General features: G+C 71.4%; 92 protein-coding genes and 2 tRNA genes (1 of these 94 running past the window's edge). 60 read left to right on the top strand and 34 right to left on the bottom strand.

Annotated features, from left to right (window positions below):
* Positions 1-118: 118 nt before the first annotated feature.
* The 3 genes from ACZ5PB_RS00965 to ACZ5PB_RS00955 are packed head-to-tail and all read right to left on the bottom strand — an operon-like array spanning position 119 to position 4,233.
* Positions 119-946 carry a hypothetical protein gene (locus ACZ5PB_RS00965; protein WP_468686647.1) on the bottom strand — a complete coding sequence of 276 codons (828 nt, stop codon included), beginning with the start codon at positions 944-946 and terminating at the stop codon, positions 119-121.
* The gene (locus ACZ5PB_RS00960) at positions 946-2,241 is read right to left on the bottom strand and encodes a VWA domain-containing protein (RefSeq protein ID WP_468686646.1); all 1,296 of its coding nucleotides are present in this window, start codon (positions 2,239-2,241) and stop codon (positions 946-948) included. Before ACZ5PB_RS00960 ends, ACZ5PB_RS00965 begins: the two co-directional genes overlap by 1 nt.
* A gap of 51 nt (positions 2,242-2,292) precedes the next feature.
* Positions 2,293-4,233 (bottom strand): M64 family metallopeptidase, encoded by a 1,941-nt coding sequence (locus ACZ5PB_RS00955; protein ID WP_468686644.1) that lies wholly within the window; start codon positions 4,231-4,233, stop codon positions 2,293-2,295.
* Positions 4,234-4,407: 174 nt separating this feature from the next.
* Between ACZ5PB_RS00955 and ACZ5PB_RS00950 the strand changes: the two genes are divergently transcribed.
* The 4 genes from ACZ5PB_RS00950 to ACZ5PB_RS00935 are packed head-to-tail and all read left to right on the top strand — an operon-like array spanning position 4,408 to position 10,295.
* Positions 4,408-5,331 (top strand): ABC transporter substrate-binding protein, encoded by a 924-nt coding sequence (locus tag ACZ5PB_RS00950; RefSeq protein ID WP_468686643.1) that lies wholly within the window; start codon positions 4,408-4,410, stop codon positions 5,329-5,331.
* Entirely contained in the window at positions 5,328-6,233 is a 906-nt protein-coding gene (locus tag ACZ5PB_RS00945; RefSeq protein WP_468686642.1) for an amino acid ABC transporter permease, read from the top strand. The genes ACZ5PB_RS00950 and ACZ5PB_RS00945 overlap by 4 nt, the downstream gene beginning before the upstream one ends.
* On the top strand, positions 6,230-6,988 hold the full coding sequence (locus tag ACZ5PB_RS00940; protein ID WP_468686641.1) for an amino acid ABC transporter ATP-binding protein: 759 nt from the start codon (positions 6,230-6,232) through the stop codon (positions 6,986-6,988). Before ACZ5PB_RS00945 ends, ACZ5PB_RS00940 begins: the two co-directional genes overlap by 4 nt.
* A 25-nt stretch (positions 6,989-7,013) precedes the next feature.
* Positions 7,014-10,295, top strand: coding sequence for an NACHT domain-containing protein (locus ACZ5PB_RS00935; RefSeq protein ID WP_468686640.1), 3,282 nt, complete (start codon positions 7,014-7,016; stop codon positions 10,293-10,295).
* 25 nt (positions 10,296-10,320) lie between these two features.
* On the opposite strand, the gene ACZ5PB_RS00930 is transcribed toward ACZ5PB_RS00935, so the two are convergent.
* Both ACZ5PB_RS00930 and ACZ5PB_RS00925 read right to left on the bottom strand, forming a co-directional pair.
* The gene (locus tag ACZ5PB_RS00930; RefSeq protein WP_468686639.1) at positions 10,321-12,144 is read right to left on the bottom strand and encodes a hydroxysqualene dehydroxylase; all 1,824 of its coding nucleotides are present in this window, start codon (positions 12,142-12,144) and stop codon (positions 10,321-10,323) included.
* 153 nt (positions 12,145-12,297) lie between these two features.
* Positions 12,298-12,834, bottom strand: coding sequence for a nucleotide triphosphate diphosphatase NUDT15 (locus ACZ5PB_RS00925; protein WP_468686638.1), 537 nt, complete (start codon positions 12,832-12,834; stop codon positions 12,298-12,300).
* 225 nt (positions 12,835-13,059) lie between these two features.
* Between ACZ5PB_RS00925 and ACZ5PB_RS00920 the strand changes: the two genes are divergently transcribed.
* From ACZ5PB_RS00920 to ACZ5PB_RS00910, 3 genes are all read left to right on the top strand, one after another.
* Positions 13,060-13,596: a glycoside hydrolase family 95-like protein gene (locus ACZ5PB_RS00920; RefSeq protein ID WP_468686637.1), complete on the top strand. Its 537-nt coding sequence runs from the start codon at positions 13,060-13,062 to the stop codon at positions 13,594-13,596.
* A gap of 126 nt (positions 13,597-13,722) precedes the next feature.
* Positions 13,723-14,445, top strand: a complete 723-nt coding sequence (locus ACZ5PB_RS00915; RefSeq protein ID WP_468686636.1) for a DUF5819 family protein — start codon at positions 13,723-13,725, stop codon at positions 14,443-14,445.
* Positions 14,442-15,563: an HTTM domain-containing protein gene (locus ACZ5PB_RS00910; protein WP_468686635.1), complete on the top strand. Its 1,122-nt coding sequence runs from the start codon at positions 14,442-14,444 to the stop codon at positions 15,561-15,563. The genes ACZ5PB_RS00915 and ACZ5PB_RS00910 overlap by 4 nt, the downstream gene beginning before the upstream one ends.
* A 40-nt stretch (positions 15,564-15,603) precedes the next feature.
* On the opposite strand, the gene ACZ5PB_RS00905 is transcribed toward ACZ5PB_RS00910, so the two are convergent.
* On the bottom strand, positions 15,604-16,665 hold the full coding sequence (locus ACZ5PB_RS00905; RefSeq protein WP_468686634.1) for a TetR/AcrR family transcriptional regulator: 1,062 nt from the start codon (positions 16,663-16,665) through the stop codon (positions 15,604-15,606).
* Between the two features lie 132 nt (positions 16,666-16,797).
* On the opposite strand from ACZ5PB_RS00905, the gene ACZ5PB_RS00900 reads away from it, so the two are divergent.
* Positions 16,798-17,991: a cytochrome P450 gene (locus tag ACZ5PB_RS00900; RefSeq protein ID WP_468686633.1), complete on the top strand. Its 1,194-nt coding sequence runs from the start codon at positions 16,798-16,800 to the stop codon at positions 17,989-17,991.
* Between the two features lie 551 nt (positions 17,992-18,542).
* Here ACZ5PB_RS00900 and ACZ5PB_RS00895 read toward each other — a convergent pair.
* Positions 18,543-20,651 (bottom strand): MDR family MFS transporter, encoded by a 2,109-nt coding sequence (locus tag ACZ5PB_RS00895; RefSeq protein ID WP_468686632.1) that lies wholly within the window; start codon positions 20,649-20,651, stop codon positions 18,543-18,545.
* 251 nt (positions 20,652-20,902) lie between these two features.
* Between ACZ5PB_RS00895 and ACZ5PB_RS00890 the strand changes: the two genes are divergently transcribed.
* Positions 20,903-22,858 (top strand): AMP-dependent synthetase/ligase, encoded by a 1,956-nt coding sequence (locus ACZ5PB_RS00890; RefSeq protein WP_468686630.1) that lies wholly within the window; start codon positions 20,903-20,905, stop codon positions 22,856-22,858.
* A gap of 7 nt (positions 22,859-22,865) precedes the next feature.
* Here ACZ5PB_RS00890 and ACZ5PB_RS00885 read toward each other — a convergent pair whose 3' ends face one another.
* Complete coding sequence (locus ACZ5PB_RS00885) at positions 22,866-23,729, bottom strand: ABC-2 transporter permease (protein WP_468686628.1); 864 nt, start codon at positions 23,727-23,729, stop codon at positions 22,866-22,868.
* Positions 23,726-24,694, bottom strand: a complete 969-nt coding sequence (locus tag ACZ5PB_RS00880; RefSeq protein ID WP_468686627.1) for an ABC transporter ATP-binding protein — start codon at positions 24,692-24,694, stop codon at positions 23,726-23,728. The genes ACZ5PB_RS00885 and ACZ5PB_RS00880 overlap by 4 nt, the downstream gene beginning before the upstream one ends.
* A 133-nt stretch (positions 24,695-24,827) precedes the next feature.
* Here ACZ5PB_RS00880 and ACZ5PB_RS00875 point away from each other — a divergent pair, with 133 nt between their 5' ends.
* From ACZ5PB_RS00875 to ACZ5PB_RS00855, 5 genes are all read left to right on the top strand, one after another.
* Complete coding sequence (locus ACZ5PB_RS00875; RefSeq protein ID WP_468686626.1) at positions 24,828-26,120, top strand: sensor histidine kinase; 1,293 nt, start codon at positions 24,828-24,830, stop codon at positions 26,118-26,120.
* Complete coding sequence (locus ACZ5PB_RS00870) at positions 26,117-26,782, top strand: response regulator (RefSeq protein WP_468686624.1); 666 nt, start codon at positions 26,117-26,119, stop codon at positions 26,780-26,782. Before ACZ5PB_RS00875 ends, ACZ5PB_RS00870 begins: the two co-directional genes overlap by 4 nt.
* A gap of 66 nt (positions 26,783-26,848) precedes the next feature.
* Positions 26,849-27,538: a TOPRIM nucleotidyl transferase/hydrolase domain-containing protein gene (locus ACZ5PB_RS00865; protein WP_468688211.1), complete on the top strand. Its 690-nt coding sequence runs from the start codon at positions 26,849-26,851 to the stop codon at positions 27,536-27,538.
* An 82-nt stretch (positions 27,539-27,620) separates the two neighbouring features.
* Entirely contained in the window at positions 27,621-29,915 is a 2,295-nt protein-coding gene (gene bglX, locus ACZ5PB_RS00860) for a beta-glucosidase BglX (RefSeq protein WP_468686623.1), read from the top strand.
* Between the two features lie 84 nt (positions 29,916-29,999).
* Positions 30,000-31,421 (top strand): NAD(P)/FAD-dependent oxidoreductase, encoded by a 1,422-nt coding sequence (locus ACZ5PB_RS00855; RefSeq protein WP_468686622.1) that lies wholly within the window; start codon positions 30,000-30,002, stop codon positions 31,419-31,421.
* A 580-nt stretch (positions 31,422-32,001) separates the two neighbouring features.
* Here the strand turns inward: ACZ5PB_RS00855 and ACZ5PB_RS00850 are convergent.
* Positions 32,002-33,072, bottom strand: a complete 1,071-nt coding sequence (locus tag ACZ5PB_RS00850; RefSeq protein ID WP_468686620.1) for an ATP-dependent DNA ligase — start codon at positions 33,070-33,072, stop codon at positions 32,002-32,004.
* A 105-nt stretch (positions 33,073-33,177) separates the two neighbouring features.
* Here ACZ5PB_RS00850 and ligD point away from each other — a divergent pair, with 105 nt between their 5' ends.
* From ligD to ACZ5PB_RS00820, 6 genes are all read left to right on the top strand, one after another.
* A complete protein-coding gene (ligD, locus tag ACZ5PB_RS00845) occupies positions 33,178-34,239 on the top strand; it encodes a non-homologous end-joining DNA ligase (RefSeq protein WP_468686618.1) in 1,062 nt (353 codons plus the stop codon).
* Positions 34,236-35,384, top strand: coding sequence for an ABC-2 transporter permease (locus tag ACZ5PB_RS00840; RefSeq protein ID WP_468686617.1), 1,149 nt, complete (start codon positions 34,236-34,238; stop codon positions 35,382-35,384). The genes ligD and ACZ5PB_RS00840 overlap by 4 nt, the downstream gene beginning before the upstream one ends.
* Positions 35,385-35,558: 174 nt before the next feature.
* Entirely contained in the window at positions 35,559-35,834 is a 276-nt protein-coding gene (locus ACZ5PB_RS00835) for a WhiB family transcriptional regulator (RefSeq protein ID WP_468686616.1), read from the top strand.
* Between the two features lie 104 nt (positions 35,835-35,938).
* Positions 35,939-37,576 (top strand): GMC family oxidoreductase, encoded by a 1,638-nt coding sequence (locus ACZ5PB_RS00830; RefSeq protein ID WP_468686614.1) that lies wholly within the window; start codon positions 35,939-35,941, stop codon positions 37,574-37,576.
* A 59-nt stretch (positions 37,577-37,635) separates the two neighbouring features.
* A tRNA-Leu gene (locus ACZ5PB_RS00825) sits at positions 37,636-37,709 on the top strand.
* A gap of 10 nt (positions 37,710-37,719) precedes the next feature.
* A tRNA-Leu gene (locus ACZ5PB_RS00820) sits at positions 37,720-37,792 on the top strand.
* A 9-nt stretch (positions 37,793-37,801) separates the two neighbouring features.
* Here ACZ5PB_RS00820 and ACZ5PB_RS00815 read toward each other — a convergent pair.
* Both ACZ5PB_RS00815 and ACZ5PB_RS00810 read right to left on the bottom strand, forming a co-directional pair.
* The gene (locus ACZ5PB_RS00815; protein WP_468686613.1) at positions 37,802-38,656 is read right to left on the bottom strand and encodes a hypothetical protein; all 855 of its coding nucleotides are present in this window, start codon (positions 38,654-38,656) and stop codon (positions 37,802-37,804) included.
* Positions 38,657-38,718: 62 nt separating this feature from the next.
* Positions 38,719-39,630, bottom strand: coding sequence for a chitosanase (locus ACZ5PB_RS00810; protein WP_468686612.1), 912 nt, complete (start codon positions 39,628-39,630; stop codon positions 38,719-38,721).
* Between the two features lie 94 nt (positions 39,631-39,724).
* On the opposite strand from ACZ5PB_RS00810, the gene ACZ5PB_RS00805 reads away from it, so the two are divergent.
* Entirely contained in the window at positions 39,725-43,237 is a 3,513-nt protein-coding gene (locus ACZ5PB_RS00805; protein ID WP_468686610.1) for a hypothetical protein, read from the top strand.
* A gap of 388 nt (positions 43,238-43,625) precedes the next feature.
* Here ACZ5PB_RS00805 and ACZ5PB_RS00800 read toward each other — a convergent pair whose 3' ends face one another.
* The 7 genes from ACZ5PB_RS00800 to ACZ5PB_RS00770 all read right to left on the bottom strand — a co-directional run bounded on the left by ACZ5PB_RS00800 (position 43,626) and on the right by ACZ5PB_RS00770 (position 51,369).
* On the bottom strand, positions 43,626-44,600 hold the full coding sequence (locus ACZ5PB_RS00800) for an acyl-ACP desaturase (protein ID WP_468686609.1): 975 nt from the start codon (positions 44,598-44,600) through the stop codon (positions 43,626-43,628).
* A gap of 124 nt (positions 44,601-44,724) precedes the next feature.
* Positions 44,725-45,504 carry a dimethylargininase gene (gene ddaH, locus ACZ5PB_RS00795; protein ID WP_468686607.1) on the bottom strand — a complete coding sequence of 260 codons (780 nt, stop codon included), beginning with the start codon at positions 45,502-45,504 and terminating at the stop codon, positions 44,725-44,727.
* A gap of 118 nt (positions 45,505-45,622) precedes the next feature.
* Positions 45,623-47,914, bottom strand: coding sequence for an ATP-binding cassette domain-containing protein (locus ACZ5PB_RS00790; protein WP_468686606.1), 2,292 nt, complete (start codon positions 47,912-47,914; stop codon positions 45,623-45,625).
* Positions 47,915-47,957: 43 nt separating this feature from the next.
* Positions 47,958-49,649: an ABC-F family ATP-binding cassette domain-containing protein gene (locus ACZ5PB_RS00785; RefSeq protein WP_468686605.1), complete on the bottom strand. Its 1,692-nt coding sequence runs from the start codon at positions 49,647-49,649 to the stop codon at positions 47,958-47,960.
* A 376-nt stretch (positions 49,650-50,025) separates the two neighbouring features.
* A complete protein-coding gene (gene ssgD, locus ACZ5PB_RS00780; protein ID WP_468686604.1) occupies positions 50,026-50,436 on the bottom strand; it encodes a spore wall synthesis regulator SsgD in 411 nt (136 codons plus the stop codon).
* 164 nt (positions 50,437-50,600) lie between these two features.
* A complete protein-coding gene (locus tag ACZ5PB_RS00775; protein ID WP_468686603.1) occupies positions 50,601-51,017 on the bottom strand; it encodes a (4Fe-4S)-binding protein in 417 nt (138 codons plus the stop codon).
* Positions 51,018-51,051: 34 nt separating this feature from the next.
* The gene (locus ACZ5PB_RS00770) at positions 51,052-51,369 is read right to left on the bottom strand and encodes a GNAT family N-acetyltransferase (protein ID WP_468686601.1); all 318 of its coding nucleotides are present in this window, start codon (positions 51,367-51,369) and stop codon (positions 51,052-51,054) included.
* 102 nt (positions 51,370-51,471) lie between these two features.
* On the opposite strand from ACZ5PB_RS00770, the gene ACZ5PB_RS00765 reads away from it, so the two are divergent.
* Positions 51,472-52,575, top strand: coding sequence for a WD40/YVTN/BNR-like repeat-containing protein (locus tag ACZ5PB_RS00765; protein WP_468686600.1), 1,104 nt, complete (start codon positions 51,472-51,474; stop codon positions 52,573-52,575).
* Positions 52,576-52,978: 403 nt separating this feature from the next.
* Here the strand turns inward: ACZ5PB_RS00765 and ACZ5PB_RS00760 are convergent, their stop codons facing one another.
* Positions 52,979-53,278, bottom strand: coding sequence for a YciI family protein (locus ACZ5PB_RS00760; RefSeq protein ID WP_468686599.1), 300 nt, complete (start codon positions 53,276-53,278; stop codon positions 52,979-52,981).
* 69 nt (positions 53,279-53,347) lie between these two features.
* Between ACZ5PB_RS00760 and ACZ5PB_RS00755 the strand changes: the two genes are divergently transcribed.
* Together ACZ5PB_RS00755 and mmpA are read left to right on the top strand one after the other, a co-directional pair.
* Complete coding sequence (locus ACZ5PB_RS00755) at positions 53,348-54,049, top strand: endonuclease V (RefSeq protein WP_468686598.1); 702 nt, start codon at positions 53,348-53,350, stop codon at positions 54,047-54,049.
* Positions 54,050-54,106: 57 nt separating this feature from the next.
* Positions 54,107-54,322, top strand: a complete 216-nt coding sequence (mmpA, locus tag ACZ5PB_RS00750; RefSeq protein WP_468686595.1) for a morphogenic membrane protein MmpA — start codon at positions 54,107-54,109, stop codon at positions 54,320-54,322.
* 32 nt (positions 54,323-54,354) lie between these two features.
* Here mmpA and ACZ5PB_RS00745 read toward each other — a convergent pair whose 3' ends face one another.
* Entirely contained in the window at positions 54,355-55,554 is a 1,200-nt protein-coding gene (locus tag ACZ5PB_RS00745) for a saccharopine dehydrogenase family protein (protein ID WP_468686593.1), read from the bottom strand.
* Positions 55,555-55,823: 269 nt separating this feature from the next.
* Here ACZ5PB_RS00745 and ACZ5PB_RS00740 point away from each other — a divergent pair, with 269 nt between their 5' ends.
* From ACZ5PB_RS00740 to ACZ5PB_RS00720, 5 genes are all read left to right on the top strand, one after another.
* Positions 55,824-56,930, top strand: a complete 1,107-nt coding sequence (locus ACZ5PB_RS00740; RefSeq protein ID WP_468686591.1) for a CaiB/BaiF CoA transferase family protein — start codon at positions 55,824-55,826, stop codon at positions 56,928-56,930.
* Positions 56,927-57,952, top strand: coding sequence for an LLM class F420-dependent oxidoreductase (locus tag ACZ5PB_RS00735; RefSeq protein ID WP_468686589.1), 1,026 nt, complete (start codon positions 56,927-56,929; stop codon positions 57,950-57,952). Before ACZ5PB_RS00740 ends, ACZ5PB_RS00735 begins: the two co-directional genes overlap by 4 nt.
* A gap of 11 nt (positions 57,953-57,963) precedes the next feature.
* Positions 57,964-59,106 (top strand): acyl-CoA dehydrogenase family protein, encoded by a 1,143-nt coding sequence (locus tag ACZ5PB_RS00730; protein WP_468686588.1) that lies wholly within the window; start codon positions 57,964-57,966, stop codon positions 59,104-59,106.
* 80 nt (positions 59,107-59,186) lie between these two features.
* Positions 59,187-60,401 (top strand): acetyl-CoA C-acetyltransferase, encoded by a 1,215-nt coding sequence (locus ACZ5PB_RS00725; protein WP_468686587.1) that lies wholly within the window; start codon positions 59,187-59,189, stop codon positions 60,399-60,401.
* A 56-nt stretch (positions 60,402-60,457) separates the two neighbouring features.
* Positions 60,458-62,629, top strand: coding sequence for a 3-hydroxyacyl-CoA dehydrogenase NAD-binding domain-containing protein (locus ACZ5PB_RS00720; protein WP_468686585.1), 2,172 nt, complete (start codon positions 60,458-60,460; stop codon positions 62,627-62,629).
* A gap of 89 nt (positions 62,630-62,718) precedes the next feature.
* Here ACZ5PB_RS00720 and ACZ5PB_RS00715 read toward each other — a convergent pair whose 3' ends face one another.
* Positions 62,719-63,456, bottom strand: a complete 738-nt coding sequence (locus tag ACZ5PB_RS00715; RefSeq protein WP_468686583.1) for a MerR family transcriptional regulator — start codon at positions 63,454-63,456, stop codon at positions 62,719-62,721.
* A 205-nt stretch (positions 63,457-63,661) separates the two neighbouring features.
* On the opposite strand from ACZ5PB_RS00715, the gene ACZ5PB_RS00710 reads away from it, so the two are divergent.
* Positions 63,662-65,488: an AMP-dependent synthetase/ligase gene (locus tag ACZ5PB_RS00710; protein WP_468686582.1), complete on the top strand. Its 1,827-nt coding sequence runs from the start codon at positions 63,662-63,664 to the stop codon at positions 65,486-65,488.
* A 167-nt stretch (positions 65,489-65,655) separates the two neighbouring features.
* Here the strand turns inward: ACZ5PB_RS00710 and ACZ5PB_RS00705 are convergent, their stop codons facing one another.
* Entirely contained in the window at positions 65,656-66,261 is a 606-nt protein-coding gene (locus tag ACZ5PB_RS00705) for an MBL fold metallo-hydrolase (protein ID WP_468686581.1), read from the bottom strand.
* An 82-nt stretch (positions 66,262-66,343) separates the two neighbouring features.
* Between ACZ5PB_RS00705 and ACZ5PB_RS00700 the strand changes: the two genes are divergently transcribed.
* Positions 66,344-67,351, top strand: a complete 1,008-nt coding sequence (locus ACZ5PB_RS00700) for a GlxA family transcriptional regulator (RefSeq protein WP_468686580.1) — start codon at positions 66,344-66,346, stop codon at positions 67,349-67,351.
* Here ACZ5PB_RS00700 and ACZ5PB_RS00695 read toward each other — a convergent pair.
* From ACZ5PB_RS00695 to ACZ5PB_RS00685, 3 genes are all read right to left on the bottom strand, one after another.
* On the bottom strand, positions 67,335-68,555 hold the full coding sequence (locus ACZ5PB_RS00695) for an NAD(P)-binding protein (RefSeq protein WP_468686579.1): 1,221 nt from the start codon (positions 68,553-68,555) through the stop codon (positions 67,335-67,337). The two genes, ACZ5PB_RS00700 and ACZ5PB_RS00695, sit on opposite strands and share 17 nt — an antisense overlap.
* A gap of 86 nt (positions 68,556-68,641) precedes the next feature.
* On the bottom strand, positions 68,642-69,292 hold the full coding sequence (locus tag ACZ5PB_RS00690) for a response regulator (RefSeq protein ID WP_468686578.1): 651 nt from the start codon (positions 69,290-69,292) through the stop codon (positions 68,642-68,644).
* The gene (locus ACZ5PB_RS00685; RefSeq protein ID WP_468686576.1) at positions 69,280-70,515 is read right to left on the bottom strand and encodes a sensor histidine kinase; all 1,236 of its coding nucleotides are present in this window, start codon (positions 70,513-70,515) and stop codon (positions 69,280-69,282) included. The genes ACZ5PB_RS00690 and ACZ5PB_RS00685 overlap by 13 nt, the downstream gene beginning before the upstream one ends.
* A 110-nt stretch (positions 70,516-70,625) precedes the next feature.
* On the opposite strand from ACZ5PB_RS00685, the gene ACZ5PB_RS00680 reads away from it, so the two are divergent.
* Together ACZ5PB_RS00680 and ACZ5PB_RS00675 are read left to right on the top strand one after the other, a co-directional pair.
* On the top strand, positions 70,626-71,405 hold the full coding sequence (locus ACZ5PB_RS00680) for an ABC transporter ATP-binding protein (protein ID WP_468686575.1): 780 nt from the start codon (positions 70,626-70,628) through the stop codon (positions 71,403-71,405).
* On the top strand, positions 71,402-73,915 hold the full coding sequence (locus tag ACZ5PB_RS00675; RefSeq protein ID WP_468686573.1) for an FtsX-like permease family protein: 2,514 nt from the start codon (positions 71,402-71,404) through the stop codon (positions 73,913-73,915). Before ACZ5PB_RS00680 ends, ACZ5PB_RS00675 begins: the two co-directional genes overlap by 4 nt.
* Positions 73,916-74,010: 95 nt before the next feature.
* Here the strand turns inward: ACZ5PB_RS00675 and sph are convergent, their stop codons facing one another.
* Both sph and ACZ5PB_RS00665 read right to left on the bottom strand, forming a co-directional pair.
* Complete coding sequence (sph, locus tag ACZ5PB_RS00670) at positions 74,011-74,997, bottom strand: sphingomyelin phosphodiesterase (protein ID WP_468686572.1); 987 nt, start codon at positions 74,995-74,997, stop codon at positions 74,011-74,013.
* Positions 74,998-75,156: 159 nt separating this feature from the next.
* Positions 75,157-76,665, bottom strand: coding sequence for a M1 family metallopeptidase (locus ACZ5PB_RS00665; RefSeq protein WP_468686571.1), 1,509 nt, complete (start codon positions 76,663-76,665; stop codon positions 75,157-75,159).
* 200 nt (positions 76,666-76,865) lie between these two features.
* Here ACZ5PB_RS00665 and ACZ5PB_RS00660 point away from each other — a divergent pair, with 200 nt between their 5' ends.
* From ACZ5PB_RS00660 to ACZ5PB_RS00610, 11 genes are all read left to right on the top strand, one after another.
* Positions 76,866-78,938: a Xaa-Pro dipeptidyl-peptidase gene (locus ACZ5PB_RS00660; protein WP_468686568.1), complete on the top strand. Its 2,073-nt coding sequence runs from the start codon at positions 76,866-76,868 to the stop codon at positions 78,936-78,938.
* Positions 78,935-80,224, top strand: coding sequence for a M14 family metallopeptidase (locus ACZ5PB_RS00655; protein ID WP_468686565.1), 1,290 nt, complete (start codon positions 78,935-78,937; stop codon positions 80,222-80,224). The genes ACZ5PB_RS00660 and ACZ5PB_RS00655 overlap by 4 nt, the downstream gene beginning before the upstream one ends.
* A gap of 72 nt (positions 80,225-80,296) precedes the next feature.
* Positions 80,297-82,093, top strand: coding sequence for a BCCT family transporter (locus ACZ5PB_RS00650; RefSeq protein ID WP_468686564.1), 1,797 nt, complete (start codon positions 80,297-80,299; stop codon positions 82,091-82,093).
* A gap of 179 nt (positions 82,094-82,272) precedes the next feature.
* Complete coding sequence (locus tag ACZ5PB_RS00645; protein ID WP_468686563.1) at positions 82,273-83,307, top strand: oxidoreductase; 1,035 nt, start codon at positions 82,273-82,275, stop codon at positions 83,305-83,307.
* Positions 83,308-83,902: 595 nt separating this feature from the next.
* Positions 83,903-85,540, top strand: a complete 1,638-nt coding sequence (locus ACZ5PB_RS00640; protein ID WP_468686562.1) for an ABC-F family ATP-binding cassette domain-containing protein — start codon at positions 83,903-83,905, stop codon at positions 85,538-85,540.
* Positions 85,541-85,723: 183 nt separating this feature from the next.
* Positions 85,724-86,527, top strand: a complete 804-nt coding sequence (locus tag ACZ5PB_RS00635; RefSeq protein ID WP_468686560.1) for a LuxR C-terminal-related transcriptional regulator — start codon at positions 85,724-85,726, stop codon at positions 86,525-86,527.
* A gap of 84 nt (positions 86,528-86,611) precedes the next feature.
* Positions 86,612-87,025, top strand: coding sequence for a PaaI family thioesterase (locus tag ACZ5PB_RS00630; RefSeq protein WP_468686559.1), 414 nt, complete (start codon positions 86,612-86,614; stop codon positions 87,023-87,025).
* A 275-nt stretch (positions 87,026-87,300) separates the two neighbouring features.
* A complete protein-coding gene (locus tag ACZ5PB_RS00625) occupies positions 87,301-88,038 on the top strand; it encodes a Phenylacetic acid catabolic protein (protein ID WP_468686557.1) in 738 nt (245 codons plus the stop codon).
* Positions 88,039-88,104: 66 nt separating this feature from the next.
* A complete protein-coding gene (locus ACZ5PB_RS00620; protein WP_468686555.1) occupies positions 88,105-88,899 on the top strand; it encodes a hypothetical protein in 795 nt (264 codons plus the stop codon).
* A 166-nt stretch (positions 88,900-89,065) separates the two neighbouring features.
* Positions 89,066-90,142 (top strand): Glu/Leu/Phe/Val family dehydrogenase, encoded by a 1,077-nt coding sequence (locus ACZ5PB_RS00615; RefSeq protein WP_468686554.1) that lies wholly within the window; start codon positions 89,066-89,068, stop codon positions 90,140-90,142.
* Between the two features lie 43 nt (positions 90,143-90,185).
* Positions 90,186-90,821 carry a nitroreductase family protein gene (locus ACZ5PB_RS00610; protein ID WP_468686552.1) on the top strand — a complete coding sequence of 212 codons (636 nt, stop codon included), beginning with the start codon at positions 90,186-90,188 and terminating at the stop codon, positions 90,819-90,821.
* Positions 90,822-90,907: 86 nt separating this feature from the next.
* Here ACZ5PB_RS00610 and ACZ5PB_RS00605 read toward each other — a convergent pair whose 3' ends face one another.
* On the bottom strand, positions 90,908-93,370 hold the full coding sequence (locus ACZ5PB_RS00605) for a Tex family protein (protein ID WP_468686550.1): 2,463 nt from the start codon (positions 93,368-93,370) through the stop codon (positions 90,908-90,910).
* 131 nt (positions 93,371-93,501) lie between these two features.
* Positions 93,502-94,383 (bottom strand): SCO6745 family protein, encoded by an 882-nt coding sequence (locus tag ACZ5PB_RS00600; protein ID WP_468686549.1) that lies wholly within the window; start codon positions 94,381-94,383, stop codon positions 93,502-93,504.
* 131 nt (positions 94,384-94,514) lie between these two features.
* On the opposite strand from ACZ5PB_RS00600, the gene ACZ5PB_RS00595 reads away from it, so the two are divergent.
* Positions 94,515-95,507 (top strand): GlxA family transcriptional regulator, encoded by a 993-nt coding sequence (locus tag ACZ5PB_RS00595; protein ID WP_468686548.1) that lies wholly within the window; start codon positions 94,515-94,517, stop codon positions 95,505-95,507.
* Positions 95,508-95,577: 70 nt separating this feature from the next.
* Positions 95,578-96,204 carry a DJ-1/PfpI family protein gene (locus ACZ5PB_RS00590; RefSeq protein WP_468686546.1) on the top strand — a complete coding sequence of 209 codons (627 nt, stop codon included), beginning with the start codon at positions 95,578-95,580 and terminating at the stop codon, positions 96,202-96,204.
* A 33-nt stretch (positions 96,205-96,237) separates the two neighbouring features.
* Here the strand turns inward: ACZ5PB_RS00590 and ACZ5PB_RS00585 are convergent, their stop codons facing one another.
* Positions 96,238-97,014 carry an enoyl-CoA hydratase/isomerase family protein gene (locus tag ACZ5PB_RS00585; protein ID WP_468686545.1) on the bottom strand — a complete coding sequence of 259 codons (777 nt, stop codon included), beginning with the start codon at positions 97,012-97,014 and terminating at the stop codon, positions 96,238-96,240.
* Positions 97,015-97,102: 88 nt separating this feature from the next.
* On the opposite strand from ACZ5PB_RS00585, the gene ACZ5PB_RS00580 reads away from it, so the two are divergent.
* Entirely contained in the window at positions 97,103-97,834 is a 732-nt protein-coding gene (locus tag ACZ5PB_RS00580) for an HdeD family acid-resistance protein (RefSeq protein ID WP_468686543.1), read from the top strand.
* 123 nt (positions 97,835-97,957) lie between these two features.
* Positions 97,958-98,497 (top strand): ATP-binding protein, encoded by a 540-nt coding sequence (locus ACZ5PB_RS00575; protein ID WP_468686542.1) that lies wholly within the window; start codon positions 97,958-97,960, stop codon positions 98,495-98,497.
* A gap of 26 nt (positions 98,498-98,523) precedes the next feature.
* Here the strand turns inward: ACZ5PB_RS00575 and idi are convergent, their stop codons facing one another.
* The 3 genes from idi to ACZ5PB_RS00560 form a co-directional block, all read right to left on the bottom strand.
* Entirely contained in the window at positions 98,524-99,138 is a 615-nt protein-coding gene (gene idi, locus ACZ5PB_RS00570) for an isopentenyl-diphosphate Delta-isomerase (RefSeq protein WP_468686541.1), read from the bottom strand.
* Positions 99,139-99,283: 145 nt separating this feature from the next.
* A complete protein-coding gene (locus ACZ5PB_RS00565) occupies positions 99,284-100,519 on the bottom strand; it encodes a GNAT family N-acetyltransferase (protein WP_468688209.1) in 1,236 nt (411 codons plus the stop codon).
* 308 nt (positions 100,520-100,827) lie between these two features.
* Positions 100,828-101,769, bottom strand: coding sequence for a cation diffusion facilitator family transporter (locus tag ACZ5PB_RS00560; RefSeq protein ID WP_468686540.1), 942 nt, complete (start codon positions 101,767-101,769; stop codon positions 100,828-100,830).
* 458 nt (positions 101,770-102,227) lie between these two features.
* Here ACZ5PB_RS00560 and ACZ5PB_RS00555 point away from each other — a divergent pair, with 458 nt between their 5' ends.
* The 12 genes from ACZ5PB_RS00555 to shc form a co-directional block, all read left to right on the top strand.
* Positions 102,228-103,991 carry a DUF5941 domain-containing protein gene (locus ACZ5PB_RS00555; RefSeq protein ID WP_468688207.1) on the top strand — a complete coding sequence of 588 codons (1,764 nt, stop codon included), beginning with the start codon at positions 102,228-102,230 and terminating at the stop codon, positions 103,989-103,991.
* A complete protein-coding gene (locus tag ACZ5PB_RS00550) occupies positions 103,988-104,725 on the top strand; it encodes a phosphocholine cytidylyltransferase family protein (RefSeq protein ID WP_468686539.1) in 738 nt (245 codons plus the stop codon). Before ACZ5PB_RS00555 ends, ACZ5PB_RS00550 begins: the two co-directional genes overlap by 4 nt.
* The gene (locus ACZ5PB_RS00545; RefSeq protein ID WP_468686537.1) at positions 104,713-105,780 is read left to right on the top strand and encodes an iron-containing alcohol dehydrogenase family protein; all 1,068 of its coding nucleotides are present in this window, start codon (positions 104,713-104,715) and stop codon (positions 105,778-105,780) included. The genes ACZ5PB_RS00550 and ACZ5PB_RS00545 overlap by 13 nt, the downstream gene beginning before the upstream one ends.
* Complete coding sequence (locus ACZ5PB_RS00540; protein WP_468686536.1) at positions 105,755-106,537, top strand: CDP-alcohol phosphatidyltransferase family protein; 783 nt, start codon at positions 105,755-105,757, stop codon at positions 106,535-106,537. The genes ACZ5PB_RS00545 and ACZ5PB_RS00540 overlap by 26 nt, the downstream gene beginning before the upstream one ends.
* A 23-nt stretch (positions 106,538-106,560) precedes the next feature.
* Positions 106,561-107,433 carry a glycosyltransferase family 2 protein gene (locus ACZ5PB_RS00535; protein WP_468688205.1) on the top strand — a complete coding sequence of 291 codons (873 nt, stop codon included), beginning with the start codon at positions 106,561-106,563 and terminating at the stop codon, positions 107,431-107,433.
* A 102-nt stretch (positions 107,434-107,535) separates the two neighbouring features.
* Positions 107,536-108,465 carry an ABC transporter permease gene (locus ACZ5PB_RS00530; RefSeq protein WP_468686534.1) on the top strand — a complete coding sequence of 310 codons (930 nt, stop codon included), beginning with the start codon at positions 107,536-107,538 and terminating at the stop codon, positions 108,463-108,465.
* Positions 108,458-109,246 (top strand): ABC transporter ATP-binding protein, encoded by a 789-nt coding sequence (locus ACZ5PB_RS00525; protein WP_468686533.1) that lies wholly within the window; start codon positions 108,458-108,460, stop codon positions 109,244-109,246. Before ACZ5PB_RS00530 ends, ACZ5PB_RS00525 begins: the two co-directional genes overlap by 8 nt.
* A 421-nt stretch (positions 109,247-109,667) precedes the next feature.
* Entirely contained in the window at positions 109,668-110,570 is a 903-nt protein-coding gene (gene hpnC, locus ACZ5PB_RS00520; protein ID WP_468686531.1) for a squalene synthase HpnC, read from the top strand.
* The gene (hpnD, locus tag ACZ5PB_RS00515; RefSeq protein ID WP_468686529.1) at positions 110,567-111,520 is read left to right on the top strand and encodes a presqualene diphosphate synthase HpnD; all 954 of its coding nucleotides are present in this window, start codon (positions 110,567-110,569) and stop codon (positions 111,518-111,520) included. The genes hpnC and hpnD overlap by 4 nt, the downstream gene beginning before the upstream one ends.
* Before the next feature lie 133 nt (positions 111,521-111,653).
* Positions 111,654-113,069 (top strand): hydroxysqualene dehydroxylase HpnE, encoded by a 1,416-nt coding sequence (gene hpnE / locus ACZ5PB_RS00510; RefSeq protein WP_468686527.1) that lies wholly within the window; start codon positions 111,654-111,656, stop codon positions 113,067-113,069.
* The gene (locus ACZ5PB_RS00505) at positions 113,066-114,157 is read left to right on the top strand and encodes a polyprenyl synthetase family protein (RefSeq protein ID WP_468686525.1); all 1,092 of its coding nucleotides are present in this window, start codon (positions 113,066-113,068) and stop codon (positions 114,155-114,157) included. Before hpnE ends, ACZ5PB_RS00505 begins: the two co-directional genes overlap by 4 nt.
* Positions 114,158-114,294: 137 nt before the next feature.
* A protein-coding gene (shc, locus tag ACZ5PB_RS00500) for a squalene--hopene cyclase (protein WP_468686523.1) crosses the window boundary here: on the top strand, positions 114,295-115,343 show its 5' portion. The gene runs 955 nt beyond the window's last position; only the first 1,049 of its 2,004 coding nucleotides appear in the window; its start codon is at positions 114,295-114,297; the stop codon falls past the right edge of the window.

Below are 115,343 nucleotides of genomic sequence, written 5' to 3'. Positions count from 1 at the left end.
CTCGGCGCGCGCTCAAGTGGCCGGGCACGGCGGACGTACGTACGCCGAGGGGCGCCGGTCCGCAGGCAGACACCCTGCGGACCGGCGCCCCTCGCGCACAGCCGGCGCCCGGACCCGCTCAGACCCCCGGCGGCACGTGCGAAGGCCGGCCCGACCCCCGCGTCATCGAGTACCCGGCAAGGCCCGCCAGCGCGGCCAGCACCGCACCGCCCGCGGTCCAGATCCACCGGTCCGACCAGTTCCCGGATGCCCAGCCGCCCTCGGGAGCGGCAGCCGCCGAAGCCTGCCTGGGCGGGTTCTGCGCGTCCTCCTTCTCCGGGGTCGTGGCCCCCGGCACCAGCGGCGCCGTCAGCGACCCGTCGACCGCCTTCGACCCACCGGCGCCGACCACGGCGGCCCGCACCTCGGCCTTCACCGGCAGGCCCAGGTCGTCGTCGGCCAGCGAGGACACCGTCAGCCGTACGTAGTAGGAGCCCGGCAGCGGATCGTTGGACGACTGCTCGGCCCAGCTCCGTACCGTACGAAGGTGGCAGGTCAGGGCAACGTCCGCCGCCTCCTTCGCCGCGGTCGCCGACGACGAACCGTAGGTGCACGGCTGGCGGCGGCGCAGCCCGTCGTACACATCGAGCCGCCAGGTCTGCGCCGCGTGCCGCTGCGCGGACTCCGGCAGCACCACCTTGGCCGTGACGGTGGCGTCCTGTCCGGCGTCCGCCGGGAACACCCAGTACAGGTAGTCACCCGTCGAGGCACCCGCCGTGGCGAGCTGCCCGGACTTCACGGCGGTGGCGGTACGGAAGTTCGTCCCGGCCTCCGTCGGAGCGGCCTCGGCGCCGTCGGTCGCACCGGGCGACGGGGAGGGCGACTCGTCCGCCACCGCACCCGGAGCCGTACCGAAAACGGCGGCAGCCGCCAGCAGCACACCCGTCAACACACGTGTCGTACGCATCAGTTGGTCCTCCAGACCGCAACGCGCCAGCGCGAGACCCAGCCGAAGACCAGACCCGCGAGCAGGCCGACCAGCGCCAGTACGCCCAGCAGCCACCAGCCGTGCCCGAGCCCGAACGACGCCACATCGGCGGCCTTCTTCGGCGCGTCCACCAGATCGATCGAGAGCTCCACCGGCATGCCCGGCTCGGTCTTCACACCGGCCGGCGCCGAGAACGAACTGCTCACCTGGAGACACACCGTCTCCGCCGGAGCCTCGTCCTGACCCTGCGCGGCGGCCACCTCCGCCTTCGGGTAGCGCAGCCCGGACGAGATCACGTCGGTGCGTCCGTCCCCGGACTCCTGCCCGCGCACGATCTCGCGCCCGGCCTTCGTGGAGGCCCGTACCAGCACGCCGTAGTCGTTGTTCACGGCGCGGTCGGCGCCGATGCTCACCGAGGCGCGCAGCTCCTGGCCGGGCTTCACCTCGACCTGGTACCAGCGGTGCTCGCCGAACTTCTCGCGGTCGGTGTAGAGACCGGCACCCAGCTTGGGCGCGGCCGCACAGGCAGCGCCGCCCTTGGTGGCGATCGGCGTGACGACCGGGTCGGCCGCCCGGTCCACCAGCTGTTTGACCCGCTTGGAGAGCTGGTCCTTGTGCTGTACGGCGGTGTAGGTGCCGCCCGTCGCCTCGGCGATGCACGTCAGCTGCTGGCGGATCTTCGCGTTCGGCACCAGACCGAGGGTGTCGATCACCAGATGGGTGCCCTTGGCGGCGATCTCGCGCGCCACCACGCACGGGTCGAGCGGCCCGCAGGTGTCCTCGCCGTCCGTGATCAGCACGATCCGGCGGGTCGCGTCCCCGCCCTCCAGGTCCTTCGCCGCGCCGAGCAGCGCGGGCCCGACCGGGGTGAACCCGGTGGGGGCGAGCGTGGCGACCGCGGTCTTCGCCTCCACCCGGTTCAGCTTGCCGACCGGGTAGAGCTGCCGGGTGTCCTCGCAGCCGAGCTTCTTGTCGTTGCCCGCGTAGTTCGCGCCCAACGTCCTTATGCCGAGCCGTACTTCCTCGGGCGTGGCGTCCAGGACCTCGTTGAAGGCCTGCTTCGCCGCGGCCATCCGGGACTGCCCGTCGATGTCCCGCGCCCGCATCGAGCCGCTGACATCGAGGACCAGCTCGACCTTGGGGGATTCCTTGGGGGCGCCCTCGCCGGTGGCAGGACCGTCGTCGGCGAGTGCCGGCGACGGGAGCAGCCCGGCGGCCAGAGCGGCGAGCAGTGCGCCGCACGCTCCGGCCGCCAGTCGTTTCCGTGTGATCATCGCCGGATCCTATGGAAGATCATCAGCCATGCACAAAACGAGGGGCAGCTGCTATCCCTGAGGCGGTGTCAGCGTGACCAGGAACTTCTTCGCGGGTCCCACGTTCCCCGCCGCGTCGACCGTCCGGTACTCGACCGTGTGCGTCTTGTACTCGGGCGTCGCGTCGTCCCACGGCACCACGCGCGGCGTGCCGAGCTTGCCGTAGACGAGGTCGTCGACGTTCGTGCCCGACGGGGTGAACAGCCACGGCTTGTCGGCGTCCGTCGGCCAGCCGTAGTAGGTGTACCAGCCGTCCCCGTTGACCCGGAACTGCGAGACCACCGAACCCTGCTGGTCGTCCTTCGCGCTCAGCTTCATCGTGAAGGGCCCGTCGTAGACGTACTCGACGGGCTTCCCGGGCTTCCGGACGGTCCGCACCGGCTTCGACAGCTCGTACGACGCGGAGGCGGTCGTGGCATCGACCGTCCAGGTCAGCGTCCGGTCCGTGCCCGCGATCCGGGCCTTGAGGGCGTACGTGCGGCCGCCGGGCAGCGGCAGTTTGCCCAGATCGAGGTCGCGGTCGTTGCCGAGGGAGGTGGTGACCGGCAGCCCGTTCAGGGTCCAGCGGACGGCGGGGGAGCGGCCCGTGGAGGAGGGGTGCGAGGTGTCCGCGTACACGACGGACTCGGCGCCGACCGGCTTCTCCGTGGCCGTGTGGCCGGTGAAGTCTGCTGCCTCTGCGGTGTGTTGAGCGGTGACGCCACGGTCGACGGTCCAGCTGACGGTACGGGTCAGCGCCGCCGACGCCCGCACCTTCGGGTCCCGTACGAACGGCGTCGGATCGCTCACCGTCGCGGTCAGCGTGTGCGTGCCCTTCCCGATGCCCAGGCGGCGCAGCTCCAGGCTGCGGCTGCCGAACGTCGCGGGAACGGCCTTGCCGTCCAGCCGCCACACCACGTCGAGCGCGCCGCCCACCGGGTGCAGGGTGTCCACCCACACCGTGCGGTCGGTGCCGAGCGGGGCGGTGTTGGGGGTGTGGTCCTGGACGAGGTTGACCTTCTGGGAGATGGCCTGGGTCATCACCTCGCGCTCGATCTGGTCGAAGTCGTAGCCGAGGGTCTTCATCATGGAGTGCTTGCTCGGCCGCCAGACGCCCTTGGTGGAGTACATCCCGCCCTCGAAGCGGCCGATCCGGCCGCCCGACAGGCTCTCCTCGCCGAGCCAGCGCCACCACTTCTGCTGTTTGGCGCGCATCTCGGCCTCGGTGAGCAGGGTGTGGTGGGTGGAGGCGGGCTCGCCGCCGGTGTACGTACCGCCGGGGACGCCGCGCCCGTAGTAGTCGTACTCGTCGTCCAGCTTGCCCAGCGAGTGGCCTATCTCGTGCGGGGTGATGAGGGTGGAGAGGGCGTTGCCGCCGGACGCGGTGGCCCAGGAGCCGCCCGCGCCGCCGTACGTCTTGCTGTTGGCGAGGGCGACGATCTGCCGGTTGGCGCTCTTCGTACCCGGTACGAGATCGGCGGCCGCGGTCGCCTTCTTCGTGTCGACGGTGAGCAGCCGCTGCACGCTGGCCGCGTTGCAACCGCCCCAGAAGGCCATGTCGAGGGGGGTGTCGCGGCGGGCGTCGGAGAGCCCCGGATCGCAGTCGACGCCCGACTCGGGGGACGGCAGCTCGACCGCCCAGACATTGATGTAGGAACGGTAGGAGGCGAACGGCTCGATGCTCCACAGCACGTTCATGTGCTTCTCGACATCGGCCCGGAACTTGGGTATCTCGGCGGCGGTGTACCCGTCACCGAGGACGACGAGGTTGAAGCGCTTGTCGGTGGGGCCGGTCGTCTGGACGGGGACGACGGTGGCGGCTGCAGGAGCTGAAGGAGCCGAAGGGGCCGCAGGGGCCGATGGGTCGGCAGGCACGGCCACGGCGGGCGGGGTGAGGGCAGCGGCGAGGAGTGCGCCTGCCACGGCCAGGAGTGCGGATCTCTTCTTGGTGCGCGAGGATCGCATGAGTCGCATGGGCGGGAGCGTACGACCGGCCTCAACTGGGCGTAAAGAGGCCCTAGTTGCGCAAGATGTGGCTCAGGTGTGCATGGGCGGCGGAAAATTCACCGTCTCGCAACACATTCCAGGATGCGGACGAACACCGATTCGACGTGGACAAAAGCGCCTGCTCACTGCCACTCTCGCGCCATGCTTCCTGCCTCCTTCGCCGGCCCTGTGCGCCGTGTCTCCCACCCCTTCGGCCGTGGCGTCGCCGCCCTCGCCGTCGTCGTCTCCGCCGCGTTCGCCACCGGTTGTGCCCCGCAGCCGGAGCCGGGCGCCGGAGCGTCCTCGGGTGGACCTTCGGCCGCCAAGGGCGGCTCCTGCGAGCAGGGCAAGCTGGCCACCGAGACCGCGGGCAAGCTGACGGTGGGCACCGACAAGCCCGCGTACGCCCCGTGGTTCAAGGACGACAAGCCCGAGAACGGCGAGGGCTACGAGTCCGCCGTCGCGTACGCCATCGCCGAGAAGCTGGGCTTCAAGAAGACGGACGTGGTCTGGCAGACGGTCGCGTTCAACAACGCCTTCGCGCCCGGCGAGAAGAAGTTCGACCTCGACCTCAACCAGATCTCCATCAGCGAGTCGCGCAAGAAGGCCGTCGACTTCTCCTCCGGCTACTACGACGTGCGCCAGACGGTCGTCGCCCTCAAGAACTCCAAGGCGGCGAAGGCCAAGTCGGTCGCCGGCCTCAAGGACGTCAGGCTCGGCGCCCAGGTCGGCACCACCAGCCTCGACATCATCAACGAGGTCATCAAGCCGACCGAGAAGCCTGCCGTCTACCAGAAGAACGACTTCGCCAAGGCGGCCCTCAAGAACGGCCAGGTCGACGGCATCGTCGTCGACCTCCCCACCGCCTTCTACATCACCGGAGCCGAGGTCCCCGAGGCGGCGGTGATCGGCCAGTTCGCCGACACCCTCGGCAAGGCGGAACAGTTCGGCGCCGTACTCGACAAGGGCAGCGCGCTCACCCCCTGCGTGACCGGCGCCGTCGACGCCCTGCGCAAGGACGGCACGCTCGCCAAGCTGGAGAAGCAGTGGCTGGCGGATGCGGTGGACGCGCCGGTGCTGAAGTGACCGTCGCCGAGGATGCCTTGAAGAAGACCGGTACGGAGAGCGGCGGCGCGGACGACGGCTACGTCCCCTCCGCCCGCCGCCTCGAACGCGAACGCTTCAAGCGCGGCCGGACCCGCCGCGCCACCGCCATCGCCGCGATCAGCACCCTGATCACGGCGGCGGTCCTGTATGTCGTCATCGTCAACTCCCCGGGCTGGCAGCGCACCCGCGAGACCTTCTTCGACCCGGCCTTCGCGGCGCAGGCGTTCCCGAAGGTCATCGAGGGACTGTGGCTCAACCTGCGCCTGCTGGTGGTGTGCGGGGCCGCCGTCCTCGTCCTCGGCATGCTGCTCGCCGTCGCGCGCACGCTGAAGGGCCCGGCGTTCTTCCCGCTGCGGGCGCTGGCGACGGCGTACACGGACTTCTTCCGCGGCCTGCCGCTGATCATCAACCTCCTCATCGTGGTGTTCGGCGTCCCGGCACTGCGCCTGACCGGCGTCACGACGGACCCGGTGATACTCGGCGGGGTCGCGCTGACCCTGACCTACTCCGCGTACGTGGCCGAGGTCTTCCGCGCGGGCATCGAGTCCGTACACCCCTCGCAACGGGCGGCGGCCCGCTCGCTGGGGCTGTCGAATCGGCAGACGCTGCGTTACGTGGTGCTGCCGCAGGCGGTACGGCGGGTCGTCCCGCCGCTCCTGAACGACCTGGTGTCCCTCCAGAAGGACACCGGCCTGGTCTCGATCGCGGGCGCGGTCGACGCCGTGTACGCGGCACAGATCATCGCCAGCCGCGACTTCAACTACACCCCGTACATCGTCGCCGGACTGGTCTTCGTCGCCCTGACCATCCCGATGACGCGCTTCACGGACTGGATCACGGCACGGATGGACAAGCAGCGGGCGCAGGGAGGAACGGTATGAGCGACGACAAGCCCGTGCTGCGGTTGGAATCGGTACGCAAGACGTACGGCAAGGACACCGTCGTGCTGCGCGACGTGGACCTGGAGGTCGCCCCGCACACCGTGACGGCGCTGATCGGCGCCTCCGGCTCGGGCAAGTCCACGCTCCTGCGCTGCGTGAACCTCCTGGAGGAGATCGACGACGGAGCGATCTTCCTCGACGGCGAGGACATCACCGACCCCCGCACCGATCCGGACACGGTACGGCGCCGGATCGGCGTGGTCTTCCAGGCGTACAACCTCTTCCCGCACATGACGGTGCTCGACAACATCACCCTCGCCCCGCGCCGGGTGCACGGCACCTCGAAGGAGGAGGCGGAGGAACGCGGCCGCGAACTGCTTGAGCGGCTGGGCCTGGGCGACAAGGCGACGTCGTACCCGGACCGGCTGAGCGGCGGCCAGCAGCAACGGGCCGCGATCGTACGGGCGTTGGCGGTACGGCCTCGGCTGCTCCTGCTCGACGAGATCACGGCGGCGCTGGACCCGGAGCTGGTGGGCGAGGTGCTGAGTGTGGTCAGGGACCTGAAGGACGAAGGCATGACGATGGTCCTGGCGACCCATGAAATGGGCTTCGCGCGGGAGGTCGCGGACCAGGTGTGCTTCCTGGACGCGGGAGTGGTGCTGGAACGGGGAACACCGGCGGAGGTCTTCGGGGCGCCGAAGGTGGCGCGAACTCAGCAGTTCCTGAAGCGGATTGTGGAGGCGGGGCGGCTCTGACAGTGCCGCATGCTAATTGTTGACCATGCGGGCACGACGACTTCTGAGTTACCGGGACGCGGTGGCGATCCTGGGCGGGGACAGCGAGGGACTGGCGGCGGCGGACCAGGCGCTGGGCGGCGCCGTTTCGCTGGCCACGGGTGGGGCGAGCGATGCCGTGCTCGGACTGTTCGGCGCGCAGGGGCGGTTGCTGCGGACCGGACGGGACGCGCTCGACGGGCTGCGGGACCGGCTGGGATCGGCGGAGCGGGCCGACCGCACGGAGAAGATCGCGGCGGCGCACGCGGTGCTGGTGATCGTGGCGTTCTTCGAGGCGCTGGCGGAGGCCGAACTCCCGTTCGGCATCGCTGAGTTGGAACTCACCCGCAGCGAGCAGCTCGCCCTCGCGAACGCCGACGGGTCGGCGGACACCTTCGTCCGCGCCCTGCTGTCCGCCGGGGTGCCGCAGCCGAGCCCTTCGCAGCCCTTCGAGGACACCCTGCGGGAGCTGTACGGGTGGTACGGGCAACCCGAGCACCGGCTGTGGGAGTTCCTGCGCGGCCTGGCGGTGTGGGACCGGCTGGACGAGGGCGAGCGGGCGCGGGCGGAGCAGACTGTTCGCGCCCTCGACCGGCAGGCGGTGAACCGGTACGAGGAACTGTTCGCGCAACTCGCTCTGGAAGTACCGGAATTCGGCTTCTGGTCGGGCCAGGTCGAGCACCAGGCCACCCGGCACGCGATCCGCCGGTCCCTGGACGGCATCCAGAGCGCCCTCTCCGGCCTCACCCCCGCGCCGACGCTCGGCCACGCCGCCGCCGGACTCGCCGCGTCGTACCGGGCGGCGCTGGGCAAGGCGATCCTCTCCGAGGGCAAGGCCCCCAGCGGCCTGAACCTCCCGACCCTCACCGAGGGCTATGTCGATCCCGACTTCCGGGTAGCCCGGGTGGTCGGGGAGAGCAGCGGCCCGGCCGGGGAGGAGTGGTGGGACGCGGCACCCGTACGCTCCGACCTCACCGAGTTCCTCGCGGCCTCCTTCACCTCGCTCGCCTCCGTGAACGCGCCGTTGCTGGTGCTGGGCCAGCCGGGTGCGGGCAAGTCGGTCCTGACGAAGATCCTGGCCGCCAGGCTCCCCGGGACCGGGTTCCTGCCCGTCCGTATCGTCCTGCGCGAGATCCGCGCCGAGGACGACGTACAGGACCAGATCGAGCACGCGGTACGGCTCGCCACCGGTGAGCGCGTCACCTGGCCCGAACTGGTGCGGTCGGCGGCCGGGGCGGTGCCGGTGCTGCTGTTCGACGGCTTCGACGAGTTGCTTCAGGCGACCGGCGTCAGCCAGACCGACTACCTGCTGAGGGTCGCCAGGTTCCAGCAGCGCGAGGCCGACCAGGGGCGCCCCGTCTACGCCGTGGTCACCAGCCGTACCGCCGTCGCCGACCGGGCCCGCTGCCCCGAGGGAACGGTCGCACTGCGCCTCGAACCCTTCCGCGAACCGCACGTCGCGCGCTGGCTGGACGTCTGGAACGAGCTCAACGCGCCCCACTTCACCGCCCAGGGCCTTCGCCCGCTCTCCGCCGAGGTGGCCGGCCGCCACGGTGAGCTGGCCTCCCAGCCGCTGCTCCTGCTGATGCTCGCCCTCTACGACGCGACCGGCAACGCTCTCCAGCAGGACTCCGGCGACGGAGAACCCCTGGGCGCGGCGGACCTCTACGAGGAACTGCTGACCTCCTTCGCCGTCCGCGAGATAGGCAAGACCGGCGACGGCCTCGACGAGCGCCTGCTCGCCGAGCACACCGAGCGGGAACTCCAGCGGCTCTCCCTCATCGCCTTCGGCATCCTGAACCGGCGCCGTCAGTGGATCACCGCCGACGAACTCGACCAGGACCTGACCGCCCTGCTGGGCCGCCCCGAGACCCGGGCCGCCGACTTCAGGGCACCGCTGGGGCAGGCGGAGATCGCCCTCGGCCGGTTCTTCTTCGTACAGCGGGCGCAGGCGCTCCAGGACGAGCAGCAGCTGGTCACCTACGAGTTCCTGCACGCCACCTTCGGCGAGTACCTGGCCGCCCGGCTCGCCGTCCAGGTCCTGGCCGGACTGCTCGCCCAGCGGCCGGCGCTCGCGCTGGGCAGGGCGAGCGTCGACGACGACCTGCTGTACGCCCTGCTGTCGTACAACCTGCTGGCTTCGCGCCAGATGCTGGGATTCGTGGAGGCCCGGCTCGCCCAGTTGCCGGAGCCCGACCGCCAGCGGCTCGCCGAACTGCTCGTCACGGTGATGGAGGACGCGCGCGAGCGGGGGACGCACCAGTACGCCGACTACCGGCCGATCCGGCGGGCGACGGCGGCCCGGCACGGCAAGTACGAGGCGAACCTCATGCTCATTTCGGTGCTCCTGAGGGGGAGCGTCACGTCGAGCCAGCTCTTCCCGGACGCGACGGACCCGGCGGGCATCTGGTGGCACCGCACGCAGCTCTACCGCTCCGCGCTGACGGAGCAGGAGTGGACGGAGTTCGCGCTCGCGCTGGAGGTGCGGCGGGGGTGGGCGGACGGCCGCCGCGAGCTGACGGTGGAGCGGCGGACCGGAGGCGCCCTCGCCCCGCAGGACGTCGACCCGTACTGGCCGTACCGCCACCTGCCGGGAAGCGACACCTACGAGCGGGGTCGCGCGTGGTCACGGTCGTACTGGTTGGAGATCCAGCACAAGATGGGGGTGGCGGGCGGGACCAACGACTCCACCGTCCTGCACGCGCTGGAACCGATGTTCCGGTACTTCGGGGCGGCTGTCACCGCCTTCTACGGTGAGCCGAACGGCGGAAGGGCGGCGTCGTTCGCACACGAGCTGATGGAGCTGTGGCTGCGCAGCGGGCTGGACGGGTCGGACGCGGAGCTGGCCGAGCAGTACCAGCGGTGCCAGCACCTCCTGGCCCACGCGGAGTTCTTTGACGAGCACTTCGCGCTCCGGACGGCCGCGTTGGTGCTGGCCCAACTGCGCGCGGACGCGCCTCGGCTACCGGTGGACCTGGTCGCGGACCTGCTCTCGCTAGTGGGCTTCCACATGCCGGAGGAGCTCTGGGAGATGCAGGCGAGCATCGCGGTGGGCCGGTTGGACATGGCCGTCGGTGATGGTCAGGAGGTGGCGACGGGCGGAGTCCGGCTTTTGGTGGCCGCCCTCGTCCGCGCGCTTCCTCAACCCAGGGACGGGACGATGTCACCGGCCGAGGTGAACCAGTGGCTCCTGGAGACCAGTTCAGGGCCTGCGCTGCGCTTGCTGGAGCAGGACGAGCTGTTCATGGCGAGCTTCAGGGGGAGGGTGTACGGCGCGGACCGGGACTGAGTACCCCGGCCCGCGCTCCTACCCCCTACCCCAAGTCCAACGCGTTCCGCAGCCCCAACCGCCACCGCGTCCTGTCGTGCCGCTTCAGCGTCTCCACCGCCGGGATCTTGTGCATCCCCTGCACCTTCACCCGTGGTGCGTCCGAACCCGCCCGCTCCAGCAGCGCGTTGACCGCCGCCCGTGCCGACGCGTTCGCGCCCTCCATCGTGGCCAGGTCGATGTCCACGGCGACGTAATCGCCCGCCAGGTAGAAGTTGGGGATGGCGGTTCCGGCCGTCGGGCGGTTGTGGAGGGTGCCCACCGGGTGGATCAGCAGTTCGTCCTCGTTGGTGGGGTTCGGCGTGCCCAGGCCGTCGACGCCCGGGTCGAGGAACCACGAGTGCAGTGCGCTGTCCCGCAGCACCGTCCTGCCCGTGTCATTGAGCGCCGCCTTCAACTGCGCCCACACCTCCTTCGCCACCTCCTCCCGCGTGCACTGCTTGGCCGTCTTGCCGTACAGGATCCCCGGCTTGTCCCACTCCGAGATGTCCACCGACAGGCACTCCACCGCGACCCCGTCCCCGTACACCGCAGGGAAGTCGCGCTTCGGCCAGTGCCCCGCCTGGGCTATCCCGGTCAGCGACCACGGCGAGTCGATGAGATTCACATGCCCGTCGACCATCTTCGGACGCTCCGTCAGATAGAACTGGATACCCGTCATCCAGTCCGTCTCCAGCTTGTCCGCCCGCGCCAACTGCGGTTCCAGCGAACGCATTTCCGCGTTCCAGGTGCGCCGCGCGTGCTCCACCGGCATGGCCGATACGTAGTGGTCCGCAACCACCGACTGCCGTACGCCCGCCGGGTCCTCGATCACCGTCGCGCTGATTCGGCCGCCCGCCGTCCTCAGCTCCCGTACCGTCCAGCCGATCCTGAAGTCCACGCCCAGGGACTTGAGATGGGCCACCCACGGGTCGATCCACGCCTCGTTGGTCGGGGCGTTGAGGATGCGGTCCGGCGGGCCGTCCGCGCCCTGGCCCAGCAGGTTGAAGACGAACGCCTCGCCCAGCGTGCCAACGGTCCTGGTGCTGGCCTCCTCGGCCTTCGTCGCGACGATGTTGCGGGTCACGCCGATGGCGAGGATCCGCTGGTAGTCCTTGGACATCTGCGCCGCGCGCACGAACTCCCACCAAGGGGTCTTCTCCCAGGTGCTGTCGCGCCGCTCGTCGCAGCTGGTGAGGAAGACCAGCGCGCGGTTCACGAAGTACGCGACCTCGTGGAGCGGGAGGTTGAACGCGGTGTCGATCAGGCCCGTCAGGGCCCGGCGGAGGTCGTCCAGGTCGAGGTCGGCGGGCTTGTGGCCCGGCCACGGGATCGGCATCCGGATGTCCTCGCGGCCCGTCCGCGCGAACATCATCTCGGGCGGGGCGACGAGGTTGTCCCAGACGCCGTTCGCGTTCCCCGGGAAGGGGATGCGGCGCATCGTGTCGGGGAGGTTGTGGTAGATGCCGGGGATGAACCGGAAGCCGTGCTCGGCGGGGAGGGGGCGGCGTCCGCCCTTCGCGCTGTTCGGAACGTCCATGCTGCGGGCCTTGCCGCCCAGGGCGCGTCTTTCGTAGACGGTGACCTGGAAGCCGCGTTCGGCCAGCTCGTGGGCGGCCGTGAGGCCCGCGACCCCGCCGCCCAGCACGGCGACCGACCGGCCGGCGGCCGGTGCGGCGGCGTGTGCGGCACCGGCTGCCGGGAGCGTGCCGAGTGCGGCGGCGCCACCGAGCGCCGCCGCGCCCGCCACGAACGTACGGCGGGAAGCGTGCGAGGAAGCGTGCGAGGTAGTGCCGGAGGTGCTTGAGGGAGTGTCGACCGTACGATCCATGTGCCCAGCCCCTTACCAGTGGTAACCGCAACCTGAGTCGCAGGAGCATAAGGCGGCCCCGTCCGACGCGGAAGACGTCCGTACGCACAAGTAGCTTTGCGCGAAGGGGAGTTGGCCGATAAGGATCGGTCGGAGGGGCGTTCAGAGGGTCGTTCAGTCGGTCATGCGGTAGCAGTACGAGTCGGTGGCCGGCAGGTTCAGCTCCGGGCGCCACGCGCGCAGCACCGCCGCCGACGGTACGAACAGTGCCGTCGGGATCTCCGCCGGGGCGAACCAGTCCCACCGCACGATCTTGTCCGGTTCGGTCACCCGGGCCGTACCCTCGGCCGCCTCGGTGACCGCCGCCACCGAGATTCGGTTGAGGCCGTACGCGCCGTCCATGAGGAGCGCCACCACCCGGACCGACTCGGCGGGCGCCAACAGGCCGGTTTCCTCGGCCAGTTCGCGTACGCCCGCAGCCTCGAAGCTCTCGCCCGCGTCGACCTTGCCGCCCGGGAGCTCCCAGTTGCCGTTGTGGCCGAGGCCCAGCAGGACGCGGCCCTGGCCATCGACGACGATCATGCCGACGCCGGTGAGGCAGTTGGGGGTGGGGGAGGTGCGGGCCGGGCTGTCGAGAGCGACAGAGTTGTCGAAGGGGTCGCGAGGGGTCGAGGCGGGCCGGGTGCTGTCGTTGCGTCGTGCGGTGCTCATGATCCTTCGACAGTACCGGGCAGGTGAGCGGGGTCGGGGTCGTCGTCCCGGCAACCTCCGCAACACCGGCCTGCTCGTCCCGGTCCTCACTGACGGGCACACCCTCTGGTACGACAGGCCCGCCAAGGACTGGGAGCGGGAAGCACTCCCCATCGGCAGCGGAGCCTCGGCGCCAAGGTCTTCGGCGACGTCGCCACCGAGCAACTCCAGCTCAATGAGAAGTCGTTGTGGACCGGTGGCCCCGGCAGCAAGGAGGGCCACGACCACGGCAACTGGCCCACGCCCCGCCCCGGCGCCCTCGACGAGGTCCGCAGAATCATCGACGCACAGGGGTCCATGAACCCCGACGAGGTCTCCAGGCGGCTCGGCAACCCCACCTGCTCCACCCCCGCCGGAATCGTCCCCGGCTTCGGCAACTTCGGCGCCACCTCGGGCATCGCCGAAATGCTCCTCCAGAGCAGGCACGGCACTGTCCACGTACTGCCCGCCCTGCCCACGGCCTGGTCGGCCAAGGGCGCCTACGACGGACTGCGCGCCCGGGGCGACTTCACCGTCGGCGTCACCTGGCAGCAGGCCCGCCCCACCGAGATCCGCCTCGCCTCGGGCAGCGGCACCACGGCAAAGGTGCGCCACCCGTCCCTCACCGGCAAGGTCCGTGTCCTGCGCCCGGGCGGCGGCGCCCCGGCCACGTACACCGCGAAGAACGGCCTGCTCACCCTGCCGACCCGGGCGGGGGAGACCTACCGGATCCAACCTCGGTAGCGCTGGGGCGGGGAGGTCGCATCAGCACCGGTGGGGCCCCGGGGTACGCCCGATACCCTGGGGCCCGTCGTGGCCGTTGAGTGCCCCGTGGCACAACTGCCCCCGTGGCCCCAGGAGGAGCAAACCGTGGCCGAGTCCGTCATACCCGCGCCGGACGGCACACCGCCACCGGACTCCCAGGCCCCCTCGGACTCCCAGGCCCCGTCGGACCCTCTGGTCCCCTCGGACTCCCAAGCACCACCGGACCCCCTGGCCCCACGCGGCATACCACTCACCGGGCTCCGCCGCCTGCTCTCCCGTACCGCCGTCGCCTTCGTCGCACTCCTCGCGCTGGTCCACTCCACCATGCTGGTGCTCTACGTCGCGACGGACTTCCCGCCCGCCAAGGCGCTCGCCAAGCAGACGGACTGGTGGATGCGGCCGATGTTCCCGCAGGACTGGAACATCTTCGCCCCCGACCCCTCCCGCTACAACCTCCACCTGGAGGTCCGCACCCGGGTCGACGGCCGCCTCGGCGAGTGGACCGACCTCACCGCGTACGACAACTCCCGCTACCGGGGCCAGCTCCTCCCCAGCATCGAGGACCAGCTCGTACTGCGCCGCGCGGTCTCCCAGTACCAGACCAGCGCCCGCGACAAGGACCGCACCCCGGCCGCCGACGAGGCCCGCAGCCGCAACGCCCGCTACCTCCTCAACGTCGTCCGCGTCCGCCTCCAGGACATGGGCAAACCGGTCGGCGACGCCGTCGAGCTGCGCACCCGCTCCACCCGCATCCCCGACCGGGAAACCCCCGACGCCACCTACCCGTCCACCTTCCGCCCGCTCGGCTACTGGACGGTGACCCCGTGACCGCCCGCCAGGCACTGCGGCTCGGCGGCGACCGCATCGGCGACCTCGGTGCCCGCATCACCGGCGCCCTGCGCGACCTGACCCTGCGCCCCCTCGCCCCGTACAGCGCCGCCGCGATGCGCATCGGCCTCGCCGGGCTGTACGTGGTCCACCTCCTGCGCGAACTCCCGCGCGCCGGCCGCCTCTGGGGCCCGACCTCACCGTTCACCCCCGAACTCTTCGCCGAGACGATGAAGGCGCGCGGCTGGGACGGGGCGTTCGGCTGGTGGTACGGGCTGCTGTCCACCGACAGCTCCCTCGTCTTCTACGGCTGGTACGCGGTCGCCCTGCTGATCAGCGCCCTGTACGCGCTCGGCTGGCGGACCCGGGCGATGGCCCCGCTCTTCGTCTTCGTGGTCGTCGCCTTCTACATCCGGGGCTCGATGGCCAACAGCGGCTGGGCCCTGCTCAGCCTCCTGTTCGCCAACTACCTGGTCTTCGTCGCCTCCGGCCGCCACTGGTCGCTCGACGCCCGCCGTCGCGCCAAGCGGGCGAACGCGATGAGCCGGTACGTCTTCTGGGGCGAGGAGACCGAGGAACTGCGCCGTCGCGCGGTGACGGTGCTGCACAACGCCGGACTGGGAGTCATCGCCCTCCAGGTGATGGTCATCTACACCTCGGCCGCGATGTTCAAGATCCGGGGCCAGTCCTGGCGGGACGGCTCCGCGCTCTACTACTCGATGATGAGCGACGACTTCTCGACGTTCCCCGAGCTGTCGGCGTGGATCGTCAGCCACGGGACGTTCACGGCGGTCATGGCGTACGTGACGGTCTTCTCCCAGATCCTGTTCGCGGCACTGGTGTTCAACCGGCGGCTCAAGTACGTGATCCTCGTCGTGATGCTGAGCACCCACATCGGCATCGGCCTGTTCATGGCGCTGCCGATGTTCTCGGCGATCACGATCGTGGGCGACCTGGTCTTCCTGCCGACGACGTTCTGGCTGGCGGCGGCGGGTTTCGTACGGGCATGGCGGGAGCCCGCGAAGAAGCCGGTGCCGGAGGCGGGAGCGGAAGCGGAAGGGGAACGGTCGGCGGGGGAGCCGGCCACGACCGGGGTGGGTTCGCGGGTCGAGGTGTAGTCGCGGCGGGCCGGGTCCGGGTCCGGGGTCCGGGTCCGGGTCAGTCGCGCGTCGCCGTCGCGTGGCAGGCGCCCCGGCCCTCGGCGCGTGCCACGATCCGCCCGCCCTCGATCCGTACGGCAGCCTCGGTCGCATCGCTCACCGCCGACACCCCGGCCGCCGCCGCCAGTTCCCCCGACTCGTCGTGCACCACGGCGACCCGGGGCCAGGAGTCGCGCGGGAACGCCTGGCGCAGTCCCGCCCCCAGCTCGGCCACCGTCAGCCTGGCCAGCGGTCCCAGTTCGCCCGGCTCGCCGGTGACCAGTACGGCGGTGACCGCGACGCCCGGCGGAGCCGCCCGTACCGCTTCCTCGACCGCCTCCAGCCGGTGCAGGCCGAGCACGGCCACCACCCCGTCGTCGGCGAGCCGTACGGTCCCGCCCAGGAGGGCGTTCGTCGCGGGCGGTGGCGTCCACGCCTCGTCGACGGGCCGCGCCTTCGATACGTAGGGGAGGTGCGGCGGCGCCCACTCGCCCCCGGGGGCGAGCCCGGCGAGCTGCTCGCAGGCGGCCACGACGTGGAACGGGTCGACGAACCCCGGTGCGGCGGCGGCCAGTTGATCGGCGCCGTGCAGGAGGGTCAGCACGGTCTCGGCCATCGGCACGAGCCGCGTGTGCCCCTTGTCCAGACTTTCCAGTGCCAGTCCGAGCAGCAGCGCGTCGAGCTTGAGGAGCTGACCGTACGGCTGCCGGGTCCGGGCATCGGCGAGGACGACCGACGGCAGGTCCATCGCCAGCCGGTCCTCCGGGTCCGCCACTCCCGACAGCGGGAACCGTGACACCCGCGCCCTGGCGAGCGTGCCGAGCGCCTCGCGGACGGTGTCGACGGAGGGCGGGGGAGGGGGCGTGGGCGTGGTCAGGGCCAGATCGGCGAGGACCGCGAAGTAGAGGGCGCGCTTGCCGGGGAAGTTGGAGTAGACGGCACCCCGGGTGAGCCCCGCCCGTTCGGCGATCCGGTCGATCTTGGCATCCCGGAACCCCAGCTCGCCGAATTCCTCGCGAGCCGCCGCGAGAACTTTTCGCCGATTGAGTTCCTGTACTTCTGCCCTGGTCAACCGGCCCATGTCGCTCCTGTCGAGTGCTGAGAGTGGGGTGCTGGTGGGGTGTTGCGGCGGATTCAAGATACCCAGGCCATCCAGATGATGGCATCATGTGGGAACGACATCCGAGCAGGAGGCGCAGCTGTGCAGGAACAGGTGACGGAGATTCAGCTCTCCGACCCGGAAGTGATCCGCGACCCCTTCGCCGTCTACGGCCGAGCCCGCGAACAGGGGCCGGTGGCCAGACTGGTGGCCCCGGGATTCGGCGGGATGTGGGCGGTCACGCGCTACGCGGAGGCCCGCGAAATGCTGAGCGACCCCCGCTTCGAGATCCGCACCGACAGCTTCATGCGGCCCGAGGTGCCCGACGACTGCGTGCCGTACATGCGGACCATGGCGGAGATGAACGGCCCCGAGCACCTCCGGCTGCGCCGGCTGGTGTCTCCGGCGTTCAGCGCCAGGCGGGCAGCCGCCTTCCGGCCGCGCATCGAGGCGGTCGTCGACCGCCTCCTCGACGAACTGGCGGCGACCGCCGCACGGACCGAGGGCCCGGTCGACCTGCTGCCGCACTTTGCCCGGCCCCTGCCCATGGACGTCATCTGCGAATGGGTGGGCGTCCCGGAGGAGATCAGGCCGCAGTGGCGGGAGTACGGGGCGACGGTCGTGTCCGGGGTGGGCAAGGACTTCGCGGCGGCGATACCGGGGATCATCCGGGGCGCCAAGGAGACGGTGGCGCTGCGGCGGCGGGAACCGGGCGACGACCTGCTCACCGAGCTGATCCGGGTACGGGACGAGGAAGGGGGCGGGGACCGGCTGAGCGACGTGGAGCTGGTGACCCTGGTCTGGCACCTGGTCATGGCGGGCCAGTCCCCCACACCACTGGTGGCGAACGCGGTCGACGCCCTCCTGACCCACCCCTCGGACCTCGCCGCCCTCCGGGCCGACCCGTCGCTCCTCCCCGCCGCCATGGAGGAAATCGGCCGCCTCGCCGGCCCGACGATCCTCTCCATCCCGAGGTACGCGACGGAGGACCTGGAGCTGCACGGAGTGCGGGTGGCCAAGGGCGAGGCGGTCACGGCGGCGGTGGCAGCGGCCAACCGCGACCCGAGGGCGTACGAGGACCCGGAACGCCTGGACATCAGGCGCGCCACGAAGGGAACCCCGGCCCCGCACCTCGGCTTCGGCCACGGAACCCACTTCTGCCTCGGGGCATCGGTGGCCCGCATCCAGACGGAGGTGGCGGTGGGGGGCCTGCTCCGGCGCTTCCCGGCGCTGGTGGGGGTGGGGGAGGGAGTGCGGGCGATGGATCCGGGGACGTGGAGGCTGGAGAGTCTGCGGGTCACTCTCTGAGGAATCTGGTGGGGGGTGGGGAGCGGTGCGGAAGGCCTCCGTGTGGGGCGGGCCCTCCGCCCGGCACCCCGCCCCGCTGTGCTGGATTTGCGGCTGCGGCCGCGTGGCGCTGGAAGCGTGGGGCGGTGTCGCGCCTGCGGCGGGCCAGTGCCCCTCCCCGCCCCTTCCCTAAACCGCTCCGCGGGGCCAGGGGTTCGAATGCGCGGGCCGGTGGTGGGCTGCTCGCGCAGTTCCCCGCGCCCCCAACTACGAGTACTCAGGGGCGCGGGGAACTGCGCGGCCAGCCACGCACACACCCGCACATAGCCACCGGCCGTGGCCGGGCCCGCCACCTGCCCACCCACCCACTCGCCCGTACAGGCCGGGGTCTGGGGCAGCGCCCCAGTTTCGGGAAGGGGCGGGGAGGGGAAAGGCCCCGCGCAGCGGACCCCCGCCCCACGTACACCGCCCACCCCCGAGGCAGCGCCCCCCACGCGGCGGAGCCGCAAATGTCGCAGCCGGGAAGGGGCGGGGAGGGGAAGGCCCCGCGCAGCGGACCCCCTGGCCCCGTCTCAGCGTGAGGCCCCCGCCCCCACCCCCTCCCCCGCCAAATTCTCCGCCAGATCCTCCGCCAACAACCTCTTCGCAATCCTGTCCGCCGCCACCCTCAACTCCGCACTCCTCGGCCGCCCCACATCCCTCTCCAGCTGCTCGCCGAGCCACTCCGACCACGACCCCGCGATCACCCGCGCCTCGCGCTCGCCCGGTTCCGTGAGGGAGAGGTAGTTGCCGTCACGGGTGAGGTAGCCCTCGGACACCAGGCGGTCGAAGACCGGGAGGAACACCTCCGGCGGGACGCGCCGGCGGCCGGCGATCAGGCCGAGGGTGGAGTGGCCGACCAGCCGGGTGAAGAGCGAAACCTGCATGACGCCCCACGCCCCCGCGATGTCCAGCCGCGTGTCCGACGCCTCCACCACCTGGCGGGCCGTCGCCGGGCCCTTCGAGCGCATGATCTTGGCGACCGCCAGCTCCAGCGCCGCCGAGGAGCCGAACGTGCCGCCCGGCTTCGGCTGGGCGAAGCCGTCGCCCAGGTCCGCCGTGCCGACCCGCGCCGAGTCCCGCAGCTCCACTTGCTTGAGGAACAGCGACACCACGAACCCCAGCACCGCCACCGGCACCGTCCACAGGAACACACTGCTCAGCGTGTCCGCGTACGCCTGCGCGATCGGTGCCACCTGCTCGGCCGGCAGCCCGTGCAGGGCCTGCGGGTTCTGTGCCGCCTTGGCCACCGCCGCGGGATCCGTGCCCGGCGGGGCCAGCCGTACCGCCGCCTCCACGCCCTTCTCCAGGTTCGGCTTCAGCGAGTTCGCGTAGATGGTGCCGAAGACCGCCGCACCGAAGGAGCTGCCGAGCGTACGGAAGAAGGTGACGCCCGACGTCGCCGTGCCCAGCTCCGCGTAGTCCACCGTGTTCTGCACGGCGATCGTCAGCACCTGCATGCACAGCCCGATGCCGACGCCCAGCACGAACATGTACAGCGACTCCAGCCACTTCCCGCTGTCCGGCCCCATCAGGGAGAGCAGATAGAGGCCCGCGCCCATCACCGCGGACCCGATGATCGGGAAGATGCGGTACGTGCCCGTCTTGCTGACCACGTTTCCGCTGAAGATCGACGCGATGAGCAGGCCGATCACCATGGGCAGGGTTCGGACGCCGGAGATCGTGGCGGAGTCCCCGTCCACGTACTGGAGGTAGGTGGGGAGGAACGTCATCGCGCCCAGCATCGCGAAGCCCACGATGAAGCTGAGGATCGAGCAGACCGTGAACACCGGGTTGGCGAAGAGCCCCATCGGCAGCATGGGTTCGGCGGCCCGTAGTTCCACCAGGCAGAACAGGGCCAGCGCGATGACGCCGCCGACGAACAGGCCGATGATCACGGCCGAGCCCCACGCGTACTCGTTGCCGCCCCAGCTCGTCGCCAGGACGAGTGCGCTGGAGCCCATCGCCACCAGCGCGATGCCCAGATAGTCGATGCGCGGTTTGTTCGCCGACTTGACGGACGGGATCGTACGCGCCGCCGCGATGACCACCAGAATGGCGATCGGCACGTTCACGTAGAACGCCCAGCGCCAGCTCAGGTGGTCCGTGAACAGACCGCCCAGCAGTGGGCCAACGACCGTCGAGACGCCGAACACCGCGCCGATCGCACCCTGGTACTTGCCGCGTTCCCGCAGCGGGATCACATCCGCGATCAGCGCCATCGCGGTCACCATCAGACCGCCCGCGCCGATGCCCTGGACCGCCCGCCAGATGATCAGCAGCAGCATGTCGGTCGCCAGACCGCACAGGAACGAACCCGTGATGAAGATGATCGCCGAGATCTGGAAGACGACCTTCCGGCCGAACAGGTCGCCGAACTTGCCGACCAGCACCGTCGCGACCGTCTCCGCGAGCAGATACGCCGTGACCACCCACGACATGTGCGCCGCGCCGCCGAGGTCCGAGACGATGGTGGGCAGCGCCGTGCCGACGATCGTCTGGTCGAGGGCGGCGAGGAGTACGCCGAGCATGATCGTGCCGAAGACGATGTTGCGTCTGCGTCCTTCGAGGACGGGCGGCACGGGCTCGGCGGCCCGTACGGCGGCCGAGGGATCGCTGGCGTTCTCGCTGGCAGTGGTCACTCTTGCACCTTCACACCGGGCATCCCATCCCGCACGTGGAGCCACCCCGTACCGGTGACACCCCTCAGCGGGCCGCTGACACCCCATGACCGGCACACCCGCCCGGGTGGGCGGGGAAGAGCGGAGAAGAACGGAGAAGAGTGGTGTCGGGGGGCTGTCAACTGTCCTTACCTGTCAGTAAGTTGGAGGTTCGGACTTCGGGTGGGACGGCCCCGGAGCCCCTTCGTCGTGGGATCACCCAAGGAGCCGACGTGGGCGTACGCAAGGAAATGAAGCAGGCACGCGACCGTACCGGCCTCGCCGACCGCGTCACCGTGGAGGTGATCCGCGAGCACGGCGCCGTGCGCGAGGCGCGCGTCGCTCCGCTCGCCGTCCGCCCCACCACCGGCAGCACCGCCGACATCCCCCACGACAACGCCGTCCACGCCCCGGACGCCGTCGTCCTGCGTCGCAAGGCCCCACGGTCCGGCGCCGGGCACGCCGCCGACGGGCGCCCCGCCGCTTGGCGCCCCGTCACCGCCGCTGCCTTCGCCGCCGAGGTCACCGCCACCGCCAAGGGCCTCGTCGCCGCCGGGCTCGAACCCGGCGACCGGGTCGCCGTCATGAGCCGCACCCGCTACGAGTGGGCCGTCCTCGACTTCGCCATCTGGGCGGCGGGCGGGCAGAGCGTGCCCGTCTATCCGACCTCCTCCGCCGCCCAGATCGAGTGGATCCTGCGCGATTCCGGCGCCCGCTACGTCATCGCGGAGACCGAGGAGAACACGGCCCTCGTCCATCAGGCCTCGGCCGAGCTCGGCACACCCCCGCGTACCTGGACCCTCGACTCTGGCGCCCTGTCCCAACTCGCCGACTCCGGAAGGGAAGTGGCCGACGCCGAGATCACCAAGCGCCGGTCCGCCCTCACCCCCGACACCATCGCCACCCTCTGCTACACCTCCGGCACCACCGGCCGCCCCAAGGGGTGCGTCCTCACCCACGCCAATCTCCTCGCCGAGGCCGGCAACACCGTCAAACTCCTGCACCCCGTCTTCGAGGCCGCCACCGGGCAGGCCGCCTCCACCCTGCTCTTCCTCCCCCTCGCCCACATCCTCGGCCGCGCCATCCAGATCGCCTGCCTCCAGGCCCGTATCGAGATCGGTCACTGGCCCAGCATCAAGCCTGACGAACTCCGTCCCGAACTGCAGCAGTTCAGGCCCACCTTCATCGTCGGCGTGCCCTACCTCTTCGAGAAGATCCACGACACCGGGCGGGCCACCGCCGAGAAGATGGGCCGGGGCTCCTCCTTCGAGCGGGCCGACCGGATCGCCGTGCGGTTCGCGGAGGCGCACCTCGCCAAGTTCCTCGGGAAGGGGAAGGGGCCGGGGCCCGGGCTGTATGCCGGGTGGGCGTTGTACGACCTGCTCGTCTACCGGCGCATCCGCAAGGAGCTCGGCGGCCGGCTGCGGTACGCGATCAGCGGCGGATCCCCGCTCGACCGCCGCCTCAACCTCTTCTTCCAGGCCGCCGGGATCGTCATCTACGAGGGCTACGGCCTGACCGAGACCACCGCCGCCGCCACCATCGCCCCGCCCCTCGCCCCCCGCCCCGGCACCGTCGGCCAGCCCGTCCCCGGCACCGCGATACGCATCGCCGACGACGGAGAAGTGCTGGTCAAGGGCGGGATCGTGTTCGGCTCGTACTGGCAGAACCCGGCCGCGAGCAGGGAAGTGCTGCGCGACGGCTGGCTCGCCACCGGCGACCTCGGCAGCCTCGACGACGACGGCTACCTCACCATCACCGGCCGCAAGAAGGACCTCCTCGTCACCTCCGGCGGCAAGAACGTCTCGCCCAGCGTCCTGGAGGACCGGCTGCGCAGCCGGCCGCCCATCGGCCAGTGCCTGGTGGTCGGCGACAACCGCCCGTACATCGCCGCCCTCGTCACCCTGGATCCCGACGCCCTCCAGCACTGGCTGGCCGTACGCAAACGCCCCCGCGACACCCCCCTCGCCGACCTCCTCGACGACCCCGCCCTGCGCGCCGACGTCCAGAAGGCCGTCGACTACGCGAACGAAGCGGTGTCGCGGGCGGAGGCGATCCGTCGGTTCGTGCTCGTGGACGGGGAGTTCAGCGAGGAGAACGGGATGCTGACGCCCTCGCTGAAGGTGAAGAGGAACGCCGTCGAGGCGGCGTACGGGAGTCGGATCGAAGAGCTCTACCGCAAGGGCTGACGTACCGTCACAGATCCCTGCGGTGTACGAGGCCCAGCGCGAGCGCCACCGAGAGGAGCGGCCAGACGGCGAGCACGATCCACAGGTGGGTCGACGACGGGGTGTAGGGGAGGGTGATGAACCACTCCGGGGGGATCTCGGCGAGGTTCGTCCAGGCGTTGAGCGGCATCGCGAACTTGACCGCGGCGGTCCACGGGTCGTTCTGGTTCAGGAACGACGGGAACAGGATCAGCACCAGCGCACATCCCGCCACGGTCGCCGCGCCGTGCCGCAGCAGCACCCCGATGCCCAGCCCGACCAGCGCGCTCACCGGCGCCAGCACCGCCGACGCGGCCAGCGAGGGCAGCACACCGGGTTCGCCGAGACCCACGTTCACCCCCCGCCCCGACAGGATCGCCTGCGACACCGCGAACGAGAGCGCGACCACCAGGACCCCGAAGACGGTCGTGACCGCGGCCAGGACCGAGGCCTTGGCCGCGAGCAGTGAGCGGCGGGCGGGGACGGCGGCCAGGGTGGCGCGGATCAGACCGCTGGAGTACTCGTTCACCACGGTCAGCGCACCCAGGGTGCCGATGACCATCATCATGACCATGGCGGCGGGGAGCGGGAAAGCATCCCGGATGGCCCAGGTCGGGACGAAGCTCTCGCGGATGCCCTCCCCGTAGTTCGGCCAGTTGCGGTAGTCGGCGAGGGCGCCGTTGGCGCCTATGCCGACGAGGACTACCGCGGTGGCGGGGAAGGCCCAGCGGTTCGAGCGCAGCGACCACAGTTTGGTCCACTCGGATGCCAGGAGGTCGCCGAAGCGGGCCCGGGACGCGGTGACGGACGAATCGGTCGGCATGGCTGAGGGCGTGCTGACTGCGGCGGTCATCGGGTCGCTCCGGTCTCCGGGTGGGGGGTGGCACCCGGTGCGGGTGCGGGGGAGGGTTCGGGTGGTGAGGTGGGGTATTCGATGCTGTCCGCCGTCAGTTCCATGAACGCCTCCTCCAACGAGGCTGTACGGGTGGCCAGTTCGGACAGGGTGATGCCCCGCTGGGCCGCGAGCTCCCCGATCCGGCCCGCCGGCAGCCCGGTCACCGTCAGCAGCCCACCGGTGTCCGTCTCCACGGAGGCGCCCTCCGCGACCAGCACGCCACTGAGGGCCGCCGCGTCCGGGGTGCGCACCGACACGCTCAGCCGGGTGCCGCGCGCCGCGAAGTCCGTCACGCTCTCCGCCGCGATCAGCTCGCCCCGCCCGATCACGATCAGCTGCTCGGCGGTGTTCTGCATCTCCGACATCAGATGGCTCGACACGAACACCGTCCGCCCCTCGCCCGCGAGCCGCCGCAGCAGCGTACGCAGCCACAACACCCCTTCCGGATCAAGCCCGTTGACCGGCTCGTCGAAGAGCAGCACCGGCGGATCCCCGAGCAGCGCCCCCGCGATCCCGAGCCGCTGCTTCATGCCCAGCGAGAACCCGCCGATCCGCCGCCGTGCCGCCTGTGCGAGCCCCACCTCCGCCAGCACCTCGGCCACCCGGCTCCGGGGAATGCCGTTGCTGCGGGCCAGTACCGACAGGTGCGCCCGCGCCGAGTACCCCTTGTGCACGTCCTGCGCGTCGAGCAGCGCCCCGACGTGCCGCAGCCCGCGCGGGCGCTCCCTGAAGGGGCGCCCTTCGACCAGGGCGGTGCCGGAGGTCGGGTCGTTCAGGCCGAGGATCATGCGGAGCGTGGTGGACTTTCCCGACCCGTTGGGGCCGAGGAACCCGGTGACGTGTCCCGGGCGCACGGTGAAGGACAGACCGCGCACGGCGGTGGTCCTCCCGAAACTCTTCGTCAGTTCGTTGACTTCGATCACCCGCCCCACGGTGCCGGGACCGCCCCAGGACCGGCATCGGCCCGGCGGCCACCTTCCGCCGCCCCCGGGCAGCCCGTGGACGTACGCCCCCGGGCCAATGACCAGCCGCCGGACCCGCCGTACGATCGGCCGCATGTACGAGGAACACACCGCGCCACACCCGCCCAAGCCCCCGTGGCGCCCCACGCCGAAGGGCCGGACCGTCCTTGCCTGGGCGGGGGCGGTCGCCTTCCCCGTGGTCCTCTACTTCGCCGTGTACGACAGCAAGAACTACCCCGTCGGGCTCCAGTTCCTGCTGCCCGCCCTCCTCTCGGTGCTGCCCGTGGGCCTGCTGTTCCGGCGTCCGCTGCCCGCACTGCTCGCCGTCCTGGTGGGTACGTTCGCGGCGGGCACGACGCTGCCCACCCGCTGGGTGGAGTTCCCGCGCGGCTTCCCCGTGCAACCGGTGCCGGTGGAGTCGGAGTGGGCCGCGTACTCGCTCGTCATCCCCGGGGCCCTCGCCGTCGGCATCATCGCGGCCACCCGGCCGACGCGCGGTGCGATCGCGGCGGCCGTCGCGGTGTTCGCGGTCCAGGCAGGCGCCGCCCCGTACTACACCTCGGGCACCCCGAGCTTCACCAGCACCCTGCTGATGCACCTGCTCGTCGTCCTCGTCGCAGGCGTCACCGGCCACTCGGTCCGCGAGCGGCGGCGGCACTCGGCGGCCCTCCTCGCGCAGACCGCCGTCCAGGCCGTCACCGCCGAACGCCTGCGCATCGCGCGGGAGTTGCACGACATGGTCGCGCACAGCATCGGCATCATCGCCATCCAGGCGGGCGTCGGCAGCCGGGTCATCGACACCCAGCCGCAGGAGGCCCGCAAGGCACTCGGCGCCATCGAGACCACCAGCCGCGAGACCCTCTCCGGGCTGCGCCGGATGCTGGGCGCACTGCGCCAGGCAGGCCCCGGCGACCTGCCGGCGGCAGCGCACCCTACGCCCGAGGACCCGCCGCTCGACCCCGCACCCGGCCTCGCCGACCTCGACCGGCTCGCCGCGACGACCACCGACGCGGGCGTACGGGTCGACGTCGTCTGGGAGGGCGAGCACCGGCCGCTGCCCGCCGACCTCGACCTCTCCGCGTACCGCATCGTCCAGGAAGCGGTCACCAACGTCGTCCGGCACGCGGGCACCCGCAGCTGCCGGGTGACCGTCACCCGGCGGGACACGGAGATCGCCGTGGAGGTGGTCGACGCGGGGCGGGGGAGCAGCAGGCCGCCCGGCACCGGATTCGGGCTGCTGGGGATGCGCGAACGGGTCGCGCTGCTGCACGGCGAGTTCACCGCGGGCGAGCGCCCCGGCGGCGGCTTCCGGGTGGCGGCGCGGCTGCCGCTGCCCGCCGGGGAGCGCGTGTCGGCCCATGCGGGGGACGGGACGGGCGAGCGATGACGGTACGGGTACTGCTCGCCGACGACCAGCCGCTCGTACGGGCCGGACTGCGCGTCCTGATGACCGACACCCCCGACCTCGTGGTCGTCGGAGAGGCTGGGAACGGTGCCGAAGCCGTCGCCATGGTCGCCGAGAGCGCCCCGGACGTCGTCGTGATGGACATCCGCATGCCCGGCACCGACGGCATCGAGGCCACCCGGCAGATCACCGCGGCCCACCCGGGGGTGCGGGTCCTGATGCTCACCACGTTCGACGACGACGCCTACGTCCACGGCTCGCTGCGCGCCGGAGCGAGCGGCTTCGTCGTCAAGGACATGGCGCTGGAGGAGATCCTCGCCGCGATCCGCGTCGTCGCGGCGGGCGACGCGCTGATCGCCCCGGGCGTCACCCGCCGCCTGATCGCCGAGTTCGCCGCCAGACCCGAACCCGGCACGCCCCCGGCCCCGCCGCCCGCACTCGACGGCATCACGGAACGCGAGCGCGAGGTGCTGACGCACATCGGGCGCGGCCTCTCCAACAGCGAGATCGCCACCGCCCTCTTCATCAGCGTCGCCACCGTCAAGGCACATGTGGCCAGGCTGTTCACCAAGCTGGACGCCCGCGACCGGGTGCAGCTCGTGATCATCGCGTACGACACGGGGCTGGTGGCACCGTCCCCGTAATCCCGTTGACGCCGCTGCGAGACTGGCCCGGTGGACGAGACGAAGCAGTTGCACGAGACGCAGCAGTTGCAAGAAACGCAGCAGTCGCACGAGACGAGCCGCTTCCGGCAGGCGGTCGTCACCTGGGCGGCCGGGGGTGACACCGCCCCGGCAGCGGCCGCGACGGCCCGGCAGGTGACGGCGGGCGCCGGGCTCCGTACGGTCGTCCTCGTCGAGGGGGTCAGCGACCGGGCGGCACTGGAGGCGCTGGCCCTGCGCCGGGGACGCGACCTCGACGCGGCGGGCGTGTGCGTCGTACCGCTCGGCGGCGCCACCAGCATCGGCAGGTTCCTGGAACTCCTCGGACCGCACGGCCTCGGCCTCCGCCTCGGCGGGCTGTGCGACGCGGCCGAGACGGGCTACTTCCGGCGCGCGCTGGAACGCGCCGGAATCGGCGCCCCCCGCACCGACGACGAACTCGCCGGACTCGGCTTCCACGTCTGCGACGCGGACCTGGAGGACGAACTCATCCGCGCCCTCGGACCCTCGGGAGTCGAGCAAGTCGTCGACACCCAGGGCGACTTGAGGTCACTGCGCACCTTCCGCAACCAGCCCGCCCAGCGCGAGCGCACCGAACATCAGCGGCTGCGCCGCTTCATGGGCACCACCGCAGGACGCAAGGAGGCGTACGCCAGGGCCATGGTCGACGCCCTCGACCTCGACCGGGTGCCCCGGCCGCTCGACGATCTGCTCGCGTACACGTTCGCGTACATGTGAGGACTGCCCGGGTACGTGTGAGAGCCTCCATGGCAATCAGCGGGATCGGACCCGATCCTGGCGGGATCCGGAGGGTGAACACATGGCTGACGGCGGCCTGGGACGGCGTACCTTTCTCGCGGCGATGACCGGCGGCGGTGCCGCGGCGACGGGAGCGGCGGGCGGCACCCCCGAAGCAGCGGCGGCAGCCGCACCGGTGGCCGGCCACGAGGCCGAGATCCGGGAACTCCTCGCCCGGATGACCGTCGAGGAGAAGCTCGGCCAGCTCCAGCAGCTCGCCTGGACCGGCGCGACGGGCCCCGGCGGCAGCCAGACCGTACAGGCCGAAGAAGCCGCGCGGCAGGGGAAGTTGGGCTCCGTCCTCAACATCATCGGGGCCAGGCACAGCAACGCCCTCCAGCGGATCGCCGTCGAGGAGTCCCGGCTCGGCATCCCCCTCGTCTTCGGCCTCGACGTCATCCACGGCTTCTGGACCACCTTCCCCGTCCCGCTCGCCCAGGCCGCCGCCTTCGACCCCGAGGTCGCCAGGACCGACGGCGAGGTCTCCGCGAAGGAGGCCCGCAGCAACGGGATCCACTGGACGTTCGCCCCGATGATGGACGTCACCCACGAGCCGCGCTGGGGCCGCATCGCCGAGAGCTGCGGCGAGGACCCGTACCTGACGGCCGCCTACGCGGCGGCCAAGACCCGCGGCTACCAGGGCGAAGGCCCAGAAGGACTGGCGGCGGCCGACCGCGTCGCCGCCTGCGCCAAGCACTTCGTGGCGTACGGCGGGGCGGAGGGCGGCCGCGACTACAACACGGTCGACGTGTCGGAGTCCCGGCTGCGCAACCTCTACCTGCCCCCGTTCAAGGCCGCCATGGACGCGGGCTGCGCCACCGTGATGGCCTCCTTCAACACCCTCAGCGGCATCCCGGCCCACGCCAACTCCCACACCCTCACCGAAATCCTCAAGGAGGACTGGGAGTTCGAAGGCCCGGTCGTCAGTGACTGGAACGGCGTCGGCGAACTCCTCCCGCACGGCTTCGCCGCCGACGGCGCCGAAGCGGGCCGCCTCGCCCTCGATGCGGGCGTCGACATGGAGATGGTGAGCACCCATCTCGCCGACCACGGCGCGCAGTTGCTCAAGGACGGCCGGATCAAGGAGGCCCGCCTCGACGACGCGGTGACCCGCATCCTGCGCCTCAAATACGCCCTCGGACTCTTCAGCAGTCCGTACGCGGACGAGTCCGCCGCCGTCGATGCGCCGACGCCCGCCGCGCGGAAGGCCGCCCGCGAAGTGGCCGCCCGGTCGATGGTGCTGCTGAAGAACGACGGCGCCCTGCTGCCCGTCGCCCCGGGCAGGACGGTGGCGGTGGTCGGCCCCTTCGCCGACTCCCGTGACCTGCACGGCACTTGGGCGGGCCCCGGCGGGGAGAAGTTCCCTCCCGTCACCGTGCTGGAAGGGGTACGGAAGGCCGCGGCCGACTCCGGCGGACGGGCGACCCACACGAAGGGCGCCACCACATCCGCCGGCACGGCCGCCGACACGGCCGTCATCGCGGCGGCGCTCGCGGCGGCGGACCTGGTCGTGGTCGTCGTCGGCGAGCCGGCGGCACTGAGCGGCGAAGCCGCCTCCCGCAGCGACCTGGCACTCCCCGACGGCCAGGAAAAACTGATCGCCCAAGTAGCCGCCACCGGCAAACCCTTCGTCGTCGTCCTGCTCAACGGCCGCCCCCTCACCACCGGCAACTGGCTCGACTCCGCCCCGGCGGTCCTGGAGGCCTGGCACCCCGGCATCGAGGGCGGCAACGCCGTCGCCGACGTCCTCTACGGCAAGGTCAACCCCGGCGGCAAACTCCCCGCCTCCTTCCCGCGCAGCACGGGCCAGCTCCCCGTCCACTACAACCACGAGAACACCGGCCGCCCCTACGACCCCACGAACCCGCAGAACACCTTCGTCACGGGCTATCTGGACGTCGACCGCACGCCCCAGTTCCCCTTCGGCCACGGCCTGAGCTACACCACCTTCGAGGTCGGCGCCCCGAAACCGGCCACGGACCGGATCACCGCCGCCGGCCTGCGACGCGGCGAAACCCTCACCGTCGAAGTGCCGGTGCGCAACACCGGCGAACGGACGGGCGACGAAGTCGTCCAGCTCTACGTCCACGACCCGGTCGCCACCCTCGTCCAGCCGGTCCGCCGCCTGCGCGGCTTCCGCCGGATCACTCTGGAACCGGGAGAGCGTACGACGGTCCGCTTCACGCTCGGCGCACAGGACCTCGGATTCTGGACCAACGCCCTCGACGGCCGCTTCGTCGTCGAACCCGGCGAGATCGTGCTCTACGCGGGCAACAGCTCCACGGCCAGCGCACACGCCACGGTCACCGTGGCGTAGGTGCGCCGCGTGCGTGTTCGGGGCAGGGTGCTCCCGGGGGATTGACCACAACCCCGGGAGCAACTGCCCAGAGGAGCGCGTGAAATGACCGAATTCGCAGTGATCGGCGGGGGAATCGCAGGACTGAGCACAGCCCTCCTCCTCGCCCGCCGTGGCCACCCCGTCACCCTTTTCGAACGGGACTCCCGAGCCCCCGGCACGGACCTCGACGCCGACTTCTTCGACTGGCCGCGCCCCACCACGGTCCCGCAGGCCACCCAGCCGCACACCCTGGTCGGCGCGGCCCGAGCCGTACTCATGTCCGAACTCCCCGACATCTACGAGGAGTTGCTGCGACGGGGCGCAGCCGAGTACCACGAACTGGACTGGTACGGAGACCGGCGCCCGCCCGCACGCCCCGGCGACGAACACCTGGTCATGCTCCAGACCCGCCGCATCCTGCTGGAGTCGGTACTCACCGACGCACTGCGCGCCGAACCGGGCGTGACGCTGCGCTACGGCGAACAGGTCACGGGACTGGTGGTCGAGCCCGCGGACGCGTCCGCGACTTCGGTGCCGCGCGTGACGGGCCTGCGCACCGCATCCGGAACCCACTGCGCCGACGTCGTCATCGACTCCGGAGGCCGGCGGGTGCCCACCGGCGACTGGCTCGTCGAGGCGGGCTGCCGGCCCCCCGTGGTGGAACGGCACCGCACCGGAGTCGCCTACTTCTGCCGCTGGTACCGACGGGCCGAGGGCCAACGGGAACCGGTCCAGGGCGCACTGGCCCTGGCGGGCGGCCCCTTCGGCGGCTGCGCGGTCTTCCCGTCCGACAACCGGGTCTTCGGCATCGCGCTCTTCCTCCACACGGACGACCCGACGCGCACGGCCCTGCGCGACCCGGCCATCTTCGAGGCGGCGGCCCGCAGCTTCCCGTCCGGCGCGGACTGGCTCTCCCTGGACGCGGAACCGCTCTCGGAGGTCCTGCCGATGGCGGGCCTCGACAACCGCTGGCGCGCACTGGTCGACGACCGGGGCCCGGTGGTGCGCGGCCTGATCGCGGTCGGCGACAGCTTCACCCACACCAACCCGACGATGGCCCAGGGCATTTCACTGTCGCTGTGGCAGGCGAGGTGGCTGACGGAACGGGTCGGGGAGGGCGCCGACCCGGCGGGCGTGGAGTTCGCGGCGGAGTACCACGCGTGGGCGCTGAGGGTGCTGCGCCCGTGGTTCGACGTCCAGGTCCAGACGGACAACGCCATCGGCGAACGCTACGCGGAACGCTCCACGGAACCGCCGACGGGGGCGGCGCGGGTGCGGGCCGCGATGATGGTGTGCGGGCTGAAGGATCCGGTGGTGGGGCGGGCGCGGGCGAAGGTGCGGCATTTGCTGGCGGCGCCGGGGGAGGCGTACGGGGATCCGGAGGTCCAGAGGCACTTGGAGGCGTGGCTGGCGGAGCATGGGGAGTGGGTGCCGGGGGGTGTGGGGCCGACGCGGGAGGAGTGGGAGAAACTCACCTCGCGGTAGGGGGTGTTTGGGCGGGGGTCCGCTGCGCGGGGCCATTCACCTCCCCGCCCCTTCCCGGCTGCGACATTTGCGGCTCCGCCGCGTGGGGGGCGCTGGGCCAAGCTTCGCTGGTGTGGGCGGGGGTGGGCGGGAGTCCGCTGCGCGGGGCGTTTCCCCTCCCCGCCCCTTCCCGAAACTGGGGCGCTGCCCCAGGCCCCGGCGGTGCGGGTGGGCTGCCGGGCCGTGGGGTGGGGCAGAGGTGGCGGGCCCGGCCACGGCCGGTTGTCAGGTGCGGGTTGTTCGTGGCTGGCCGCGCAGTTCCCCGCGCCCCTGAAGTACTCGTCGCTTACGGGCGCCGGGAACTGTGCGGCGCTGGGCACGAGTGGTTGTTTTGGGGGCGCGGGGAACTGCGCGAGCAACCCACCACCGGCCCGCACATCCCCACCCCTGGCCCCGCGGCCAGCGGTCTAGGGAAGGGGCGGGGAGGGGCATCTGCCCGCCGCAGGCGCGACCCGCTTCAGTGGCCTGGGGCGCTTGCCCGGTCGGCGTCGCGCGGTGGTGCCCCACATCCGGCCCCGGAGCAAGCGTCCAGAGTGCCGTTCTACAGCGGCCCCCCAAGCGCCTCCGCCAAGTCATACCCCACCGGTTCCTCCAACTGGTCGTACCCACAGCCGCGCGGATCCCTGTCCGGTCGCCACCTGCGGAACTGCGTCGTGTGGCGGAAGCGTGTGCCCTGCATGTGGTCGAAGGCGACCTCGCAGACCAATTCCGGGGCCAGTGCCACCCACGAGTGGTCCTTGCCCGCCGACCACCGGTTCTGGCTGCCCGGCAGCCGCGTCGCCTCGTGGGCGGTCTGGTCCTCCCAGGCCGCCCACGGGTGCCCGGCCGGGGAGTCCAGGCGGTACGGGGCCAGTTCGTCGATGAGTTCCCTGCGGCGCTGCATCGTGAAGGCGGAGCTCGCGCCCACGTGCTGGAGCGTGCCCTCGGCGTCGTACAGGCCCAGGAGCAGTGAGCCGACCACCGGGCCCGCCGTCTTGTGCAGGCGGTAGCCCGCGACGACGCAGTCCGCCGTCCGCTCGTGCTTGATCTTGTACATCAGACGGGCGTCCGGCCGGTACGGAAGCGTCAGCGGCTTCGCCATGACGCCGTCGAGGCCCGCGCCCTCGAAGCGTTCGAACCACACCCCCGCCACCTCCGGATCCGTGGTCGCCGGTGCGAGGTGGACCGGCGGACCGGCGCCCTCCAGCACGTCGGAGAGGGCCTTGCGACGCTGCTCCAGCGGGACGTCGAAGAGTGCCAGGTCCTCCAGCGCCAGCAGGTCGAAGGCCACGAAGCTCGCCGGGGTCCGCTCGGCGAGCAGCGTGATGCGGGAGTCCGCCGGATGGATGCGGTCGGAGAGGAGCTCGAAGTCGAGGCGGCCGTCCCGGGCGATGACGATCTCTCCGTCGACCACACAGCGCTGCGGCAGCTCGGCCAGCAGCCCGGCGACCAGTTCCGGGAAGTAGCGGGTCAGCGGTTTGCCGGTGCGGGAGCCGATCACGAGCTCGCCGCCGTCCCGGTGCACGATCGCCCGGAACCCGTCCCACTTGGCCTCGTACTGCATGCCGGGCGGGATCTTCTTCACGGACTTGGCCAGCATCGGCTTCACCGGGGGCATCACCGGCAGATTCATCCGGTGAACGGGTTCCGAGGGGTCAGCAGCATTTGGTGCCATAGGTCCGACCCTGCCCGATTCCCCGATATGCGGCATATGTAGGCTCGGCCTACCGTGGCGCACATGGGCAAGACGGGCGAAGCGATCGAGCTGGACGCAGGAGGGCGGGCCGTGCGGCTGTCGAGCCCGGACAAGGTCTACTTCCCCGAGCGGGGCTTCACCAAGGCGGACGTGGCCCGCTACTACCTGGCCATCGGCCCCGGCATTCTGCGCGCACTGCGCGAACGACCGACCACCCTGGAACGCTTCCCCGACGGCGTCGAGGGCGAGTCGTTCTACCAGAAGCGGGCCCCCAAGAACGTTCCCGACTGGCTCCCCACCGCCCGGATCGCCTTCCCCAGCGGGCGTACGGCCGACGAGATCTGCCCGACCGAGCTCGCCGCCGTCCTGTGGGCCGCCAACCTGGGCACCCTCACCTTCCACCCCTGGGCGGTACGCCGGGAACACCCCGACCACCCCGACGAGCTCCGCATCGACCTCGACCCGCAGCCCGGCACCGACTTCGCCGACGCGGTACGGGTCGCCCACGAGCTCCGCGCCCTGCTCGGCGAGCACGGGCTGCGCGGCTGGCCCAAGACGTCCGGCGGACGCGGACTGCACGTGTTCGTGCCGATCGAGGCGCGCTGGGACTTCACCGCCGTACGACGTGCCGCCATCGCGGTCGGCCGCGAGCTGGAGCGGCGGCTGCCGGACGCGGTGACGACCGCCTGGTGGAAGGAGGAGCGCGGCCGGCGCATCTTCGTCGACTACAACCAGACCGCCCGCGACCGCACCATGGCCTCCGCCTACTCGATCCGCCCCAAGCCGCACGCGCCGGTGTCCGCGCCGCTGCGCTGGGAGGAGCTGGACGACGTACGCCCGGAGGACTTCGACGTGGCGACCATGCCCGCCAGGTTCGCCGAACTGGGCGACGTACACGCGGACTTGGAGGAGTACTCCTTCAGTCTCGACTCCCTCCTGGAACTGGCGGAGGCGGACGCGCGGGACCGGGGGCTCGGCGACCTCCCGTACCCGCCGGACTACCCCAAGATGCCGGGCGAACCGAAACGGGTCGCCCCCAGCCGTGCCAAGCACGCGAAGAACGAGAGCAACGAGAGCAAGGAAGAGGGCGAGGGAGCGGGATGAGCAGCGAGATACCGGATGCGGGCGAAGTGCCCACCGACGGTGGCGCGAACGGGCCACACGGCTCGCACGGGCCGCACGGTGCGCACGGCCGGGTCAGGACCGGGGCCGAGAAGTGGGCCGCGTTCAAGGACTCGCCGTTCCTGCCCGCGACCGTACTGGTCTTCATCCTGGCCGTCGCCGCCGGACTCTTCGCCGGTTCCTACACGTACACGATGGCCAACCCCACCCCCCACAGGATCCCGGTGGCCGTGGCCGGGGATCCGAACGCGCCGCAGGTCAAGGCACTGATCGCCGGGACGGACCAGGCGCTGCCCGGCTCGCTGGAGGTCACCGACCACCCGTCGTACGCGTCGGCGCGCGAGGCGATGGACGAGCAGCAGGCGTTCGCCGTCATCCGGGCGCGGGGGGACCGGGCGCTGAACCTCGACCTGTCCGGCGCGTCCGGCGCCTCCGTGGCACAGCTCCTCGCCGAGACCGGCGTGAAGGTCGGCAAGGCAGCCGGCATCGACGTCACCGTCAAGGACGTCAAACCGCTCCAGCCGGGCGACCCGCGCGGCCTCGCCCTCTTCTACATCTCGCTCGCCGCGGTCATCATCGGCTTCGTCGGCGCCATCCAACTCAGCGTCCACGCAAGGGGGTTGAACCCGGCCGAACGTATCGCCTTCACCGCCGCCTACGCGCTGCTCGGGGCCTTCGCCATCGCCGCGGTGGTGGACTGGCTGCTGGGTGCGCTGGACCTGCCGTTCGTCGAGTCGTGGCTGATCCTGGCGCTGACCATGTTCACCTCGGGCATGGTCTTCAGCATGTTCAACACCATGATGGGCCGCTGGGCGATGATCCCCACCTGGGGCCTGATGGTGCTCCTCGGCAACCCGTCGTCGGGCGGCGCCGTGTCCTGGCCGCTGCTGCCCTCGGCACTCGGCCACATCGGGCAGTGGCTGCCGCCGGGCGCGTCCGTCAACGCCCAGCACACCGCCGTGTACTTCCAGGGCCACCAGCACCTGAAGCCCTTCCTGGTGCTCGCCGCCTGGGCGCTGGTGTCCTGCGCGGTGTTCTGGGTGTGGCGCCACCGCCACCCGGGCGGCCGGAACAAGGCCCCGGCCCACGCCCACGGACACGCGCCGGATGCGGGCGCGGCGGCCTGACCGGAGCGACCCGAACGGACCGTCCCTCGGGCGACACGAGGGACAGACGCAATGCTTTGGCGATCCGGCGCGCGGGTGCTGCAATGGCGCAGCACCCGTTCCCCGGGCCTGCCGCGCGAGGCCATTGACGGCGCGTTGATCGAATGTTGATCGGGGACGGGCAGCGTGTGCCCCATGCCGATCGACACCATTTCCCCCCGCCTCAGCCCCAGCGCCACCGACAGCGCACTGTCCTGGCAGGACGATGCCCTGTGTGCCCAGACCGGACCGGAGTTCTTCTTCCCCGAGCCCGGCAGCTCCACCCGCGAGGCCAAGCAGCTGTGCGGAGCCTGCGAGATGAAGAGCGTCTGCCTCGACTACGCACTCACCCACGACGAGCGCTTCGGCGTGTGGGGCGGCCTCTCCGAGAAGGAACGCCAGGACCTTCGGCGCACGCGCCACACCGGCTGAGCCCCTCCCGGCCCCCCGACCACCCCTGGTCACGCGCCCTCCGGACGGCCATGCTGTGGACCGGTAGTAGACGCCGTGTCCAACAGTCAGCCAGGGGAGCCGAGTTGAGCCGCCGCATTTCCCGTACGCCGGGACCAGCAACCACCCTCGCGTACGACTACCTCGTCGTCGGCGCCGGATCGGCGGGCTGCGTGCTCGCCGCCCGGCTCTCCGAGGACCCCACCGTGCGCGTCGCCCTCATCGAGTCCGGCGGCCCCGACCGCCGCAGCAAGCCCGAGATCCGGATGCCCGCAGCCTTCCCGAAGCTCTTCGGGACCCCGTACGACTGGAACTTCCGCACCACCAAGCAGGAAGCCCTCGGCGGGCGCGAGCTGTACTGGCCGCGTGGCCATCTGCTCGGCGGCAGCTCCTCCATGAACGCCATGATGTGGGTGCGCGGCCACCGCGACGACTACGACGCCTGGGGCGAGGCGGCCGGCCACGAGTGGTCCTACGACGAGTTCGTACGCTACTTCCGGCGCGCGGAACGGTGGACCGGCGACGCCCCGGCGCACAGCGTGTACGGCACCGAGGGGCCGCTGTTCATCTCGCCGCCGCGCGACCCGAACCCGATCACCGGCGCCTTCATGGACGCCTGCCGGGAGGCGGGCATCCGCGAACTGTCCGAGCTCAACGGCCCCGACCACAGCGGCTGCGCCGTCACCCCGCTCAACCAGCGGCGCGGCAGCCGCTGGAGCGCCGCCGACGGCTATCTCGCGCCGGCCAGGCGCCGCCCCAACCTCGACGTCCTGACCGGGGCCAGGGTCCGCCGGCTCCGCTTCGACGGCGACACCCACCGCGTGACCGGCGTCGAGGCCGACGGGCTCGCCGGTACGCTCACCGCCCGTCGCGAGGTCATCCTCGCGGCGGGCGCCATCGGCTCCCCGTACCTCCTGATGCACTCCGGAATCGGCGAGAGCGACATGCTCCGCGAGGCCGGAATCACTCCGCGCGTCAGCTCGCCCGGCGTCGGCAGGCACCTCCAGGACCACCTGTCGACGGCCGTCACGCTGCGCTGCGACAACCCCGTCACCCTCACCGGCGCCGACACCCCCGCGAACCTCGCCCGTTACTTCGTCGCCGGGCGCGGTCCGCTGACCTCGAACGTGGCGGAGGCCGTCGCCTTCGTCCGCAGCACGCCCGAACTCGACGCCCCCGACCTGGAGTTGATCTTCGCGCCGGTGCCGTTCGTGAACCACGGGCTCACCCCGCCGACCGAACACGGACTCACCATCGGTGTCGTCCTGCTCCAGCCCGCCAGCTCCGGCCGCATCACCCCGGCCGGCCCCGACCCGGCCGACGGGCCGCGCATCGAACCCGGTTACCTCACCGACGACTTGGATCTGCGCCGGATCGTGGCGGGCGTACGGCGCGCGGAGAGCCTCTTCGCCGGGCGCGCCCTCGCCCCGTACACGAGCGGGCCGATGGGCCGCTACCCGGGCGTCGTCGGCGACGAGGAACTCATCGCCTCCCTGCGCGGCTCCCTCGAAACCCTCTACCACCCCACCGGCACCTGCCGGATGGGCCGCGACGGGGGCTCGGTCACCGACCCCAGGCTGCGGGTCAGGGGAGTGGACGGGCTACGGGTCGTGGACGCCTCCGTCATGCCGAACATCACCCGCGGCCACACCCACGCGCCGACCGTGGCGCTCGCGGAGAAGGCGGCGGAGCTGATCAGGGAGGATGCCCGCGAGGGCAGTTGACACCGGCAGGGTTGACACCGGCAGGGTTGACACCGGCGGTTAGGATCGGCCCGGTCACCGCGGGTCGTAGCGCAGAGGTAGACGCGCTCATTCAGCAGGTGAGGGTACGCCGGTTCGAATCCGGCCGCCCGCAGTGACGTGGCGGCCCTGTAGCGCAGAGGTAGACGCGCTCATTCAGCGGGTGAGGATACGTCGGTTCGAATCCGACCGGGGCCGCCGCTCATCTCACCGTCGCTTGCGACGGCGCGCCCGTACGTCGTCGAAGAGTTCCGGCACCGTACCCGTGAACTCCGGGAGTAGCCGCGCCAGATGGGCCCAGGCTGCGGTGTCGGCGCCGAGCGTGCCGCGCACCAGAGCGCGCAGCGGGCCGACGGCGTCCCGGCGGTCCGGGAAGGCGGTGAGGCCGTGGTGCAGGACCGCCAGCGCCTGGATCGCGGGCCGGTGCGTCTCCAGCAGATGGCGCGGGCTGTCGTAGATACCGGCCTTCCGCAGCCGCTGGGCGAACGCCGGGTGCGTGTCGAAGCAGGCGCGGGCCCAGTCCGGGCAGTCGGGCCGGATGGCCAGCGACCAGCGCGCGTACCCGGGAAACGGCTCCTGCCGGTCCGCCCGGACGACCGTCCCCCAGTCGTCCCGGCCGACCCGGCGCGCGGCCTTCTTGGCCCGCCGCATGGTGGCGCCAGCCCGGAGCGCGGCCACCAGCTCCGCCGGGTCCCCGAACCGGAACTCGTCCGCCGTGGCGTCCCCGGCCAGCCGTACGGAGTCCAGCACCGGCACCCGCTCACGGGCGCCCGGGGCGAACGGCAGCCCCTGCCGTATCTCGTCACGGATGACCCCCTCCAGGATCCGTGACCGGTAGACGACGGCGTTCAGCTCGGGGTCGTCGTGCTGGAGCATCCACAGGTGGCTGGAGGGCGGATGGACGACGGCGTACAGGTGCGACGAGGGCGAGGGCGGGCGCTCCCGCCACTCGCGCACCACGCGCTCCTCGGCCGGACCCGAGTGACCGGGTTCCGCGAGGGACAGCAGGAGCTGCAGCGGGGACCGGCCCCGCCAGAAGACCCCCTGCAAGGTCCCGGGCAAGCTCCCCGGCAACGACGTGCTCGCCCCGGACGGCACGGCAGCGACCCCCTCGGCCCGGTTCCTCAGTTGGTGATGCGGAACTCTTCCCCGTACATCTTCCAGGTCAGCGGCGGCTTGAGGTTCATGTTCCCCTTCTTGAGGAACTCCCGCTGCGCGGTGTCGATCCGGGAGGTGTCGTTCAGCGTCTTCTTCGTCCGGAGCACTTCGCGGGTCTCGTCGAGGAAGGCGTTCAGATAGTCCTTCTCGGCCTTGGCCTTCGCCTTGCCCTCGACCTCGGAGGGGGCCTTGACCTTCTTGCGCGCCGATTCGCGGATGCCGTAGAAGCCGCGCTTGTCGGTGCCCGGGCCGTGCAGGACCATCGCGTCGTAGTAGATGAACTGGCCGAGCGTGCCCAGGCCGTCCATCTTGGCGAGGTCCACCGCGGGCTTGAAGTAGTACTTGTCGCGGGCGTCGTCCTGCGCCTTGCGGAAGTCGGGCTCCTTCGCCGCGTGCTTCCACGCCTGGGTGAAGCCGGGGTCCAGACCCTCGTGGGAGGCGCTGCCGTCCACCTCGACGAGAGCGGGCAGGAAGCGGGCGAGCGAGTTGTCCGGGTGCGTCTTGGTGTAGTCCTGGATCAGCTGGAGCATGTCGTGCGTGCCCGAGGTGAAGCCGATGACTCCGGCCGTGTAGCCGTTGCCGTCACCGACGTCGCGGATCGAGGAGTACTGGCCGCGCCAGTTGAGCGTGGAGTTCTCCGCCGTGGAGATGATCTGCGCGGCCCGCTCCTTGACGGCGGGGTCCGCGAGACCGGGCGGCAGCTTGGCTATGAGTTCCTGGTCGGTCTTCGGCTTCTCGGGCTCACCGGCCGCCTCGCCGCCGTACTCGGTGGGCTCTTCGTAGATGGGGTCGTCCCCGCCGGGAGCGCCGCCGAATATGGCGGTGGCAACGATGGCGACCGGGGCGCCGATGAGGAACAGACGGGTCAGAGGTTTCACGCCGGACAGATTACGTGGCGCCGGAGGCGGTCCGGCGAGGTGCTCCCCGCCAAATTCATTACACCTCTGCGCAACAGGAGGGCACAATCCCCACATGCCCCTCACCGCACAGCGCAGGACCGACCGGCTGCTCGACGCCATCGACCCGCTTCCTCATCCGGAACGCCTGCGTCAACTTGCTTCTTGTGCAGGGGAGTTGGTCTCCGAGGGGATGCTGGGGCCGGTCCTGGAGGAGCTGGCCGGGCGGGGTCCGTACGGACGCGGACTGGCCGTCGTCGCCGCCTCGGTGGGCCGGGACACCGACTGGATCGCCGCCCGACTCGACGACCCGGATCGTTACGTGCGAGGCCATGCGCTGCGGGCCGCGGAGAGCCTGGGCGTGCCCGACGAGGCCTTCGTGACCGCGCTCGACGACGCCCCCGCGGTCGTACGGAGGGACCTGCTGCGCCACCTCGCCACCGGCTGCCGCCCCGCCCTCGCCGACCGGCTGGCCGACGAGGTACGCGCGACCTGGGGCGACCACGAGGCCGCCCGGCTGCTGCCCGGCTGCGGCGCGGACACCGTACGGCGGCTGCTGCCCGGCCTCTTCCACGCCGTACGGAGCTGGACCGCCCTCGCCAAGCGGCACCCGGCACTGCTGCTGGACGCCCTGGCGGCGGACCTGGCCGAACAGCCGGAGGGGTGGCGCGAGGCCTGGTGGGGGCGGTTCGGGGGCGCGGTGGCGCTGGTGGCGGGGGCTGCGGGAACGGATGCGGGCTCGGGGTCGGGGTCGGGGTCGGGGTCGGGTGAGCCTGTCGGTCCGGAGCTGCGCGCGCTGCCCGGCCGGGTGATCGACCTGCTCGGCGCGTACCCGCCCGCCCGGCTGCCGGACGGGCTGCGCGACCGCCTCGGGGTGCTCGCGACGGCCGAACCCGAGCGGCTGCTCCGGCTGTTGCTGACCCCCTTCGGCCTCTTGGTGTCCATCGGCGGCTACGTACGCGCTCCCGTCCTGCGGCGGATCGCCCGCCACGCCCCGTACGACCTGGTGGTGGCGTACGGCCGGGCCCTGGCGGGGCACCACGCCCTGCTGACCCTGCTGGCGGCGGTCCCGCCGTCCGGTCGCGTCGCGCTGTACCGCGCCTCGGTCGAGGGCACGCGGGCGGAGACGATCGCGATCGTGGACGAGTCGGTGCTGGGCGCCCTGCCACGGAGCGAGGTCGCCGGATTCGCCCGCGAGGTGGCGGACCGGGCCCGCTCCCTCGCCTTCGACCGGAACACGGTCCTGCGCGCGGAGCAGTTCCTTCCGCATGCCGAGGTGCGCGACCGGCTGATCGCCGCCACCCACCGCCCCGACGCCGACGACCGCGCCCTGGCGTGGCCCCTGCTGATCCGCAACGCGGCCCTGAGCGGCGACGCGTCGGCCGTGGACGCCGTACTGGCGGAGATGGCGCGGCTGCGCAACGAGCAGGACCCGGTGCGGAGCCCGGCACTGGCAGCCCTGGCGGCGACGCCCGTGCGGCTGCTGCGCGAGACGTCCGTCCCGCATCTCGACCGGATCGCCACGGACGCGGCCGAGGCCAGGGACGCCTCGTCGCAGGTACGGGTGGAACTCAGCAAACTCGCGGTGTCACTGCTGCGCACGCACGCCGGGAACGCCGGGACCCCCGGGGGCCCCGGGAACCCGCTCGTGGAATGGGCACTGCGCACCCTCGCCCGCACTTCGCGCACCACCGGAGAGATCCACCTCGGCGGCGGCCCCTGGCACCCGCGCGCCCTTCGCCTGGGCGCGGGCGCCACGGGGGCCGAAACCCTGGTCGTGACGGCGCTGCTGCCCACGCTGGAGACGGCGGCGGAGAAGGGCGACCACCGGCTGCTCCTCACCCTCGCGTCCGTACTCGACCGTTCGGCGCACCGGATTCCGGCACTCGGGGAACTCCTGTGGCGGGCGACCCGTTCCACGGACAAGGAAACGGCGAGCACCGCGATCGACCTTTGGCTGGCACCGCCCGCCGGCCGGGGCGAGAAGGTGGCACGGCTGCTCGCACAGGAGCCGGGTGCCGCGGTGCTGCCGCGCGTGCTCGAGGTGCTCACCACCGCGCGCACCGACCTGCTCGGCCACCTGCTCGGCGAGACCCCGCCCACCGGCCGCTTCGTCGACGAGGGCGAGCCGTGGCTCCTCCCGGTGGGCAGGGCCGCCCGCTGCTGGACGCCGAGCCAACACCAGGCGGCGGCAAGCCGGTTGGCGGCGATCGCGGACGACGAAGACATCTGGGAGGACGAGCGGGCGACCGCCGTCGCGCGCCTCGCGGAGCTGCCCGGTATCGGGGCGGACGAGGTGCGCCGCTGGACCGACGACGAGGAGGTGGCCGTAGCGGAGTCGGCACTGGCCGCCCTGGCCACCACCGACAGCCCGGCCGACACCCTCCCGGAACTCTTCGCCCTGGCGGGCACGGACCGGGCCCGGGCCGCCGTGTTCGCGGCCACCGGCGCCTCCCGCCACGCCCGCCCTTCGGTACTCGCGGGCCTGCTCCACGACCTCCTGGACCCGGCGGCCCGGCCCAGCAAGGTCAAGGTCAAGGTCAAGGTCACCAGCGCGAAGGAAGCGGTACGCCTGGCCGCACTGCGCCTCCCGCTGCCGGACGCGGTGGACCTGGTGACGCGCACCTACGCGACCCCGGACAGGCACCGCGACGTCCGGGCCGCATGCGTGACCCACGCGACGCGTCTGCTGGGCGACGAGCGCACCTGGGAAATGCTGGCGGACGCGGCGACGGGGAGCGCCACGGTGCTCCGGACGGCGGTCCTGGGCATCACCCCGGGAGACCTCGCGACCGGACTGCGCCCGCGCTACGCGCACCTGGTGCGGGAGGTGTGCGGCACTGACGACGCGGAGCTCGCGGCGCCCGCGCTGGCCGCGCTGGGGACGTGGGCGCGGTGGCTGCCCGGCGCCACGGACGTCCTGGTGACGGCACTCACCGACCTCACCGACCTGCGGCGCTGGCGGCCGGCGACGGACGCACTGGTGGCGGGTGCGCTGGCCCACGGCGAGAGCCGGACAGCCGTGCACCGTGCGCTGGAGATCCTCGCGACGACGGAGGAACCGAACGAGGACCTGCCGGCCCGTCGCCGCCTCGACCACCTGGTCACTGAGCTGTGCCGACTGGCGGACGGCAACTGGGGAGCGCCGCGGCCGGAGACGGCGCGTCCGGCGTTGTGGGCGGCGGGTGAAGTGCTCGCTGGGCACGAGGAGTTCGTGCCGTACGCGGCGGACCTGCTGGTGCGGGGGCTGGACCTGGACGCGGAGGGTCCGGGTCCGGCGCTGACCAGTCTGGCCCGACTGCTGGAAGGCCGCCCGGCATCGGCGGTACGGGTGGCGGAGACGCTGGGCGAGCGGGTCGGCGGGTACCGGCCGGAGGGCGATCCGGCGGTCCTGCTGGGCGAGGTACGACGCCTGGTCGCGGACGGCGGCCACGGTACGGGGCTGCTGGCGGCGGCGCTCACGGAGGCGTGCGGAACGCGGACGAACTGGGCGGGGGAGTGGCGGGGGGAGCTGGCCGCGCTGAGAGGCCACGGGCTGAGGGATGTACGCGACGAGGCCTTGGGCATCGTCACGAAGCCGGGCGCGTAAGGCGGGCAACGAGGAGCGGGCGGGAGCGAGTGGCCGCCCCCTTGCCCGCCCGTCCCGCCCCCGGGGGGCGGCCCCGCCGCCCAAGGGGAGACGCCAGGGGCGCGGGGAACTGCGCGAGCAACCACGAACCCACCCGCGCGTCGTAGACCCCTGGCCCCGCGGAGCGGTTTAGGTGAAGGGGTGGGGAGGGGCATCGCCCGCCGCAGGCGCGACCCCCTCGCACAGTCCGGGCGGCACGCCCAGACCGGACCCACTCCGCCGCAGGCGCGACCCGCTCGGGTGGCGAGCTCAGGTCGGCGCGCACCCGCACCCGTACCCCGCCGCAGGCGCCATCCGCGCGACCCGCCCGGGCGGCAGCCCAAGCCGGGAACCGCCCCGCCCCCGGAACTCAGCCCTGCGCCCGCGCCGCCTTCCGCGCCAGCCTCGCCGCCAGCTTCTCGTCGAACTTCGTCGCCTCCGAGTCCAGCCCGCCCATGTACAGCCCCAGCTCCTCCTGAGCCTTCAGCCCCTCCGCGCCGAGCCCGTCGATGTCCAGCACCTTCAGGTACCGCAGCACGGGCTGGATCACGTCGTCGTGGTGGATGCGGATGTTGTAGACCCCGCCGATCGCCATCTGCGCGGCCGCCCGCTCGAAGCCCGGCATGCCGTGTCCCGGCATCCGGAAGTTCACGACGACGTCCCGCACGGCCTGCATCGTCAGATCAGGAGCCAGTTGGAAGGCGGCCCCGAGCAGGTTCCGGTAGAAGACCATGTGCAGGTTCTCGTCGGTCGCGATGCGCGCCAGCATCCGGTCGCAGACCGGGTCGCCCGACTGGTGCCCGGTGTTCCGGTGCGAGATACGCGTCGCCAGCTCCTGGAAGGCCACGTACGCCACCGAGTGCAGCATCGAGTGCCGGTTGTCCGACTCGAAGCCCTCGCTCATGTGGGCCATCCGGAACTGCTCCAGCTTGTCCGGGTCCACCGCCCGCGAGGCGAGCAGGTAGTCGCGCATCACGATGCCGTGCCGGCCCTCCTCGGCCGTCCAGCGGTGCACCCAGGTGCCCCACGCGCCGTCCCGCCCGAAGAGGGACGCGATCTCGTGGTGGTAGCTCGGCAGGTTGTCCTCGGTCAGCAGGTTCACCACGAGGGCGATCCGGCCGATGTCGGTCACCTTGGACTGTGCCGGGTCCCACGCCTCGCCGTCCTCGAAGTAGCCGGGGAAGTTCCGGCCGTCCGACCACGGCACGTACTCGTGCGGCATCCAGTCCTTGGTGACCTTCAGGTGGCGGTTGAGCTCCTTCTCCACCACCTCTTCCAGCGCGAACAGCAGCTTGGCGTCGGTCCACGCCTCTGAGCTGCCGAGGTGGGGAGAGGTGATCGTCACGGGTACTCCTGAAGGGACGGGGACGAAGGCGGTTACCTACGGATTCGTAGGTTACGAGACCGTAGGTTAAGCGCGGCGTGAGCGCTGAGCCAAGTCCCCGCCCGCCCCGTACCACTACGTACCGTTATGTATGCAGGTCACGGAGTCGTACCGAGAGGCAAGTCACGCAGCCCTCCAGCTTTTCGAACTCGCTGATGTCCACCGGAACCGGAGAAAAACCCAAGTCCGAGAAGAGCTCCGCCGACTTCGGCGCACTCGCCGCCATCAGTACGGAGTTCCCGTTCAGGACGACGACATGCGCTCCCGCCTCCTCGGGAACCTCCAGGAACCGCGGAAACGCCGTCACGCTGTCCACCAGCGGTGCGTACCCGATCACGGTGCCGTCGGGCAGTGCCGTCACCGCCGACTTCAGGTGCAGCACCCGGCTCACCGGCACCGCCACCACCCGCGCCCCCAACGGCTCGAACGCCGCCCGGAGCTGTCGCACCCCCTCCGCGTTGGTCCGCCCTCCGCGTCCCACGTACACCGTGTCGCCGATCTTGAGGACGTCCCCGCCGTCCAGCGTTCCCGGCTCGCGGATCCGGTTCACCGAGCAGCCCAGCCGCTCCACCAGCACGGACTCGACGCCCGCCGTCTCCGCCCGCCGGGACTCCGCCCCCGGCCGCGCCATCAGTGCGACGTTGCGGAACACGACCACCGCGTCCTCGACGAACACCGCGTCCGGACAGTCGTCGGCGGGCTCCACCTCGACCGTTTCCCATCCGTACGCGTCCAGCACCGAGACGTACGTCTCCCACTGTGCGAGCGCCAACTCCACGTCCACCGGCTTCCGTTCGAGATGGGTGACGAGCCCTTCCGCGAGACGCGGACCCGGACGGCGGATGAGTGCTTTCCTGCTGGCCACGAGGCTTCTCCGATACGAGTACGAGAACGAGGTACTGCGACTGCGACTGCGGGCGCGACGCCACCTGCAACGGCGCCACACCCCCCCCCGCCCGAACGTACGCCCCACCCCCGCCCCTTCAGCCCCGCCCGTCCAGATCGCGCCTCAAGTACTCCGCCGTGAACGACCCTTCCCCCCGCCGCAGCAGCTCCTCCGGCGTCCCCTCGAAGACGATCTCGCCGCCGTGCTTGCCCCCGTCGGGGCCCAGGTCGATCACCCAGTCCGCGCGCTTGACCACGTCGAGGTTGTGTTCGACGCAGATCACCGAGTTGCCCGCGTCGACCAGCCGGTCGATCAGCGCCACCAGGGTGTCGACATCGGCCATGTGCAGCCCCGTCGTGGGCTCGTCGAGGACGTACACGCTCGCCGTACGGTGCAGTTGTGTCGCCAGCTTGATGCGCTGCCGCTCACCGCCCGACAGCGAACTCAACGGCTGACCGAGCGTCAGATAGCCAAGCCCCACGTCATTCAGCGTCCCCAACTTCCGTACCACCACCGGATCGTCGAAGACCTCCAGCGCCCGCACCACCGTCAGCTCCAGCACCTCCACGACCGAGAGCCCGCGCCACCGGTACTCCAGCACCTCGTCGTCGAAGCGCCGGCCCTCGCACGCCGGGCAGACCGTCGTCACCGGATCCATGAACGCGAGATCGGTCGACAGGGACCCCCGCCCCCCACAATTCCCGCACGCACCCGCCGAGTTGAAGGAGAACAGCGACACATCGACACCGTGCTCCTCGGCGAACAGCCTGCGGATCGTGTCCATGATGCCGAGGTACGTCGCCGGGGTGGAGCGGGACGACACCCCGATCGCCCTCTGGTCGATCACGATCGCCTCCGGGTGCGCGGCCGTGAACACCTCCGACACCAGCGTCGACTTCCCCGACCCGGCCACTCCCGTGACCACCGTCAGCACCCCCACCGGAAACGCCACGTCGACGCCCTTGAGGTTGTGCAGTTCGGCGCCGCGCACCGGCAGCCACCCAGTGGGGGAGCGGACCGCCTCCTTCAGCGGGGTGTGCCGCCGCAGACTGCGGCCGGTCAGGGTGTCCGAGCGGCGCAGCTCCTCGTACGGGCCCTCGAAGACGACCAGCCCGCCGTCGGCACCCGCACCCGGACCGAGGTCCACCACATGGTCGGCGGCAGCCATCACATCCCGGTCGTGCTCCACCACCAGCACCGTGTTGCCCTTGTCGCGCAACCGCACCAGCAGATCGTTGAGCCGCCCCACGTCACGCGGGTGCAGGCCCACCGTCGGCTCGTCGAAGATGTACGTCAGCCCGGTCAGCGAGCTCCCCAGATGCCGGACCATCTTCAGCCGTTGGCCCTCGCCGCCGGACAGTGTGGAAGTCTCCCGGTCCAGACTCAGATAGCCGAGCCCGATCCCCACCAGCCGCTCCAGCCGGTCCCGGGCCACTTCCGCGACCGGCGTGGCCACCGGGTCGTCGATCCGCCCCAGCACCTCCACCAGGTCGGCGACCTCCATGCGCAGCCAGTCGTGCAGGGAGAGCCCGTCGATCCGCGACTTGCGCGCGGCCTCGTTCAGCCGCGCCCCCTCGCACACCCGGCACACCCCCTGCTCGGTCAGCGCCGCCGCCGTCTCGCGCGACTTCGCGGACAACGTCGAGGTGTCCCGCTTGAGGTGCAGCCGCTCGAACCGGTCGACGACCCCTTCGTACTCGGCCATCGCCGACCCCGCCCGGTCCGCCGCCACGTCCACCCGCTGTCCCGCCGAGCCCTTGGGCGAGTACAGCAGCAACTGCCGCTCGTCGGCGGTGTACGTGTTCAGCGGTTTGTCCAGGTCGAAGAAGCCGGAGTGCGCGTACAGGTTCCACTGCCAGCTGCCGACCTGGGTGCCGGGCAGCCGCAGCGCGCCCCCGTTCAACGACTTCGTCCAGTCGATCGCCTTGTCGAGGTCGATCCGGACGGTGCGCCCGATGCCGTCGCAGGCCGGGCACATCCCGCTCGGATCGTTGAAGGAGTACGCGGTGGCCGGGCCGGCGGACGGGACGGAATGCCGCGAGAACAGCACCCGTAGCACCGCGTTGATGTCGGTCATCGTGCCGACGGTGGAACGGACGTTGCCGCCGACCGGCTTCTGGTCGACGACGATCGCCACCGACAGGTCGTCGATGGTGTCCACCTGCGGCCGTGCGTACTTCGGCAGCCGGTTGCGCAGGAACGAGGTGAAGGTCTCGTTGAGCTGCCGCTGCGACTCGACCGCGATCGTGTCGAAGACGACCGAGGACTTGCCCGATCCGGAGATGCCGGTGAAGACGGTGATGGTGCCCTTGGGGACGGCGAGGGAGACGTCCCTGAGGTTGTTCTCCCTCGCGCCCGTGACCAGGATGCTCGCTGCGTCGATTGCCATGACATCGACGCTAGAACCCAAACCGGACACCCACTGTCTGGTATTACCCGGCCCGACTCAAGCCCTCCTCACCCCCGTCGCCCGCCTGCTCTCCTTCCTGCTCCCCCTCGTCCTCATCGCTCTCCTGATCCGCCCCGAGGTGCAGCTGCCGGGTGATCCCGATCGAGTCCAGGAACGGCTGGTCGTGACTGGCCACGATCAGCGCACCCTCGTACGCCTGCAATGCCTCGGTCAGCTGCCGCACGCTCGCCATGTCGAGGTTGTTCGTCGGCTCGTCGAGCATCAGCAGCTGCGGCGCAGGATCGGCCAGCAGCAGCGCGGCGAGGGTCGCCCGGAAGCGCTCGCCGCCGGACAGCGTGCCCACCGACTGGTCGGCCTTGGCGCCCTTGAACAGGAAGCGGGCCAGCCGCGACCTGATCAGGTTGTTGGTCGCCGAAGGGGCCAGCAGCGCCACGTTCTGTGCCACGCTCAGCGAGTCGTCCAGCACGTCCAGCCGCTGCGGCAGGAAGCGCAGCGGCACCAGCCGCCGCACCTCGCCCGAGACCGGCTCCAACTGCCCGGCGATGGTGCGCAGCAGGGTCGTCTTGCCCGCCCCGTTGCGCCCGGTCAGCGCCACCCGCTCGGGGCCGCGCAGCTCGAACTCCCCGTCCAGGGCGGCCCCGTACGGCATCTCCAGATCCTTCACGAGCAGTACGCCGCGCCCCGGATGGACCGTGGTGTACGGCAGCTCGATGCGGACCTCGGCGTCCTCCCGGATCAGCTCCTCCGCCTCGCTGAGCTTCTCCTTGGCGTCCTTCAGCCGCTCGGTGTGGATGGCCTTGTGCTTGCCGGCCGACTCCTGGGCGGCCCGCTTGCGCAGCCCCATCACGATCTTGGGCTCGCGCTTCTGCTCGGCCATCTTCTGGCCGTACTTCTTGCGCTTCGCCAACTTGAGCTGTGCGTCGGCCAGTTCGCGCTTCTGCTTCTGTACGTCGGCCTCGGCGACCCGAACCATGCGGGTGGCGGCCTCCTGCTCGACGGCGAGCGCCTCCTCGTACTCGGAGAAGGTGCCGCCGTACCAGCGGACCTCGCCGTCGCGCAGATCGGCGATCTGGTCGACGCGCTCCAGGAGTTCCCGGTCGTGGCTGACCACGACGAGCACCCCGGACCAGGCCGACACGGCGTCGTACAGCCGCTGCCGGGCCCGGAGGTCGAGGTTGTTCGTCGGTTCGTCGAGGAGGAGCACATCGGGCCGGCTCAACAGCAGGGCCGCGAGCCGCAGCAGTACGGACTCGCCGCCGGACACCTCGCCGATGGTGCGGTCGAGGCCGATGTGGCCGAGCCCGAGGCCGTCGAGGGTGGCGCGGGCGCGCTCCTCCACGTCCCAGTCGTCGCCGACGGCGGTGAAGTTCTCCTCGCTGGCGTCACCGGCCTCGATGGCGTGCAGCGCGGCGCGGGTCTCCGCGATCTCCAGGGCCTCGTCGACCTTGAGCCCGGTGTCGAGCACCAGGTTCTGCGGCAGGTAGCCGATGCTGCCGGCCACCTTCACCTTGCCCCCGGAGGGGGTGAGCGCTCCGGCGAAGAGCTTCAGCAGGGTCGACTTCCCGGATCCGTTGACCCCGATGAGGCCGGTACGGCCGGGGCCGACGGCCAGCTGGAAGTCCTCGAAGACGGGGGTGCCGTCGGGCCAGGAGAAGGACAGGGCGGTGCAGGTGAGCGAAGTGCTGGGGGACTGTGCGTGGGAATAGGCGGACAAGAGGGCCTCCTGGTTGCGTGAGTGGAGCGGGGCAACTTGTGGAGACACCGGAGAAACGTGCGGACCTCGTGCCGGGGCGGATTCTCCTCGGCGGGAAGGGTCCTGAGTCCTGCGTCAGACCGTCAGCAGAGCGCGCCGGAACGGCGACGACAGCCAGCAGAGCTGCGACGGAACAGAAGCACGGAAGAGGCCCTGCGGGGAGAAAGACGGCTCGAACGCCGAGGTCGCACACGGCACGCGGAATGTCGCAGCACACTCATGGGTGGCTGCCTCGCGGCGCGGTGTCCCGGACCTCAGACGCGCAACGGCCTTCTCCAATCAACGACAACAGGGCGAGAGCAAGCCTACGCCCGCCCGATCGACGCACGCAAACGATTTAACTGCTGAGCAGTTCCGCCAGGTCCTGGTCCACGTCCAGATACTGGTGCTCGGTGCCGGACGGCACGAGCTCCTGGGTCTCCGTCAGGAAGCGGCGCAGTTCGGAGGTGCGGATGTGCACCATCGCGACCCCCTCGGAGGCGTGGAACTCCAGCACCGTCCGCCCGTACCCGTAGGGCCGCACCAGTACGTCACCCACGCCGGCCGACTCGTCGAGCCCCGCCGCCAGCAGCTCCCGCGCGAACGTCCAGACCACCTCGATGCCCTCCAGGGTGGCCGGGGGCGGAAAGGCCATGCGTACGGCGAAGGGATCCGCGCGGTCGTAGTGGAGCGTCGCGGGGACGTTCTCCAGCTGCGGCGCGGAGGAGATCAGTCGGGCCTGTACGGCCTGCTCGATGACGGTGGACAAGGCCAGCACCTCTCATGCTCGGTGGATGCGTCCTGCCGCCCTGTAGGACGTCGGAACGCGCGAATCCGTGCACATGGAAACGGCGTGAGCTGCATCACCCGGCGCGCCGGGCAATACCCGATCCCCTTTTCGATTCCGCTGACGGCCCCTCTTCCGGCCTCGGCTCACGTCGCTCCGCAGGCACCTGCGTGGTCGCAGTAGGGCTGGTTCCCGCTGTCACCGCAGCCACACAGCATCACCCGTGTCTCATGGTGCGGACCGTGTGAAGTCTCGACCGTGAGTTCCCCTCGTATCAGGAGCTGTCCGGTCGCATTGCGGGAGATCACCGTCGGCTGTTCGGCGGTCTCGGCGGGCCCGCCGGGGAACCGGTACTGCAGCGCACCGCTGGGACACCGTCTGATCACCTCGGCCACCAATTCGGGCGCCGCGTCGTCCGGGCTGATCCACGGCCGCCGCGCCAGGTCGAATACCTCGGGCAGCCCGCGTACGCACTCGGCGGCGTGCAGACAGCGAGCGGGCTCGAAGGTCACGGCGACCTGCTCGCCCCGGTACTCCTTCACCTTGCGTGCTTCGTCGGCCATGAGGCCTCCTCGTGGAGCTCTTCTCGTGGAGAGGTCAGTCCTTGACCGAGCTGTCGCCCTTGTAGAGCAGGTCCTGGTACTCGGGATGTCTGGCGATCCAGCCCGCGTAGAACGGACAGACGGCGAGCACCCGCAGCCCGGCCTCCCGCGCGTCGTCGAGCGAGCGCCGGACGAGTGCGCCGCCGATGCCGCGCCCCTCGTGGGCCAGGTCCACCTCGGTGTGCACGAAGGCGATGAGCTCGTGGGTCCGCATGTACTGCGCGAGGCCCGCGGGCTCCTCGACGCCGTCCACGCGGGCTTCGTACTGCCCGGAGTCCCGCGCATCGACGATCTCGACTGCCGTACCGGCCATACCTGCTCCTCCTCGGTTCCCCACCACCATAGGAACGGGCGCCCCTGGCCGCACTCTGGACGACAGCAGTCCGGTCGGCTAGCTTCCAGCGCCATGAGGGGTATGGGGAACACGAGACGAATGGTGTCGCTGGGGCTGGGCATGGCGGCGGTGGCGGCCGCGCTGGTAGGCGCACCGGCACAGGCGGCGGACGCGGGCGCGGGTGCGGACGCTCACGCTGACGCGCGGCTCCGGTCGGGATGGCAGCTGACGGACACGGGAGTGACGGACGTACGGTTCCGAGGCCTCGCGGCGGTGAACCGCAACACCGCCTGGGTGGCGGGCTCCAAGGGCACCGTGCTGCGCACCTCGGACGGCGGCAGGACGTGGGCGAACGTATCGCCGCCGGGAGCGGCCGCACTCGAATTCCGGGACATCGAGGCCTTCGACGGCCGACGGGCGGTGGTCCTGGCCATCGGCGAGGGCGAGGCCTCCCGGACGTACCGCACCGAAGACGGCGGTCGCACCTGGACGGAAACCTTCCGCAACCCCGACCCCAAGGCCTTCTACGACTGCCTCACCTTCTTCGACAGCCGCAACGGGCTGGCGATGAGCGACCCGGTGGACGGCAAGTACCGCATCCTGTCGACCGGCGACGGAGGCAAGTCCTGGAAGGTCCTGCCGAACACCGGGATGCCGGACGCCCTGCCCGGCGAGGCGGGCTTCGCGGCGAGCGGCCAGTGCCTGGTGAGCAACGGCCCGCGGGACGTGTGGCTGGCCACGGGCGGTGGGGCGCGCGGCCGGATCATGCACTCGGCGGACCGGGGCCACACCTGGAAGGTCACGGACACGACGATCCCCGGGGGAGACCCGGCCCGAGGAGTCTTCGGCGTGGCCTTCCGCGACCGTACGCACGGGATCGCGGTCGGCGGTGACTACCGCGCGGGCCAGCCGTCACCGAAGTCCGCGGCCCGCACCTCGGACGGCGGCCGCCACTGGCACGAGGCAACGACCTCCCCGACCGAATACCGCTCGGGCGTCACGTGGCTGCCACGCAGCCGGTCGGTGGCCCTGGCGGTGGGACCGACGGGCACGGACCTCACGCTGAACGCGGGGCGGTCGTGGCGGAAGATCGATGAGGGGTCGTTCGACACGGTGACGTGTACGGGGGACTTGGGGTGCTGGGCGGCGGGGGAGAGGGGGAGGGTGGGGAGACTCGCCTTCTGAGACCGGGCGGGGGGTCGGGGGCGGGGGTCCGCTGCGCGGGCTTTTCCCCTCCCCGCCCCTTCCCGAAACTGGGGCTCCGCCCCAGACCCCGGCCCGGGCGGGGGTGGGTGGGCTGCCGACCGGGGGCGAGCAGGTGGCGGGCCCGGCCACGGCCGGTGGTCATGTGCGGGTTGTTCGTGGCTGGCCGCGCAGTTCCCCGCGCCCCTGAGTACTCGTAGTTGGGGGCGCGGGGAACTGCGCGAGCAACCACCCACCGGCCCGCGCGTGCGAACCCCTGGCCCCGCGGAGCGGTTTAGGTGAAGGGGTGGGGTGGGGCATCGCCCGCCGCAGGCGCGACACCGCTCGACGGGCTGGGTGGCATGCCTTGCCCCCTGCCATGCGGCACCGGCCGGTCGTGGCGTTTCTACGTCACCGGCTGCTGGCGGTAGGCCTCCAGCCCCGGCGCCGTCTTCGTGGCCACGAATTCCGTGATCCGGTATTCGCACACCTCACCCGTCACGAACGGGTCCCCCGCCGCCACCGCCTCGATCTCCTCCCGCGAGTCCGCGACCGCGAGAATCACCCCGCCGTCGCGCGGCTGCTTCCGCCCGGAGGCGAGGAAGTGGCCCGCCGCGTACTGCGCGTCCAGCCACGTCACGTGGTCGGTCATCAGTGCGTCCACGCGTTCCACGGGCGCCGTGTAGGTCAATTCGAGTACGAACATGATCGCCAGCGTACCGACCGCCCCCGGCACCCCCGACTGTCAGACCCACCTCCTACAGTGGCGAGCACGATGAACACGACGCCCCGCCACACCGCCACCACCCCGGCCGACGAAGCCGCCGCCCGCGCGCTTCAGGACGAACTGCGGGTGCGCGTCGTGCTGGACGAGGCCGGGCCGCCGCCGGGCAGCGGCCGGGTCACCGGAGTCGACGTGGCGTACGACGACGAGCGCGACCTCGTCGTCGCCGCGGCCGTCGTCCTCGACGCCGCGACGCACGCCGTCGTGGCGGAGGCCACCGCCGTCGGCCGGGTGGAATTCCCGTACGTGCCGGGGCTGCTGGCGTTCCGTGAGATACCGACCGTGCTCGCGGTCCTCGGCGAACTCACCACCGACCCCGGGCTCATCGTCTGCGACGGTTACGGGCAGGCGCACCCCCGCCGCTTCGGGCTGGCCAGCCATCTCGGTGTGCTCACCGGCCGGCCCGTCATCGGCGTCGCCAAGAACCCGTTCACCTTCCACTACGAGCAACCAGGGCCCCGCCGGGGCGATTTCTCCCCGCTGCTCGACACCGAGGACGGCACGGAGGTCGGCCGTGCCCTGCGCACCCAGGACGGGGTGAAGCCGGTCTTCGTCTCCGTCGGCCACCGTGTCTCGCTCGACAACGCCTGTGCGCACACCCTGCGGCTGGCCGCCGAGTACCGCCAGCCGGAGACCACCCGCCGCGCCGACGCGCTCTGCAGACGGGCGCTCGCCGAAGCCCTCGGTGAGTAGCACGACTGAGTACGCGTACGGATGTGGAAAACGGCCAGCACGGGACAGGGTGATCACATGACCACGAGCATGATGACGATGAGGGTCCACGTCGATACCGGCGTGGACAGGGACAATGACACCTCGCCCGCCGTTCCCGAGTACTTCGAGTCCGTCACCGTCCACCGGGCGGGCCGCCGGATGGCGGTGACCGTGCTGGTCGGCGTCCTCGCGATGGTGGGGTGGACGGGCGGCATGATCTACACCATCTCGGGCTGGATATCCGGCCCCTGAGCCAGCCGTACGACCCCGGAAACCGCCCGCCCTCACTCCACGTGCGCCACCCGGAACCGGATCCCCGCCCGTTCCAGCCGTCCCGTCAGCGCGTCGCCCATCGCCACCGCCGTCGTCACCTGCCCGGCCGTCGCGGGCAGTTCGTCGAGGGCGAGGCAGAGGGCCGACTCGGCGAGCATCTTCGCCGTCTCGCCGTACCCCGGGTCACCGCCGGACACCTCGGTGAAGACCCGCCGGCCGCCGCCCTCCCCGACGAACCGCACCGTGAACCGGCTCTTCGCCCGGCGCGCCTCGTCCGGGCCCGTCCCCGGCGCGATCACCGAGCCCAGCCACTTCCTGGCCGCCGGAACCTGCGCCAGCGCGAGCACCGAGCCCGCCGCCAGGACCCCGCCCGCCGCGACCGGCAGCCGCTTCACCCCGGCGAAGTGCCGGTAGCGGAAGTCGGGACCGTAGCGCTCCAGCGCCGTCGCCGACCGGTGGACGATCTGCGCGTCCAGCGTCGGCAGCGGCAGCGCCCAGGCGCCCACCTCACGGCTGCGGTGCGGGGACCCGAAGGGCGTGCTCACCCGCCGGCCGCCGCCCGGACCCGGCTCGGCCGCGCGCCGCTCCCGCGCCGCCGCCAGCATCTGCCGCCCGCGCCCCATCGCCTCAAGCGCCGACGCGAACGTACCGCCGGAGAACATCGCCTCGGTCCGAACGAAGCCGTCGATCCGCACCGGCACGCCCTCCGGCAGCTGCCGCACCGTGAAGTACGCACCCAGGTCGTGCGGTACGGAGTCGAACCCGCACGCGTGCACCAGCCGCGCCCCGCTCTGCCGCGCCGTCCCGTCGTACGCCAGGTACATCCGGTCCACGAACTCCGGCTCGCCGCACAGGTCGACGTAGTCCGTACCCGCCACCGCACACGCGGCGACCAGTCCCTCGCCGTGCCGGAGGTACGGGCCCACGGTCGTGGCCAGCGCCCGGGTGCTGCGGGCGAGTTCGCGCAGCGATGCCGGGTCGCCCGAGTCCGCCCGCAGCAACGGCAGTTCCGCGCAGTCGGGGTTGATCTTCGCCAGCCGCTCCCTGACCTGCTCCAGCTTGGCGGGCGTACGTCCGGCCAGCGCCCAACGGCAGCCTTCCGGGGCCCGCAGCGCGAGGTAGCGCGCCGTCAGTTCGCCCGCGAAACCGGTCGCGCCGTACAGCACGATGTCGTAGGGCCTGTCTGCGGAGCTGTCGTTCGGACGCGGCATGCCGTTCCTCCAGTCGTCGAGCAGTCGTCGGGCCAACCCACCCTAAGCGCTTGCTCAATCACTCGGCCCAAGGGGCTTGTGCAGAGTGGAACACGTTCTTAGCATCACTGCTGTTACATCAGTTGTGTCACAGTGCTGGGGGCTTGATGGCAGGGACAGCAGGCACGAGGACCGGACGATCCGGCGACACTGCGGGCGAGAGCGCGGGAGCTGACACGGGCACGGACACGGGCACGGGCGCGAAAGGCCCTCTCGCCGGGGTGCGTGTGGTGGAACTGGCCGGCATCGGGCCCGGCCCCTTCGCCGCCATGTGCCTCGCCGACCTGGGCGCCGACGTGGTGCGGGTCGACCGGCCCGGCGGCCCGGGAATCGGCGGCGACCCGGCCGACGACCTCACCAACCGGGGCAAACGCTCGGTCCTGGTGGACCTCAAGTCGCCCGAGGGCCCCGGCCAGGTGCTCGACCTCGTGGAGCGCGCCGACCTCCTCATCGAGGGCTACCGCCCCGGTGTCGCCGAACGCCTCGGCGTCGGCCCCGACGCCTGCCTCGCCCGCAACCCCAAGCTGGTCTACGGCCGGATGACCGGCTGGGGCCAGGAGGGCCCGCTCGCCCAGCGGGCCGGCCACGACATCGCGTACCTCGCCCTCACCGGCACCCTCGGCATGATCGGCAAGCCCGACGAGCCGCCGACCGTCCCCGCCAACCTGGTCGGCGACTACGCGGGCGGCTCGCTCTACCTGGTCATCGGCGTACTCGCCGCCCTCCAGCACGCCCGCACCCCCGGCGGCACCGGCCAGGTCGTGGACGCCGCGATCGTCGACGGCGCCAGCCACCTGGCCACCATGCTGCACGGCATGCTCGCGGCCGGCGGCTGGCAGGACCGGCGCGGGGCGAACCTGCTCGACGGCGGCTGCCCCTTCTACGGGACGTACGAGACCTCCGACGGCAAGCACATGGCGGTCGGCGCGCTGGAGCCGCAGTTCTACGCCCGGTTCACCGACCTCCTCGGCATCGGGGGCATCGCCCCCGACCGGAGCGACCTCGCCCGCTGGGGCGAACTGCGCGAGACCATCGCCGCCCGCTTCAAGGAGCGCACCCGCGACGAGTGGACGGCCGTCTTCGAGTCCTCGGACGCCTGCGTGGCTCCCGTGCTGTCGATGCGCGAGGCCCCTGCCCACCCGCACCTCGCCGCCCGGGGCACCTACGTCGAGCACGAGGGCGTCACCCAGCCCGCGCCCGCACCCCGCTTCTCCGTCACCCCCGGCGCCCTCGGCCGGGGCCCCGCGCTGCCCGGCGCGGACACCGCCGAAGTGGCGGCCGACTGGAACGTACCGAACCTCCTCAAGACCGAGTCCGAGAACGAGGCCGACCAGTGAAGATCTCCCTGCCGCTGAGCTACGCCGGCGACCCCCGCGAGGCCTGTGACCAGGTCGCCGCCCTGGAGTCCGCCGGGCTCGACGCCGTCTGGGTCGCCGAGGCGTACGGCTTCGACTCGCCCACGATCATGGGCTACCTCGCCGCCCGCACCTCCCGCATGCAGATCGGCGCGGGCATCCTCAACGTCTACTCCCGCACCCCCGCCCTGATCGCCCAGACCGGCGCCGGACTCGACGCGATCTCCGGCGGCCGGGCACTCCTCGGTCTCGGCGCGTCCGGACCCCAGGTCATCGAGGGCTGGCACGGCAAGCCGTACGACAAACCGCTCGGCCGCACCCGCGAGACCGTCGAGCTGTGCCGTCGCATCTGGAAGCGCGAGGTCATCGACCACCACGGCATCACCGACATGCCGCTGCCCAAGGAGAAGGGCGGCAAGCTGAGCAAGCCGCTCAAGATCCTCACGCGCCCCGTCCGCGACACGATCCCGCTGTACGTCGCCTCGCTCGGCCCCGCCAACGTCCGGCTCACCGCCGAGATCGCCGACGGCTGGCTGCCCACCCTCTTCCTCCCCGAGAAGGCCCACCAGGTGTGGGGCGGCGCGCTCGCCGAGGGCAACGCACTGCGCGACCCGGCGCTCGGCCCGCTGGAGACCGTCGCGGGCGGCCTCCTCGCCATCGGTGAGGACGCCGCCGCCGTACGGGACCTCGCCCGCCCGCAGATCGCCCTGTACGTCGGCGGCATGGGCGCCAAGGGCAAGAACTTCTACAACGACCTCGCCGTCGCCTACGGCTACGAGGCGGAAGCCGCCAAGATCCAGGACCTCTACCTCCAGGGCAGGAAGAAGGAGGCGGAGGCCGCCGTCCCCGACGAGTTCTGCGAACTCATGTCGCTGTGCGGTCCCGAGAGTTACGTACGCGAGCGCGTCGAGGCGTTCCGGGCGGCCGGCGTGACCATGCTCAACGTCATTCCCGTCGGCCCCGAACCGGCCAAGCTCATCGAAACCGTCAAGAACTGGCTGTAGGGGGAGAGAAGTTGAAGCGCCGGATTTTCACCGCCGAGCACGAGGCGTTCCGCGACACCGTCCGCACCTTCCTCAACAAGGAGGTGCTGCCGTACTACGAGCAGTGGGAGAAGGACGGCATCGTCAGCCGCGAGGCCTGGCTCGCCGCCGGAAAGCAGGGCCTGCTCGGCCTCGCCGTACCGGAGGAGTACGGGGGCGGCGGGAACGCCGACTTCGTCTACAGCGCCGTCCTCGCCGAGGAGTTCACCCGCGCCGGGGCCGCCGGCCTCGCCGTCGGCCTGCACAACGACATCATCGGTCCCTACCTCACTGGGCTGGCCACCGAGGAGCAGAAGCGCCGCTGGCTGCCCGGCTTCTGCACCGGCGAGACCATCACCGCCATCGCGATGACCGAGCCGGGCGCGGGCTCCGACCTCCAGGGCCTCCGTACCTCCGCCGAGGACAAGGGCGACCACTGGCTGCTCAACGGCTCCAAGACGTTCATTTCCAACGGCATCCTCGCCGACCTGGTCATCGTCGTCGCCAGGACCTCCCCCGAGGGCGGTGCCAAGGGCCTCTCCCTGCTCGTCGTCGAACGCGGCGCGGAGGGCTTCGAGCGCGGCCGCAACCTCGACAAGATCGGACAGAAGGCGCAGGACACCGCCGAGCTCTTCTTCCACGACGTCAAGGTCCCCAAGGAGAACCTCCTCGGCGAACTGAACGGCGCGTTCATCCACCTGATGACCAACCTCGCCCAGGAGCGCATGGGCATCGCGGTCGCCGGGATCGCCGCCGCCGAACACCTCCTGGAGATCACCACCCAGTACGTCAAGGAGCGCGAGGCGTTCGGCAGGCCGCTGGCCAAGCTCCAGCACATCCGCTTCGAGATCGCCGAGATGGCCACCGAGTGCGCCGTCACCCGTACGTTCCTCGACCGCTGCATCGTCGATCACTCCAACGGGGAACTCGACGCCGTCCACGCGTCGATGGCGAAGTGGTGGGCCACCGAACTCCAGAAGCGCGTTGCCGACCGCTGCCTCCAGTTGCACGGCGGGTACGGCTACATGAGCGAATACCGGGTCGCGAAAGCCTTCACCGACGGCCGCATCCAGACGATCTACGGCGGAACCACGGAGATCATGAAGGAAATCATCGGCCGCTCCCTCCTGGGATGACCCAGCACCCCTCACTCCCTTCTCACTCTCATCCCTCTCCGCCCCTCTTCACCCTCTCCACCCCTCGAAAGGCTGCTGTCTTGAGCACCGAAGCGTTTGTGTACGACGCGATCCGCACCCCGCGCGGGCGCGGCAAGGCCAATGGCGCCCTGCACGGAACCAAGCCGATCGACCTCGTCGTCGGCCTCATCCACGCCATGCGGGAGCGCTTCCCCACCCTCGACCCGGCCGCCATCGACGACATCGTGCTCGGCGTCGTCGGCCCGGTCGGCGACCAGGGCTCCGACATCGCCCGCACCGCCGCGATCTCCGCCGGACTCCCCGACACGGTGGCCGGCGTGCAGGAGAACCGCTTCTGTGCGTCGGGCCTCGAAGCCGTCAACCTGGCCGCCATGAAGGTCCGTTCGGGCTGGGAGGACCTGGTCCTGGCCGGTGGCGTGGAGTCCATGTCCCGCGTCCCGATGGGCTCCGACGGCGGCGCCTGGTTCAACGACCCGATGACCAACTACGAGAACGGCTTCGTGCCGCAGGGCATCGGCGCCGACCTCATCGCCACCATCGAGGGCTACTCGCGGCGCGACGTCGACGAGTACGCCGCACTGTCCCAGGAGCGCGCCGCCGCGGCCTGGAAGGACGGCCGGTTCGCCCGTTCCGTCGTGCCCGTGCTCGACCGCAACGGCCTCCTCGTGCTCGACCACGACGAGCACATGCGCCCCGGCACCACCGCCGACTCGCTCTCCGCGCTCAAGCCCTCGTTCGCCGCGATCGGCGACATGGGCGGCTTCGACGCGGTCGCGCTGCAGAAGTACCACTGGGTCGAATCGATCGACCACGTGCACCACGCCGGCAACTCCTCCGGCATTGTCGACGGCGCTGCCCTGGTCGCCATCGGCACCAAGGAGGTCGGCGAGCGCTACGGGCTGACCCCCCGCGCCCGTATCGTCTCCGCCGCCGTGTCCGGCTCCGAGCCCACCATCATGCTCACCGGCCCCGCCCCGGCCACCCGCAAGGCCCTCGCCAAGGCGGGCCTGACCATCGACGACATCGACCTCGTCGAGATCAACGAGGCGTTCGCGGGCGTCGTCCTGCGGTTCGCCAAGGACATGGGCCTCTCCCTCGACAAGATCAACGTCAACGGCGGCGCCATCGCCATGGGCCACCCGCTGGGCGCCACCGGCGCGATGATCCTGGGCACCCTCGTCGACGAACTGGAGCGCCAGGACAAGCGGTACGGCCTGGCCACGCTGTGCGTCGGCGGCGGCATGGGTGTCGCCACCGTCGTCGAACGCCTCTGACGGCTCGTCCCGTCCCCGCCCCCTTACGCACACGGCCCTTACGGAGAATCCGGAACATGAGCGAGCCCACCACCATCCGCTGGGAACAGGACGAGACCGGCGTCGTCACCCTCACCTTCGACGACCCCCACCAGTCCGCGAACACCATGAACCAGGCTTTCAAGGACTCCATTGCCGCCGTCGCCGACCGCGCGGAGGCCGAGAAGGACTCCATCCGAGGCATCATCTACACCTCCGCGAAGAAGACCTTCTTCGCGGGCGGCGACCTCAAGGACATGATCAAGGTCGGCCCGGAGAACGCCCAGGCCGCCTTCGACACCGGCACCGCCATCAAGAGCTCGCTGCGCCGCATCGAGACCCTCGGCAAGCCCGTCGTCGCCGCGATCAACGGCGCTGCCCTGGGCGGCGGTTACGAGATCGCCCTCGCGTCCCACCACCGGGTCGCCCTCGACGCCCCCGGCTCCAAGATCGGCCTGCCGGAGGTCACGCTCGGCCTGCTCCCGGCGGGCGGCGGCGTCACCCGTACCGTACGGCTCATGGGCATCGCGGACGCCCTGCTGAAGGTCCTCCTCCAGGGCACCCAGTACACCCCGCGGCGCGCGCTGGAGAACGGCCTCGTCCACGAGGTCGTCGCCACCCGCGAGGAGATGCTCGCCAAGGCCCGCGCGTTCATCGACGCGCACCCGGAATCCCAGCAGCCGTGGGACGTCAAGGGGTACAAGATCCCCGGCGGCACCCCGTCCAACCCGCGCTTCGCCGCGAACCTCCCGGCGTTCCCGGCGAACCTCAAGAAGCAGACGGGCGGCGCCAACTACCCCGCCCCGCGCAACATCCTGGCCGCCGCCGTCGAGGGTTCGCAGGTCGACTTCGACACCGCGCTGACCATCGAGGCCCGCTACTTCACCGAGCTGGTGACGGGCCAGGTCGCGAAGAACATGATCCAGGCGTTCTTCTTCGACCTCCAGGCCGTCAACTCCGGTGCCAACCGCCCCAAGGGCATCGAGCCCCGCAAGGTCCGCAAGGTCGCGGTCCTCGGCGCGGGCATGATGGGCGCCGGAATCGCCTACTCCTGCGCCCGCGCGGGCATCGAGGTCGTCCTCAAGGACGTCACCCCGGAGGCCGCCGCCAAGGGCAAGGCGTACAGCGAGAAGCTCCTCACCAAGGCGCTCAGCCGGGGCCGCACCACCGAGGCCAAGCGCGACGAACTGCTCGCCCGCATCACCGCGACCGCCGACCCGGCGGACCTCGCGGGCTGCGACGCCGTCATCGAGGCCGTCTTCGAGGACACCGGCCTCAAGCACAAGGTGTTCCAGGAGATCCAGGACATCGTCGAGCCCGACGCGCTGCTCTGCTCCAACACCTCCACCCTCCCCATCACCGGCCTGGCGGAAGGCGTCTCGCGCCCCGTCGACTTCATCGGCCTGCACTTCTTCTCGCCGGTCGACAAGATGCCGCTGGTCGAGATCATCAAGGGCGACGCCACCGGCGACGAGGCACTGGCCCGCGCCTTCGACCTGGTGCGCCAGATCAAGAAGACGCCGATCGTCGTCAACGACAGCCGCGGCTTCTTCACCTCCCGCGTCATCGGCCACTTCATCAACGAGGGCGTCGCCATGGTCGGAGAGGGCATCGAGCCCGCGTCGATCGAGCAGGCGGCGGCCCAGGCCGGCTACCCGGCGAAGGTCCTCTCCCTGATGGACGAGCTGACCCTCACCCTGCCGCGCAAGATCCGCAACGAGACCAAGAAGGCCGTCGAGGCGGCGGGCGGGGTGTGGCCCGGCCACCCGTCGGACGCGGTCATCGACCGGATGGTCGACGAGTTCGGCCGGCCCGGACGCAGCGGTGGCGGCGGCTTCTACGAGTACGGCGACGACGGCAGGCGCACGCGGCTGTGGCCGGGCCTGCGCGAACACTTCACCAGGCCGGACTCCGAGATCCCCTTCCGCGACATGCAGGAGCGGATGCTCTTCTCCGAGGCCATCGACACCGTCCGCCTCTTCGAGGAGGGCGTCCTCACCTCGGTCGCCGACGCCAACATCGGCTCCATCATGGGCATCGGCTTCCCGGCCTGGACGGGCGGCGTGATCCAGTACATCAACGGTTACGAGGGCGGCCCGGCCGGATTCGTCGCCCGCGCACGCGAACTGGCGGCAACGTACGGCGACCGCTTCCAGCCGACGGCACTGCTGATCGAGAAGGCGGAGAAGGGCGAGAGGTTCAGCGACTGACCGGCTGACCGACTCACCGGGGCCCGTCGGACGACTCCTGCCCGACGGGCCCCACCCGTAACCGGCCTCTTCGCCCGCCGCCCCCCGCCTCAGCTCTCGTCGACGAACGCGGCTCGCAGTTCCTCCTTCAGGGACCGCTGGAAGGCGGTCACCAGTGCCTGGAGGACCATCGGCTGCATGTGCGCGGACAGCGACTTCATCGCCTCCACGTGCTGCGGGTCCGACTCGCGCTCCCGATACGGGCTCCACACCTCGTCGCGGAACAGGTGCGTCAGTTCCCGGGCCGCCGCGCGCGTGTGTTCCATGAGGATCGTCCGCGCGGCCAGGATCGTCTCGTGCGCGATGGGTACGCCCAGCAGCTGGACCCCCAGCGCGAGCAGACCGGGGTCCACCCGGAAGGTGTCGGGGGACTCGGCGCGCTCCAGCACGTTCATCGCGGCCAGTCGGTCGATGTCCACGTCCGACAGCGGCCGGCCCGCCCGCCGCTCCAGCTCCGCCCGGGTCGCGTCCTCCGCCGAGTCCGGCGCCCAGGACGCCACCACCGCACGGTGAATGGCCAGGTCGTGCGCGCTCAGATCCGGCGGCAACTGCTCCAGATAGCGCTCGATGGCGGCCAGCGTCATGCCGTGGTGCTGCAACTCCTCGATGAGCGCGAGGCGGGAGAGGTGCTCGGGGCCGTAGTGGCCGACCCGGCGTGGGCCGATCACCGGGGGAGGGAGGAGGCCCTTGGTGCTGTAGAAGCGGATGGTACGGACGGTGACACCGGCGCGCGCGGCCAGCTCGTCGACGGTGAGCGTCGGTTCCCCGATACCGGTGGTCGTCGTCATGGTTCCCGTGCCCCGTTCTCGCGCCCGTGCGCCGTGCGCCGTCTGCCGTATGCCCTGTGCCGCATGCCGTGCGGTGCATGCCGTGCGGTGCAACAGTATTGCTGTCTCACCACTGTTGTGAAAGCCTCCCGGAACGTCCGGGCAATTGCCCGGCCACGCACGCACAGTCGATGCCACGCCCAGTCACGGACGATTCGAGGCGGCCATGACCACGATTCTGCGACTTCCCGCCGATCCGGCAGAACTCACCCTTCCCGCACTGCTGCTGCGCAACACCGAGGACCACGGCGACCTCCCCGCCCTCTCCTGGCGCGCCGGCGGTCCGCAGGGGGCGGCCGGCTGGACCTCCCTCACCTGGCGCGAGGTCCGCAGGAAGACCGCCGTCCTCGCCGCCGGGTACGCGGCACTGGGCGTGCGGCGCGGCGAGCAGGTGCTCATGATGATGGGCAACCGCCCCGAGCACTGGCTCAGCGACCTCGCCCTCACCCACCTCGGCGCGATCCCGGTCTCCGTGTACGGGACGGCCGCACCCGAGCAGATCGCGCACATCGCCCGGCACAGCGGAGCCCGCCACGCGATCGTCGAGGGCGCGGCCGAACTCCCCCGCTGGGAAGCCGTACTGGCCGACCCGAAGACCCCGCTGGAGAAGCTCGTGGTGGTGGAACCGGCCCAGGCGGGCCCGCACCGCACCTACGGCTCCCTGCACGCGACCGGCGGCCGCGTCTTCGACCCGGCCGCCTTCGAGAAGGGCTGGCAGGAGACCCGCGCCGACGACATCCTCACCGTCGTCTACACCTCGGGCACCACCGGCGACCCCAAGGGCGTCCCGATCACCCACCGCATGGTGGTGACCAACGCGCTCGCCCTGGACCGGGTCGTCGACCTTCCCGGCCACGTCGAGCACCTCTGCTACCTCCCTTTCGCGCACATCGCGGAACGGATGCTCGGCATCTACCTCCCGGTCTTCCGCGCCTCCCACGTTCACCTCTGCACGGACCCCAGCCAAGTCGCCGCGACCGCAAGGGAGTTGCATCCCGCGCAGTTCTTCGGAGTGCCCCGGGTCTGGGAGAAGCTGGCCGCCTCGGTGCAGGCGGCGCTCGCCGGGCTGCCGGCCGAGCAGCGGGCGGCCGTGGACGCGGCGGCCGAGACCGCGCGGGCCCATGTCGCGTACCGGGAGAAGGGCGAGGAGCCGCCGCCCGAACTGGCGGCGGCGTACCTGGCAGCCAAGACCCGCGTACTGGACCCGCTGCTCTCCCTCGCGGGCTTCGACCGGCTGGTCTGGACGGCGAGCGCGTCAGCCCCGATGCCGCTCGAAGTGACCCGCTTCTGGGCCGGGTTCGGCATCGTGATCATGGATGCCTGGGGGCTGACGGAGACGGTCGGCGTCTGCACCGCCAACAGCCCCACCCACGGCTTCCGCCTCGGTTCCGTCGGCCGCCCCCTGGCGGGACTGGAGCTCAAGGTGGCGGACGACGGCGAGATCCTGGTGCGCGGCGAGACGGTCTTCACCGGCTATCTGCGCGCCGACGGCACGCACGAACCCGCGCTGGACGCCGACGGCTGGTTCGCCACCGGCGACATCGGCAGGGTCGACGAGGACGGCTACCTCTGGCTGACCGACCGCAAGAAGGAAATGATCGTCACCTCGACCGGCAAGAACGTCTCCCCGGCCCTGGTGGAGAACACCCTCAAGGAACACCCCCTGATCGGCCAGGCCCTGGTGCACGGCGACGGCCGCTCGTACGTGGTGGCCCTGCTGGTACTGGACGGGGAAACGGCCCCGGCGTGGGCGGCGGCGCAGGGTGTCGAAGGGCCGGTGACCCCGGAGAATCCGGCGGTACGGGAGGAGATCGCGCGCGCCGTGGAGAGGGCGAACGCCCGGCTGAACCGGACCGAACAGGTCAAGCGCTACCGGCTGCTGAGCGAGGAGTGGAGCCCGGCCACGGGAGAGCTGACCCCCTCGCTGAAGCTTCGGCGCAGGGTGATCCGCGAGAAGTACGGGGCCGAGATAGACGCGCTGTACGAGGGCTGAGCGGCGAAGTGAAGTCGGGGGGCGTTGGTTCGGGGGGCGCGGGTTCGGGCTGGGGCGACGTGCGGAATCCGCCGAAGTCCGGACCCGCGCCCGCCCAGCCCCTCCCCGGCCGCATCGTGCCCGCCCACCAACACCGCCTGCACCGCCACCGCTCACACCGCCACCGCCTACACCGGCACGCCCTCGCCCTTCGCCCCGAACGCCGCCCCGTGCCCCGGCACGATCACGTCCGCCAGCCCCAGCACCCGCAGCCGTGACGCCCGAAGCACCTCCAGGTCCGGCGCCACCGGGTCGACCAGCGGTCCGTTCGGCCGCCACCACAGGTCGCCCGCGAACGCCACCACTCCGTCCGGCGTCCCCGCCAGCAGCGTGATGTCCTCCGGGCTGTGCCCCGGTGCGTGGATCAGGCGCAGCGAGGGCGTCAGCTCGTACCCCTCGGCGTCCCGGTCCGTCCACTGGTCGCCCTCGTAGACCGCCTTGTGGTCGTGCACCCGGGCCCGCCCGAAGAGCCCGACGTTGATGATGTTGTCCGGGTGGTGGTGGCTGAGCACCACGTCGGTGATGTCGTCCGCCGTGAGCCCCAGCTCGGCCAGCGGGCCCAGGATGCTGTCGGGGCCGGGCACCATCCCCGGGTCGAAGATCACGTGCCGGTCGCCGTCGGTGACGTACGAGACGGTGGCGGCGACGCCGGGTCCGGTCGAGAGGGTGTAGCCGGTGTGGAGCACCGTGTAGGAGGCGGTGCGGGCGAGGGGCGCTTCGGTCGTCGTCTTCATGTCCCCAAGGATTCCGGTCGCCGTCCTTCGCTACGAGTGGCCCTTCTGCCACTGATCGCGGGAATCGTGCCAGACTTCCCGCATGACCTCCGCCCCGCCCCAACCAGCAAGCACCGGCGAGCCGTTGGGCGGTGCCGGCCGGCCCTTCCTCCGTATCGCCGCCTACGCACCGCCCGGTGCCGGTCTGCTCTCGCTCGGGCTCGTGTCCGAGATATTCGACCCCCGCCCCGGCCTCCCCGCCTTCGACTTCGCCCTGTGCACCGACCGTCCCGGCGTGCTGCGCACCGACGTCGGCGTGCCCCTCACCGTCACTCACGGCCTCGACCGGATCGCCACCGCCGACCTGGTGCTCGCCCTGCCCTGGGCGGACTTCCGCACCCCGCCCCCGGCCCCCGTCCTCGACGCGCTCAACGCCGCCCACGCACGCGGCGCCCTCGTCGCCGCGCACTGCGTCGGCGCGTTCGCCCTCGCCGCCGCGGGGCTGCTCGACGGGCGCAGGGCCACCACCCACTGGCGGTTCGCCGCACTCCTGGCCGGCCGCCACCCGGACACCACCGTCGACGCGGACGCCCTCTACGTCGACGAGGGACAGGTCGTCACGGGCGCCGGTGCCGCCGCGGGCTTCGACCTCTGCCTGCACCTGGTCCGCCGCGAGCACGGCGCCGCCGTCGCCAACGCCGTCGCCCGCGACCTGGTCCTGCCCTCCCACCGCGAGGGCGGCCAGTCGCAGTACCTGGCGGCCCCCGCCCCCGAGGACTGCCGGGACGAACGCCTCGCCGACGTCCTGGCCTGGGCCCGCGCCCACCTCCACGAGCCGCTCCCGGTCGCGGAACTGGCCCGCCGCGCCCTGATGAGCCGCCGCTCCTTCGCCCGCCGCTTCGCCGCCGCGACGGGCACCACCCCGCACGCCTGGCTGGTCAACCTCCGGCTGACGGCGGCCGAGGAGCTCCTGGAGACCACCGACCTGCCGGTCGAGGAGGTCGCCCACCGCGTCGGCTACACGAGCGCCGCCGTCCTGCGCGAACAGTTCGTACGCCGCCGGGGCGTGCCGCCCCGCTCCTACCGCCGCTCCTTCACCCGCGCCCCGTAGGCGCGGCCCAGTCCATCCCCTTCGCCGGCGGTGCCGGGACGCGCCCCGCCGCCGTCGCCGCGAGCTCCCCGGCCCGTACCCCGCTGAAGACCGAGATCTCGCCGCGCATCCCCGGGGCCGCCACCATGTCCCCGGCCAGGAACACCCCGTCACCGCGCTCGATCGCCGGGCGGTCCGCCCAGGTCGTCCCCGGCAGATCGAGTGCGCCCGTACGGCCCTTGGCGGTGGCGGTACGGCTCCAGGTCAGCCGCTCCCGCCACCCGGGCACCGTCAGGTCCGCCAGCCCCTCCAGCCGCTCCCGCGCGTCCGCCAGGCTCTCGCCCGCGCGCACCGGCATGTCCAGCTGGAACAGCGACTCGCCGCGCGGCGCGACGGTCGGATCCTGCATCGAGTACGACTCGTGGAAACCCCCGCCGTCCAGGTCGAAGGCGATGAACCGGTCCTTCCCGCCCTCCTTCCCGGCCCGCACCGCCAGGTCGAGCAGCACCACGTGCCCGCTCTCCCAGACGAGTGAGTCGTCGCCCAACAGCCGCCGCGCGGAGGCGAGTTCGGTGGCCACCACCACCGGCCGGTCCGTCGGGAGCTCCGTCGTCCGCTCACCCAGGTGGATCTTCACCCCGGCCTCCCGCACCCGCTCGGCCAACCGGTCGAGCACCGCCTGCCAGCCGCCCTCCACCCACCGCACGGTCGGCACCGCAGGCGCGAACACCCGGCACCACAGGCCCCACACGAACGCGGCCGACAGCCGTCCCGTGTCAGCGTCGTACGTCACCACGCCGATGGCCCGCGCCGCCGCCCGCGCGGCCCGCTCGCCGTACTTCGCAGAAGCCCACTCGTGGAAGGAGACGTCCACCGGGGCGGTGCGCGGCCGGCCCGGCATCATCATCCGCAGCAGACCGGCGGGCGGCATCGACCGCAGCCGCCCCTCCCGTACGAAACCCAGCTTCAGGTCCCGCACCGAGGGCCGCCCCAACTTGCCCACCAGGTCACGGTCGGTGAGCCACTTCCAGTGCGCGAGGTCGGCGTAGAACACGTGCGGACCCTCGTGCGCCCGGTACGGGGCGGCGGTCGCGCGGCCCCGTCCGCCCAGCGTGTCGTGGGCCTCGAACAGGTCCACGGTCGCGCCGGCCTCGGCCGCGGTGAGTGCCGCGGCCAGCCCGGCGAGACCTCCACCGACGACGGTTACATTGCCTGTTGCGGACATGGCCGGCTCCCTGGTGACTGCGGTGCGGCGACCGGGTGCGGTGCGCCTTCCCCCCACGGACGTACCGCGGCCCCCGGTGTGTGACATCAACCCCGCAGGAACGCCAGTACCGCCAGCACCCTGCGGTGGTCGTCCGGCGCGGGCGGCAGGTCCAGCTTCTGGAGGATGCCCGCGATGTGCTTGGCGACCGCGGCCTCCGTGACGACCAGCTCCCTGGCGACCGCCGCGTTGGAGCGGCCCTCCGCCATCAGACCGAGTACCTCCCGCTCGCGCGGGGTCAGCCGCAGCAGCGGATCCCGGCGGCGCGCCAGCAACTGGCGTACGACCTCGGGGTCGACGACCATCCCGCCGTCCGCGACCCGCCCCACCGCGTCCATGAACTCCTCGACGTCGCCGATCCGGTCCTTGAGGAGGTACCCGGTGCCCGCCCCGCGCCGGTCCTCCAGCAACTCCTCGGCGAAGGTCTGCTCCACGTACTGGCTCAGCACCAGCGCCGACAACTCCGGCTGTTCGGACTGGAGTTCGCGGATCGCGCGCAGGCCCTCGTCCGTGAAGCGCGGCGGCATCCGCACATCGACGATCACCAGGTCGGGGCGGTGCTGCCGGGCCGCCCCGATCAGCGAGGGGCCGTCGCCGACGGCAGCGGGGACGGTGTGTCCGAACCGCTCAAGGAGGCCGACCAGACCTTCCCGCAACAGCACCGCGTCCTCCGCCAGCACCACTCTCAGGCTCCGCACGAAGCCGCCTCCCGCACCGTGCCGTCCACCGCGTCCACCGGAATCTCCACTCTCAGCAGCGTCGGCCCGCCCGCCGGGCTCGACACCAGCATCCTGCCGTCCACCGCCGCCACCCGGTCGGCCAGCCCTGTGAGACCGGACCCGGCCGCCGGGTCGGCGCCGCCGCGCCCGTCGTCGTACACCTCGATCAAGAGGTTGCCGGAGACCAGGCCCCCGGTGATGCGGACCCGGGTGGCCGCGCTGTGCCTGGCCGTGTTGGTGAGGGCCTCGCAGACCGCGAAGTACGCCGCGACCTCCACCGACTCGGCCAGGCGGCAGGGCAGTCGGAGGTCGGTGTCCACCGGGATCGGCGAGCGGCCCGCCACATCCCGTACCGCCGCCGGAAGCCCCCGTTCCGTCAGTACCTGCGGATGGACGCCCCGGATCAGCTCGCGCAGCTCGCCCAGCGCCTCCTTCGCCATCGCGTGCGCCTCCGCCACCTCCTGCGCCGCGCGCGAACCGGCCGGGAGGCCCGCCCGGGCCAGGTCCAGCTTGGCGAGGCCCAGCTTCATCGTCAGGGCCACCAGGCGCTGCTGAGCCCCGTCGTGCAGGTCCCGCTCGATCCGCCGCCGTTCGGCCTCGTAGGCGTCGACGAGACGCGCCCTGGAGGCACGTACCTGGGTCAACTCGGCTTCCTGCGGGGCAAGTACGGCCCGCGCCAGCGCCCCTCTGGCCCCCGCCCACGCCGCGATCGGGTACGCGGCCACCGGCAGCAGCAGCACCCCGGCGACCGGACCGGCGACCGAGGCCCACGCCTGAGCACCCGGCTGGAAGGGAGCCGTGGCGAGCACCCCCGGAATCCCCAGCGCGACCAGCACCAGCGAGAGGTCCGCCCAGCCCACCGCCAGCACCGACACCGCCCCGTACGCGGCCCCCCGCAGCCCGGCGGGAGTCCGCAGCGGCTGCCGTACGGGAGCGGCGTCCGCGTCCACCAGCCGCAGCCGCCACCGCTCCACCGGACCCGCCAGCAACCCCACGACGACCGGCACCAGCAGGGCGCACACCACCGTCGTCACGAGCCCGATCCGCTCGCTGGCCGCCACCACCCCACCCACCGCGAGCCACGCCCCCACCCCGAGCAGCCCGCCGGAGAGCAGATGGCACAGGGCGCGCCAGGGCCACGACGTACGGAGGAAGCCCACGGGGTGGCGGGTCAGCGCCTCCAGGATGTTCCGGCTGGTCATCCGACCGACACTAGTAGCAGCGGGGCGGCCGGACAGTAGTGCTGGGTGGAGTATCGGGACTAGCGCCCGCGCGCATGTGTCCCGCCCGCCCGGCGGCTTGACTCGACGACATGCCGACGCACACACAGACCACCCTCGCCAAGGGCGCCGACACCGGTTCCCGGCCCGTCCGACTGGCCGCCCTCACCAAGAGGTTCGGGACCGGCGACCGCGCCGTGAACGCCCTGGACGGCGTCACCCTCGACTTCGCGGCGGGCACCATGACCGCCGTGATGGGCCCCTCCGGGTCCGGGAAGTCCACCCTCCTGCAGTGCGCGGCCGGTCTCGACCGCCCCACCTCCGGGACCGTCGCCCTCGACGGCACCCCGCTCGAAGACCTCGACGAGACCGCGCTCACCCTGCTGCGCCGCGACCGCGTCGGCTTCGTCTTCCAGGCGTTCAACCTGGTCTCCTCGCTCACCGCCGCCCAGAACGTCGCCCTGCCGCTGCTGCTCGCGGGCCGCCGCCCCGACCCGGCGCGGATCGCCGCCGCGCTCGCCGAGGTGGGCCTCGCCGAACGGGCCGGACACCGCCCCTCGCAGCTCTCCGGCGGCCAGCAGCAGCGCGTGGCACTGGCCCGCGCGCTGATCTCCCGGCCCGCGGTCCTGTTCGCCGACGAACCGACCGGCGCCCTCGACATCAAGTCGTCCCGGACCGTGCTGGGCCTCCTGCGCGCACTGGCCGACCAGTACGGGCAGACCGTGATCATGGTGACCCACGACCCCGCAGCCGCCTCCTACGCCGACAGGGTCGTCCTCCTGGCCGACGGCAGGATCGCCGACGAGATCACCACCCGCTCCGGCGCCGAGACCATCGCCTCGCGCATGGCGGTACTGGAGGAGCAGGCATGAGCACCCCTTCGGGCACGAGCACCGCGCCGAGCACCCCGCCGGGCGTCACCGCCAAGCCGGGCAGGAGCACCACCCGCTCCTCAGCGGGCCTCCCGCTCTCCTTCGCCCTCGCCGCCGTCCGCGAGCGCCGCACCGCCTTCGCCGGGTCGTTCGTCGCCCTGTGCCTGGGCGTCGCCATCCTCTGCGCGACCCTGCTGATCCTGCTGTCCGGCGGCAGCGGGGTGCCCGACCGTTACGCGGGCAGCCCCGTCCTCGTACAGGCGCCGAAATCCCCGGCGGCCGGGGCCGCCTTCCTCGACCGGCCGCCGTGGTCCTCGGACCGCACCCGGGAGCTGACCCGCACCCTGGCCGCCCTGCCGGGGGTCGAGCAGGTGGTCCAGGACCACTCCTTCCCAGCCCAGGCGGTACGGGAGGACGGCCGCCCGCTCGACGAGCAGCGGGCCGGCGAACGGCAGGGCCACGCCTGGTCCGGCGCGGCTCTCGCCCCGTACGCGATCAAGACGGGACGCGCCCCTAGCGGGCCCCAAGAGGTCGCCGTACCAGACGAGTTGGGGCTCAGGCCGGGGGAGCGGATCAGTCTCGTCACCGCCAAGGGGCCCGAGCCCCACACCGTCTCCGGCACCGTCGGAGGACCCGGCTACTACCTCACGGAGACCCGCGCGCAAGCCCTCTCCGGCGGCGTACGCGTGATCGGTCTGCTGCTCGCGGACGGCACCGACCCGGCCACCGTCGCCGCCGCCGCGACCCGGGCAGTCGGCGCCGCCGGGACCGTCCTCACCGGGGACGAGCGGGAGGCCCTCGCTCCCGTGGGGGACGAGAAGACCCGCTGGATCGGCGCCCAGGTGCTCGCCGCCATGGCCGCGCTCTCCGGCTTCGTCACCGTCTTCGTCGTCTCGTCCACCTTCGCCTTCGGGGTGTCCCAACGCCGCCGGGAACTGGGCATGTTGAGGACCCTCGGCGCCACCCCCAGGCAGCTCCGCCGGATGCTGTACGCGGAAGCGCTGTGCGTCGGCGCGGTCGGCGCCGCCGCCGGAGCGCTCCTCGGCGCCCTCCTGGCACCCGCCCTCGGCGCGCTGCTCGTGGACACCGGTTTCCAGCCGCAGGGCTTCGAGGTGCACCAGACGCTCTGGGTACCGGCGGCCGCGTGGGCCGTGGGACTCGGCGTCGCCCTCGCGGGGGTGTGGTCGGCGGCCCGGCGCGCGGCCGCAACCGCCCCGCTGGAGGCACTGCGCGAGGCCGCCGTCGACGACCGGCCGCTGTCCCGGGGGCGGCTGTTCACCGGCCTCGGCTTCACCGCGCTGGGCTGCGGGACCGCCGTCGCCTCCGCGAGCGCGGAGGCCAGCGACATGATCACCTTCGCGCTGGCCACCGCCGTCGGACTGATCACCGGTGTCGCACTGCTCACCCCGGCGCTGCTCCCGCCGCTGATCCGCCTCGTCACCCGGCCGCTGGCCCGGCACGGCGGCGCCACCGCACTGCTGGTCCGCGAGGGCGTAAGGACCGCCGTCCGGCGCACCGCGTCCACCGTGACCCCCGTACTCGCCACCCTCGGCTTCGTCGTGCTCATCACGGGCAACACCCAGACGTCCGCCCAGTCCTACCGCACCGAGGAAGCCGTCTCCGTACGGGCACAAGGGGCCGTCGTCGCCGACGGCACCCCCGGCATCAGCGATGCCGCCACCGCACGCATCGAGGGGGCCGCACTCCTGCCCACCACCGTCCACACGGCCACCGGGCCGCTCACCGCCGCGGGCATCGACCCGGCGGCCTTCACCGCCGCGCACCCCAGGCTGAAGGTCGTCTCCGGTTCGCTCGCCGCACTGGACGCGCCGGGCACGATCGCGGTCACCGAGTCCGTACGCAACGCCCTCGCCACCGGCTCCCCGTCGGCGCTCACCTTCGAGGACGGCCGTACGGAGAAACCGCGCATCGTCGCCGTACTGGCGGACCGATCGGCCCCGTACCAGGCCCTGTTGAGCCGGGCCAACGTCCGCGCCCACGACCCCGCCGCCCTCACGGAAACCGTCTACCGCACCGGCCCCGAGTCCCCACCGCCGCCCGGCACCCGGGAGATGACCCTCGCCTCCCACGCGGGCCGCGCGGACGCGGAAGAGGACCGCCTCGTGGAGATCTTCACCCTCCTCCTGGTCGCCATGTCCGCCGGCTACACCGGCATCGCGGTCGCCAACACCCTCCTCATGGCCACCGCCGACCGCCTCGGCGACTTCCGGGTGCTGCGCCTCTCGGGCGCCTCGCCCCGGCAGGTGCTGGGGACGGTCGCGGGCGAGACGGTCTTCGTCGTCGCCCTCGGTGCCCTCCTCGGCGGTCTGGTCGCCGTGCCGTCGCTGCTCGGCATCCGCGCCGGACTGAGCGACCTGCTCGGCATCCCGGTGGAGCTGGTGGTCCCGTGGGCGCCGGTGCTGGCGGCGGTCGGCGGCTGCCTGCTGCTGGCCCTCGCGGCGAGCGTGCTGCCGGCCCGGTCGGCACTGCGGGCGGCGTCGGCCCGCTGACCCGCACGGGGCATGAGGAAGGCAAGAGGAAGGCAAGAGGAAGTGGTGGGCCGGGAGAAGAACCCCGGCCCACCCCAACTCACCTCACCCACACGTCACTTGGCGGAAGCCACCACCGGGTAGTGGTCGCTCAGATTGGTGTACGTGTACGACTTGCCCCAGCTGGAGACCGTCCACGGCGCGCTCTGCTCCTTGACGACGTGGTTCGTCCAGCCCGCCGGGCGCGCGTGCCCGGTCCGGGGGAGCACGTAGTCGAGGTCCTCGCGCGGGTCGGTCGGGTAGCGCTCGGCGGCGATCGAGTTGTCGGCCGTGTCGAAGGAGTACGGGTGGCCGGTCCGCGCGTCCGCGCCGTCCAGGCCGCCGTCCTTGAGCATCGAGGCGTACTCCGCGCTGTGCGAGTCCACGTTCAAGTCGCCCGCCACCAAGACCTGTTCGCCCGCCGGTATCTTCTTCGCGTCGAGGAACGCGTCGATCTCCTTGAACTGCGCACTCCGCTTGGCCGCCGCCTCGCCCGCCTTGCAGCCCGGGTCGGTGGACTGGAGGTGCGTGCCGACCAGGTGCACCTTGGTGCCGTTCACGTCCAGGACGACGTACGCGAAGCCCTTGTTGGAGTACCAGTCCCCGCCGCACGCCTCCTTGAAGACGAACTGCTCCTTGCGCACGATCGGCCACTTGCTGTAGATCGCCACCCCGCCGTCCTCCGGGGTCGTCGCCGAGTACGCACCGCCCGTCGCGTCCCAGCCGCTCTTGCTGCGGCCGACGACGGGCGTCTGGTGCGGGTACCGGGCGGCGGCGTTGCGGCCGAGCGCGTCCGAGGCGGAGTTGTCGAACACCTCCTGCATGACGACCACGTCGTTGCCCTGGAAGAACGGGGCCTCGGGGATCGCCTTCGCGCGGAAGTCCTGCCCCCAGTTGGGGTAGAGGCTCTTGCTGAAGAGGAAGGCGTTGTACGAGAGGACCTGCAGCGCGGGAGTCTCCGCTGCGGCGACCGGAGCCGCGAGGGCGCCCGGCGCCGTCACGGCGAGGGCGGCCGTGACGGCGAGACTGACGGCGAGGGCGCGGTGGAGGGAGCGGTTGGGCACGGGGTCTCCTGCGAAGGACGTGGCGCAAGGGCCGGGATGTACCTGGTGGGCCACATCAAATCAGCCACGGTTACTTCCCGGTAGATATTGCGCGACACGGTGCTGAAATTTCAGCTCCTCCGGTTCTCCGGCGTCAACCGCCCCTCCCCGACCGGCCGCTCAGTGCTCGTGGATCGTGTTCGTCTCCGCGATCTTCTTCCACGACTTCGGCTGGACCGGCTCGGCCGCCGGGGAAGCGGCGAGGCCGCGCGCGATCTTCGCCTCGGCAGCCGCCGGAGCAGCGGGCTTCTCCGGCTGGTACAGCCAGGTGTCGAAGAGCTCCGCGAGCGGCTTCTTCGAGATCTTCTCGGCGTACTTCACGAAGTCCGAGACCTTCGCGTTGCCGTACTGGTACTGCTTCGGCCAGCCCTTGAGGATCTGGAAGAACGCATCGTCGCCGACCTCGTTGCGCAGCGCCTGGATGGCCAGTGCACCCCGGTCGTACACCGCGATGTCGAACTGCTTGTCCGGACCCGGGTCACCCGGCTTGACCTGCCAGAACGGGTCGTCGGCAGACCGCGAGGAGTACGCGTAGTCGGCCAGCTCCTGCGCCGTGCCCTCGCCCTCCTTCTCCGACCACAGCCACTGGCTGTAGCGGGCGAAGCCCTCGTTGACCCAGATGTCCTTCCAGTGGTGCACCGACACGCTGTCGCCGTACCACTGGTGCGCCAGCTCGTGCACGACCACCGACACGTTCGCGCCGTTGGCGAACTGCCTCGGGCTGTAGAACGGGCGGGTCTGCGTCTCCAGCGCGTAACCGCTGGTCACGTTCGGGACGTAACCGCCGATCGCGTTGAAGGGGTAGGGACCGAAGACGCCTTCGAGCCACTCGGTGACCTCGGCCGAGCGCTCGATGCTGGCGCGCGCCGCACCGTCGTTGTCGCCGAGGTCCTTGCTGTACGCGTTGAGGACCGGGAGCCCCGAAGCCGTCTTGTCCGTCGTGACGTCGAACTTGCCGACGGCGAGCGTGGCCAGGTAGGAGGCCTGCGGCTTGTTGGAGCGCCAGGCGAAGCGGGTCCAGCCCAGCTTCGAACTCTGCGACTGGAGCACGCCGTTGGAGATCGCCGTCGAGCCGTCCGGCACCGACACCGACACGTCGTACGTGGCCTTGTCGAGCGGGTGGTCGTTGCTCGGGAACCACCAGGCGGCCGAGTCCGGCTCCTGCGCGGCGACGCCGCCGTCCGGGGTGCGGTGCCAGGCGGTGAACCCGCCGATCTTCACCTCGGAGGGCTTGCCCGCGTAACGGACCACGATCGAGAGGGACTTGCCCTTCTCCAGCGGGGACGCGGGAGTGACGACGAGCTCCTGCTCGCCCTCCTTGGCGAACTTGGCGACCTTGCCGTTCACCCGTACCTCACTGACCTTGAGGCCGAGGTCGAGGTTGAAGCGGGACAGGTTCTGCTTCGCCGTGGCCAGCAGGGTCGCCGTGCCCTCCAGCAGGTCCGTCGTGGGCTGGTACTTCAGCCGCAGGTCGTAGTGGGAGACGTCGTAGCCGCCGTTGCCGCTGGCCGGGTAGTAGGGGTCGCCGATGCCCGGGGCGCCCGGGGTGAAGGACGCCGCGGATGCCGGGATCGCCAGCAGCAGGGTGGCTGCGGCGAGCACGCCCGGGGCAATGAGTCTGCGGTGCACAAGTGCTCCAAGTGGTCAGGTGGAACGATGTGTTGGCACTCTATTCAGCCCCTGAGCCACCAGTCATGTCCATGGTCGCTGCTGTCACATGATTGCCATGCGGCCGACATGTGACCCGGTATCCCTTTTGCCGACGCGCGCCGCCTCCGGCTCGCCCACGCCCCCTGTCGCAGGGGAGTGGAGAGCGTTACCGTCCCGCCATGTCGATACCAGCGCGGGCCAGGCGCCCGAAGTGGAGAACGCTCGTACCCATGACCGTGGCCGCGATGACGGCCGTTCTGCTGGTCCCGGCGGGCGCCGCCCAGGGAGCCCAGGAGAGCCCGACGGCCGCACCGCGGGCCGAAGCCGCCGCCGCGGCGGCCGGGCCCACCGAGAGCAAGCCCGTCTACTCGTACGACAAGGCCGTCCGCGAGTCCGTCTGGGTCGACACCCGCGTCGACGGTGACAGGGACGGCAAGACCGACCGGGTCGCCGTCGACATCGTCCGCCCCCGCGAACTCGACCGCTCCGGCCGCCGGGTCCCCGTCATCATGGACGCCAGCCCGTACTACCGCTGCTGCGGACGCGGCAACGAGAGCCAGAAGAAGACGTACGACGCCGACGGCAAGCCGCTCCAGCTCCCGCTCTTCTACGACAACTACTTCGTACCGCGCGGCTACGGATACGTCGCCGTCGACTTCACCGGTACGAGCCGCTCCGACGGCTGCATCGACATCGGCGGCCGCTCCGAGATCGCCTCCGCCAAGGCCGTCATCGACTGGCTGAACGGGCGCGGCACCGGCTACACGACCCGTACCGGAAACGACCGTACCCGCGCCTCCTGGTCCAACGGCGACACCGGCATGATCGGCAAGAGCTGGGACGGCACCATCGCCAACGGCACCGCCGCCACCGGGGTCGAGGGGCTCAAGACCATCGTGCCGATCGGCGCGATCTCCTCCTGGTACGACTACTACTTCCAGCAGGGCGCGGACCTGTACGGCGGCGGCCCCGAAGACCTCGCGGCGAACATTGAGAACGCCGAGTACGCCCAGCGCTGCGCCCCGGTGAAGAAGTACCTCTCCGACAACGCGCCCCTCAACGGCGACTTCACCGCCATGTGGGCCGACCGCGACTTCGTGCCCGACGCCCGCAAGGTGAAGGCCAGCGTCTTCGCCGTGCACGGCATGCAGGACCTCAACGTCCGCATGCGCCACTTCGGCACCTGGTGGAACGCCCTCGCGAAGCAGGGCGTCGACCGCAAGGTCTGGCTGTCGCAGACGGGCCACGTCGACCCGTTCGACTTCCGGCGGGCGGAGTGGGTGAAGACCCTGCACCGCTGGTTCGACCACGAACTCATGGGCTACGACAACGGCATCGACCGCGAGCCCATGGCCGACATCGAACGCGCCCCCGACCGGTGGACCACCGACAGGGTCTGGCCGCCGCGCGGCACCGAGCCCACCAAGGTCCGCCCGGGCAACGGAAGTTCGCCCGGCGTCGGCACCCTCTCCCTCAAGCCCGCCAAGCCGGGCGCCAAGGAGACCTTCACCGACGACCCGGCCCTCGACGAGGACACCTGGGCCGCGAAGATCGACACCGGCACCCCCGAGAAGGCGGGCTTCACCACCAAGCCGCTCTCCCGCGACCTGCGCCTCTCCGGCACCGGCAAGGTCACCCTCAAGGTGACCCCCTCCACCGCCAGCGCCAACCTCAGCGCGGTCCTCGTCGACCTCGGCCCCGACACCATCCGCAACTACGCGGCCTCGGGCGAGGGCATCACCACCCTGGCCACCCGCAGCTGCTGGGGCGCGAGCACCACCGCCGACAGCGCCTGCTTCAAGGACACCAAGGCCAACACCAAGGCCGTCGACCACTCCGTCTTCGCCCGGGGCTGGGCGAGCCTCGCCCACTACCGGGGCGACGGAAAGGCCCGTCCGCTGACCCCCGGCAGAACGTACGAGATCACCATCGACCTCGCCGCTTCCGACCACGTGGTCCCGGCGGGCCACCGGCTCGCCCTGATCGTCGGCGGCACCGACGCGGGCCTCGTCGAAGCCCCGGACAGCCGCCCCACGGTCGACATCTCGCTCTCCGGTACGTCGGCCAGGCTGCCCGTCGTCGGCGGCGCGCCCGCCTTCGCCCGCGCGACCTCGGGCAACGCCCAGGCCGCCCCGCTGTCCCCGGGCGCCCGCGACAGCGTGGGAGTCCCGCAGGACCTGTCCCGACTGCCAGGGGACGCCCCGCAGGGCCGCGCCCCGCAGTCCCCGACGCTGCCGGGAGGCTCCCGTTGATCCGCACCCGCGCCCTCACCGCGCTCCTCGGCGCGGCCGCCCTGGCGGTCCCGCTGTTCGCCGCCCCCGCGCAGGCGGGGGACGGCGGCCGCACCCCTCCCCGTACCGGATTCGAGTCGTCCCACGGCGCCCGCTGGACCACCCAGCCCGAGGAACAGGACTTCCTCGCCACCGTCGACCGGGCCGCCTCCCGCGTCTCCGTCTCCTCCATCGGCACCACCAAACAGGGCCGCCCGCTCCAGCTCGTCCGGATCGGCGAGGGCCGGCACACCGCCTCCACCGTGCTCCTGATCTGCAGTCAGCACGGCAACGAACCGGCGGGCCGCGAAGCCTGCCTCAGCAAGGTCCGCGACCTCGCGTACGCCACCGACCACCGCACCCGGGACTTCCTGCGCAGAACCACCGTCCTCGTGGTCCCCACCGCCAACCCCGACGGCCGCGCCGCCAACACCCGGGGCAACTCCGACGGCACCGACATCAACCGCGACCACATCGCCCTGGCCACCGCCGAGGGCCGCGCCATGGCCGCCGTCATCCGCGACCGCAGGCCCGACCTGGTCTACGACCTGCACGAGTACGGGGCCACCCCGAAGTTCTACGACAAGGACCTCTTCGACCTCTGGCCGCGCAACCTCAACACCGACGCCCACGTCCACGACGAGTCGAAGAAGCTCTCCGCGGAGTACGTCCGCCCGGCCGCCCACGCCTCCGGCTTCAGCACCGGCACGTACGGCATCTGGACCGACCCCGTCACCGGCGAACCCGTCAAGCAGGTCGCGGGTGACGGCCAGGAGCGCATCCTGCGCAACGCGTCCGGCATCAAGCACTCGGTGGGCCTGCTCATCGAGAGCCGCGTCGACGCGCTCAGCGACGCCGAGAAGCAGGACACGGCACTCAACCAGCGGCGCAGGGTCGCCTCCCACGCCGCCTCGCTCGACGGCGCGCTGGGCTACGTCGCCCAGCGGCGCGGCAAGATCGAGGCGGCCACCGGCCGGGCCAGGCTGGCCGGTTACGCCGACCGGGGACCCGTCTATCTGGGTGGTGCCGACAACGAGCCGCCCAAACCCGCCGAGGTCCTGGCCGACCCGCCCTGCGCCTACCTCCTGACCAAGCCTCAGATCGCCTCCTTCCAGGACGAACTCACCCTGCACGGCGTCCACTTCACCAAGACGCGGGCAGGTGCCCGGGTCCCCCTGAGGCAGTCCCAGCGGGACCTGATCCCCCTCCTCCTCGACGAGAAAGCCGCCTACCACCTCACAACCGGGCAACCCGACACGCGCTGTTAGCGGACCGTGACGTGCGTCACCTGTGATACCGGGTAGCGGCAGGGAATCCTCCCTACCCGAAAGGTGACCCACGTGTCCCAGGACGACCAGTCGTCGGACAGCCGGGCAGCTTCGCCAGTCATGGCGGACCTGCCCGGCAGCCCGCACACCACACGGCGCCCACAGACCGACCGCATCGTGTTCGGCGTCACCGCCGCGCTCACGCTCGCGTTCGTGCTCTGGGGAGCCATCGCCACGCAGTCCCTGGAGGATGCCTCCACCAAGATGCTCAACGGCCTGATCCACAACGGTGGCTGGGCGTTCATACTGGCTGCTTCCGCCTTCGTCGTCTTCGCGCTGTGGCTCGCGGTGAGCCGCTACGGGAAGATCACGCTCGGCGAAGAGGGCGAGAAGCCGGAGTTCCGTACGGTCTCCTGGGTCGCGATGATGTTCAGCGCCGGCATGGGCATCGGCCTGATGTTCTACGGAGTGAGTGAGCCGCTCGGCCACTTCAGCTCCCCGCCGCCGGGCACCGACCCCGCCAACGCGGCGGAAGCCATGCAGACCGCGATGGCCACCACCCTCTTCCACTGGACGCTGCACCCGTGGGCGATCTACGCGGTGGTCGGCCTGGCCATCGCGTACAGCACCTTCCGCCGTCGCCGCCGCCAGACGATCAGCGCGGTCTTCACCCCGCTGATCGGCGAGAAGCGCGCCAACGGCGGCGTCGGCCGCTTCATCGACATCCTCGCCATCTTCGCGACGCTCTTCGGCTCGGCGGCCTCGCTGGGCCTGGGCGCGCTCCAGATCGGCAGCGGCATGAAGGAGCTCGGCTGGATGGAGAAGGCCGGCACCGGCCTGCTGATCTCCATCATCGCCGTCCTCACCGTGGCCTTCGTCGCCTCCGCGGTCTCCGGCGTCGAGAAGGGCATCCAGTGGCTGTCCAACACCAACATGGTGCTGGCTCTCCTCCTGGTCGTCTTCGTCTTCGTCGCGGGCCCCACGATCATCGTGCTGGACCTCATCCCCACCTCCATCGGCGCCTACCTCGGCGACCTGCCGCAGCTCATCGGCCGCACCGAGGCCACCGGCGGCAAGGACGTCGCGACCTGGCTCGGCAGCTGGACGGTCTTCTACTGGGCCTGGTGGATCTCCTGGACGCCCTTCGTCGGCATGTTCATCGCGCGCATCAGCCGGGGCCGCACCATCCGCCAGTTCGTCGGCGGCGTCATCCTGGTCCCCAGCACGGTCAGCCTGCTGTGGTTCGCCGTCTTCGGCGGCACCGCGATGAAGATGAAGGAAGCGGGCAACCTCGCCGACGAGGCGACCCCCGAGGGCCAGCTCTTCGGCCTGCTCAAGGAGTTCCCGATCGCCACGGTCACCAGCATCTTGGTGATGATCCTGGTCGGCATCTTCTTCGTCTCGGGCGCCGACGCGGCCTCGATCGTGATGGGCACCCTCTCCCAGAAGGGCTCCTTCGAACCGACCAAGCTGGTCGTCATCTTCTGGGGCGTGGTCACCGGAGCGGTCGCGGCGGTCATGCTGCTGATCGGCGACGGCGAGGACGACGCGCTCAAGGGCCTGCAGAACCTGACGATCCTGGTCGCGGCACCCTTCGCCGTGGTCATGGTCGGCATGTGCGTGGCACTCATGCGCGACCTGCGCTGCGACCCGCTGATCGTACGGGGCGAGATGGGCGTCGAGGCCGTCGAGTCGGCGGTCATCGAGGGTCACCTGAAGTACGACGGCGACTTCGAGCTCCGCATCGGCCCGGGCACGGGGAACGGCGAAGGCACCAGCGCCGACGCCGTCACCGCCGCCACGTCATCCGGCGCCACGTCATCCGGCAGTACGGAAGCGGGCACGGAGGGCACCACCCCCAAGCCCTGACGAGAACGGGAAGGCGGGGGCGGGACGGGGACGAGACCGAAGCGGCACACAGAAGGAGACCACTCTCCCTCGCCCGCTCCCTGGCCCCGCCCCCACCCCGCCCCGCCCCCACCCACCCCTCCCTCACCGAATTCACGATCCAGTGCGCACAACGCACCCCCACTGGGGATACTCACCCCATGTCTGCCGCGCACGCGACCTTCGGGCTGGCCCCGGCGATACGGGCCGGTGGAGTTCTCGCCACCGGTGCCTATCAACTGCACCGCGACTTCATGGACTTCATCGTCGACGGCCGCCCCCTCCTCCACCAGCTGTCCGACCTCGACGCCGTGTCCCCGCTGGCGTCCGACGTCCCACCGGCCATCTTCACCACGCACGTCCGCAGACTCCTCCTGGAAGCCGCACCTCCGCTTCCCGGCGGGCGGTACGTCATCTACGGCTGCCCCGACTGCGAGAGCCTCGAATGCGGCGCGGTGACGGCGGTCATCGAGCGCGACGGCGCCGACATCGTCTGGCGGGACTTCGCCTGGCAGACGACGGACACCACGGACCTGGACCGCGACGGCTACCACGGCATAGGGCCGTTCCGCTTCGACGCGGACACCTACCGCGCGGAACTGAGCCGCCTCCTCCCGGAAACCGACCCGGCGGCCCCCGCCCCGCTCGGCCGGCGGGTCCTCCTGATCGGCTCGCGCGTAGCCGTCCTCGCCAAGCTGGCGGCGGCGCTGCGCACCATCAACATCGGCGCGGAGATCGCCGAGAACGCGGACCGGGTGCCGCCGGACGAGATCCGGACGTACGGTGCGGTGGCGTTCGGCCGGTCGATCGCCGAACACGAGAAGGCGGCGGTACGGGAAGCCTTCGCGAGAGCAGGAGTCGAACCCGCCTACGTGGAGGGCCACGCCCCGATAGTCCCGCTCCTGGTGGCCCAGCTGGAACACGCGCTGGACCGCACGCCGCCGGAACAGCGCCGGTTGGTCCGCCTGGTCGCGGCGGACGGCGAGGCGGGCGTGGAAGTCACCTCGACGTGCCGGGTCCAGCTGGTCGCGTACCGCCAGGACCGCCTGCACCGGACGCGCACGGAGGTGGTCTTCGAGGGTCTCCTGGAACCGGGCAAACACCGGATCCCCCTGAACGAGAGGGCGACCCGAGGCAGCTCGTACCTGGTGGCCCGGACGATGGGCGGAGTCCTGACGACCCCGATGGCCCGCTGATCGAGGGGGCGGGGGTCCGCTGCACGGGGCAGTTCCCCTCCCCGCCCCTTCCCGAACTGGGGCGCTGCCCCAGGCCCCGGCTCGTGCGGGCGAGTGGGTGGGGGCAGGTGGCGGGCCCGGCCACGGCCGGTGGTCATGTGCAGGTGGTACGTGGCTGGCCGCGCAGTTCCCCGCGCCCCTGAGTACTCGTAGTTGGGGGCGCGGGGAACTGCGCGAGCAACCACACTCGACCCGCGCGTGCGAACCCCTGGCCCCGCGGAGCGGTTTAGGTGAAGGGGTGGGGTGGGGCATCGCCCGCCGCAGGCGCGACACCGCTGAACGCTTCGGGCGCCACGCGGCGGCAGCCGCATATTGAGCACAGCGGGAAGGGCTGGGGTGGGGCACTGGCCCGCCGCAGGCGCGACACCGCTGAACGCTTCGGGCGCCACGCGGCGGCAGCCGCACATCGAGCGCAGCGGGAAGGGGCGGGGAGGGGCGTCCCACGGCCCGCCGCAGGCGCGACACCGCACAACCCTTCCAGCGCCACGCGCCAGCGCCCGCCCCCCTCCGCCGCGAGGGGGAGCAGCACCCCCACCTCGATTAAGATCGACCCCTCATGACTGCAACCCTCGTCGCCAAAGACCTCGCCGCCGGCCACGGCGACCGCACCCTCTTCTCCGGCCTCGACCTCGTCATCGCCCCCGGCGACGTCATCGGCCTGGTCGGAGTCAACGGAGCGGGCAAGTCCACCCTCCTGCGCCTGCTGGCCGGGCTGGACGCCCCGGAGTCCGGCGAGCTCCGGCTCTCGCCGCCCACCGCCACCGTCGGCCACCTCCCCCAGGAGCCCGAGCGCCGCGAAGGCGAGACCGTCCGCGACTTCCTCGCCCGCCGCACCGGCGTCGCCGCCGCCCAGCTCGCGCTCGACACGGCCACCCAGGCACTGGTCGACGGCGCGCCCGGCGCCGACGACGCCTACGCCACCGGCCTCGACCGCTGGCTCGACCTCGGCGGCGCGGACCTCGACGAGCGGGCCGAGGAGGTCGCCGCGTCCCTCGGGCTGACCGTCGGCCTCGACCAGCCGATGACCGGCCTCTCCGGCGGCCAGGCCGCCCGCGCCGGACTCGCGTCCCTCCTCCTCTCCCGGTACGACGTCTTCCTCCTCGACGAGCCCACCAACGACCTCGACCTGGACGGCCTCGAACGCCTGGAGAGCTTCGTCAAGGGCCTGCGCGCCGGCACCGTCGTCATCAGCCACGACCGCGAGTTCCTCACCCGTACCGTCACCAAGGTCCTCGAACTCGACCTGGCCCAGCAGCAGATCAAGCTGTACGGCGGTGGCTACGCGGCCTACCTCGAAGAGCGCGACACCGCCCGCCGGCACGCCCGCGAGGAGTTCGACGAGTTCGTCGACAAGAAGGCCGCCCTGGAGGGCCGTGCGCAGATGCAGCGCGGCTGGATGGACAAGGGCGTGCGCAACGCCCGCCGCAAGTCCACCGACGGCGACAAGATCGGCCGCAACATGCGCAGCGAGGCCAGCGAGAAGCAGGCCGCGAAGGCCCGCCAGACCCAGCGCATGATCGAGCGGCTCGACGTCGTCGAGGAGCCCCGCAAGGAGTGGGAGCTCCGGATGGAGATCGCCGCCGCCCCGCGCTCCGGCGCGGTCGTGGCGACCATGCGCGGGGCCACCGTGCGCCGGGGCGACTTCACCTTCGGTCCGGTCTCGCTCCAGATCGACTGGGCGGACCGGGTGGCCATCACCGGAGCCAACGGATCCGGAAAGTCAACCCTGTTGGCAGCCATGCTCGGCCGGCTCCCGCTCGACGAGGGTGACTCGGTGCTCGGCCCCGGCGTCGTGGTCGGCGAAGTGGACCAGGCCCGAGGCCTCTTCTACGGTGCGGAAACCCTGCTGGACGCCTTCTCGGCCGCCGTACCGGAAACGGAACCGGCCGAAGTCCGCACCCTGCTGGCCAAGTTCGGCCTGCGCGCCGAGCACGTACTGCGCCCGGCCACCACCCTCTCCCCGGGCGAACGCACCCGTGCGGCACTCGCCCTCCTCCAGGGCCGGGGCGTCAACCTCCTGGTCCTGGACGAGCCGACGAACCACCTCGACCTCCCCGCGATCGAACAACTGGAATCGGCCCTGGAGTCGTACGAGGGGACGCTGCTGCTGGTCACGCACGACCGGCGGATGCTGGACGCGGTCCGCACCACCCGCCGGGTAGGCGTCGAGCAGGGCAAGGTCACCGAGGTGTGAGGCCGTGCGGCCGGTGCCCGGGCGCACGCCCCGGCCACCGGCCCGTCACCGGTCCGCAATCCGAACCTCATCACTTCGACGGAGTGGAACAGCCCCGCGTACACCTTCGGTAGGAGGTTTCCGCGCGGCTGAATGAGGCGTATCGCACGGCGTCGGCTCCGTGGTGCCATGGGGTACGTGCCGATGCCAGTTGAGGTTGATCCTTCACATCAGCAGAGCCCGCAAGGCGCACGGCCCCCGGCCCCACCCCGTCCGGAGATCCCGTGCCCGTGGACCGAGACAGCACACGAGCGACACGAGCGACACGAGCGACGCACCCAGCTGCTGATCGCCGATGACCAGGTCGTCACCCGGTCCGGCCTGCTCGCCATGGTCCGGGAGGCTCCCGGGCTCGACGTGGCCGGAGTGGCACAGGACTTCGAGGGCGTACGGGCCGCCGTGGACCGCGAGTGTCCCGACATCGTGCTGCTCCACCTGCGCAAGCTCTCCGGCGAGGACTTCCACCGGCTCGTCGGCGCGGTCGGCCCGCACGTCTCGATCGTGGTGCTGTGGAGCCACGGCTCCGCCCTGACGATCCAGGACGCGCTACGGGCGAAGGTCGCCGGATTCATGGGCCTGGACATCCTCCAGGAGGACTTCGTCACCGTGGTCGCGTTGGTGAGCCGGGGCTGCGCCGTGTACCTGCTGCCGCACGACCAGCTCTCCGAGGTCGGCGTCGAACACCCGGCCCCCGCGGCCCCGCCGGAGATCTCGAACCTCACCTCGCGCGAGCACGACGTACTGCTCCTGCTGGCGGCCGGAATGACGAACAAGCAGATCGGCTCGAACCTGCACATCACGGAGAACACCGTCAAGAAACACGTCCACCACGGGATGACGAAACTCTCGGCCACCAACCGGGTGGAGGCGGCACTCCTGGTCTCCCGGTACGGACCGAGACGTGACCGGCCGGAATGGCACCCCGACGCGGAGCCGGACAACAGTTGACGACGAGTCAACTCCCTTGTGAATCAGTCCTATTGTGTTCGGTGCCCGATGTTTCGGTCCTCCGGTTGCTGTTATGTTCCTCCGATGATTGATCTCGACGCAGCCCAAGCGGTCCTGGACAAGAGCCCCTTCGGCCCCTGGTGGGGATTCCGGGTCGACGAGGTCGGCAAAGGAACGGCCCGGGTCTCCCTGCCGCAGCGGCCCGAACTGTTCCGGCCGGGCGGCGTCCTCCAGGGCGGCTGTGCCATGACGCTCGCGGACGTGACCTGCTGGATCGCGATCATGTCCCTGTTCGGCGAGGACGACCCCTCGGTCACCCAGCAGATGACCACCAGCTTCCTCGGCCCCGCCCGCACCGACCTGTTCTGCGAGTCCACGATCCTGCGGCCCGGCCGCCTGATCGTCTACGGAACGGCCACCACGACCGACACCGCCGGCAAGGTCGTCTCCCACCACACCCTGACCTACATCCGCCCGCCGGAGCGCAACGGCGGCTGAACCCCCGCCCCAGCACTCCCACTTCTGCCCCTGTCGCACACGGATCCGGTCCGTGCACGACAGGGGCAGAAGCATTTCCCCACGCCCCCGAAGGAACCCAGAAGGAACCCCGAAGGGAACCGCGAAGGGAACCGCGAAGGCACCCTAGAAGTACCCCGAAAGTACCAGTCGGCTACTCCCATCGAGCCCCGGCCGGATGGCACCTTCGTGGCCTACCGGAGCCGTGTTTCCGCCGGATAGGCTCAAATTCATCAGCTACCCGGAGGGAAATTCGTATGGCGAATGTATTTTCCGACACCGTGGACCTGGGAAACGTCGGTGAACTCCCGGAGGAATACCGTGAGGTGCTGACCCATCAAATGCTCGCCAACGGCGAAGGGGAATTGAGCGCGGGGGACACCTACGTCAATTCCTTCTATCCGCTGGCCCCCAACGCCGACGAGCGGTACATGTGCCTGAAGTTCGGCATGGAGGAGGTCGACCACTTCCGGCGCTTCGCCAGACTGCTCACCCCGCTCGGAATCGACACCTCGCACATGGTCGACCAGGCGGTGGCGGACCGGCGCTACTTCCCGGCCGAGAGCATGACGACGCAGTTCAGCGTGTGGGAGGAGCGCGCCGCCTTTAGCTTCCTCTGCGAACTCGAAGGACATTTCCAGATCAAGGAAATGGTCGACAGCACCTATGAGCCGCTGCGCGAAGAAGCCGCCGCGATCCTCAAGGAGGAGGCCAGGCACTTCGGTTACGGAAAGCGGCTGATGCAGCAGTCGTACGACGCCGGTGGCGCCTCCCGCGACCGCGCCCAGAAAGCGCTGGACAAGTTCTACCCGATGGCCCTCGACATGTTCGGCCGCCCCGATTCCCGCCGGGGCCGGCTCGCGGTCCGCTGGGGCCTGCGCAAGCACGACAACGGAGAACTCCGCGAGCTGTACAAGACCTCGATAGCCGGGCACATCGAGAAGATCGGCTTCTCCGTGCCCAAGGTCGACCCCTCGCAGCTGCAGTACGCCTGATCCGCACGGTCCATCCCGGACGGGCGCACCGTCCGGAAACCATCCCCCTCACCGGAGAAGGAATCGATGACGACGACCGAAATGCTGATCGACCGGATCAAGACACACCGCGTCTTCGAGCACCCGTTCTACGAGCACTGGGCAGCGGCTCCGCCCACCCCCGAAGTGTCCGGCGCGCTCTTCCACCAGGTGCAGTCGTTCTGCTCCTCGACCCGTCCCGGCGGAGAGTTCCCCGCCGCGCTGCGCGGCCTGGGCTGGGAGGAGCAGGCGCTCCTCATCGAGGAGATCGTCGACAGCGAGGCCGGGCACGGTCCCGAACTCGCCACCATGGCCGGCCACATCGTCAACCGCAGCGGGTCCCGGGTGTTCGGCGACGTGTACGACACCGAGCAGGTCGAGGCGTGGCTCAAGGAGCAGTCGGACCGGCTCCTGTCCGGGTTGCCCGGGTACGACCCGAAGACCGGCCTCACCGCCCAGGCGGCCGCCGCCATCGAAGTGTTCGAGCGGCGCTTCTCCGCCGACGCCGCGACCACCGTCCGCAACCTCGGTACCGCGCTCGCCCTGGAGATCATCTCCAACCAGTCGCTGATCCCCGGCGAGAAGCGGGCCCTGGTCGACTCCGGTCACTACCGGACCGACATCGACGAGCCCGAGATGCACTACCTGGCCGAGCACTGGGGCGACTCCGGTGCCGAGCAGCAGCACGAGGCCAATGTGATCAAGGCCGTCTCGACCGTGATGGACGCGTCGAACAGCGAGCAGATCGAGCAGGGCGTGGAGGACTTCCTCTCCTCGCTGTGCGCGCTCTGGGACGTCCTGGACGCGGCACTGCTGGCCTCCGGCACGCAGAAGGCCGCGTAGCCGGGCAGCCGCGCAGCCGCACAGTCACCTGGCCGCGCGGCCGCGCCCACCGCACCACGGTCCGCACGGCCGCGCGACCGCAGACCTCGGCCGGACGGCCGGGCGGCCCCCTTGCCTGGAGGGGGCCGCCCGGCCGTCCGGCACGGATCGGACCCCGGGACGGGTGATGAGCGTTTTCAAGGACATGGAAGGCCACGAGCAGGTTCTGTTCACCTCGGGCCCCGGCGGGCTCCGGTGTGTCATCGCCATTCATTCGACACTGCTGGGCCCGGCACTCGGCGGGGTCCGCTTCCTCCCGTACCGCGACGAGGAACAGGCCCTCGACGACGCGCTGCGGCTCTCCCGCGCGATGACGTACAAGGCGGCCTGTGCCGGACTCGACATCGGCGGCGGCAAGGCGGTCATCTTCGGCGGCAACGGCACGGAGAAGTCGGAGACCCTGCTCCGCGCATTCGGCCAGGCGGTCGAGAGCCTCTCCGGGCGGTACATCGCCGCCTGCGACATGGGCATCACCACCGACGACCTGCGCATCATGCAGAAGGAGTCGCGCTGGATACGCGGCCTGGACGTCGAGGACGGCGGCTCCGGCGAGTCCGGCGCGATGACCGGGTACGGGGTGAGCCTGGGCATCCGGGCCTGCCTGACCCACCTCGACGGCAGCGACAGCCTCCAGGGCCGCCACGTCGCCATCGACGGCGTGGGCAAGGTGGGAGCCAGCCTGGCCGCCCACCTCGCCGAGGGCGGCGCCCGGCTGACCGTCGCCGACATCGACGAGGAGAAGGCCGCACGGGTGGCCGAGACGTACGGCGCCGAGGTGGTGACCCGCGAGAAGCTCTACCTCCTCGACGTGGACGTCCTCAGCCCGAACGCCGTCGGCAACGTCATCGACCTGGACCTCGCGGACAGCCTGCGCTGCCGCGTCGTCGCGGGAGGAGCCAACAACCAACTGGTATCGACCGCCGTCGCCGACCGGCTCATGGCGCGCGGCATCCTCTATGCGCCGGACTTCGTGATCAACGCACTCGGTCTGGTCCAGGTCGTCGACGAACTGCACCCGGCGGGCCACGACATGCAACGGGTGCGCCGCCGCGCGGAGTTGATACCGCAACGCCTCACCGAGATCTTCGGCCGCGCCAAGGACCTCAACATCAGCACCGCGGGCGCGGCCACCTGCATGGCCCGCGACCGCCTCGCCGCCGCCCGGGGCCTGCGCTCCTTCTGGCTGCCCCAGCAGCGAGCCTGAGCGCCGAGCCGCGCGTGCAGCACCAACGAATCCTAGGAGGAGCATGGAGCTGGAAACCGCGATCCGGACCCGGCGCAGCGAGCACCGGCTGACCGAACCGGCCCCCAGCGATGCGGAGTTCGTCGATCTGCTCGGCTGGGCCGCCACCGCACCCGACCACGGCCGCCTGCGCCCCTGGCGGTGGATCCTCGTACGAGGCGACGGCCGGGAGGCACTGGGCGAGACCTGGGCGCTGGGCGGCGGCGACCCGGAGACCGTACGGCGCGAACTGCGCAAGCCGCTGCGCGCGCCGCTCGTCGCGACCCTGGTGTTCGCGCCCAAGCGCAACCACCGGGTTCCCGACTGGGAACAGCTCGCCGCGAGCAGCGCCATGGTCGACTCTCTGACGCTCCTGCTGCACGACCGGGGCTACGGCAGCATCTGGCGCACCGGCACGTCCGTCGGCTCGCCGGGCGTCCGCTCCCTGCTAGAACTCGCCCCGCACGAAAGGGTCATCGGCTGGCTGTACGTCGGAACCCCCGACCCGTCCCGCCGGAACGCACCGCGCACCCCGGCACCGGTCGGCCGCCTCGTCACCAGCCTGACGCCCCGGCCCCGTAACGGCGGCACGGACCTGCCGAGGGCGGACCAGCTGACGAGTACGGCCAGTGACACGACGCGGGCCCGACCGGCCGTGTGAAGGGCCGCTGCGGCAACACGTCGGGAGGGGGACCGGGGGAGCGGAGTCAACTCCCCGTGCCCCGGCCCCCCTCCCGCACCAGTCCGTCAGCCGCGCTTCCCCGGGTCCGTCAGACCCGCCCTGCGCAGCGCGTCCGCCATCGCGCTGTTGGCCGGCGCGGGACCGCCCGCAGACCGGCCGCCGCCGCCACCGCCGCGCTGCTGCCGACCGCCGCCTTGTCCCTGACGCCCTTGGCCGCCCTGACCCTGCCGGCCCTGGCCGCCCTGGCGACCCTGGCCGCGCTCGCCGCCGCCCTGGCGCTGCCTCGGCGGACGCCCCTCCGCCTCACCGGAACGCGATCCGCCGGAAGAGCGCCGTGAGGTGTCTCCGGCCTCGTCCTCCAGCCGCAGCGTCAGCGAGATCCGCTTGCGCGGAATGTCGACGTCCATCACCTTCACCCGCACCACGTCGCCCGGCTTCACCACGTCCCGGGGGTCCTTGACGAAGGTCTTCGACAGTGCCGACACGTGCACCAGTCCGTCCTGGTGCACCCCGACGTCCACGAAGGCGCCGAACGCCGCCACGTTCGTGACGACACCCTCCAGGATCATTCCGGCCGCCAGGTCGCCGATCTTCTCGACGCCGTCCTTGAAGGTGGCCGTCTTGAACGCGGGACGCGGGTCCCGTCCCGGCTTCTCCAGTTCCTTCAGGATGTCCGACACCGTCGGCAGGCCGAACTTGTCGTTCACGAAGTCCGCCGCCCGCAGCCCGCGCAGCACCTCCACGTTCCCCACCAGGGTCCCGGCGCCCGACGACTTCGCCATCGCCCGCACCACCGGATACGCCTCCGGGTGCACGCTCGACGCGTCGAGCGGGTCCTCCCCGTCCCGGATCCGCAGGAAGCCCGCGCACTGCTCGTACGCCTTGGGACCCAGCCGTGCCACGTCCTTCAGGGCCTTCCGCGACCGGAAGGGGCCGTGGGTGTCCCGGTGCGCGACGATGTTCTCCGCGAGCCCGGAGCCGATGCCGGAGACCCGCGAAAGCAGCGGCGCCGACGCCGTGTTGACGTCGACCCCCACCCCGTTCACACAGTCCTCGACGACCGCGTCCAGCGAGCGCGACAGCTTCACTTCCGACAGGTCGTGCTGGTACTGGCCGACACCGATCGACTTCGGGTCGATCTTCACCAGTTCGGCCAGCGGGTCCTGCAGCCGCCGCGCGATGGACACCGCGCCGCGCAGCGAGACGTCCATGTCCGGCAGTTCCTGCGAGGCGAAGGCGGAAGCCGAGTACACCGAAGCCCCGGCCTCGGACACCATCACCTTGGTGAGCTTCAACTCCGGGTGCGCGGCGATCAGTTCACCGGCCAGCTTGTCGGTCTCCCGGGACGCGGTCCCGTTGCCGATCGCGATCAGCTCGACCGCGTGCTCCTTCGCCAGCCGCGCCAGCTTGCCCAGCGCCTCGTCCCACCGGTTGGCCGGTACGTGCGGGTGGATGACGTCCGTGGCCAGCACCTTGCCGGTGGCGTCCACGACGGCGACCTTCACGCCCGTACGGAAACCGGGGTCGAGGCCCAGCGTCGCCCGCGTCCCGGCCGGGGCCGCGAGCAGCAGGTCGCGAAGGTTCGCCGCGAAGACCCGTACCGCCTCGTCCTCGGCGGCCGTGCGCAGCCGCAGCCGCAGGTCGATGCCCAGATGCACCAGGATCCGCGTCCGCCACGCCCAACGCACCGTGTCCGCAAGCCACTTGTCACCCGGACGGCCACGGTCCGCGATCCCGAAACGACGGGCGACCATGCTCTCGTACGAGGACGGGCCCGTCAGCTCCGAGTCGTCCGGCTCCGGCTCCAGGACCAGGTCGAGGACGTCCTCCTTCTCGCCGCGCAGCATCGCCAGCACCCGGTGCGAGGGCAGTGCGGTGAAAGGCTCGGCGAAGTCGAAGTAGTCGGCGAACTTCGCGCCCGCCTCCTCCTTGCCGTCGCGCACCTTCGCCGACAGACGGCCGCGCGACCACATCCGCTCGCGGAGCTCGCCGATCAGGTCGGCGTCCTCCGAGAAGTGCTCGGTGAGGATCGACCGGGCCCCGTCCAGCGCGGCAGCCGCGTCCGCGACCCCCTTGTCCGCGTCGACGAAGGCCGCGGCGGCGGCCAGCGGGTCGACCGAGGGGTCCTTGAGCAGGCCCTCCGCCAGCGGAGCCAGCCCGGCCTCGCGCGCGATCTGCGCCTTCGTACGCCGCTTCGGCTTGAACGGGAGGTAGATGTCCTCCAGCCGCGCCTTGGTCTCGGCCGCCAGGATCCGCGCCCGAAGGGCGTCGTCCAGCTTGCCCTGCTCCCGTACGGAATCCAGGATCGCCGAGCGGCGGTCCTCCAGCTCCCGCAGATACCGCAGCCGCTCCTCCAGCGTGCGCAGCTGCGCATCGTCGAGCATCTCCGTCGCTTCCTTGCGGTAGCGAGCGATGAACGGAACGGTCGAGCCGCCGTCGAGCAGCTCGACGGCGGCCTTGACCTGCCGGTCCTTTACGCCGAGTTCCCCGGCGATCCTGCTTTCGATGCTTTCGATGGACGTCGTCACGGTGTTACCGACTCGCCTTCTCCTGCGGGCAGTGCATGTCGCACCTCAACTGTGGTGCCCCTGCATTCTGCCGTGCGGGGGAGCGGCGCCACGCAGCGGATCGCCAGAAGCCGGTGGCGGACCCGCCCCGCTCAGCCCTTCCCGACCAGCGTTTCCGGGAACGCCCCCGCGGCCGCCGCCGTCATCAGGAAGCCGCGCCCCAGCTCGGTCAGCCGCTCCACCCCGGCCGCGCCCAGGTGCTCGTACGGCGCCAGGTCGAGCCGGTCCGTGGTGTCCTCGATGCTCGCGCGCAGTGCGACGCCCGCCTCGGTCAGCTCGCCCTCGGCGTCCAGGAACCCGCGCGCCCGCAGCCGGTCGGCCGCAGCCTCCCAGTCGGTGCGCGACCAGCCACGGGTGCGCAGCACCCAGCGCGGGTTCATGCCCCGTCCGGTGGCGGTGTGGCTGACCAGCGCCTCCACCGGGTCGAGCCCGGCGGTGAGCAGCGCGGCGAGGTGGCCGTCGCCCCGGTGCTCGCGCAGCAGCGTCGCCGCGTGCCAGAACGCGAGGTGCGGTACGTCGGGCATCGGCAGGTCGGCGTGGGCGGCGTACAGCGGCCTGGCCTCCCGCGAGCACGCCTCGGTGGCCCGTACCGCGAGCGCCGCGGCCTCGGCCATCTCGTCGGAGGCGATCACCTCCGCGCCGAGCAGCCGCCGCAGCGAGGCGTCCGCGGCCCGCATCCGGGCGTCGAGCACGGCCTCGGGGGTCACCGTCTTCCAGAGGCCCGGCAGGACCTTGGTGATCAGCTCGTAGTTGTAGTTGTAGAAGGCGGCGGCGACCACGCCGGGACCGACCGGACCCAGTGCGGCGACCCGGCCCACGAAGAACGGGGCCTCGGGGTCGTCGATGCCGATCGCGGAGAGCGCCTCGGCGTACTCGGGCGAGAAGTAGACCGTCGAGTGCAGCGAGTTGAGCGGGTTGTGGCAGCGACGTCCGGCGCGGGCGGGGAGCGGGGAGGTCTCAGTCGTCTCAGTCATACCCAGCACGTTACCGACTGGTTAGTACGTCGGTACAGCCCCGCGCGCCGCCGACCGCCACGACGGCGATGGCAGGAAAGGTGGGGTACTCGTCATTGCGGCCATGCGCGGGGTCCAGAAGCATGGAGGGCATGACGCAACAGCGCCCCGAACTCGTCCTGGTCGTGCTCTTCGACGGCGTGCAGAGCCTCGACGTGACCGGCCCGCTGGAGGTCTTCGCGGGCGCCGGGTACGCCACCGGCAGGCCGTACGACATCCGCACCGCCACCCTCGACGGCGCCCCGGTCCGCACCAGCAGCGGCCTCACCCTCACCCCGGACACCACCCTCGCGGCCTTCGCCGACCGCCTCGCCCCGGGCAGCGGCACCAGGACCACCCTCCTGGTCCCCGGCGGCCACGGCACCCGGGACGCCGATCCGGCGCTCGTCGACTGGCTGCGTACGCACGGGGCGCGTGCCGGGCGGCTCGTCTCGGTCTGCACCGGGGCCTTCCTGCTGGCCGGGGCCGGACTGCTGGACGGCCGACGGGCCGCCACGCACTGGCGCTACAGCGAGACCCTGGCCCGTACCCACCCCGAGGTCGACGTCGACCCCGACTCCATCTACGTGCGCGACGGGCACGTCTCCACCTCCGCCGGAGTCACCACCGGCATCGACCTCGCGCTCGCACTCGTCGAGGAGGACCACGGCCGCGAGACCGCCCTGACCGTCGCCAGACACCTGGTCGTTTTCCTGCGCAGGCCGGGCAACCAGGCCCAGTTCAGCGCCCAGCTGTCCGCCCAGACCGCCGTACGCGAGCCGTTGCGCGACGTACAGCAGTACATCTCCGAGCACCCGGACGCCGACCTCTCCGTCGACTCCCTGGCCGCCCGTGCCAGCCTGTCGCCCCGTCACTTCGCCCGCGCCTTCCAGGCCGAGACCGGCACCACCCCCGGCCGCTACGTCGAGCGGGTACGCGTCGAACACGCCCGCCGCCTCCTGGAGGACAGCGCCGACGGCGTCGAGGCCATCTCCCGCACCTGCGGCTACGGCACGCCCGAGGCCATGCGGCGCGCCTTCGTCAAGACCCTGGGCACGGCCCCGGCCGAGTACCGCCGCCGCTTCCGCCCCCTGGCTGCCGACTGACCACGCCGACAGCCGCACCCACGCCCGTACCCACACCCACCCGACAACCCGACAACCACGGAGCCGCACCATGCAGATCGCCATCGCCCTGTACGAGCACTTCACCACCCTCGACGCCATCGGCCCGTACGACACCCTCGGCCACCTCCCCGGCGCGGAGACCGTCTTCGTCGCCGCGGAGGCGGGGCCCGTCCTCAACGACCGGGGCGAGCTCGCTCTCGTCGCCACCAAGTCCTTCGCCGAGGTGACCCGCCCGGACATCGTGGTCGTCCCCGGCGGCCCCGACCGGACGGGCCAGCTGGAGAACGCGGCCCTGCACGACTGGCTGCGCGCCGTCGACCCGACCACCACCTGGACGACCTCCGTCTGCACCGGCTCCCTCGCACTCGCCGCGGCCGGCCTCCTGAAGGGCCGTCGCGCCACCTCGCACTGGCTGGCCCTGGACACCCTGGCCGGGCTCGGCGTGGAGCCGACGGGGGAGCGGGTCGTCTTCGACGGCAAGTACGTCACCGCCGCGGGTGTCTCCTCCGGCATCGACATGGGCCTCACCCTGGCGGAGAAGATCGCGGGCGAGTTCGCCGCCCAGAGCATCCAGCTGATGATCGAGTACGACCCCCAGCCGCCGCACGACGCGGGCTCCCCGGACAAGGCCCCGGCGGACCTGGTCGCGTACTGGCGCGCCAAGAGCGCCGAGTGACGGCCGCCCGGTCCGCCCGCTGAGGGCCCCGGTTCAGTCCTGTCGCTCCTGCGGCGCGGTCCAGCCGAAGCGCGGCCGACGCCGTTCCAGGAAGGCGGCGACACCCTCCGCGGTGTCGCCGCTGCCGCGCTCCTGCTCCGCCCAGTACGCGTCCCGGTCGGTCCGCCCGTCCGCGAACTCCTTCGCCGCCGCCTGGGTCAGCCGCGACCGCGACACCAGTACGCGGGTGAACTCGGCCACCCGCTTGGCGAGTTGCCCGGCCGGGAGCACCTCGTCGACCAGACCGGTGCGCAGCGCCCGCTCCGTATCGATCAACTCGCCCGAGAAGAGCAGGTACTTGGCGGCGGACGGCCCCACCAGGGCGGTCAGCCGGCGCGTCGACGACGCCGGGTAGACGATGCCCAGCTTGGCCGGGGTCACCCCGAAGAGCGCACCCTCCTCCGCGAACCGCAGGTCGCACGCGGCGGCCAGCTGACTTCCGCCGCCCACGCAGTACCCGCGCACCGCCGCCAGCGTCGGTTTCGGGAAGGCGGCGAGGGCCTCCTCGGCACGTACGGCCAGCTCCTGCGGCGAGGAACCGGCGTCCCAGGGCCCGCGCAGCGCGGAGATGTCCGCACCGGCGCAGAAGGTGTCCCCCTCACCCGTCAGGACCAGTGCGCCCACTCCCGGATCGGCGGCCAGCCCGGCCAGCAGCCCGGGCAGTGCGCGCCACATGTCCACCGTCATCGCGTTGCGTTTGGCGGGGTGGGAGAGCACGACGGTGGCTGTGGAGTCGACGACGGTGTGATTCACCCGGGGTGGCAGCTGCATGCGCCGGATGCTATCCGCCCCCGCCGAACCTATGATCGGAGCATCGGGGGGCCGAGGCAGGCACGGGGGCCGACCGAGGAGCGCTCGCATGGTGGAACCGAACCGGACCGACCGGACCGACCGGACCGAACCGAACCGCGCGACCAAGAAGCTGAGCCGGAACTTCGGCTGGCTGGCCTTCCTGGGCATTCTGCTGGTCATCGGCGGAGTGGTCGGGCTCATCTACACGGGCTTCGCCACACTGACCTCGATGGTGCTGTTCGGCTGGCTGCTGCTGGTCGGCGGGCTCGTCGGCCTGCTCCAGTCGGTGCAGTCGCGGGGCACCAACTTCTTCTGGCTGGGCGTCGTCGTCGCCGCGCTCAACATCGCGGCCGGTGTCGTCGTCATCCGCCACCCGGTCGTCAGCGCCGAGGCACTGACGATGTTCGCCGCCCTGCTCTTCCTGACCGGTGGTCTCTTCCGGGTGGTCGGCAGCGTGGTGGTGCGCGGCCCGCAGTTCGGCTGGACGCTGGTCCAGGGCGCCTTCGGCCTGCTGCTCGGCCTCCTGGTGCTCTTCGACTGGCCGCACAGCAGCCTGTACGTCCTCGGCACCTTCTTCTCGCTGGCCCTGCTCTTCGACGGACTCGGCCTGATCTCGATCGGCCTCGGCGGACGCCGGGTCGTGTCCATGGTGTCGGAGACGATGCGGCCGCCGACGGCCCCGCCGGCCCCGGAGGCCGACGGAGCACCGAGTTCCGCCGAAGCGGGCCGGGCCCCGCAGGAGCCCACGGGAAGGGCCGAGTTCAGCAAGCCGGAAGATCAGAACCGGTCGCCCAACTGACCGTCAAACGGCCAATAGGCGGCCTAGAGACGAGCAGAATCAGTCATTAGACGTCTCTTGCCGCTGACTTGTGTTCAGCCCGATGGTCCGGACCTCCCCGCCCCGAACACTCGAAACGTGGTCATGACCGAGCATGAGGGCGGGTGCCCGATGATGGAGAGCCGTGAGAGCGCCCCACCCCCCGACGGGGGCGTCGGCGCCCCGCCGGGCACGGGCGCCGAAGACTCCGCGAGCCCTCCCCGGGCGTACGAAGGAGTCTGGCGGTTCACCGCTCCGGCGGTGGACATCTCCGTCCCGCAGGCCCGGCACGCGGTCCGTGACCTGATCCGCCGACAGGGCGTCCCGGCCGCCGACGACCTGGTGCAGGGACTCCTGCTGATCGTCTCCGAGCTGGTCACCAACGCGGTCAAGCACGCGGCCCTGCTCTCCCCGGAGCTGGCCGTGGAGGTCGCCATCGGCGCCGAGTGGATACGGGTCTCGGTGGAGGACAGCCACCCCTACCGCCCCAAACCGCTGGAGACGGACTACGCGCAGACCGGCGGGCGCGGGCTGCTGCTCGTACGGGAGATCGCGGGCGAGGCCGGCGGAGTCTGCGACGTCGAGCACACCGCGAGCGGCGGCAAGGTCATCTGGGCGGCCCTGCCGCTCGCCGCGGGCGGTTAGTCCAGAAGGCCCGGGGGGTTCGGGGGCTACCAGCCCGCCGCGTCCCCCGTCAGCTCACGGATCGCCGGACGCGCCGCGTCCAGCACCGTCATGAACCACGCCGAGAACGGGTCCTTCGCGTGCTGCTCCGCCAGCTCCTGGGGCGTCACGAACGCGGTGTCCCCAACCTCCTCCGGGTCCGGCCGCAGCGACGACTGCACCAGACCGACGAAGAGGTGGTTGAACTCCTGCTCCACCAGACCCGACGCCGGGTCGGGGTGGTTGTAGCGGACCGTGCCCGCCTCCGCGAGCAGCGTGGGGGAGACGCCCAGCTCCTCGTGCGTACGCCGCGCGGCCGCCGCGAAGGGGCCCTCGTCCGGGTACGGGTGGCCGCAACAGGTGTTGGACCAGACGCCGGGGGAGTGGTACTTGCCGAGCGCGCGCTGCTGGAGCAGCAGCCGGCCCGTCTCGTCGAACAGGAACACCGAGAACGCCCGGTGCAGCTGCCCCGGGGGCTGATGGGCGGACAACTTCTCCGCGGTGCCGATGGTGTTGCCGCTCTCGTCGACCAGTTCGAGGAGGATCTCGGCGGATTCTCCCGCTGATCCGCTGCGACTTTCACTGGGCGTGCTGTTCGCCACGGTGGCGGGTGTGGTCGGCATAACCATCCTTCGCTTCGGTTCCCGGCTGCCAAGTCTGCCGTACAAAAGCCGCTTGTCCGTACTTCGGCCGTACCAGGGGCGGCGGAAAAGGTCCTGCCCCTGTCACGGGTGCGACAGGGGCAGGACTTCCCACTTGTGCGGCGGATCAGACCCCGAATGCCTCCGGGTATTGGATCTCACCGCTCGGCAGCCCGGCCGAACCGTCCAGCACGAGCGCCCTCATGGCCTCGTCCGGTACGTCGAAACCCGGCCGGATACCGAGCTCCGAGGCAGGCGTGAAGCCGAACCTCGGGTAGTACTCCGGGTGCCCGAGCACCAGCACCAGCCGCTCGCCCCGGACCCGCGCGGCATCGAGCACGGCGCGCGTGACCGCGGCCCCCGCCCCCTGCCGCTGGAATTCCGGGGAGACCGCGACAGGGGCGAGCGCCGCAGCCGGGGCGCCGCCGACGTGGCACCGGGTGATCAGCGCGTACGCGGCCACCGACCCGTCCGGCGCCTCGGCGACGTACGAGAGCCCCGGCAGCCAGGCACCGGAGTCGGCGCGCAGCGCCTCCACCAGGTCGGCCTCGCCCTCGGTCGGGAACGCGGCGGCGTTGACCGCGTGCACCGCCGAGCGGTCGGCCGGGGTCTCGGGGCGGGTCCGCCAGCGCGGGTCGACGGGCCGCAGGACGTATCCCGTGTACCCGTACTCCGCGCCGTACAGGCGGCGCACCTCGATCTCCTCGCGGGTCATGGCGAGGGCCTCGGTCATGCCCGGCACGGCCGGGTCGGCGGCGGCGACGCGCTCGCCGAGCGGCCCGTAGTACTCGTCCCAGTCGGCGTCCGGCTGGAGGCAGGCACCCAGGACGTCGTAGCCGGCGGCGACGGCCGCCGCGCTGTTGGCAGCGCGGGTGGCCAGCGCGTACTGCGGGTCCCAGAAGGCGCGGACCCCGGCCGAGGGGTGCTCGGCCGTCCACTCGACCTCCGAGACGACGAGCACGCCACCGGGGGCGAGCAGCCGCTTCCACCGCTCCAGGGCGGTGGCGAAGCCGATGTTGTACGCCGATCCCTCGGCCCACACCAGGTCGTACGTGCCGTCCTGGAAGTCCAGGCCTTCGAGCGCGCCCATGTCGGCACGCACCGTACGGATCGAGTCGCCCAGCCCGCGCGAGGCGGCCGAGGCGTCCAGTTCGTCGAGGAACGGCTGGTACAGGTCGACCGCGGTGACCTGAGCACCCGCCTCGGCCGCCAGCAGCAGCGAGGCCCGGCCTGGACCACAGCCCAGGTCGAGCACCTTCGGACGCTCGGGGAGCTTGCCCGCGAGCGCGGCGAGGGAGAGGAAACGCCGGGTGGTGGCGTCGGAACCGGGACTCTGCCGGGGCAGGTCGCGGTGGAGAGTCATGAAGGCGTCAAAAATGACGTTCTCGGACAACGTGGATCCCTTTGTGTCAGGAAAGGGCCCAGCGGAAAACCGGCAGTGCGGAAGTCAGGCAGTGCGAAGAGGTCAGCCGAGGGCCCGGGAGATGAGGAAGGTCCGTATGCCGCACGAAGCAGCGCGCGCCGTGACCGTCATCAACTCATCTCCCCATTTCCGCACTCGTGTCCATCGAGACCGAACGTCTCTTCGATCACTCTAACAGCCCGTACCGACGGCCCGCCCTGACGGCCAGCCCCGGTGAAAGGCCCCGCGGTGGCCGACCCCACAGACGCTCAGTGGCAGACCTTCACCTCGTGCGCCGCATGCCCGCTCGGCTCCAGCTGGAAGGTGCAGTGCTCGACGTCGAAGTGGTCCCCGAGACAGCCCTGCAGCTCGTGCAGCATCTTCTCGTGCCCCACCGAGTCCAGCAGCTCCTGGCTGACCACCACGTGCGCCGACAGCACCGGCATCCCCGAGGTGATCGTCCACGCGTGCAGGTCGTGCACGTCCTCGACGCCGGGCGTCCCCAGGATGTGCTCCCGCACCTCCGCCATGTCGACGCCCTTGGGTGCCGCCTCCAGCAGTACGGAGAGCGTCTCGCGCAGCAGCTTCACGGTCCTCGGCACGATCATCAGGCCGATGACCAGGGACGCGATCGGGTCGGCGTAGCTCCAGCCGGTCAGCAGGATGAGGCCGGCCGCGACCAGCACGGTCACCGATCCGAGTGCGTCCGCCAGCACCTCCAGATAGGCGCCCCGCACATTGAGACTGTCCTTCTGGCCCTTGACCAGCAGCGACAGCGAGATCATGTTGGCGACCAGGCCGACCAGCGCGAAGACGATCGCCAGCCCGCCCTTGGTCTCGGCCGGGGTGATGAACCGCTCGATGGCCTCGATCAGTACGTAGCCGCCGACGCCGAGCAGCAGCAGACAGTTGGCGAGCGCCGCCAGGATCTCGGCCCTGGCGTACCCGAACGTGGCATTCCGGGTCGCGGGCCGGTTGGCGAAGTGGATCGCCAGGAGTGCCATCGCCAGCCCGAGCGCGTCCGTCGCCATGTGCGCGGCGTCCGCGATCAGCGCCAGCGAATTGCTGACCAGACCGCCGACGATCTCCACGACCATCACCGAGAGTGTGATGCCGAGTGCTATTCGCAGTCGTCCCTTGTACGCGGCAGCCGCCGTCCCGGTGGGCGGCGGCCCCCCGTGCGAATGCCCGTGATCATGCCCAGCCCCCATGTGACGACGCCTCCGGATCGTGGTGGTGGAGTGCGGGAAGTGACCTGCCCGCCACCCCAGTGAACTACGGGTGGGGGGTATGGGCAAGCCGGGACTGAACACCGTTGTCATGTGCTCTGACCTGCGGAAATGAGTGCAGGTCAGAGCGGTGGGCCGATCTTCGGGGACGGCCGGACGGGCCGCCCGCCGAGAAGCCGGGTGCGGGCTTCCGCACGGCTTTCGCACGGCTTTCGCACCGCTTCCGTACGCGGTTTGTGGCGCGGGCCGGTGATCGACCATGATGATCGCGGCGGTCCCGCCGCCCCCGGCCCGGCCCCATCGGAGCGTGAACGGGCAGTGAAATCGCGCTTCCGTTCATCCGATAGCCTCTGCCGATGCCGCCCCGCCCGCCCGTCCGCGGGCGCACCGCGCGGCTTTCCGTGCGGCTTTTCGAAGCCCAGCTCAAGGAGTGAGTTCGTCTGTCGACCGCCATCCTCACCGGCCCGCCGGTACCCGGATCGTCGCTCGAAGGCGATCTGAGATCGCTGGGCTTCGACGTGCGCTCCGCCGCGGACGCGGCCGAGACCGCGAAGCTCCTGGACGCGGCGCCGGCCGGTGACCGCGTCGCCCTCGTCGACCCCCGCTTCATCGGCCACGTGCACTCGCTGCGGCTCGGCCTGACCGACCCCCGCTTCCCGGCGGCGGCCGTACCCGGCGCGCTCACCGCACAGCCCGAGGCGCGCGCCGCCCTCGGCCGTGCGCTGCGCACCGCGCCGCTGACCGCCCCCGACGAGGTGGCCGCCGCACTCGACGCCGAAGGCGTCGCCGTACAGCGCCCCGAGCTCGGTTCGCTCGTCGCCGTGGTCCCGGGCGACCAGGCCTCCCGTACCGAGGCCGAACGGTCCGTGGCCGCCGTCGACGAAGAGGCGGTCCGGCTGCGGACCGCCGTGAAGTCCCGCGACGGCTTCTTCACCACGTACTGCATCAGCCCGTACTCCCGCTACCTCGCCCGCTGGTGCGCCCGGCGCGGCCTCACCCCGAACCAGGTCACCACCGCCTCGCTGATCACCGCGCTCATTGCGGCCGGCTGCGCGGCGACCGGCACCCGGGGCGGCTACGTCGCGGCCGGCGTCCTGCTCCTCCTCTCCTTCGTCCTGGACTGCACCGACGGGCAGCTCGCCCGCTACTCGCTCCAGTACTCGACGATGGGCGCCTGGCTCGACGCGACCTTCGACCGCGCCAAGGAGTACGCCTACTACGCGGGCCTCGCCCTCGGCGCGATCCGCGGCGGCGACGACGTATGGGCACTGGCGCTGGGGGCGATGGTGCTCCAGACCTGCCGCCACGTCGTGGACTTCTCCTTCAACGAGGCCAACCACGACGCCACGGGCAACACCAGCCCCACCGCGGCCCTCTCCGGAAAGCTGGACAGCGTCGGCTGGACGGTCTGGGTGCGGCGCATGATCGTGCTGCCGATCGGCGAGCGCTGGGCCATGATCGCGGTCCTCACCGCCGTCACCACCCCCCGCGTCGTCTTCTACGCACTGCTCATCGGCTGCGCCTTCGCCGCCTGCTACACCACGGCCGGCCGGGTCCTGCGCTCCCTCACCCGGCGCGCCACCCGCACCGACCGGGCCGCCCAGGCACTCGCCGACCTGGCCGACTCCGGCCCGCTCGCCGAGTCCGTCGCCCGGACCCGCCGCGCGGGCGGCGGCTTCCTCGCACCGGTACTGGCCCTCGCCGGCACGGCGGTCCTGCTCGCCGGAGCGCTGCTCTACGGCGGCACCTGGACCTTCGTCGGAATCGCGGTCCTCTACGCCTTCCTCAGCGGCCTCGCCGTCGGAGCCCCCCTCAAGGGCGCCCTCGACTGGCTGGTCCCCCCGTTCTTCCGGATCGCCGAGTACTGCACGGTCCTGATCCTCGCGGTCGAGGCGGACACCGCCGGAGCCCTTCCCGCCGCATTCGGGCTGGTCGCGGCGGTCGCCTACCATCACTACGACACGGTGTACCGCATCAAGGGCGGCACCGGAGCCCCGCCGAACTGGCTGGTGCGGGCGGTCGGCGGCCAGGAGGGCCGCATCCTCCTGGTGGCCGTTCTCGCCGCCCTGTCGACCACGATCGACTTCCCCCTCGCGCTCGCGGTGCTCGCTGTGGCCGTGGCGCTGGTGGCGGGTGCCGAGAGCATCCGCTTCTGGGTCTCCTCGGGAGCACCCGCCGTACACGACGAAGGAGAGACCGCATGATCGGCCTGGTACTGGCAGCGGGCGCCGGACGGCGTCTGCGCCCCTACACCGACACGCTGCCCAAGGCCCTCGTGCCCGTCGACGGCGACACCACCATCCTCGACCTCACCCTCGGCAACTTCGCCGAGATCGGCCTCACCGAGGTCGCGATCATCGTCGGCTACCGCAAGGAAGCCGTCTACGACCGCAAGGCCGCGCTGGAGGCCAAGTACGGCCTCAAGCTCACCCTGATCGACAACGACAAGGCCGAGGAGTGGAACAACGCCTACTCCCTGTGGTGCGGCCGTGACCAGATCCGTCACACGGTGATCCTCGCCAACGGCGACACCGTGCACCCGGTCTCCGTCGAGAAGACCCTGCTGGCCGCCCGCGGCGACGGCAGGAAGATCATCCTCGCCCTCGACACGGTGAAGAACCTCGCCGACGAGGAGATGAAGGTCATCACCGACGCCTCCGGCGCGGTGCAGAAGATCACCAAGCTGATGGACCCGGCCACCGCATCCGGCGAGTACATCGGCGTCACCCTCATCGAGGGCGAGGCCGCCGACGAGCTCGCCGACGCCCTCAAGGTCACCTTCGAGCGGGACCCCGACCTCTACTACGAGGACGGCTACCAGGAACTCGTGAACCGGGGCTTCCGCATCGACGTGGCCCCGATCGGCGACCTCAAGTGGGTCGAGATCGACAACCACGACGACCTCGCCAAGGGCCGGGAGATCGCGTGCCTGTACTGACCCGCCTCATCCCCTCGCCGCTCACCGTCGACATCTCGCGCGGCGCCCTCGACGACCTGGCCGGCCTCCTCGCCGACCAGCGGATCTCCGGCTCCGGCTGCCTGGCCATCGCCATCAGCGGCGGCTCCGGCCAGGCACTGCGCGAGCGGCTCGCCCCGGCACTCCCGGACGCCGACTGGTACCCGGTCGCCGACGGCACCATCGACTCCGCGATCAAGCTCGCCGACGACATCAAGGGCAAGCAGCGCTACGACGCGGTCGTCGGCCTCGGCGGCGGCAAGATCATCGACGTCGCCAAGTACGCCGCCGCCCGCGTCGGCCTGCCGATGGTCGCGGTCGCCACGAACCTGGCCCACGACGGCCTGTGCTCGCCGGTGGCCACCCTCGACAACGACAACGGGCGCGGCTCCTACGGCGTACCCACGCCGATCGCCGTCGTCATCGACCTCGACGTGATCCGCCAGGCCCCCGACCGTTTCGTACGGTCCGGCATCGGCGACGCCATCTCCAACATCTCCTGCGTCGCCGACTGGGAACTGGCCCACGAGACCAAGGGCGAGTCCATCGACGGCCTCGCCGCCGCCATGGCCCGCCAGGCCGGCGAAGCCGTGCTGCGCCACCCCGGCACCATCGGCGACGACGCCTTCCTCAAGGTGCTCGCCGAGGGCCTGGTGCTCACCGGCATCTCGATGACCGTGGCCGGCGACAGCCGCCCGGCGTCCGGCGCCTGCCACGAGATCAGCCACGCCTTCGACCTGCTCTTCCCCCGCCGCTCCCAGCTGCACGGCGAGCAGGTCGCCATCGGCGCCGCCTTCGCGATGCACCTGCGCGGCGCGACCGAGGAGGCCGCGCTCTTCGCCGACGTACTGCGCAGACACCAGCTGCCCGTGCTGCCCGGCGACATCGGCTTCACCGTCGACGAGTTCGTGCAGGCCGTCGAGTACGCCCCCCAGACCCGTCCGGGACGCTTCACGATCCTGGAACACCTCGACCTGTCCGCAGACCAGATCAGGGACGCTTACGCCGACTATGTCAAGACGACCATCAGTAGCTGAACTCCGTCCCGTCGTTCACCCCGCCGGCGTCAAGGACCGGCGCAGCGGTGAGCACTGGGGCGGTCGCCTGTACATGCGCGAGATCTCGCTGCGCGTGGACAGGTACCTGGTCAACACCAGGATCACCCCCAACCAGCTGACGTACGTGATGACCGTCTGCGGTGTCCTCGCCGCCCCGGCCCTGCTCGTGCCGGGCATCTGGGGCGCCGTCCTGGGCGTCGTCGCCGTACAGCTCTACCTCCTCCTCGACTGCGTCGACGGAGAGGTCGCCCGCTGGAAGAAGCAGTTCTCGCTGAACGGCGTCTACCTGGACCGGGTCGGCGCCTACCTGACGGACGCCGCCGTGCTCGTCGGCGTCGGACTGCGGGCCGCCGACATCTGGGGCACCGGGCGGATCGACTGGCTGTGGGCCTTCCTCGGTACCCTGGCCGCGCTCGGCGCGATCCTGATCAAGGCGGAGACCGACCTGGTCGCCGTCGCGCGCCACCAGGGCGGCAAGCCGCCGGTCGCGGAGTCGGCGAGCGTGCCGCGCTCCTCCAAGGTGGCGCTGGCCCGCAAGCTCGCCTCGATGCTCCAGTTCCACCGGCTGATCCTCGGCATCGAGGCCTCGCTGCTGATCCTGGTGCTGGCCTTCTTCGACGCCGCACGGGGCGACCTGTTCTTCACCCGGCTCGGCGTCGCCGTCTTCGCGGGCATCGCGCTGCTCCAGACGCTGCTGCACCTGGTGTCGATCCTCGCCTCCAGCAGGCTCAAGTGACCGGCGCCCAGGGGAACAGCCCCCTGAAGGTCGGCGCGGTCATCATCACGATGGGCACCCGCCCGGACGACCTCAACGCCCTGATCGACTCCGTCCGCAAGCAGGACGGCGACCCGGTCGACATCGTGGTCGTCGGCAACGGCGCCCCCGTCACCGGGGTCCCGGACGACGTCCGCACCGTCGACCTGCCCGAGAACCTGGGCATCCCCGGCGGCCGCAACGTCGGCATCGAGGCCTTCGGCCCGGCCGGATCCGACGTCGACGTCCTGCTCTTCCTGGACGACGACGGGCTGCTGCCCCGCACCGACACCGCCGAGCTGTGCCGACGCGCGTTCGAGGCCGACCCCGGGCTGGGCATCATCAGCTTCCGGATCGCCGACCCGGACACCGGCGTCACCCAGCGCAGGCACGTTCCCCGGCTGCGCGCCTCGGACCCGATGCGCTCCTCGCGGGTGACGACCTTCCTCGGCGGTGCCAACGCCGCCCGTACGAAGGTCTTCGCCGAGGTCGGCGGACTCCCGGACGAGTTCTTCTACGCCCACGAGGAGACCGACCTGGCCTGGCGGGCACTGGACGCCGGCTGGGCGATCGACTACCGCGCGGACATGGTCCTCAACCACCCCACCACCTCGCCCGCCCGGCACGCGACGTACCACCGCATGGTGGCCCGCAACCGGGTCTGGCTGGCCCGCCGCAACCTGCCCGCCCCGCTGGTCCCCGTCTACGTGGGGGTGTGGCTGCTGCTCACCCTCGCCCGGCGCCCCTCCGGGCCCGCGCTCAAGGCGTGGTTCGGCGGCTTCAAGGAGGGCTGGAGCACCCCCGCGGGTCCGCGCCGTCCGATGAAGTGGCGTACGGTATGGCGGCTGACCCGACTGGGCCGACCACCCGTCATCTGACAAGCTCGGGCAGAGCGGTTCCGGGTTCTGCCACCCGGGACCCGGACACCCGCGCACAGCGCCCGACGGTTCGCGCATCTTTGAAGACGAAAGTTTCCACTTGTGAGTGACACTTCCCAAGACGGAGCGGTCGCTATGAGCGTCCCTCCCTCTCCCGACGAGGGACTGACCCCGGCGCAGCTCGCCGCCAAGTACCACCTCTCGGTGAGCGGTGCCCGCCCCGGCTTCGGCGAGTACGTACGGCAGTTGTGGGGCCGGCGCCACTTCATCATGGCGTTCTCCTCGGCGAAGCTGGCGGCGCAGTACAGCCAGGCCAAGCTGGGCCAGCTGTGGCAGGTGGCGACCCCACTGCTCAACGCGCTGGTCTACTTCCTGATCTTCGGGCTGATCCTGAACGCCGGGCGGGGGATGACGAAGGACGTCTACATCCCCTTCCTGGTCACCGGCATCTTCGTGTTCACCTTCACCCAGAGCTCGGTGATGGCGGGCGTCCGGGCGATCTCCGGGAACCTGGGCCTGGTGCGGGCGCTGCACTTCCCGCGCGCCTCGCTGCCCATCTCGTTCTCGCTCCAGCAGCTCCAGCAGCTGCTGTACTCGATGATCGTGCTGCTGGTGATCGTGGTCTGCTTCGGCAACTTCCCGACCTGGTCGTGGCTGTTGGTGATCCCGGCGCTGGTGCTGCAGTTCATGTTCAACACGGGCCTCGCGATGATCATGGCGAGGATGGGTGCCAAGACCCCCGACCTGGCGCAGCTGATGCCGTTCATCATGCGGACCTGGATGTACGCCTCGGGCGTCATGTTCAGCATCCCGGTGATGCTGGAGGACAAGCCCGCGTGGATCGCGGACATCCTCCAGTGGAACCCGGCGGCCGTCTACATGGACCTCATGCGCTTCGCGCTGATCGACGGGTACGGCGCGGAGAACCTGCCGCCGCACGTCTGGGCGTCGGCCGCGATCTGGGCGGTGCTGTTCGGCGTGCTCGGCTTCGTGTACTTCTGGAAGGCTGAGGAGCGGTACGGCCGTGGCTGAAGACAAGATCCAGGGGCGTGTCCCCACGGTCATCGCCGACGATGTGCACATCGTGTACCGGGTGCACACCGGTGGCGGCGGCAAGGGCGGCGCCACCGCGGCCCTCAACCGCATGATCCGGGGCAAGAAGGCCCAGGACTCCCGCGGCGTCCGCAAGGTGCATGCCGTACGCGGCGTCTCCTTCACCGCCTACCGGGGCGAGGCCATCGGCCTGATCGGCTCCAACGGTTCGGGCAAGTCGACCCTGCTGCGCGCGATCGCGGGGCTGCTGCCCGCCGAGAGCGGCAAGGTCTACACCGACGGCCAGCCCTCGCTGCTCGGCGTCAACGCGGCGCTGATGAACGACCTGACCGGCGAGCGGAACGTCATCCTCGGCGGTCTCGCCATGGGCATGTCGCGCGAGCAGATCCGGGAGCGCTACGAGGGAATCGTCGACTTCTCCGGCATCAACGAGAAGGGTGACTTCATCACCCTGCCCATGCGGACCTACTCCTCCGGCATGGCGGCGCGGCTGCGCTTCTCCATCGCGGCGGCCAAGGACCACGACGTCCTGATGATCGACGAGGCGCTGGCCACCGGTGACCGGAAGTTCCAGATCCGCTCGGAGCAGCGGATCCGCGAGCTCCGCAAGGAGGCCGGCACGGTCTTCCTGGTGAGCCACAGCAACAAATCGATCAGGGACACCTGTGACCGCGTCCTTTGGCTGGAGAAGGGCGAGCTCCTGATGGACGGCCCGACCGAGGAAGTCGTCAAGGCGTACGAAAAGGAAACCGGGAAGTAGTTTCCCGGGCCAGGGCCCCCGCCGGAACCGGCGGGGGCCCTGGCGTGTGTAAGAAGTGAAGACGCCCGAGCGGTGGCGGCAGTCGTAGCGGAGGGGCCGTCAGGATCCGGCCGATCCGCCAACTGGCCCAAGATCGCGGAAGGTTGGGCCCGATTGGAGTGTTGTTGTAATGCGCGCAACACCCCGCGGCGATGCTTCGCGTTGTACAACGTAAGCTGTACCGGTGCTGATTCGCGGCAAGTGGGGCTATTGCCCCTTCGGGTAAGTGCCTCAGGGCAGTCGCCGCCCTCGGGCGAGGGGCGGCGTGTCCGAAATGGGATGTTTTGAGTCGGCAGTGTAGAACGGGAGGTGTGACGGCAATGGCTTTGGAATCTCTCCAGCTCCGAGATGCTCTCGCCGTCCTCGTGGAGGGCAGTCGGCGATGACTGAGGTCCGGGACGTGCCCCCCGGCGCTCCCACGCGCAGCACTCTCGACAAGGCCGCCGACGAGAACTTCCCCGTCGCGCCCTTCTTCCTTCCCCGCGCCTGGCGCGACGACCTCATGGCGGTCTACGGATACGCCCGCCTGGTCGACGACATCGGCGACGGCGACCTCGCCCCCGGCGGCCGGGACGCCGTCCTCCTCGGCCTCGACAAGGAGCAGGCGGACGACCGGATCGCCATGCTCGACGCCTTCGAGGCCGACCTGCACCGGGTCTTCGACTCCACCCCCCGGCACCCGCTGCTCGCCGCCCTCCAGCCCACCGTCCGCCGCCGCGCCCTCACCCCCGAGCCCTTCCTCGGGCTGATCGAGGCCAACCGGCAGGACCAGACGGTGAGCCGCTACGCCACCTACGACGACCTCCTCGCCTACTGCGAGCTCTCCGCCAACCCCGTCGGCCGGCTGGTCCTCGCCCTCACCGGCACCACCAGCCCCGAGCGCGTCCGCCGCTCGGACGCCGTCTGTACGGCGCTGCAGATCGTCGAGCACCTCCAGGACGTGGCGGAGGACCTGGCCCGGGACCGGATCTACCTCCCGGCCGAGGACATGAAGCGCTTCCACGTGTCCGAAAGCGACCTTGCGGCGCCGACCGCGAACGCCTCCGTACGCTCACTGATCGCATTCGAGGCGGAACGGGCCACCCGCCTGCTGAATGAAGGACCCCCGCTCGTGGGTAGCGTGCACGGCAGACTGAAGCTCCTGCTGGCCGGTTTCGTCGCCGGTGGCCGCGCCGCCCTCAAGGCGGTACACACCGCCGGATTCGACGTACTCACTGGACCGCCCAAGCCCACCAAGCTCAGTCTGCTGCGCGAAGTGGGAGCGACTCTGCGAAGAGAGGGGTGAGCCGGACCGTGGAGGGACTTGATCAACAGGTGTCCGCACCGGTACTCGCCGCGTACAGCTACTGCGAGGCGGTGACCGGACAGCAGGCGCGCAACTTCGCGTACGGCATCCGGCTGCTGCCCACCGACAAGCGCAACGCGATGTCCGCGCTCTACGCCTTTTCCCGGCGCGTGGACGACATCGGCGACGGCACGCTGCCGCCCGAGGTGAAGGAGAAGCGGCTCGGCGAGACCCGGGCGCTGCTGGCCCGGATCAGCGCGGGCGACATCGAGGACGACGACACCGACCCGGTGGCCGTCGCACTCACCGATGCCGCACGCCGCTTCCCGATCCCGCTCGGCGGGCTCGACGAACTGATCGACGGCGTCCTGATGGACGTTCACGAGGCCACCTACGAGACCTGGGACGACCTCAAGGTGTACTGCCGGTGCGTCGCCGGGGCCATCGGACGGCTCTCGCTGGGCGTGTTCGGCTCCCCGTCCGGCGCACGCGACGCCGCGCGCGCCCCGGAGTACGCCGACACCCTCGGACTCGCCCTCCAACTCACCAACATCCTCAGGGACGTTCGTGAGGACGCGGGCAACGGGCGGACCTATCTGCCCGCCGAGGACCTCGCCAAGTTCGGCTGCTCGGACGGATTCCACAGCGCGACCCCGCCGGCAGGCTCCGACTTCCCCGGACTGGTCCACTTCGAAGTGCGCCGCGCCCGCGCCCTGTTCGCCGAGGGCTACCGGCTGCTGCCCCACCTCGACCGGCGCAGCGGCGCCTGTGTCGCCGCCATGGCCGGTATCTACCGGCGCCTCCTCGACCGCATCGAGCGCGACCCGTACGCGGTGCTGCGCGGGCGCGTCTCGCTGCCCGGACGCGAGAAGGCGTACGTCGCCGTACGCGGCCTCTCGGGCCTCGACGCGCGTCACATTTCCCGGCAGACCGCCAGGAGGCGGCCTTGAAAGGGGCAGTCAGAACGTTTCACGTGAAACCGTGGAATTCGTCGAACCGGTGCGCAACCCTCCGCAGGGCTGACGCGTCCCTGACTGCAACGGCCTTCTGGGCCCGCTCAACGGTTTGCTCGGGGGAGGGCGCATGACACACGACAGCGTGCGGTCCCCGCGCACCCCGGAGCAGCCGGAGCCGCAGACCGCCGTGGTGATCGGCGGCGGACTCGCGGGCATCACCGCCGCCCTCGAACTCGCGGACGCGGGCGTGGAGGTCACGCTCCTGGAGGGGCGGCCCCGGCTCGGCGGACTCGCGTTCTCCTTCCAGCGCGGCGAACTGACCGTCGACAACGGACAGCACGTGTACCTGCGCTGCTGCACCGCCTACCGGTGGTTCCTGGACCGGGTGCAGGGCGCGGAACTCGCGCCGCTGCAGGACCGTCTTGACGTGCCCGTGCTCGACGTGGGCGACCCGCGCGGCCCCCGGCTCGGACGGCTGCGGCGCACCGCCCTGCCCGTCCCCCTGCACCTGGCCGCCAGCCTCGCCACCTACCCGCACCTCTCGCTCGCCGAGCGGGCGAGCGTCGGGCGGGCCGCGCTGGCCCTCAAGGGGCTCGACCTGGCCGACCCGAAGCTGGACGACGTCGACTTCGCGAGCTGGCTCGGCGAGCACGGGCAGTCCCGCCGTACGATCGAGGCCCTCTGGGACCTGGTCGGGGTGGCCACGCTCAACGCCACCGCACCGCACGCCTCGCTGGGGCTCGCCGCCATGGTCTTCAAGACCGGGCTGCTCTCCGACCCGGGCGCCGCCGACATCGGCTGGGCGCACGTACCGCTGGGCGAACTGCACGACACTCTCGCCCGCAAGGCACTCGACTCGGCGGGCGTACGCACCGAACTGCGGACCAAGGCCGGTTCCGTCTCCCGTACGGAAGACGGGGGCTGGGCGGTCGAGGCGGACGGGGAGCGGATCCTCGCCGATGCCGTCGTCCTCGCCGTACCGCAGAAGGAAACGCACCAGCTGCTGCCGGACGGCGCGCTCGACGAGCCCGGCCTGCTCCTGGAGATCGGCGTCGCACCGATCCTCAACGTGCACGTGATCTACGACCGCAAGGTGCTGCGGCAGCCGTTCTTCGCCGCACTCGGCACACCCGTGCAGTGGGTCTTCGACCGCACCGACGCCTCCGGGCTGACCGGCGGCGGACAGTACCTCGCCGTGTCGCAGTCGGACGCGGGCGACGAGATCGACGCACCCGTGGCCGAGCTCAGGGAGCGCTACCTCCCGGAGCTGGAGCGGCTGCTGCCCGCTGCCCGCGGCGCGCGGGTACGGGACTTCTTCGTCACCAGGGAACGGACCGCGACGTTCGCCCCCACCCCCGGCGTCGGGCGACTGCGCCCCGGACCGCGCACCCGCGCACCGGGCCTGTACCTGGCCGGCGCGTGGACCGACACCGGCTGGCCCGCGACCATGGAAAGCGCGGTACGCAGCGGCCTCGGTGCCGCCGGTGCGGCGCTCTCCGCCCTCGGCCGCCCCCATGAACTTCCGCCCCTGGAGGCGGCATGAGCATCAGCACTGGAACAAGAGGAGAGCCTGTGACCCCGGTGAACCCGGCTGTCGACACCGTGGACATCGCCGCGCTGTTGGAGCGCGGCAGGGCCATGTCCGCACCGGTGCTGCGGGCCGCCGTGGACCGGCTCGCGCCGCCCATGGACACCGTCGCGGCTTACCACTTCGGGTGGATCGACGCCCAGGGCAACCCCGCCGACGGCGACGGCGGCAAGGCGGTGCGCCCCGCGCTCGCCCTGCTGTCCGCCGAAGTGGCGGGCGCCACCGCCGCGGTCGGCGTCCCCGGCGCGGTGGCCGTCGAGCTGGTGCACAACTTCTCGCTGCTGCACGACGACCTGATGGACGGCGACGAGCAGCGCAGGCACCGCGACACCGTGTGGAAGGTGCACGGCCCGGCCCAGGCGATCCTGGTCGGCGACGCGCTCTTCGCGCTCGCCAACGAACTCCTCCTGGAGATCGGCACCGTGGAGGCGGGGCGGGCCACCCGCCGGCTCACCAGCTCCACCAGGAAGCTGATCGACGGCCAGGCACAGGACATCTCCTTCGAGCACCGCGACCGGGTCACCGTCGAGGAGTGCCTGGAGATGGAGGGCAACAAGACCGGCGCCCTCCTCGCCTGCGCGGTCTCCATCGGCGCGGTCCTCGGCGGCGCCGACGACAAGACCGCCGACACGCTGGAGGCCTACGGCTACCACCTCGGCCTCGCCTTCCAGGCGGTCGACGACCTGCTCGGCATCTGGGGCGACCCGGACTCCACCGGCAAGCAGACCTGGAGCGACCTGCGCCAGCGCAAGAAGTCGCTGCCGGTCGTCGCCGCGCTGGCCGCGGGCGGACCCGCCTCCGAGAAGCTCGGCGAGCTCCTCGCGGCGGACGCCAAGAGCAATGACTTCGACACCTTCTCCGAGGAGGAGTTCGCCTACCGGGCGTCCCTCATCGAGGAAGCCGGCGGACGCGAGTGGACCACCCAGGAGGCCCGCCGCCAGCACGCGGTCGCCATCGAGGCGCTGCACGGTGTCGACATGCCGGAACAGGTGCGGGCGCAGCTCACCGCGCTCGCCGACTTCGTGGTCGTACGAAAGAGGTGACGGCCGCCCGGCACATATCCGGCCGCTCCGGGGGCTAGCCCCCGGAGCCCCAGGCAGTCGCCGCCCGGAGCCCCCCGTGGGCCCCGGGCGACGGAAACCCCAGCACAGCAGAAGTCCAACTGCACGAAGGGGAAACCATGACAGCGACGACCGACGGAAGTTCCGGGGCCGTGGGCCCCGGAACGACTGCGGCCAGCCCGACCACCGACAGCGCCTCCGACGTCCGTGACGCCGCCCGCCGGGCCACCGACCTGGCGGTCGGACACCTGCTCGGCCGACAGGACGCCCAGGGCTGGTGGAAGGGCGATCTCGCCACCAACGTGACCATGGACGCCGAAGACCTGCTGCTCCGTCAGTTCCTCGGCATCCAGGACGAGAAGACCGTCCAGGCGGCCGCGCTCTTCATCAGGGGCGAGCAGGGCGAGGACGGCACCTGGGCCACCTTCTACAAGGGACCCGGCGACCTCTCCGCCACCATCGAGGCGTACGTCGCCCTCAGGCTGGCCGGGGACCTCCCCGAAGAGCCGCACATGACCCGGGCCGCCGCCTGGGTGCGGGCCAGGGGCGGCATCGCCGCGAGCCGGGTCTTCACCCGGATCTGGCTGGCCCTGTTCGGCTGGTGGAAGTGGGACGACCTCCCGGAACTGCCACCGGAGTTGATGTTCTTCCCCAAGTGGGTACCGCTCAACATCTATGAATTCGGCTGCTGGGCCCGGCAGACCATCGTGCCGCTGACCGTCGTCTCGGCGAAGCGGCCGGTCCGCCCGGCCCCCTTCGCACTGGACGAGCTGCACACCGACCCGCGTAACCCCAATCCCCCCAAGCGCCTTGCCGGACCCACCAGTTGGGACGGAATTTTCCAGCGCCTCGACAAGGCGCTGCACGTCTATCACCGTTTCGCACCGCCGCCACTGCGCCGTACCGCGATGAAGGCGGCGGCCCGGTGGATCATCGAGCGGCAGGAGAACGACGGCTGCTGGGGCGGTATCCAGCCGCCCGCCGTCTACTCGCTGATCGCGCTCCACCTTCTTGGTTACGATCTCGAACACCCGGTCATGCGGGCCGGACTGGCTTCACTGGACCGGTTCGCCGTATGGCGCGAGGACGGGGCCCGGATGGTCGAGGCCTGCCAGTCGCCGGTCTGGGACACCTGCCTCGCCACCATCGCGCTCGCCGACGCGGGCCT

It is taken from the genome of Streptomyces sp. NPDC032721 (genome assembly GCF_055579625.1).
The sequence above is the reverse complement of the archived record's forward strand: the minus strand, read 5'-3'. Positions and strand labels throughout refer to the sequence as shown.

What these genes read in the sequence shown, in the direction of transcription:
- ligD (WP_468686618.1), top strand. Translation starts at nt 33,178, where the DNA reads ATGGGCAAGACGGGCGAAGCGATCGAGCTGGACGCAGGAGGGCGGGCC.
- ACZ5PB_RS00585 (WP_468686545.1), bottom strand. Translation starts at nt 97,014, where the DNA reads ATGCAGCTGCCACCCCGGGTGAATCACACCGTCGTCGACTCCACAGCC.
- ACZ5PB_RS00855 (WP_468686622.1), top strand. Translation starts at nt 30,000, where the DNA reads ATGACCGAATTCGCAGTGATCGGCGGGGGAATCGCAGGACTGAGCACA.
- ACZ5PB_RS00630 (WP_468686559.1), top strand. Translation starts at nt 86,612, where the DNA reads ATGATTGATCTCGACGCAGCCCAAGCGGTCCTGGACAAGAGCCCCTTC.
- ACZ5PB_RS00610 (WP_468686552.1), top strand. Translation starts at nt 90,186, where the DNA reads ATGGAGCTGGAAACCGCGATCCGGACCCGGCGCAGCGAGCACCGGCTG.
- ACZ5PB_RS00790 (WP_468686606.1), bottom strand. Translation starts at nt 47,914, where the DNA reads ATGGCAATCGACGCAGCGAGCATCCTGGTCACGGGCGCGAGGGAGAAC.
- ACZ5PB_RS00675 (WP_468686573.1), top strand. Translation starts at nt 71,402, where the DNA reads ATGAGCACCCCTTCGGGCACGAGCACCGCGCCGAGCACCCCGCCGGGC.
- ACZ5PB_RS00870 (WP_468686624.1), top strand. Translation starts at nt 26,117, where the DNA reads ATGACGGTACGGGTACTGCTCGCCGACGACCAGCCGCTCGTACGGGCC.
- bglX (WP_468686623.1), top strand. Translation starts at nt 27,621, where the DNA reads ATGGCTGACGGCGGCCTGGGACGGCGTACCTTTCTCGCGGCGATGACC.
- ACZ5PB_RS00625 (WP_468686557.1), top strand. Translation starts at nt 87,301, where the DNA reads ATGGCGAATGTATTTTCCGACACCGTGGACCTGGGAAACGTCGGTGAA.
- ACZ5PB_RS00885 (WP_468686628.1), bottom strand. Translation starts at nt 23,729, where the DNA reads ATGACCGCCGCAGTCAGCACGCCCTCAGCCATGCCGACCGATTCGTCC.
- ACZ5PB_RS00720 (WP_468686585.1), top strand. Translation starts at nt 60,458, where the DNA reads ATGAGCGAGCCCACCACCATCCGCTGGGAACAGGACGAGACCGGCGTC.
- ACZ5PB_RS00710 (WP_468686582.1), top strand. Translation starts at nt 63,662, where the DNA reads ATGACCACGATTCTGCGACTTCCCGCCGATCCGGCAGAACTCACCCTT.
- ACZ5PB_RS00590 (WP_468686546.1), top strand. Translation starts at nt 95,578, where the DNA reads ATGCAGATCGCCATCGCCCTGTACGAGCACTTCACCACCCTCGACGCC.
- ACZ5PB_RS00620 (WP_468686555.1), top strand. Translation starts at nt 88,105, where the DNA reads ATGACGACGACCGAAATGCTGATCGACCGGATCAAGACACACCGCGTC.
- ACZ5PB_RS00695 (WP_468686579.1), bottom strand. Translation starts at nt 68,555, where the DNA reads ATGTCCGCAACAGGCAATGTAACCGTCGTCGGTGGAGGTCTCGCCGGG.
- hpnE (WP_468686527.1), top strand. Translation starts at nt 111,654, where the DNA reads ATGACACACGACAGCGTGCGGTCCCCGCGCACCCCGGAGCAGCCGGAG.
- ACZ5PB_RS00835 (WP_468686616.1), top strand. Translation starts at nt 35,559, where the DNA reads ATGCCGATCGACACCATTTCCCCCCGCCTCAGCCCCAGCGCCACCGAC.
- ACZ5PB_RS00595 (WP_468686548.1), top strand. Translation starts at nt 94,515, where the DNA reads ATGACGCAACAGCGCCCCGAACTCGTCCTGGTCGTGCTCTTCGACGGC.
- ACZ5PB_RS00775 (WP_468686603.1), bottom strand. Translation starts at nt 51,017, where the DNA reads ATGGCCGACGAAGCACGCAAGGTGAAGGAGTACCGGGGCGAGCAGGTC.
- ACZ5PB_RS00660 (WP_468686568.1), top strand. Translation starts at nt 76,866, where the DNA reads ATGTCGATACCAGCGCGGGCCAGGCGCCCGAAGTGGAGAACGCTCGTA.
- ACZ5PB_RS00640 (WP_468686562.1), top strand. Translation starts at nt 83,903, where the DNA reads ATGACTGCAACCCTCGTCGCCAAAGACCTCGCCGCCGGCCACGGCGAC.
- ACZ5PB_RS00960 (WP_468686646.1), bottom strand. Translation starts at nt 2,241, where the DNA reads ATGATCACACGGAAACGACTGGCGGCCGGAGCGTGCGGCGCACTGCTC.
- ACZ5PB_RS00875 (WP_468686626.1), top strand. Translation starts at nt 24,828, where the DNA reads ATGTACGAGGAACACACCGCGCCACACCCGCCCAAGCCCCCGTGGCGC.
- ACZ5PB_RS00760 (WP_468686599.1), bottom strand. Translation starts at nt 53,278, where the DNA reads ATGTTCGTACTCGAATTGACCTACACGGCGCCCGTGGAACGCGTGGAC.
- hpnC (WP_468686531.1), top strand. Translation starts at nt 109,668, where the DNA reads ATGACTGAGGTCCGGGACGTGCCCCCCGGCGCTCCCACGCGCAGCACT.
- ACZ5PB_RS00560 (WP_468686540.1), bottom strand. Translation starts at nt 101,769, where the DNA reads ATGGGGGCTGGGCATGATCACGGGCATTCGCACGGGGGGCCGCCGCCC.
- ACZ5PB_RS00765 (WP_468686600.1), top strand. Translation starts at nt 51,472, where the DNA reads ATGGGGAACACGAGACGAATGGTGTCGCTGGGGCTGGGCATGGCGGCG.
- ACZ5PB_RS00680 (WP_468686575.1), top strand. Translation starts at nt 70,626, where the DNA reads ATGCCGACGCACACACAGACCACCCTCGCCAAGGGCGCCGACACCGGT.
- ACZ5PB_RS00965 (WP_468686647.1), bottom strand. Translation starts at nt 946, where the DNA reads ATGCGTACGACACGTGTGTTGACGGGTGTGCTGCTGGCGGCTGCCGCC.
- ACZ5PB_RS00840 (WP_468686617.1), top strand. Translation starts at nt 34,236, where the DNA reads ATGAGCAGCGAGATACCGGATGCGGGCGAAGTGCCCACCGACGGTGGC.
- ACZ5PB_RS00755 (WP_468686598.1), top strand. Translation starts at nt 53,348, where the DNA reads ATGAACACGACGCCCCGCCACACCGCCACCACCCCGGCCGACGAAGCC.
- ACZ5PB_RS00550 (WP_468686539.1), top strand. Translation starts at nt 103,988, where the DNA reads ATGATCGGCCTGGTACTGGCAGCGGGCGCCGGACGGCGTCTGCGCCCC.
- ACZ5PB_RS00745 (WP_468686593.1), bottom strand. Translation starts at nt 55,554, where the DNA reads ATGCCGCGTCCGAACGACAGCTCCGCAGACAGGCCCTACGACATCGTG.
- ACZ5PB_RS00685 (WP_468686576.1), bottom strand. Translation starts at nt 70,515, where the DNA reads ATGACCAGCCGGAACATCCTGGAGGCGCTGACCCGCCACCCCGTGGGC.
- ACZ5PB_RS00905 (WP_468686634.1), bottom strand. Translation starts at nt 16,665, where the DNA reads ATGGGCCGGTTGACCAGGGCAGAAGTACAGGAACTCAATCGGCGAAAA.
- ACZ5PB_RS00705 (WP_468686581.1), bottom strand. Translation starts at nt 66,261, where the DNA reads ATGAAGACGACGACCGAAGCGCCCCTCGCCCGCACCGCCTCCTACACG.
- ACZ5PB_RS00955 (WP_468686644.1), bottom strand. Translation starts at nt 4,233, where the DNA reads ATGCGACTCATGCGATCCTCGCGCACCAAGAAGAGATCCGCACTCCTG.
- ACZ5PB_RS00950 (WP_468686643.1), top strand. Translation starts at nt 4,408, where the DNA reads ATGCTTCCTGCCTCCTTCGCCGGCCCTGTGCGCCGTGTCTCCCACCCC.
- idi (WP_468686541.1), bottom strand. Translation starts at nt 99,138, where the DNA reads ATGCCGACCACACCCGCCACCGTGGCGAACAGCACGCCCAGTGAAAGT.
- ACZ5PB_RS00645 (WP_468686563.1), top strand. Translation starts at nt 82,273, where the DNA reads ATGTCTGCCGCGCACGCGACCTTCGGGCTGGCCCCGGCGATACGGGCC.
- ACZ5PB_RS00930 (WP_468686639.1), bottom strand. Translation starts at nt 12,144, where the DNA reads ATGGATCGTACGGTCGACACTCCCTCAAGCACCTCCGGCACTACCTCG.
- ACZ5PB_RS00940 (WP_468686641.1), top strand. Translation starts at nt 6,230, where the DNA reads ATGAGCGACGACAAGCCCGTGCTGCGGTTGGAATCGGTACGCAAGACG.
- ACZ5PB_RS00505 (WP_468686525.1), top strand. Translation starts at nt 113,066, where the DNA reads ATGAGCATCAGCACTGGAACAAGAGGAGAGCCTGTGACCCCGGTGAAC.
- ACZ5PB_RS00635 (WP_468686560.1), top strand. Translation starts at nt 85,724, where the DNA reads ATGCCAGTTGAGGTTGATCCTTCACATCAGCAGAGCCCGCAAGGCGCA.
- ACZ5PB_RS00565 (WP_468688209.1), bottom strand. Translation starts at nt 100,519, where the DNA reads ATGACTCTCCACCGCGACCTGCCCCGGCAGAGTCCCGGTTCCGACGCC.
- ACZ5PB_RS00540 (WP_468686536.1), top strand. Translation starts at nt 105,755, where the DNA reads ATGTCAAGACGACCATCAGTAGCTGAACTCCGTCCCGTCGTTCACCCC.
- ACZ5PB_RS00805 (WP_468686610.1), top strand. Translation starts at nt 39,725, where the DNA reads ATGCCCCTCACCGCACAGCGCAGGACCGACCGGCTGCTCGACGCCATC.
- ACZ5PB_RS00700 (WP_468686580.1), top strand. Translation starts at nt 66,344, where the DNA reads ATGACCTCCGCCCCGCCCCAACCAGCAAGCACCGGCGAGCCGTTGGGC.
- ACZ5PB_RS00615 (WP_468686554.1), top strand. Translation starts at nt 89,066, where the DNA reads ATGAGCGTTTTCAAGGACATGGAAGGCCACGAGCAGGTTCTGTTCACC.
- mmpA (WP_468686595.1), top strand. Translation starts at nt 54,107, where the DNA reads ATGACCACGAGCATGATGACGATGAGGGTCCACGTCGATACCGGCGTG.
- ACZ5PB_RS00600 (WP_468686549.1), bottom strand. Translation starts at nt 94,383, where the DNA reads ATGACTGAGACGACTGAGACCTCCCCGCTCCCCGCCCGCGCCGGACGT.
- ACZ5PB_RS00580 (WP_468686543.1), top strand. Translation starts at nt 97,103, where the DNA reads ATGGTGGAACCGAACCGGACCGACCGGACCGACCGGACCGAACCGAAC.
- ACZ5PB_RS00575 (WP_468686542.1), top strand. Translation starts at nt 97,958, where the DNA reads ATGACCGAGCATGAGGGCGGGTGCCCGATGATGGAGAGCCGTGAGAGC.
- ACZ5PB_RS00770 (WP_468686601.1), bottom strand. Translation starts at nt 51,369, where the DNA reads ATGGCCGGTACGGCAGTCGAGATCGTCGATGCGCGGGACTCCGGGCAG.
- ACZ5PB_RS00715 (WP_468686583.1), bottom strand. Translation starts at nt 63,456, where the DNA reads ATGACGACGACCACCGGTATCGGGGAACCGACGCTCACCGTCGACGAG.
- ACZ5PB_RS00850 (WP_468686620.1), bottom strand. Translation starts at nt 33,072, where the DNA reads ATGAATCTGCCGGTGATGCCCCCGGTGAAGCCGATGCTGGCCAAGTCC.
- ACZ5PB_RS00935 (WP_468686640.1), top strand. Translation starts at nt 7,014, where the DNA reads ATGCGGGCACGACGACTTCTGAGTTACCGGGACGCGGTGGCGATCCTG.
- ACZ5PB_RS00925 (WP_468686638.1), bottom strand. Translation starts at nt 12,834, where the DNA reads ATGAGCACCGCACGACGCAACGACAGCACCCGGCCCGCCTCGACCCCT.